At 71.8% G+C, this 81,345-nt stretch carries 72 protein-coding genes and 3 tRNA genes; 43 read left to right on the top strand and 32 right to left on the bottom strand.

The window, feature by feature from the left end:
• Positions 1-82: 82 nt before the first annotated feature.
• The gene (locus tag U874_RS0109730; protein WP_025134350.1) at positions 83-1,132 is read right to left on the bottom strand and encodes an LLM class flavin-dependent oxidoreductase; all 1,050 of its coding nucleotides are present in this window, start codon (positions 1,130-1,132) and stop codon (positions 83-85) included.
• Positions 1,129-2,061 carry a LysR family transcriptional regulator gene (locus tag U874_RS0109725; protein ID WP_157834247.1) on the bottom strand — a complete coding sequence of 311 codons (933 nt, stop codon included), beginning with the start codon at positions 2,059-2,061 and terminating at the stop codon, positions 1,129-1,131. The genes U874_RS0109730 and U874_RS0109725 overlap by 4 nt, the downstream gene beginning before the upstream one ends.
• Positions 2,062-2,167: 106 nt before the next feature.
• Here U874_RS0109725 and U874_RS0109720 point away from each other — a divergent pair, with 106 nt between their 5' ends.
• From U874_RS0109720 to U874_RS0109690, 7 genes are all read left to right on the top strand, one after another.
• Positions 2,168-3,583, top strand: coding sequence for an MFS transporter (locus U874_RS0109720; RefSeq protein WP_025134348.1), 1,416 nt, complete (start codon positions 2,168-2,170; stop codon positions 3,581-3,583).
• Positions 3,576-5,168 (top strand): amidohydrolase, encoded by a 1,593-nt coding sequence (locus tag U874_RS0109715; RefSeq protein WP_025134347.1) that lies wholly within the window; start codon positions 3,576-3,578, stop codon positions 5,166-5,168. The genes U874_RS0109720 and U874_RS0109715 overlap by 8 nt, the downstream gene beginning before the upstream one ends.
• Positions 5,169-5,369: 201 nt before the next feature.
• Positions 5,370-6,134 (top strand): ABC transporter ATP-binding protein, encoded by a 765-nt coding sequence (locus U874_RS0109710; RefSeq protein ID WP_025134346.1) that lies wholly within the window; start codon positions 5,370-5,372, stop codon positions 6,132-6,134.
• Positions 6,131-7,525: an FtsX-like permease family protein gene (locus tag U874_RS0109705; protein ID WP_025134345.1), complete on the top strand. Its 1,395-nt coding sequence runs from the start codon at positions 6,131-6,133 to the stop codon at positions 7,523-7,525. The genes U874_RS0109710 and U874_RS0109705 overlap by 4 nt, the downstream gene beginning before the upstream one ends.
• 264 nt (positions 7,526-7,789) lie before the next feature.
• Positions 7,790-9,334, top strand: coding sequence for a M17 family metallopeptidase (locus tag U874_RS0109700; RefSeq protein WP_025134344.1), 1,545 nt, complete (start codon positions 7,790-7,792; stop codon positions 9,332-9,334).
• A gap of 4 nt (positions 9,335-9,338) precedes the next feature.
• Positions 9,339-10,667, top strand: coding sequence for a M18 family aminopeptidase (locus U874_RS0109695; protein ID WP_025134343.1), 1,329 nt, complete (start codon positions 9,339-9,341; stop codon positions 10,665-10,667).
• Positions 10,668-10,722: 55 nt separating this feature from the next.
• On the top strand, positions 10,723-11,007 hold the full coding sequence (locus tag U874_RS0109690) for a hypothetical protein (protein ID WP_025134342.1): 285 nt from the start codon (positions 10,723-10,725) through the stop codon (positions 11,005-11,007).
• Here the strand turns inward: U874_RS0109690 and U874_RS0109685 are convergent.
• Positions 11,004-11,987 carry an Lrp/AsnC family transcriptional regulator gene (locus tag U874_RS0109685; protein ID WP_025134341.1) on the bottom strand — a complete coding sequence of 328 codons (984 nt, stop codon included), beginning with the start codon at positions 11,985-11,987 and terminating at the stop codon, positions 11,004-11,006. The two genes, U874_RS0109690 and U874_RS0109685, sit on opposite strands and share 4 nt — an antisense overlap.
• A 276-nt stretch (positions 11,988-12,263) precedes the next feature.
• Between U874_RS0109685 and U874_RS0109680 the strand changes: the two genes are divergently transcribed.
• The 11 genes from U874_RS0109680 (at position 12,264) to U874_RS14325 (ending at position 24,816) form a co-directional block, all read left to right on the top strand.
• Positions 12,264-13,619 (top strand): MFS transporter, encoded by a 1,356-nt coding sequence (locus tag U874_RS0109680; RefSeq protein WP_025134340.1) that lies wholly within the window; start codon positions 12,264-12,266, stop codon positions 13,617-13,619.
• A 5-nt stretch (positions 13,620-13,624) separates the two neighbouring features.
• Positions 13,625-15,298, top strand: coding sequence for an amidohydrolase (locus U874_RS0109675; protein WP_025134339.1), 1,674 nt, complete (start codon positions 13,625-13,627; stop codon positions 15,296-15,298).
• 2 nt (positions 15,299-15,300) lie between these two features.
• A complete protein-coding gene (locus tag U874_RS0109670; protein WP_029988143.1) occupies positions 15,301-16,962 on the top strand; it encodes a thiamine pyrophosphate-binding protein in 1,662 nt (553 codons plus the stop codon).
• Complete coding sequence (locus U874_RS0109665; RefSeq protein WP_025134337.1) at positions 16,959-17,936, top strand: C-terminal binding protein; 978 nt, start codon at positions 16,959-16,961, stop codon at positions 17,934-17,936. The genes U874_RS0109670 and U874_RS0109665 overlap by 4 nt, the downstream gene beginning before the upstream one ends.
• A 120-nt stretch (positions 17,937-18,056) precedes the next feature.
• Positions 18,057-19,622, top strand: a complete 1,566-nt coding sequence (locus U874_RS0109660; protein WP_025134336.1) for a peptidase M20 — start codon at positions 18,057-18,059, stop codon at positions 19,620-19,622.
• A gap of 339 nt (positions 19,623-19,961) precedes the next feature.
• Positions 19,962-22,928 (top strand): DUF11 domain-containing protein, encoded by a 2,967-nt coding sequence (locus tag U874_RS14330; RefSeq protein WP_025134335.1) that lies wholly within the window; start codon positions 19,962-19,964, stop codon positions 22,926-22,928.
• Positions 22,929-23,176: 248 nt separating this feature from the next.
• A tRNA-Glu gene (locus tag U874_RS0109645) sits at positions 23,177-23,249 on the top strand.
• Between the two features lie 35 nt (positions 23,250-23,284).
• A tRNA-Asp gene (locus U874_RS0109640) sits at positions 23,285-23,361 on the top strand.
• A 63-nt stretch (positions 23,362-23,424) separates the two neighbouring features.
• Positions 23,425-23,497, top strand: a tRNA-Phe gene (locus tag U874_RS0109635).
• 292 nt (positions 23,498-23,789) lie between these two features.
• The gene (locus U874_RS0109630) at positions 23,790-24,437 is read left to right on the top strand and encodes a Type 1 glutamine amidotransferase-like domain-containing protein (protein ID WP_025134334.1); all 648 of its coding nucleotides are present in this window, start codon (positions 23,790-23,792) and stop codon (positions 24,435-24,437) included.
• The gene (locus U874_RS14325; protein ID WP_025134333.1) at positions 24,430-24,816 is read left to right on the top strand and encodes a DUF1801 domain-containing protein; all 387 of its coding nucleotides are present in this window, start codon (positions 24,430-24,432) and stop codon (positions 24,814-24,816) included. The genes U874_RS0109630 and U874_RS14325 overlap by 8 nt, the downstream gene beginning before the upstream one ends.
• Here the strand turns inward: U874_RS14325 and U874_RS0109620 are convergent.
• The 7 genes from U874_RS0109620 to U874_RS0109590 all read right to left on the bottom strand — a co-directional run bounded on the left by U874_RS0109620 (position 24,777) and on the right by U874_RS0109590 (position 34,103).
• The gene (locus U874_RS0109620; protein ID WP_025134332.1) at positions 24,777-26,588 is read right to left on the bottom strand and encodes an ABC transporter ATP-binding protein; all 1,812 of its coding nucleotides are present in this window, start codon (positions 26,586-26,588) and stop codon (positions 24,777-24,779) included. The two genes, U874_RS14325 and U874_RS0109620, sit on opposite strands and share 40 nt — an antisense overlap.
• On the bottom strand, positions 26,585-28,174 hold the full coding sequence (locus tag U874_RS0109615) for an ABC transporter ATP-binding protein (RefSeq protein ID WP_025134331.1): 1,590 nt from the start codon (positions 28,172-28,174) through the stop codon (positions 26,585-26,587). The genes U874_RS0109620 and U874_RS0109615 overlap by 4 nt, the downstream gene beginning before the upstream one ends.
• A 103-nt stretch (positions 28,175-28,277) precedes the next feature.
• Entirely contained in the window at positions 28,278-30,074 is a 1,797-nt protein-coding gene (locus U874_RS0109610; RefSeq protein ID WP_025134330.1) for a siderophore-interacting protein, read from the bottom strand.
• A 21-nt stretch (positions 30,075-30,095) separates the two neighbouring features.
• Positions 30,096-31,085 carry an ABC transporter substrate-binding protein gene (locus tag U874_RS0109605; RefSeq protein ID WP_025134329.1) on the bottom strand — a complete coding sequence of 330 codons (990 nt, stop codon included), beginning with the start codon at positions 31,083-31,085 and terminating at the stop codon, positions 30,096-30,098.
• Positions 31,082-31,930 carry an ABC transporter ATP-binding protein gene (locus U874_RS0109600; protein ID WP_025134328.1) on the bottom strand — a complete coding sequence of 283 codons (849 nt, stop codon included), beginning with the start codon at positions 31,928-31,930 and terminating at the stop codon, positions 31,082-31,084. The genes U874_RS0109605 and U874_RS0109600 overlap by 4 nt, the downstream gene beginning before the upstream one ends.
• Entirely contained in the window at positions 31,927-32,979 is a 1,053-nt protein-coding gene (locus U874_RS0109595) for an iron chelate uptake ABC transporter family permease subunit (protein ID WP_025134327.1), read from the bottom strand. The genes U874_RS0109600 and U874_RS0109595 overlap by 4 nt, the downstream gene beginning before the upstream one ends.
• On the bottom strand, positions 32,976-34,103 hold the full coding sequence (locus U874_RS0109590; protein ID WP_025134326.1) for an iron ABC transporter permease: 1,128 nt from the start codon (positions 34,101-34,103) through the stop codon (positions 32,976-32,978). Before U874_RS0109590 ends, U874_RS0109595 begins: the two co-directional genes overlap by 4 nt.
• Positions 34,104-34,246: 143 nt before the next feature.
• On the opposite strand from U874_RS0109590, the gene U874_RS0109585 reads away from it, so the two are divergent.
• Positions 34,247-34,996 (top strand): AraC family transcriptional regulator, encoded by a 750-nt coding sequence (locus U874_RS0109585; RefSeq protein ID WP_198525839.1) that lies wholly within the window; start codon positions 34,247-34,249, stop codon positions 34,994-34,996.
• Here the strand turns inward: U874_RS0109585 and U874_RS0109580 are convergent.
• The 3 genes from U874_RS0109580 to U874_RS0109570 all read right to left on the bottom strand — a co-directional run bounded on the left by U874_RS0109580 (position 34,993) and on the right by U874_RS0109570 (position 37,011).
• On the bottom strand, positions 34,993-35,535 hold the full coding sequence (locus U874_RS0109580) for a Fur family transcriptional regulator (RefSeq protein WP_081809961.1): 543 nt from the start codon (positions 35,533-35,535) through the stop codon (positions 34,993-34,995). The two genes, U874_RS0109585 and U874_RS0109580, sit on opposite strands and share 4 nt — an antisense overlap.
• Positions 35,427-36,071 (bottom strand): aquaporin, encoded by a 645-nt coding sequence (locus U874_RS0109575; RefSeq protein ID WP_025134325.1) that lies wholly within the window; start codon positions 36,069-36,071, stop codon positions 35,427-35,429. The genes U874_RS0109580 and U874_RS0109575 overlap by 109 nt, the downstream gene beginning before the upstream one ends.
• 160 nt (positions 36,072-36,231) lie before the next feature.
• A complete protein-coding gene (locus U874_RS0109570) occupies positions 36,232-37,011 on the bottom strand; it encodes an alpha/beta fold hydrolase (protein ID WP_025134324.1) in 780 nt (259 codons plus the stop codon).
• Positions 37,012-37,059: 48 nt separating this feature from the next.
• Between U874_RS0109570 and U874_RS0109565 the strand changes: the two genes are divergently transcribed.
• A complete protein-coding gene (locus U874_RS0109565) occupies positions 37,060-37,602 on the top strand; it encodes a DUF1648 domain-containing protein (RefSeq protein WP_157834246.1) in 543 nt (180 codons plus the stop codon).
• Here U874_RS0109565 and U874_RS0109560 read toward each other — a convergent pair.
• Entirely contained in the window at positions 37,568-38,449 is an 882-nt protein-coding gene (locus U874_RS0109560; protein WP_025134322.1) for a hypothetical protein, read from the bottom strand. The genes U874_RS0109565 and U874_RS0109560 overlap by 35 nt on opposite strands.
• Entirely contained in the window at positions 38,446-39,054 is a 609-nt protein-coding gene (locus tag U874_RS0109555; RefSeq protein WP_025134321.1) for a hypothetical protein, read from the bottom strand. The genes U874_RS0109560 and U874_RS0109555 overlap by 4 nt, the downstream gene beginning before the upstream one ends.
• Before the next feature lie 194 nt (positions 39,055-39,248).
• Here U874_RS0109555 and U874_RS15140 point away from each other — a divergent pair, with 194 nt between their 5' ends.
• From U874_RS15140 to U874_RS0109535, 3 genes are read left to right on the top strand one after another with little or no spacing between them, the layout of a single operon-like run.
• A complete protein-coding gene (locus U874_RS15140) occupies positions 39,249-40,880 on the top strand; it encodes a GNAT family N-acetyltransferase (protein WP_081809959.1) in 1,632 nt (543 codons plus the stop codon).
• A gap of 13 nt (positions 40,881-40,893) precedes the next feature.
• Positions 40,894-41,238: a hypothetical protein gene (locus tag U874_RS0109540; RefSeq protein ID WP_025134320.1), complete on the top strand. Its 345-nt coding sequence runs from the start codon at positions 40,894-40,896 to the stop codon at positions 41,236-41,238.
• Entirely contained in the window at positions 41,235-42,629 is a 1,395-nt protein-coding gene (locus tag U874_RS0109535) for a deoxyribodipyrimidine photo-lyase (RefSeq protein WP_025134319.1), read from the top strand. Before U874_RS0109540 ends, U874_RS0109535 begins: the two co-directional genes overlap by 4 nt.
• Here U874_RS0109535 and U874_RS0109530 read toward each other — a convergent pair.
• The 3 genes from U874_RS0109530 to U874_RS0109520 all read right to left on the bottom strand — a co-directional run bounded on the left by U874_RS0109530 (position 42,626) and on the right by U874_RS0109520 (position 45,019).
• Positions 42,626-43,525, bottom strand: coding sequence for a TIGR01777 family oxidoreductase (locus tag U874_RS0109530; RefSeq protein ID WP_025134318.1), 900 nt, complete (start codon positions 43,523-43,525; stop codon positions 42,626-42,628). The two genes, U874_RS0109535 and U874_RS0109530, sit on opposite strands and share 4 nt — an antisense overlap.
• Before the next feature lie 73 nt (positions 43,526-43,598).
• Complete coding sequence (locus tag U874_RS0109525) at positions 43,599-44,303, bottom strand: SDR family oxidoreductase (protein ID WP_025134317.1); 705 nt, start codon at positions 44,301-44,303, stop codon at positions 43,599-43,601.
• A gap of 47 nt (positions 44,304-44,350) precedes the next feature.
• On the bottom strand, positions 44,351-45,019 hold the full coding sequence (locus tag U874_RS0109520) for a hypothetical protein (RefSeq protein WP_025134316.1): 669 nt from the start codon (positions 45,017-45,019) through the stop codon (positions 44,351-44,353).
• 192 nt (positions 45,020-45,211) lie between these two features.
• Here U874_RS0109520 and U874_RS0109515 point away from each other — a divergent pair, with 192 nt between their 5' ends.
• Complete coding sequence (locus tag U874_RS0109515) at positions 45,212-47,371, top strand: heavy metal translocating P-type ATPase (protein ID WP_029988128.1); 2,160 nt, start codon at positions 45,212-45,214, stop codon at positions 47,369-47,371.
• 65 nt (positions 47,372-47,436) lie between these two features.
• On the opposite strand, the gene U874_RS0109510 is transcribed toward U874_RS0109515, so the two are convergent.
• Positions 47,437-47,931, bottom strand: coding sequence for an FBP domain-containing protein (locus tag U874_RS0109510; protein ID WP_025134314.1), 495 nt, complete (start codon positions 47,929-47,931; stop codon positions 47,437-47,439).
• 82 nt (positions 47,932-48,013) lie between these two features.
• Here U874_RS0109510 and U874_RS14805 point away from each other — a divergent pair, with 82 nt between their 5' ends.
• Positions 48,014-48,538: a TetR family transcriptional regulator gene (locus U874_RS14805; protein WP_025134313.1), complete on the top strand. Its 525-nt coding sequence runs from the start codon at positions 48,014-48,016 to the stop codon at positions 48,536-48,538.
• A gap of 48 nt (positions 48,539-48,586) precedes the next feature.
• On the top strand, positions 48,587-49,210 hold the full coding sequence (locus tag U874_RS0109500; protein ID WP_025134312.1) for a CueP family metal-binding protein: 624 nt from the start codon (positions 48,587-48,589) through the stop codon (positions 49,208-49,210).
• Here U874_RS0109500 and U874_RS0109495 read toward each other — a convergent pair.
• Complete coding sequence (locus tag U874_RS0109495; protein ID WP_025134311.1) at positions 49,207-50,106, bottom strand: LysR family transcriptional regulator; 900 nt, start codon at positions 50,104-50,106, stop codon at positions 49,207-49,209. The two genes, U874_RS0109500 and U874_RS0109495, sit on opposite strands and share 4 nt — an antisense overlap.
• Positions 50,107-50,224: 118 nt before the next feature.
• Between U874_RS0109495 and U874_RS0109490 the strand changes: the two genes are divergently transcribed.
• From U874_RS0109490 to U874_RS0109480, 3 genes are all read left to right on the top strand, one after another.
• Complete coding sequence (locus U874_RS0109490) at positions 50,225-50,818, top strand: NADPH-dependent FMN reductase (RefSeq protein ID WP_025134310.1); 594 nt, start codon at positions 50,225-50,227, stop codon at positions 50,816-50,818.
• On the top strand, positions 50,815-51,771 hold the full coding sequence (locus tag U874_RS0109485) for an EamA family transporter (RefSeq protein ID WP_025134309.1): 957 nt from the start codon (positions 50,815-50,817) through the stop codon (positions 51,769-51,771). Before U874_RS0109490 ends, U874_RS0109485 begins: the two co-directional genes overlap by 4 nt.
• A 117-nt stretch (positions 51,772-51,888) precedes the next feature.
• Positions 51,889-52,491 carry a PACE efflux transporter gene (locus U874_RS0109480; RefSeq protein WP_025134308.1) on the top strand — a complete coding sequence of 201 codons (603 nt, stop codon included), beginning with the start codon at positions 51,889-51,891 and terminating at the stop codon, positions 52,489-52,491.
• A gap of 163 nt (positions 52,492-52,654) precedes the next feature.
• Here the strand turns inward: U874_RS0109480 and U874_RS0109475 are convergent, their stop codons facing one another.
• The 7 genes from U874_RS0109475 to U874_RS0109445 all read right to left on the bottom strand — a co-directional run bounded on the left by U874_RS0109475 (position 52,655) and on the right by U874_RS0109445 (position 57,636).
• Positions 52,655-53,482, bottom strand: a complete 828-nt coding sequence (locus tag U874_RS0109475) for an SDR family oxidoreductase (protein ID WP_025134307.1) — start codon at positions 53,480-53,482, stop codon at positions 52,655-52,657.
• Positions 53,479-53,997 (bottom strand): MarR family winged helix-turn-helix transcriptional regulator, encoded by a 519-nt coding sequence (locus U874_RS0109470; protein ID WP_025134306.1) that lies wholly within the window; start codon positions 53,995-53,997, stop codon positions 53,479-53,481. Before U874_RS0109470 ends, U874_RS0109475 begins: the two co-directional genes overlap by 4 nt.
• A gap of 63 nt (positions 53,998-54,060) precedes the next feature.
• Positions 54,061-54,372 carry a GNAT family N-acetyltransferase gene (locus U874_RS0109465; RefSeq protein WP_025134305.1) on the bottom strand — a complete coding sequence of 104 codons (312 nt, stop codon included), beginning with the start codon at positions 54,370-54,372 and terminating at the stop codon, positions 54,061-54,063.
• The gene (locus tag U874_RS0109460) at positions 54,365-55,489 is read right to left on the bottom strand and encodes a pirin family protein (RefSeq protein WP_025134304.1); all 1,125 of its coding nucleotides are present in this window, start codon (positions 55,487-55,489) and stop codon (positions 54,365-54,367) included. The genes U874_RS0109465 and U874_RS0109460 overlap by 8 nt, the downstream gene beginning before the upstream one ends.
• Positions 55,490-55,613: 124 nt before the next feature.
• On the bottom strand, positions 55,614-56,297 hold the full coding sequence (locus U874_RS0109455) for a 1-acyl-sn-glycerol-3-phosphate acyltransferase (protein WP_025134303.1): 684 nt from the start codon (positions 56,295-56,297) through the stop codon (positions 55,614-55,616).
• A 26-nt stretch (positions 56,298-56,323) separates the two neighbouring features.
• Complete coding sequence (locus U874_RS0109450; RefSeq protein ID WP_025134302.1) at positions 56,324-56,779, bottom strand: NUDIX domain-containing protein; 456 nt, start codon at positions 56,777-56,779, stop codon at positions 56,324-56,326.
• Between the two features lie 20 nt (positions 56,780-56,799).
• On the bottom strand, positions 56,800-57,636 hold the full coding sequence (locus tag U874_RS0109445) for a M15 family metallopeptidase (RefSeq protein ID WP_025134301.1): 837 nt from the start codon (positions 57,634-57,636) through the stop codon (positions 56,800-56,802).
• A 44-nt stretch (positions 57,637-57,680) separates the two neighbouring features.
• Here U874_RS0109445 and U874_RS0109440 point away from each other — a divergent pair, with 44 nt between their 5' ends.
• Complete coding sequence (locus U874_RS0109440; RefSeq protein ID WP_025134300.1) at positions 57,681-58,985, top strand: CapA family protein; 1,305 nt, start codon at positions 57,681-57,683, stop codon at positions 58,983-58,985.
• A gap of 91 nt (positions 58,986-59,076) precedes the next feature.
• On the opposite strand, the gene U874_RS0109435 is transcribed toward U874_RS0109440, so the two are convergent.
• Positions 59,077-59,937 (bottom strand): carbon-nitrogen family hydrolase, encoded by an 861-nt coding sequence (locus U874_RS0109435; RefSeq protein WP_232755904.1) that lies wholly within the window; start codon positions 59,935-59,937, stop codon positions 59,077-59,079.
• 116 nt (positions 59,938-60,053) lie between these two features.
• Between U874_RS0109435 and U874_RS0109430 the strand changes: the two genes are divergently transcribed.
• The 3 genes from U874_RS0109430 (at position 60,054) to U874_RS0109420 (ending at position 62,440) form a co-directional block, all read left to right on the top strand.
• Positions 60,054-61,487, top strand: a complete 1,434-nt coding sequence (locus U874_RS0109430) for a glycosyltransferase (RefSeq protein WP_025134298.1) — start codon at positions 60,054-60,056, stop codon at positions 61,485-61,487.
• Entirely contained in the window at positions 61,484-61,777 is a 294-nt protein-coding gene (locus tag U874_RS0109425; protein ID WP_029988114.1) for a hypothetical protein, read from the top strand. The genes U874_RS0109430 and U874_RS0109425 overlap by 4 nt, the downstream gene beginning before the upstream one ends.
• An 87-nt stretch (positions 61,778-61,864) precedes the next feature.
• The gene (locus U874_RS0109420) at positions 61,865-62,440 is read left to right on the top strand and encodes an NUDIX hydrolase family protein (RefSeq protein ID WP_025134296.1); all 576 of its coding nucleotides are present in this window, start codon (positions 61,865-61,867) and stop codon (positions 62,438-62,440) included.
• A 248-nt stretch (positions 62,441-62,688) separates the two neighbouring features.
• Here U874_RS0109420 and U874_RS0109415 read toward each other — a convergent pair whose 3' ends face one another.
• From U874_RS0109415 to U874_RS0109400, 4 genes are all read right to left on the bottom strand, one after another.
• Complete coding sequence (locus tag U874_RS0109415; RefSeq protein WP_025134295.1) at positions 62,689-63,141, bottom strand: SprT-like domain-containing protein; 453 nt, start codon at positions 63,139-63,141, stop codon at positions 62,689-62,691.
• Positions 63,134-63,988: a spermidine synthase gene (locus tag U874_RS0109410; RefSeq protein ID WP_025134294.1), complete on the bottom strand. Its 855-nt coding sequence runs from the start codon at positions 63,986-63,988 to the stop codon at positions 63,134-63,136. Before U874_RS0109410 ends, U874_RS0109415 begins: the two co-directional genes overlap by 8 nt.
• Positions 63,989-64,009: 21 nt before the next feature.
• On the bottom strand, positions 64,010-64,291 hold the full coding sequence (locus U874_RS0109405) for a glutaredoxin domain-containing protein (RefSeq protein ID WP_025134293.1): 282 nt from the start codon (positions 64,289-64,291) through the stop codon (positions 64,010-64,012).
• Between the two features lie 115 nt (positions 64,292-64,406).
• Complete coding sequence (locus U874_RS0109400) at positions 64,407-65,093, bottom strand: phosphatase PAP2 family protein (protein ID WP_025134292.1); 687 nt, start codon at positions 65,091-65,093, stop codon at positions 64,407-64,409.
• Positions 65,094-65,301: 208 nt separating this feature from the next.
• Between U874_RS0109400 and U874_RS0109395 the strand changes: the two genes are divergently transcribed.
• From U874_RS0109395 to U874_RS0109345, 10 genes are all read left to right on the top strand, one after another.
• A complete protein-coding gene (locus U874_RS0109395) occupies positions 65,302-68,799 on the top strand; it encodes a DNA-directed RNA polymerase subunit beta (protein WP_025134291.1) in 3,498 nt (1,165 codons plus the stop codon).
• A gap of 36 nt (positions 68,800-68,835) precedes the next feature.
• A complete protein-coding gene (locus tag U874_RS0109390; RefSeq protein ID WP_025134290.1) occupies positions 68,836-72,729 on the top strand; it encodes a DNA-directed RNA polymerase subunit beta' in 3,894 nt (1,297 codons plus the stop codon).
• Between the two features lie 237 nt (positions 72,730-72,966).
• On the top strand, positions 72,967-74,043 hold the full coding sequence (locus U874_RS0109385) for a hypothetical protein (RefSeq protein WP_025134289.1): 1,077 nt from the start codon (positions 72,967-72,969) through the stop codon (positions 74,041-74,043).
• A complete protein-coding gene (locus tag U874_RS0109380; protein ID WP_025134288.1) occupies positions 74,040-74,522 on the top strand; it encodes a hypothetical protein in 483 nt (160 codons plus the stop codon). The genes U874_RS0109385 and U874_RS0109380 overlap by 4 nt, the downstream gene beginning before the upstream one ends.
• Before the next feature lie 2 nt (positions 74,523-74,524).
• Positions 74,525-75,160 (top strand): hypothetical protein, encoded by a 636-nt coding sequence (locus U874_RS0109375; RefSeq protein ID WP_025134287.1) that lies wholly within the window; start codon positions 74,525-74,527, stop codon positions 75,158-75,160.
• Positions 75,161-75,473: 313 nt separating this feature from the next.
• Complete coding sequence (gene rpsL, locus U874_RS0109370; RefSeq protein ID WP_025134286.1) at positions 75,474-75,845, top strand: 30S ribosomal protein S12; 372 nt, start codon at positions 75,474-75,476, stop codon at positions 75,843-75,845.
• Entirely contained in the window at positions 75,845-76,315 is a 471-nt protein-coding gene (gene rpsG / locus U874_RS0109365; protein WP_025134285.1) for a 30S ribosomal protein S7, read from the top strand. The genes rpsL and rpsG overlap by 1 nt, the downstream gene beginning before the upstream one ends.
• 114 nt (positions 76,316-76,429) lie before the next feature.
• Positions 76,430-78,544 carry an elongation factor G gene (fusA, locus tag U874_RS0109360; RefSeq protein WP_025134284.1) on the top strand — a complete coding sequence of 705 codons (2,115 nt, stop codon included), beginning with the start codon at positions 76,430-76,432 and terminating at the stop codon, positions 78,542-78,544.
• Between the two features lie 160 nt (positions 78,545-78,704).
• Positions 78,705-79,898 carry an elongation factor Tu gene (gene tuf, locus U874_RS0109355; RefSeq protein WP_025134283.1) on the top strand — a complete coding sequence of 398 codons (1,194 nt, stop codon included), beginning with the start codon at positions 78,705-78,707 and terminating at the stop codon, positions 79,896-79,898.
• Between the two features lie 236 nt (positions 79,899-80,134).
• Positions 80,135-81,345, top strand: a 1,211-nt coding sequence (locus U874_RS0109345; RefSeq protein WP_025134282.1) for a polysaccharide biosynthesis protein, incomplete at its 3' end; no start/stop codon positions are given.

The following is an 81,345-nucleotide window of genomic DNA, read 5'->3' as shown; positions in this document are numbered from 1 at the left end:
GATCAAAGTCGAGCCGATTTGCTGGTGCGGAGGGGCGGGAGCGGGCCGGGCCGGGACGGGCCGGGGCCGGGCCGGGCCGCGGCTAGATCGCGTAGCCCTCGACTGGGCCCTCCGTGTTCGGCTTCCACCCGAGCGCGGGGGCGACGTGCTCCGCGAACGCCTGCAGCACGTGCAGGTTGTACTCGGGGCCGAGCTGGTTCGGGATCGTCAGCATCAGCGTGTCCGCCGACATCACGGCGTCGTCGGCGCGGAGCTGCTCGATGAGCTTGTCGGGGGTGTCTGCGTAGGTCTTCCCGAACGTCGAGCGCAGCCCGTCGATGATCCCGATCTGGTCCTGCCCGTCGCGCCCGCGCAGCCCGAAGAACATCTCGTCCTGCTCCGTGACGAGCGGGAACACGCTGCGGCTCACGGACACCCGGGGGCTGCCCGTGTGGCCCGCCTCGCGGTAGGACTCGCGGAACTCGGTGATCTGCCGTGCCTGCAGCACGTGCAGCGGCTCGCCCGTCGCCTCGGTGAGGAGGGTCGAACTCATCAGGTTGAGGCCCATGCGGCCCGTCTGGCGGGCCGTCTCGATACTACCGGCACCCCACCAGATGTGGTCGCGGAGCGTGTTCGAGCGGGGCTCGATGGCGAGGCGGCCGAGCGGGCCCATGTTGGGGTCGCTGTCGACGAGCGCTTCGCCGTCGATCGCCTGCATGAACAGCTCGAACTTGTCGCGCGCGAGGTCGGCGCCCCGCGGATCCTCCGAGCCGGTGTAGCCGAATGCCTCGTAGCCGCGCACCGCGGTCTCGGGGGACCCCCGGCTCACGCCGAGCGCCAGTCTGCCGTCGGAGATCAGGTCGAGGGCCGCGGCCTCCTCGGCGAGGTAGAGGGGGTTCTCGTAGCGCATGTCGACGACGCCCGTGCCCACTTCGATGCGCTTCGTGCGTGCGGCCATCGCGGTGAGGAGCGGCATGGGCGACGCGGCCTGGCGCGCGAAGTGGTGCACGCGGACGTAGGCGCCGTTCACGCCGATCTCGTCGGCGCCCTCAGCGAGTTCGATCGTCTGGCGCAGCATGTCGCCCGCGGTGCGCACGCGCGAGCCGGGGACGGGGCCGTAGTGGCCGAAGGACAGGAATCCGAATGCTCTCATGCCTGGTGCAACGCGGGCGGACCAACTGTATTCCCGTGCATGTAATTCTCGGTACGGCGGCGCTCCCATGCAATCAGCTCGTCGACGACCTCCGCGATCTCGGCCGCGGCGAAGTGGTCGTGCTCCCACGTCGCGTAGAGCTGCAGCGACGGCCGTGAGCCGTCGGCCCGGAACAGCGGCAGCTGCACCCCGCCGAACAGGGGCGTCATGAGGTCGATGCACACGCCGTGGCCAGCGACGGCGAGCGCGATCGCGAGATCCGAGGCCTCGGGTTCAGCCACGATGGTGAACGTGTCGCGCACCTCCCAGAGCTCACGATCGATCGCCTGCCGGAGGCCGGAGCCCGGGGCGAGCAGGATCAGCGATTCGCCGCGGAGGTCGTCGACGGTGAGCGCCGGGCGGGTGGCGAGGGGATGGTCCGCCGCGACGTAGACGAACAGCGGTGCGGTGCCGGTCTTGGCGGAGGCGAGGCTGACCGGGGGCCGCATGGAGTTGATCGCGAAATCGACCTCTCGGCGCAGCACCCGCCCGTACACCTCCGAGGCGAGGCTCAGCGCCGTGTTGAGGATCGGGGCGCCGGTCTCCGCGACGAACGGGGCGACCACGCCGCGCACGGTCGCTTCGGGGCAGGCCACGCGGAACGAGGGGGAGGCGCCCGCGGCGAGCTGCCGCGTCGTGCTCGCGAGGCGCGCCGCGCGGGCCACCAGATCGCGGGCGCGCGGCGCGAAGCGGTGGCCCGCGGTGGTGAGTGTGAGGCGGGTGGGAGTGCGCTCGAAGAGCTGCACCTCGAGGCGGCGTTCGAGCTCGCGCACCTGACGGGAGAGCGCGGGCTGGCTCAGATTCAGTTGCGCGGCGGCGGCGCTCACCGATCCGGCGTCCACGACCGCGAGGAATCCGGCGAGCAGGCGGAGATCCACGTCTGTATGCATGCACTGCATACTAATCCTCAAAAAGTATCATTTGACCGCATTTCGCGGGACTGCTGAACTCTTCCCAGCGCCACAACGACGTGACGCCCGTGACAGAGGAGATTCGATGTCCCAGCAGACCCGGAGCGCCCGATCGATCGAGTTGAGAACGGGGCTGGCGACCTTCGTCGGCACCGCGATCGAGTGGTACGACTTCTTCATCTTCGGCACCGCGGCCGCCCTCGCATTCGGCCCCGTGTTCTTCCCCGAGGCCAGCCCGACCGTCGGGCTGCTCGCCTCCTTCGCGACGTTCTGGGTGGGGTTCATCGCCCGCCCGATCGGCGGCATCATCTTCGGCCACCTCGGCGACCGGCTCGGGCGCCGCGGCACGCTCGTGGCGACGCTCCTCATCATGGGCATCGCGACCACGCTCATCGGCGCGCTCCCCGGCTACGCGCAGATCGGCATCTGGGCGCCCATCCTCCTCGTGTTCCTCCGCGCCTGCCAGGGCCTCGGTCTCGGCGGGGAGTGGGGCGGGGCGGTGACGATGGCCACGGAGAACGCTCCGAAGCGCCGCCGCGGCGTCGCGGGCAGCTGGGTGCAGCAGGGATCTCCTGCGGGGTCCATCCTCTCCACGCTCATCTTCCTCTCCGTGAGCCGGCTCCCCGACGAGCAGTTCCTGGCCTGGGGCTGGCGCATCCCCTTCCTGTTCTCGGCAGTGCTCGTGATCATGGCGCTCATCATCCGGATCTCGCTCGAGGAGACCGAGACGTTCACGAAGATGAAGCAGGCCGAGCGGGTGGCCAAGGCGCCGATCCTCGAGGCGTTCCGCATCGCCCCCACGGCGATCTTCCTCGGCATCGGGGCCAGCGCGATCGGGATCGCGGCCGCCTACTTCACGAACACCTTCGCGCTCGCTTGGACCACCACCGAGCTCGCCGTGCCGCGGCCGGTCATGCTCAACGTGCTGCTCGTGATCGCGATCCTGCAGTTCGTCGTGCAGCCGCTCGCGGCGTGGATCGCGCACCGCATCGGCATGACCCGGCTCATGGTCATCGCGCTCTCGCTCGGACTGCTCACGACGCTGCCGAGCTATCTCCTCATCGCCACTGCGGATCCGCGCTGGATCGCCGTCGGCCTCGCGATCGTCACGACGTTCGGGGCAGCCTACTTCGCCCTGCTCGCGGGCTTCCTGGCGAGCGCCTTCCCGCCACAGGTGCGCTACTCGGGGCTCTCGATCGCGTACCAGACCTCGGCGACCATCGTCGGCGGAGCGACGCCGCTCATCGCGCAGTCGCTCCTCACCGCGTTCGGCGGGGCCGTCTGGGGCGTCGCCGCGTACCACGGGCTGCTCATCGCGATCACGCTCGTCTGCGTCGTCGCGCTCTCGCGGTACATCGCCCGCAACGAGGCCGAGCTCACGAACACGATCCCGGTCGTCGAAGGCGGTGCGGAGGAGCACGCCGCCGGCGCTTCGGCCGGCACGGACACCGCGGAGGCCGGATCCGGCGCTCGCATCACGGAGGGGACCCACCATGCATGAGACCAGTACCACGATCTTCCGCGCCCAGCGGATCTTCTCGCCCGGCGCGGCCGACACCGAGGCGATCGCCGTCGCCGCGGGACGGGTGCGCGCGACCGGCGCCTTCGCCGAGCTGCGCGACCGCTTCCCCGGCAGCCCCGTGGTCGATTTCGGCGAGCGCACGATCATCCCGGGGCTGAACGACGCGCACGCCCACTTCGCGGACACGGCGCAGGGACGGCTGGAGCTCGACGTCTCCCCGCCGCTCGCCCCCGATGCGGCGGCGCTCATCGCCCGGGTGCGCGAGTTCGCCGCGTCCTCGCCCGGGTGGGTCCTGGCGTCCTGCTACGACGACTCGCTCACGGGACCGCTCGACCGCGACGTGCTCGACGCGGCCCTCCCCGGGACGCCCGTGCTGATCCGCCACGTCTCGGGGCACTGGGGCGTCGTGAACACGGCGGCGCTCCGCGCGCTCGCGATCGCGGAGGACCAGCCCGACATCCCCGGCGGAACGTACGGGCGCGACGCCGCAGGGCGCCTCACCGGGCACATCTACGAGCGCGCGCTCCTCGGGCGCTACGTGAGCGTCGAGGGGGACGAGCTGCGGCCGCTCCCCGCCGCCGACCCCGATCGCCTGCTCGACGCCTACCGCCGCACGGCCGAGGAGTGGAACGGCTACGGCATCACCTCGACCTGCGACGCCTTCGTTGGGCCGCGCCAGCTCGCGATGCACACCGCCGCGCGCCGCGCGGGGGTGCGGCAGCTGCGGGTGAACATGCTCCTCGCGGCCGAGCGCTACGACGACTTCCGCGCGCTCGGACTGGGCACGGGCTTCGGCGACGAGTGGTTGCGGGTCGCGGGGATCAAGGCCTTCGTCGACGGCGCGATCGGCGGGCGCACCTGCCTCGTCTCCGAGCCGTTCTGCGGCACCCACGACCACGGCATGGAGTTCTCGACCCCCGAGGGCCTCATAGCGCTCGTGGACCGGGTGCACGACGACGGGAATCGACTGACGGTTCACGCGAACGGCGACACCGCGATCCGCCGCCTGCTCGACGCGTACGAGGCCGCGCAGGAGCGCCGCCCGTCGCCCGTGCGCCACCGGATCGAGCACTGCAGCATCGTCGATGAGGAGATCATCGCCCGGATCGCGCGCCTCGGCGTCATGGTCACCCCGTTCTCCCGCTACGCGAGCTTCTACGGCGGCCGGCTGGAGCGCTGGTACGGCCCCGAGCGCACCGAGCGCATGTTCGCACACCGGGCGTTCCTCGATGCCGGCGTGGTGGTGGGCGCCTCGACCGACCACCCCGCGAGCCCGCTCTCGCCCTTCGCCGCGATGCAGTCGATGGTGACCCGCACGGGCGACGACGGGGCCGCAGTGGGCCGCAGCCAGGCGATCACGGTCGAGGAGGCGCTCGGCATCTACACGGCGGGCTCGGCGGCCGCGACCGGCGAGGGCGACGTGAAGGGGCGCCTCGCACCCGGGTACCTCGCCGATTTCGCCGTGCTCGACCGGGATCCGCGCGCGGTCGCGCCCGAGACGCTCGCCGAGGTCTCGGCGGTCGCGACTTACGTGGGCGGGGAGGCGGTGTACGCGGCCGAGTGAGCGGTGCCGGGGCCAGGGCCGGTGGCGGGGCCCGCGGTGCTGGTCCCCGGGGTGCCGGTGCCGGTGTCCCGTGGCCCCGGGGCCCCGGCACCCCGGGCCCACACCGGGGCGCACCGTCACCTCCCGCGGCGGCACCCGGGGACGACCGCGATGGTACCCGGGGGCGATCCCGCGGCGCGCTCCCGCTCGTAGCGTCGAAGCATGGACATTCAACCGAGCGATATGGGCCTCGTCGCGCGCGTCGCGAACCTCAGCAAGCACTACGGCACCGGCGACCACCGGGTCACCGCACTGAACGACGTCTCGATCGGCATCCGCCGCGGGCAATTCACCGCGATCATGGGTCCGTCGGGATCCGGCAAGTCGACCCTCATGCACGTAATGGCCGGCCTTGACACCCCCACGGAGGGGCGCGTCTGGCTCGGCGACGACGAGATCACCCACCTCGGGGACGCGGAGCTCACGCGGCTCCGCCGGCGCCGGATCGGCTTCGTGTTCCAGGCCTTCAACCTCGTGCCCACGCTCGACGTGATGGGCAACCTCCGACTCCCGTTCGAGCTCGACGGGCGCGGCGTTCCCGCCGCGGATCGGGAGCGGATCGACGCGCTCGTGCAGGCCCTCGGCCTCGCGGGCCGCACCTCGCACCGCCCGCACGAGCTCTCGGGCGGTCAGCAGCAGCGCGTGGCGATCGCCCGCGCGCTCGCCACGCAGCCCGACGTGATCTTCGCCGACGAGCCCACCGGCGCGCTCGACTCCCGCACCGGGCGTGAGGTGCTCGGCCTCCTCCGCGCCGCCGTGGTCGAGCAGGGGCAGAGCATCGCGATGGTGACGCACGATCCGATCGCCGCGAGCCATGCGGACCGGATCCTCTTCCTCGCCGACGGGCGCATCGTCTCCGACCGCGGCGCTATGACCCCTGAGCAGATCTCCGAGACCATGCTCGGCCTCGAGGCGGTCGCGTCATGAAGACCGGGGCCGGGATCCGCGAGCACGGCGCGACGGTCGTCGTCGCGGCGCTGAGCTCGTTCTTCGCCGCGACGTTGATCCTCTTCACGGGGGTGATGGGGGCCGCACTCGATCCCGCGCTGATCGAGGAGTCCGGCACCTTCCGCATGGTGCTGCTCATGGTGTCGACGGTGTTCATCATCATCGCGCTCTACGTGGGCGCGATCGTCACCGCGAACACGTTCGCCACGATCATCGCCGGGCGCACGCGCACGATCGCGCTGCTCCGCCTCGTCGGGGCGAGCTCGCGCGCCGTGCGCGGTCGCGTCGCCGCCGAGGGGCTCGCGATGGGCGCGCTCGGTTCCGTGATCGGCTGGGTGCTCGCCGAGGGCCTCGTCGTCGCGGCCGTGAAGCTCGGCCCGGGCCTCGGCTGGCTCCCCGAGGGGCGCGACTACCCGCTCTTCGATCCGCTCGCGCTCGGCGCGATCGTCATCGTTGCGCTCACCACCTGGGCCGCGGCCTGGGCGGGATCCCGTCGCGTCGGAGCGGTGTCGCCGATCGCCGCAACGGGCGCCGCCGTCGAACTGCGCCCGGAGGCCGCCCGCGGCCGCACCGGCCGCACGGTGTGGGCGATCATCCTCGTGCTCCTCGGCAGCGTGCTCATCGCGCTCGGCCTGATCCTCAGCATGATGACCCCGCTCGCGCTGTTCGTCTCCTTCTGCGGCGGACTGCTCTCCTTCACCGGGATCGCGCTCGGCGCGCACGTGATCATGCCGCCCATCCTGCGGCTCACGGGCGCCGTGTTCGGCGGCGGTCCGACCGGGCGGCTCGCCGCGGCGAACGCCGTGCGCTTCCCCGAGCGGAGCTCGCGGGCCACGATCGGGCTCGTCATCGGCGTGACGCTCGTCACCATGTTTGCCGTGGCGCTCGAAACGTACGCCGACATGACGCTTATCGCGTTCGACAACGATCCCGCGCTCGCCGCAGCGCTCGAGCAGACGCTCGCGATCACGACGGCCGTCTTCACCGGGCTGGTCGGCTTCTCCGCGATCATCGCCGCGGTCGGCATGGTGAACACGCTGTCGCTCAGCGTGCTCCAGCGCACTCGCGAGCTCGGCCTGCTGCGCGCGCTCGGCTTCACGGGTGGGCAGGTGCGCCGCATGGTCATTACGGAGAGCTGCCAGATGACGCTCGCGGCGCTCGGCTTCGGCGTGCTGCTCGGGGTCTTCTACGGCTGGGTTGCCGCGCAGTCGCTGCTCGGCTCGCAGGCGGGCTTCGCGCCGCCGTCGATCCCGTGGCCGATCATCGCCGGCGTAGTGGTGTTCGGCTTCGCGCTCGCGATCACCGCGGCCGTGGCGCCCGCCCGCCGCGCCATCCGGGTCTCGCCCGTGGCGGCGCTCGCGATCGACTAGGGGAGGGGTGGCGGGAGCCCGCGTGACGCTTCGCTCGCGTCGCGCGGGCTCCCGGCGGTTCGGTCGGCCACTTCCGGGGGTCGTCCTCCCTCCAATTCCTCGGAGAAATCTGAGTCCTCGGACGTACCCTCCTCCGTTTCTCCGAGAAACCAGATTTCTCCGAGAGATTGGGGGCGGGGGAGCGCACGGCGAGACGGGAAGTGGGGCCATCTCGGGAACCGAGCGCGGAGACCGCGGAGCGCGGGGCGGGGATAGGCTGGAGGCATGACCGTTGTGATTGATCCCAGTTTCGATCCCGTCCCCTCACTGAACAGCTCGGTCGACGTGCGCGTCGCCGACACCGCCGCGGTCGAGGCCGCACCGGCGCGCGCCTGCTTCGTTGCCGCCGAGGGCGAGCTGCCCACGTGCGACTGCCTCGCCGGGCAGAGCCGCGATGCGCTCGCCGCAGCCGGCTTCACGGGGGCCAAGAACCAGACCCTCGTCCTGCCGGGCGCGCAGCTGCGCGTGCTCGTCGGCACGGGCGCCGGCCTCGCCACGAGCGCGGAGCTGCGCGACGCCGTCGCCGCCTTCACCCGTGCCGCGCGCGAGACCGCGGAGCTCGCGATCGACCTGACCGGCCTCGTGTCGGAGTCCCTCTCCGCGCGCGACGCCGCGCTCGCCGCGACCGAGGGCGCCCTCCTCGCGCGCTACCGCTTCGAGAGCCTGAAGGGCGAGTCGAAGCACGTCGCGCTCACCGCGCTCACGCTCGGCGTCTCCTCCGACGATCGCGCCGCTGCGCAGGAGGGCGTCGACCGCGCCGTCGTGCTCGCCCGCGCCGCCGCGATCTCGCGCGACCTCGGCAACACCCCGCCCCGCCACCTCACTGCGGAGAAGTTCGCGGATCTCGCCGCGCAGCTCGGCCCCGAGCACGGCCTCGAGGTGGAGATCTTCGACCGAGACGCGCTCGTCGCGCTCGGCACCGGCGGCCTGCTCGGCGTGAACGCGGGCAGCACCGACGAGCCGCGCATGATCAAGCTCCGCTACACCCCCGAGGGTGCGACGGACGCGACCCCGCACCTCGCGCTCGTGGGCAAGGGCATCATGTTCGACTCGGGCGGGATCAGCCTGAAGCCGGCCAACTCGATGGGCAGCATGAAGCTCGACATGATGGGCGCCGGATCGGTGTTCGCCGCCATGCTCGCGCTGCGCGAGCTCCGTGTGCAGTCGGTCGTGACTGGCTGGCTCATGTGCACCGACAACATGCTGTCGGGCACCGCGACGAAGATCGGCGATGTGCTCACCATGCGCGGCGGGAAGACCGTCGAGGTGAAGAACAGCGACGCCGAGGGTCGCCTCGTCATGGCCGACGGCCTCGTGCTCGCGACCGAGGAGGAGCGCCGCCCCGACGCGATCGTCGACATCGCGACCCTCACAGGCAACGCCATGGCGGCGCTCGGGCTCGGCACCGCCGCGACCCTCGCGAACAACGACGACGTCGCGGCGCAGCTCGCGGCCGCCGCAGCGGCGACCGACGAGCGGGTCTGGCAGCTGCCCCTCGATCACCGCTACCGCGACCAGCTCAAGTCGAACGTGGCCGATCTGTCGAACATCGGCGGGCCCTACGGCGGGGCGATCCTCGCGGCACTGTTCCTCAACGAGTTCGTCGACGGCCTGCCCTGGGGCCACCTCGACATCGCGCCCACCATGGAGGCGGAGCGCGACGACCTGTGGCGCTCGACCGGCTCGACGGGCTTCGGCGCGCGTCTGCTCGCGCAGTTCGCCGACGACTTCGCCGCGCCGCAGCGCGCGGACGACGAGGCGAAGGCGTAAGTGCATGACCGGCCTGCTGCGCGATCTCGACGCGTACATCAGCGATTTCGCGAGCTTCGTGAGCGCCGCCCCCACCTCGTACCACGCGGCGGGGCGGATCGCGGAGCTCCTCGGCGACGCGGGCTTCGCCGCGCACGACGAGCGGGACCCCTGGGCCCCGCTCGCTGCGGGCGGGCGCGGCTTCGTCGTGCGCGACGGCGCGGTGATCGCGTGGCGGGCCGGTTCCGAGGTCGCGGAGACGAGCCCCGTGCGGGTGCTCGGCGTGCACACCGACTCCCCGGGCTTCGTCCTGAAGCCCCACCCGGACTTCCGGGCGGACGGCTGGGCGCAGGCCGGGGTCGAGGTCTACGGCGGGCCGCTCCTCAACTCGTGGCTCGATCGGGACCTGGCGATCGCTGGCCGAGTGATCGACCGCGACGGCGCGGAGCACCTCGTGTGCACGGGGCCCGTCGCGCGGATCCCGCAGCTTGCGATCCACCTCGATCGCGAGGCGAACTCGGGCCTCACGCTCAACCGGCAGCGGCACACGCAGCCGGTGCTCGCGGTGGGGGGCAGCGCCGAGGGCGTGACCGTCGCGGGCCTCCTCGCCGACGCGGCCGCGACGGCGGCGAACGACGCGGGGGTCGCCGCCGCGCCGTTCCAGCCCGGGGATCTCGCCGGGACCGACGTGCGCCTCGTCGACACGCAGCCGCCGCAGCGGATCGGCGCGAGCGCGGAGTTCTTCGCCTCGCCTCGCCTCGACAACCTGAGCTCGACGTTCGCGGGGCTCGTGGCGCTGCTCGAGACCGAGCCCGCGCCGGGCACGATCGCGATGCTCGCGGCCTTCGATCACGAGGAGCTCGGCTCGGAGACCCGCTCGGGTGCCGCGGGCCCCTTCCTCGCGGACGTGCTCGAGCGCCTGCGGGCGGGCCTCGGCGCGACGACGGAGGACGCTGCGCGTGCGCTCGCCGCCTCCTGGTGCGTCTCGGCCGACGCCGGGCACTCGGTGCACCCGAACTACCCGGAGAAGCACGATCCGAACGTGCGGCCGCTCGCGGGCAACGGGCCGATGCTCAAGGTGAACGCGAACCAGCGCTACGCCAGCGACGCGCACGGTGCGGCGCTCTGGGCGCGTGCGTGCGCCGCAGCCGAGGTGCCCACGCAGGAGTTCGTGTCGAACAACACGGTCCCCTGCGGATCGACGATCGGCCCGATCACCGCGACGCGGCTCGGGATCCGCACCGTCGACGTGGGGGTGCCGCTGCTCTCCATGCACTCCGCGCGCGAGCTCGCGCACGTGGCCGATCTGCACGGTCTCGCCCGTGCGACGGGCGCGTTCTTCGCCGGAGCCTGAGTGCTTCCCCGGCGATCCCTGTCCCCTTCTGAGATTGGTTCGCTAGGATCATCACATGAGTGAGATGCAGCATGCAGGGGCCGGCGGTGTCGCCCTCTCCAACGACGTGCTCGCACCCAGCGTGCAGCGCATCGGGAACCGTGAAATCGAGATCACCTTCCTCGGCCAGAACGCCGCCGGTCAGAACACCTGGATCATGTGGAACTCCGATGATCCGTATCTGATCGGCATGCTTTCGCAGGGCAAGATGGGCTATCACTTCGAGCAGCGCACCAGCTCGGGCGTGCTCGTGCACGAGAACATCTCCCTGAGTCGCGTGCAGCGCGCGCTCGGCGGCTAAGCGCCGAGCGGGCCCGCCGCGCGCCAGCCGCCGTTGCCGCCCACGGCGCGCTCGATCGCGCGCTCGTAGTTCTCCTTGACCACGTCGTAGTGCGCCCAGGACTCGACCGCGCTGACGCTCGGGAGCGCCCGCAGCTCCTCGATGGCGCGCAGGAGGTGCGCCGCGGAGGGGCCTTCGAGCGTCGCGACGTAGTCGTAGCGCCCGTGCGTGCGCGCCGCGAAGTCGACGTCGGGGGAGCGCAGCAGCAGCTCCCGGATCGGCGCCGCGTCGCCGCGGGCGGTGATGCCGAGCCCGATGGCGATGCGCGAGCGGGTGAGCTGTCCCGAGGTGATCGCGGAGATGCGGATCACGCCGGCGTCGACGAGGCGGTGCACGCGCGCGCGGACCGATGAGGGGGAGAGATGCACCGCGTCGCCGAGGGCGCGGAAGCTCATCCTGCCGTCGCGCTGGAGGAGCCGGATCACCTCCGTGTCGAGCGCGTCGATCGAGGTGGGGCTGCGGCGATCCGCCACGAAGAAGCCGCTCAGCACGTCGACGTAGGTGGTGACGAGCAGCGCACGGACCCCGGGGATCGCCCGCACCTCGTCGAGGACCTCGTGCAGTTCGGCAGAGTCGCGGTGGCGTGACTCGAAGACGAGCGGCAAGCTGCCGCTCGTGAGCGAGACGAACACGCTGTTCGGGAGCGCCGCGATCCGCTCGGCGACGGGACGGAGCGGGCCGTCGACGCCGACGGCCGCGTGAGTGAGGACGTGGTGGCCGGCGAAGTGCGGGTCGAGCGCCGCGACGACGCGCACGCCCTCCTGCTCGATGAGCCGGCGGAGACGATGCGAGGCAGCGTCCCGGGAGACCCCGAGCGTCGCGGCGAGATCGTGGATGGAGGCGCGGCCGTCCTCCTGCAGCGCGCGGATGAGCGCGGTGTCGAGCGCGTCGAGGCCGTGCTCGCGGGCGCTCGGGCGCCGCGGGGCGGTGGGCTGCGTCATGCCGCCATCCTTTCGTGTCGGCCGCGTCGATGCGGGCGCGCCGGGGCGTCGTGCCCAGGATACGCGCGAATGCGGCGCTGCGTGCGCAGAACATGTGCGCTCGGCGGTTGATCCAGCTCGAAGATCGCTCATATCCCGCCGTTCCCATGCATTTCGTCCGCAAAACGGCGAGTTCGCGGACGTTCCGCGGGCGCAGGCGTGCCGAATCGGTCGTACAGTCGTGGATACGCGCCGCGGCACGATCGCTGCGCCATTCGTCGAGCAAGGGAGCTTTGCATGTCCTCGTCCACAGCCAGCGCGCCGGTATTCACGCACCGGCGCGCGCTCCGATCCGGCTTCGCCGCCATGGTCGGCACCACCATCGAGTGGTACGACTTCTACGTCTACGCGACGGCAGCGGCGATCGTCTTCCCCGTCGTCTTCTTCCCCGAGCTGGACCGCGGCCTCGCGACGCTCGCCTCCTTCGGCACCTACGCGGTCGCGTTCTTCGCTCGTCCTCTCGGCGGCATCATCTTTGGCCACATCGGCGACAAGATCGGCCGGAAGCCGGCGCTGACGATCACGCTGCTGCTCATGGGCGTGGCCACCACCCTCGTGGGCGTGCTGCCGGACTACAACACGATCGGCATCATGGGACCGATCCTGCTCATCGTGCTCCGGGTCGCGCAGGGCCTCGCCGTCGGCGGCGAGTGGGGCGGGGCGAGCCTCATGTCCGTCGAGAGCGCTCCCGCGAAGTTCAAGAACTTCTACGGCGGCTTCACGCAGATCGGCAACCCGCTGGGCGCGCTCATGTCCTCCGGCGCGTTCTGGATCCTCGCCCTCATGGGTGACGACGTGCTCTACACCTGGGGCTGGCGCCTGCCCTTCCTCTTCAGCATCGTGCTGATCTTCGTGGGCCTGTGGGTGCGCTACCGGGTCGAGGAGACCCCCGTGTTCGAGGAGAAGGTGGGCGGCCAGCAGCAGTCGACGCCGCTGCTCTTCGCGCTCAAGAACAACTGGTGGCCGATCCTGCTCGGCTTCTGCATTGTCGCGATCTCCTCCGGCGGCTACGTGCTCGCCACGACCTTCGTGCAGAGCTATGCCACGAGCCCCGAGGTGGGCCTGTCGCCCGACATCATTCTCGGCGCGATGACGATCGCGGCGCTCGTCGAGGCGATCGTGACGCTCCCGCTCGCGCTCCTCGGTGACAAGATCGGCGGCAAGTGGGTCATGAACCTCGGCATCGTCCTCTCGTTCGCCGCGGTCGTGCCGCTCGTCCTCTTCATCGAGGATCACAACGTCGCGATGATCTACCTCTTCGTCTCCGTGGTCCGCCTCGCGCTCAGCGGCGCCTGGGCCCCGCTGTCGACGATCATGACGCAGATGTTCCGCCCGCAGGCGCGCTACACCTCGATGTCGCTCTCCTACGGCGTCGGCGCGGCGGTCTGGGGCGGCCTGTCGCCCGCGATCGCCACGGCGCTCCTCACCGCGACCGGCAACTTCTGGTCGGTCATCGCGTTCTACGGCGCGCTCTCGATCATCGCCCTCTTCGGCGTGTTCTTCGCGCCGCAGCACTCTGACACCGCGCCGGTCACCGGATCCTTCCGCCCCCGGCTCGACACCACCGCAGTTCCCACCACCGAAGGAAAGTAAGCACTATGCGCTCGCTCGCCACCTATGACGCACGCAACTCGGCTCCGACGATTGTCACCGCCGAGCGAATCCTGACGGTCGACGAGAGTCGGCCCGAGGCGGAAGCCATGCTCACCGCCGAGGGCATGATCCTCGCGGTTGGCACGCTCGCCGAGTGCGAGCAGGTGGCGGCGAGCGCGGGCCTCACGCCCGTGCGCGTCGACCACGCCGGAGCGACCATCGTTCCCGGCTTCGTCGACGCGCACGCGCACCCGCTCATGTACGGGCAGTTGCTCACCTGGGTCGACATCACCCCGGCGAAGGCAGCGAGCATTCCCGAAATCATCGAGCTGATGCGCGAGGCCGCGAAGCAACTGCCCGCCGGTGCGCCCCTTCGCGGCTTCGGCTACGAGCAGCGCAATCTCGCCGAGCAGCGCCACCCCACCCGCCACGAGCTCGACCAGATCGCCACCGACCGCGAGGTCTACATCATGAACGCCTCCGGCCACGGCGGCGTCGTGAACACCTTCACGTTCGAGAAGTTCGGCGTCACGAAGGACACCCCGAACCCCGAGGGTGGCGAGTTCTTCCGCGACGCGGACGGCGAGCTGACCGGCGAGCTCTCGGACGCCGCCTGCAACGTGCTCACCGGCCTGCACGGCGTGAAGGTGGGGCACCACGGCCCCAACTTCCACCTCGGTGACGAGCCCGCGGAGCACCAGCGGCAGCTCGACCTCGTGCAGCGCGAGTTCCTGCGCGGCGGGGTGACGGCGATCGGCGATGCGCAGGTGTCGAAGCGCGAGTTCGCGGCCTACCTGGAGATGGCGGATCGCGGCGCGCTCAACATGCGCGTCTCGATGTACTTCCTCTCGCACCTGCTCGATCAGGTGGTGGATCTCGGGTTCACGGGACCCTTCGGCAACGCGTTCCTGTCGGCGGCGGGCATCAAGCTGTACGCCGACGGCACGCTCGGCGGCTGGACCGCATACTTCCCCGACGGCTACCTCGGCGATCCCTGCCGCACCGGTCAGCTGTACCACGAGCCCCGCGAGTACACCGAGCTCGTGCGCAAGGCGCACGGTGCCGGTCTGCAGACCGCCACGCACGCGCAGTCGCCGATCGCAATCAAGATGGTGGTCGACGCGATCGAGCAGGCACTCGCCGATCGTCCGGACAGCGACGCGCGTCACCGCATCGAGCACTGCGGCCTGCCCACCCCCGAGGACATCACCCGCATGGCGGAGCTCGGCATCCGCCCGGTCAACCAGACTCAGCACTACTACAACTGGGGCGAGGGCGTGGAACAGGCGATCGGCACCCCGGGCGAGCGCTTCAACCCGCTCGGCGAGTTCCGTGACGCCGGCGTGCCGATCACCATCTCCTCGGACGCGCCCGTAGCTGAGCCCCGCCCGCTCGAGGCAATCCAGGCGGCGGTCACCCGCGTGACCCGTCGCGGGCACAAGCTCGGCGAGGACTCGCTGCGCATCTCGGCGGCGGAGGCGCTCCGCGGCCACACGCTCGAGGGTGCGAAGACGCTCGGCCGCGAGGCCGAATTTGGCTCGCTCGAGGTGGGCAAGCGCGCCGACTTCGTCGTGCTGGCGCAGAACCCGCTCGATATTGATGGTGCAGAGATCGCCGCGATCCCGGTCCGCGAGACCTGGGTTGATGGCGCAGTGCAGTTCCGCGCGGAGGGGGAATAACCATGACGGAGCAGACGACCGCAAAGCGCACCACCGGGTGGCTGGTCATCGAGACGATCAAGAACTACGGCGTGGATGCTGTGTTCGGGATCCCGGGTACCCACAACCTGGAGTTCTACCGCCCGCTGGCGGAGTTCGGGATCCGCGCGGTCACGTCGCGCCACGAGCAGGGCGCGGGCTACGCGGCCGACGGCTGGTCGCTCCAGACAGGCAAGCCGGGCGTGGTCATCACGACGAGCGGCCCGGGCCTCCTGAACGCCCTGAGCGCCGCGGGCACCGCGTACGCCGAGTCGCGCCCCATGATCATCCTGGCCCCGGGCCCCGCCCGCGGGAAGGAGTTCGCCGACGTGGGCACGCTCCATGAGACGAAGGATCAGCTCAGCGCCGCCGCGGCGATCGTCGAGCGCGCCCGCCGGGTGCAGACCGCGATCGAGGCCGTCGCAGCCGTGCACGAGGCGTTCGAACTGTTCGCCACGACGCGTCCCCGACCCGTGTACATCGAGGTCCCTCTCGACCTGCTCGAGGAGGAAGTCGGCGACGAGGTGCCGGCTGCCGCCCTCGAGGCGCGCGAGTTCGCGCCGGTCGCCGCGCCGGACACCGCGGCCGTCGCGGCCGCTGCCGCCGCACTCGCCGGGGCGCAGGACCCCGTGATCCTCGCGGGCGGTGGCTCGCGCGGCGCCGCGGCCGAGCTGCGGCACCTCGCCGAGCAGCTGGGCGCCCCCGTGGTGACGACGCTCAATGCGAAGGGCGTGCTCGACGAGACGCACCCGCTCGCGCTCGGCTCGAACCTGCGGCTCGCTGCGGCGCGCAACCGCGCGCGGGACGCCGACGTGCTCCTCGTCGTGGGCGCGAAGCTCGGCGAGGCCGAGCTCTGGGTCGACGCGCTCGAGGCGCGCGGCCGGGTGATCCGGATCGACCTGCTCGAGACGCAGCTGCAGAAGAACCAGGCCGCGGAGATCGGGATCGTCGCCGACGCTGCGGTCGCGATCGCCGGGATCAGCGCGGCGCTCGACGCCCCGGGCGCGAATCCGCGCGTGGACGCCGCGGCTGCCGCGGCTGCGGGCGTCGTGGCGACGCGCGCAGCGGTGCGCGCCGAGTCCGCGGAGCTCGACCCCGTGAATACGGCCCTCGGCGAGCTCATCGCCGGGGTGCTCCCCGAGCAGGCGATCGTCTCGACGGACTCCTCGCAGATCGCGTACTGGGGCCTCCTCAACGCGCTCACGTCGCGGACGCCGAACTCGACGCCGTACATGGGCACCTACGCGACGCTCGGCTACGGCCTGCCCGCCGCGATCGGATCCCGGATCGCCGCACCCGAGCGCCCCGCCTTCACCGTGCTCGGCGACGGCGCGCTGATGTTCTCGATGCAGGAGTTCATCACGGTCGTCGAGCAGGGGATCGACGTGACCGTGATCGTGATCGACAACGGCGGCTACGCGGAGATCAAGCAGAACGAGGCGGACGCGGGCATCGCCCCGGTCGGCGTGGTGCTCGCGCAGCCCGACTGGGCGGCCGTCGCCACCGCGTTCGGCGGGGCCGGGCAGCGCGTCTCGACGCCGGCCGAGCTCGCGGCGGCGGTCGACGCCGCTGTCGCGCGCGGCGGACTGCAGCTGATCCACCTGCGGCAGGACACCTTCGAGCTCGGAACGGGGGCCGCGGCATGAGCCCGATCGCCGTCTACACGGACACGGACGATACCGACGTCTCCGCGGGGGTGCGCCTCCTCGAGGAGGCAGGCTACGAGGTCCGGATCCTCGAGACCCGCGACGCCGACGCGATCATCGCCGGGGCCCGCGATGCCGAGGTGCTGCTGCTCGGCTACGCGCCCATCACGCGCGAGATCATCGCGGCGCTGCCCGAGCTGAAGCTCATCGCGCTCATGTCGATGGGCTTCGACTTCGTCGACCTCGACGCGGCGAGCGAGCACGGCGTCTGGGTGACGAACGTGCCGGGCGCCGCGACCGAGGAGGTCGCCACCCACGCGCTCGCCCTGCTGCTGCACGCCACGCGTCAGCTGCCGTTCTACCTCGGCTCGGCCACGCCGGAGCGGTGGAACGACCGCGCCGAGACGGCGCCGCCCCGGCTGAGCGAGCTGCAGCTCGGCATCGTCGGCCTCGGCAAGATCGGGCGAGAGTTCGCCCGCGTTGCCGGCCCGCTCTTCGGTGGCATCGTCGGCTACGACCCCTTCCTCCCCGATACCGCGGAGGTGCGCGCCGAGCTCGCGCAGCTCGGGATCCGCCGCGCGGAGCTCGCCGAGGTGCGCGACAGCGCGCACGTGCTCTCGTTGCACCTGCCGCTCACCCCGGACACGGAGCGCATGGTCGACGCGGAGTTCCTCGCCGCGATGCCCGCAGGGGCCGTCGTGCTGAACGTCTCCCGCGGCGGGCTCATCGACAGCGCGGCGCTCGTCGCGGCGCTCGACTCCGGGCGGCTCTCCGCCGCCGCGCTCGACGTGCTCGACCAGGAGCCGCCCGCGGCCGACCACCCGCTGCTCGGCCGAGATGACGTGGTGCTCACACCGCACATCGCCTACTTCTCCTCCTTCACCGAGGCCGAGTACGTGCGCGTGCAGGCGGCGAACGCCGTGACGTTCGCCGCAACCGGCCGGCCCGAATCGCCCGTGAACACTCCCGCGTAGCAGGGCGCACCGGCGGGCCGTCTTCCACCCGGGAGGCGGCCCGTGGTGCACCCGCGCGGCCCGCGCCGCGCCCGCCCCAGCCTTCATCCGACACACCCGCTTCACCCGAAAGGACACACCGTGACCGCACTCACCGCCGAGGCCAAGCGCACCGCGCAGGCGTGGATCGACGACCACCTCACCGAGCTCACTGAGTGGCACACCCACATCTGGGAGCTCGCGGAGCCCGCGTGGCGCGAGTACCGCTCGCAGGAGTGGTACGTCGCCCGCCTCCGCGAGGAGGGCTTCGAGGTGGAGGACGGCTCCGCCGGCATGCCGACCGCATTCAGTGCGGTCTGGGCGAATGGCGACGGCCCGACCCTCCTCACCTACGCCGAGTACGACGCCGTACCCGGCAACAGCCAGGCGGCCGCGACCTCCGAGACCCCGCGCGCCGGCCTCAGCCGCTTCGCGCCCGGCCACACCGATCCCCACTCGGTGCTCGGCATCTCCACGCTTGCCGGCGTACTCGCCACGAAGCACGCGATGACGGTGCATGGAATCGGCGGCACGCTGAAGTACACGGGGGAGCCCGCCGAGAAGATGCACGGCTCGAAGGTGGTGCACGGGCTGCGCGGCTACTACGACGACGCCGACGCGATCGTGTCCTTCCACCCCTTCTACATGCTGCCGCTCTGCAACACCGCCCGCTGGGACACGCAGTGCGGGGCGTACTACAGCAAGGTCTACTCCTTCATCTGCGACGAGCCGGAGACCTGGCAGCTCTCGAGCGCCGATCCCAACTCGCCGATCCCCGCCTCGCACTCCGCGGCCCGCGCGCCCGGGGCGAACGTCGCACTCATGCAGATGTACACGGCCTCGCGCACCATGCTCGACTCGATGCTCCCGGCTACGGGCGGGTGGAGCTTCTCCGACGCGATCCTGAGCGACGGCCAGGCGACCGCGGACAACCTGCCGCAGCGCGTGGCCCGCATCCAGTTCTCGTGGCGCACGCCGGACATCGAGATGGCCGAGCACATCCTCACGATCCTCGACCGCAACGCGCAGGCCGCGGCCTCCATGGCGCACTGCGCCGCGGAAGATCGCTGGATCGCGCGCAGCCGCCCGGGACGCACGAACCACGTGATGAGCGAGACCCTCTACGCGAACCTCGCGGACGTGGGGGCGCCCGAGTACGGCGCCGAGGCGATCGCGGTCGCGCAGGAGATCCAGCGCTCGCTCGGCCGCGAGGCCACCGCGAAGCCCTTCCTCGCGGAGACCGAGCAGCTCATCACCCCGCAGGAGGCTGAGCGCCTGCTGCGCGAGCACATGCCGGCCTGGCAGCGGAACTGGACGAGCGACGACTACGTCGAGATGAGCCACTACGCGCCCCTCGTGCGCTTCTACGTGTCGCGCCCCGCCCTCCAGCCGGTGCCGGGAGAGGGGCCCTACCCCGCGTGGGTCATGAACGCGCTCGGCGGGATCCCGGAGACGATCGCGCCGACGATTCTCACGGCGGGCAAGACCGTCTCGGGCACGTTCCTCGACCTCCTCACGAAGCCGGAGACGCTCGCCGCGGCGAAGCAGGAGTTCGCGGATCGCGTGGCCGCGGAGCCCATGCCGGCGCTCCTGCCCGTCGATTTCGAGCCGCCGATCGACCTTCCCTGGCCCGACTACTCGGGCACCGAGGAGCACCGGCACTGGTGATCCGCCGCGGCGCTCGCCGCACCCCGCCCCGAGGGCCCCGCGCGATGCGCGGGGCCCTCGGCCGTTCCTGCCCCGAATCTGCGTAATTCTCCCGGATCCGCTTTCGCGGCCGCGCGCCTAACGTGAGCGGCATCACGCGACCGCGGGCGCCGTGCATCTGCTCCCGGCGACTGCCGGCCGTGAGATCGGGGACAGGACAACGGAGTGCTGTCTCCGGATTCCTCGGAAGAAGGCAGCACGGCCATGAGAACGAAGCGAGCCCCACAGTCCCAACCGCACGCCCACCGATCGGTGCGGCGCCGGCCCTTCGAGGGGAGCGTGTTCCGTGGGGGAGGCGGCATGCTCCGCGGCGGAGCCGCCGCACTCGCCGCTGCCGCCCTGCTGCTCCCGGCCTTCACGGCCCCCGCCTTCGCCGAGGAGCTCGCTCCGAGCACCGAGACCACGGCCGTCGCGGCGGCCGGGGACACCGCAGCGGACCCGGCAGCCGCTCCCGCAGCTCCCGCCGACCCCACGCCCGCTCCTGCCGCAGAACCGGCTCCCGAGGCACCCGCGGTGACGGCCCCCGAACCGGCCCCCGCGCCCGTCGCGGCCCCGGAACCGGCCCCGGAACCGGCGCCCGTCGCCGAACCGGCCCCGGAGCCCGCCGCCCCCGCGGCCGAGCCCGTCGCAGAGCCGGCACCTGAGCCAGCCGCAGAGCCGGCCCCCGCCGAAGCCCCCGCGCCAGCCGCGGCCGCGGCGGAGACGCCGAGCGTGCAGACCCTCGGCAGCGGACCGCAGAAGGAGAAGGTGACCCTCTGCCACGCCACGAGCTCGACGAAGAACCCGTGGGTCACGATCCGGATCGCACCCGATGGCTCGGCGAACGGGCACGCGGGCGCGCACCACCAGGACGGGCGAGACATCATCCCGCCGTTCGAGTACACGGTGCGCGGCCAGACCCTGCAGTTCCCGGGCCAGAACTGGGACGCCGCCGGACAGGCCGTCTACAACGCCGGGTGCAACACCCCGCCGCCCGAGGTGGATCCCGCGCCGACCGTGACGCTCACCCCCGGTGAGTGCGTTGCCGAGCAGGACTTCCCGCCGGTGACCGCGCTCTTCGCGAACCTCGTCTCCGGCCAGCCCTACAGCTACCGCGTGAACGGCGGCAGCGTGATGACGTTCACCGCGAGCGGAGCGACCGAGAGCGTCTCGCTCGGGTCGATCACGAGCGCGGACGTGAGCGTTGACGTCTGGGGCACGGGCCAGCGCGCCGCGACCGGCACGGTGACCCGCTCGGTGACCGTGGACCGCTGCGCCCCGCCGGAGGACGTCAAGGTGACGCTCTGCCACGCGACCGAGTCTGACTCGAATCCGTGGGTGAAGATCACCGTCGCCGCCGAGGCCGCCTACAACGGGCACCGGGGCGCATCGCACCACGACGGGCGAGACATCATCCCGCCGTTCGAGGCCGTGATCGCGGGGACCCTGGTCTCCTTCTCCGGCCAGAACTGGGATGAGGCCGGCCAGGCCATCTTCGACAACAACTGCGAGAACGTGCCGCCGGAGGTTGATCCGGATCCCGCGATCCAGCTGTCGACGGGCGACTGCCCCGTGGCCGGCGGCTTCGCTCCCGTGACCGTCGCGCTCTCCGACCTCGTCGTCGGCGAGCCGTACACCGTCGCACTCGACGGCGTCTCCGTGGCGGGCTCGAGCTCGATCGAATTCGTGGCGGATGCCGCGACGCGGAACCTCACCGTCACCCCCACCGAGGAGGGCGCGTTGCTCGTCACGGTGCAGGGAACCGGTGAGCACGCCGGGGACAGCGCCGAGCAGACCATCGAGGTGACTGAGTGCCCCGCACCCGAGGCGCCGTCGCTCACCCTCCAGGTGGAGCAGTGCACCGCCTTCGGCGCCGGCCTCCCGGAGACGCTCAGCGCGCAGCTCGGCGACCTCGTCGAGGGCGTCGACTACCAGGTCACCGTCAGCATGGGCGCCGCGACCCCGTACCTCAGCCGCACCGTGCAGGCCGGGGACGGCTCGACGCTCGACGTCGCGCTCGACATCGCGGGCGCCGGCACCTACACCGTCCGCGTGAGCGTGGGCGAGGCGTCGGTCTCCCGTGAGATCACGGTCACCCCCTGCCCGGCCGGCTCGTACGATCTGTCGCTCGTGAAGACCGCGAGCGTCGGCGACGGCGAGGGCGGAGGCGTCGCTGAACTGGGCGACACGATCCGCTACACGCTGGCCGTCTCGAACGCCGGCCCCGATGCGGCGCTCGATCCGGTCGTCACCGACGAGGTGCCCGCCGGTCTCACCCCCGTCCCGGGCTCCGAGAGCGCGAGCGAGGGCTGGACCGTGGCGATCTCGGGCAGCACCGTGACCGCGAGCTACGCGGGCGCATTCGAGGGAGACGCAACGATCTCCTTCGACGCGACGGTGACGGCGGCTCCCGCGAGCGGCGAGGTGACCAACCAGGCCTGCGTCGCCGCCTCCGGCCCCGCCGAGCCTGAGCCCTCGCCCGAGCGGGCCGCGGGCGACGTGAGCCCGGCGCTCGCGGTCTTCACCGGTGAGGAACAGCCCGGCGGCGGAGACAGTGATCCCGGCAACGACTGCGGATCCGTCACCACCGAGGTGCGGGCCGTCTCGGTCGCGGGCAGCGCGGTCTGCGTCAACGACACCCCCTGGTTCACCTACAACATCACCCCGAGCGGCACTGCGGACACCGCGACGCTGCCGATCGTGATGATCTGGTGGACGCCGGAGGCGTTCGCGAACCGTGATCCCTCAATCCCCGCGGGTGACACCGCCGCGATCCTCGCGGACGGCGCATCCCAGGTCGACCCGATCGCCTACCCCGCCGGCTGGCAGAGCGGCGATCCCGTGACCGGCCAGATGCTCTGGCCGGGCGCGAGCGTCGACGCGCAGGGCAACCCGACCGGCTGGCCCGGATGGACGCTCGGCAGCGACGGAGTCTGGAAGCTCGACCCGAGCGCTCCGCACTACGACCTCCGCGCTGAGGCGATCGTCGAGATCCGGATCAACCCGACCGCGAACGAAGCGACCGTCTACCCGCCGGCCACGCCGAACTGCTCGGCGCAGCCGCCGCAGCCGCCGGTCACTCCCGAGCCGCCCACCACGCCCGGCGGCGTGGTCCCCGGTGCGGCCCCGGCCCCGCTGCCCGCAGCGATGCCGCCCGTCCGCTCCGAGCTCGCCATGACCGGCGTCGCCGACGCGCAGTCCGCGCAGCTCGGCGCCCTCGGTCTGGCCCTGCTGCTCGGCGGCACCATCGTCTGGAGCCTCGCCCGCCGGAGGCGGATCAGCGAGTAACCGGATCTGAACCGCCGCGGCCCCGTGGGAGCATCGCCCTCGGGGCCGCGGCCTGTGCCTGCGGAGTGTGCTCGCGGAGTGTGCTCGCGGCCCGTGAGGCAGGGCGTCTGCGGCGTGGCGCAGGGGTGTCTCCCGCGTGTCCCGGAGGTGCGACACGCCAGGGATACCGCGTTTTGGGGGCTGGATTTGCGTGGGGCTCCAACTTCGGCATAGTATTTCATCTCGGTAGCAAGCGAGAAAAAAGCTTCGGCCCCATCGTTTAGCGGCCTAGGACACCGCCCTTTCACGGCGGCAGCACGGGTTCGAATCCCGTTGGGGTCACTAAATACCGAAAATACAATTGAATAACACACTATGGCCCTGTAGCGCAGTTGGTTAGCGCGCCGCCCTGTCACGGCGGAGGTCGCGGGTTCAAGTCCCGTCAGGGTCGCCAGGTGGAGAAGCCCTTCCTCGGAAGGGTTTCTTCGTCTCAGGCGGTCACCCAGTGTGAGTGCCTGGCTCTGTAGCTCAGTTGGTAGAGCGTTCGACTGAAAATCGAAAGGTCACCGGATCGATGCCGGTCGGAGCCACGAAGGAACATTACACCTTCACCGAACCCCCGCGTAGCTTCTACATCGCGGGGGTTCTTTTGTGCGTCCGGCTGCTGCGGGCGCTCCATTGGAGGGCCGTCAGGGCGAGATCAGTCCCGGTGTGCGCAGGAGTAGATTGTCGATGCTCTGGATCCCGACGCCGAGAGCGCCGTCCCCGCGGCGCCCACGCCTCGATCAGCGCCTCATAATTCACCCCTGAACTACTTCTCGGGCGCGCGCCTCTCGCGCTCCACCCCTCGCTCGCCGCGGGCACAGTGAGTAGCCTGGGGGAATGAACGTGCTCCTCCTCTCACTCGGTGCCGGGGCGGTGCCGCAGTTCCTCCGGGACAGCACGGGATCTGATCCCGCGCAGCTCACTCTCGCGTACATCGATGATGCCGCTGCGGGGATGCCCTTTGCGGAGGCGGAGCGGGCGGGCATCGCGGGGCTCGGCCCGGAACTCGTCACCGTGCACGCGCGCGACATGGCCGCGGACACGCTCGACCGCGTGCTCGACGGCGTCGACGCCGTGTACGTTGCGAGCGGCGAGACCTTCCTGCTGCTCGACGCGCTCCGTTCGAACGGCACCGGTGAGGTGCTCGAGCGGCGCGTGCGCGCGGGGCTCCCGTACATCGGCTGCAGCGCCGGGTCGATCGTTGCCGGATCCTCGGTCACACCCGCGGAGCTCATGGACGACCGGGGGCTCGCACCCGCGCTCGCGAGCGACGCCGGGCTCGGACTCGTCGATTCGGTCGTGATCCCGCACGCGGACGGGCAGCTTCCCCCGTACCCGCCGCAGCTGATTGCGGACATCGTCGCTCGCTTCGGCGAAGAATTCCCGCTCCTCCTGCTGCGTGATGATCAGGCACTGCGGAGCGGCCCTGACGGTACCGGTGTCGTTGTCTCGCCGCGCGCCCCGGAGGGCGATCCGCATGAATGACCGGATCGAACGGTTCCTCACGGGGCTCGAGGAGGACGGCGATGATCGTTTCCTCACGGTGACCCGAGCCCGGGAAGTGTTCCGCGAGCGCTTCCCGCATGCCGAGGAGACGTTCAAGTACGGCGGGATTCACTACCTCCGCGACGGGGCACCCTTCGCCGGGATCTACGCCTACACGAAGCACGTCAGCGTGGAGATCAACGGCGCTGCCGCCATCGAGGACGTGTTCGGCTTTCTGGAGGGCGCGGGCGGCAAGTCGGGTCGGAAGCATGTGCGGCTCGACCACCCCGACGAGGTCGCGGCGAAGCGGCTGGCGGAGTATCTCGCGCTCGCGTGGGATCAGCGGTGCTCTTCCCACGCCTCCCAGAGCTCGGCGTAGGCCCCGCCGGCCCGCCGGAGCGTGTGGGGCGCGCCGTCCTCCACGACACGTCCTCGGTCGAGCACGATGATCCGGTCGCACGCCTCCGCGTGGGAGAGCCGGTGCGCGATGATGATCTGCGTTCGGCCGGCGAACGCGCGCCGGGCCGCCTGGTCGAGGTCGCGTGCAGCGCTTCCGTCCGCGGCCGCGGTCATCTCATCGAGCACGATCACCGGACTCGGCCGGAGGAACGCGCGTGCGAGCGCGAGCCGGTGGGGGAGTGAGCCGTCGTCGCCGGGGCACTCAGCGTCGAGATCCGCGGAGATGCCCGTGAAGCGGCACGCCGCCGCGAGTGCGTCCGGCGTGGCCGCGGGGGCAGCGATCCGAAGATTTTCCGCAAGCGTGAGGGAGAAGACGTACGGATCCTGGTCGACGACCGCGACGAGTGCTGCGCGGGCCTCATCCGAGAGCGAGTGCGGATCCGCTCCGTGCACGCGCACGGAGCCCCCGGCCAGGGGAAGCTGCCCCGCGATGACTCGGGCGAGCGACGTCTTCCCCGCTCCGGAGGCGCCGACGAGGGCCACGCGCTGGCCCGCCGGGATGCTCAGCGTGATGCTCGCGAGGACGTGCTGATTGCGCCCGAGGGAGAGGCACGCCTCGCGCAGTTCGATCGCCGGCAGTGAGTGCTGGGAGGACAGCTCGTGGGGGAGCGGTCGCTCGGCGATCGCCGGGCCGGCGGGCGTCCGCTCTGCACGCGCGCCCGTCTGAGCGGCCGTGTCAACCAGACCGACGACTCGGCTGAGCGCGGCTGAGGCGGCCTGCACATCATCGATCACCAGCAGCAGGGTGCCGATCGGCCCGAACAGCGAGATGAAGAGGAGGAGTGCGGCGGTGGCTTCGCCCAGCGTCACCTGTCCGGAGTCGACGAGGAGGAACGCCGCGACCATGAGCGCGCCCGTGCCGATGAGCTCGGCGAGGTTGAGCCGGAAGAAGAAGGTGCTCTGCACCGCGCGGATGAGCATTGCCACGCGCACGGCAGCCCAGGAGCTCCGGGCGCAGCGGTCCTGCGCCGCGGTCTCGGTGCCGTACGCGCGAATCGCCTCGCGCGCCTGCACGGAGCTGAAGAGCCGCGACGACCGTCGCGAGACGGCCGCGCGCTCCTGCCGGTAGAGCGCCGGCGCACGTCGCAGGTAGCGGCGCAGTGCGAAGAGCTGCACCGGCACCGCGAGAAGCGCGGCGCCGAAGAACCCGGGGTGGAGCGCGAGGAGTCCCGCGAACATCGTGGCGACGGCGGCGCCCGAGGCCGCCAGCGCGGGCACGGGTTCGGAGGTCGCCTCCCGGAGCGCCTCGACATCGTCGCTCGCGCGCGAGACCAGCTCTCCGCTGGGGAGCGCCTCCGCGGTCTGCGCGGGCAACCGCAGCGCCGCGGTGGCGACGCGTTCCCGCACACGGCCGAGCACGCGCTCAAGGCCCGAGCTGAGCAGCAGCGCCGCGGCCGCCCCGCCTGCCGCAGCGGCGAGCAGACCCGAGAGCGCGAGCACGGCCGCGGCGACCGCGTCAGCACGGGATCCGGAGTCCACGGCGTCGACCAGGCGCCCGAGCCCGAGGGGCAGGGCGAGCTCGGCCACGGCGGCCACGGCGAGCAGGAGGAGCGCGCACACGATCCTTCCGCGCAACCCGGCGGATACGGTGCGGAGCCACTGCACGCAGCGCGCACCCGAGGCCAGCGGGAGCGAGTGGGGCGCCGCGGCACCGGGGGACGCGGGGTGCGCGGGCGGGACGGCGCGGGTCATGAGATCATCCGCCGGTACTCGGGGTCGGCCAGCAGCTCCTGGTGCGTGGCGCGGCGCGCGGTGCCGTTGCGCAGGAAGTGCACGGCGTCGAGCTGGCTCAGGATCGCGGGGGAGGAGGTGAGCACCAGGAGCCCTCGTCCCGCGGTTGCCGCCCGGAGCGTTCGAGCGACGAGCTGCTCGGTTGCCGGGTCGAGCGCCGAAGTCGGCTCTCGGAGCACGAGCACTGCCGTTCGGGCATCGAGCGCCGTCGCGAGTGCGAGTCGCTGCCGCTCTCCGCCGGACACTGCGGGGAGGACGAGCCGCGCGGCGTCGGCCGCGGCGCCCGAGGGCGGCTGCGTGTGGGCACCCTCCACTCCGCGCGGTGCGACGAGGAGCGCGCCTGCCCGGCTCCGGTGGTCATGCGCGTGGAGCGGAGTTCCCGCGAGCGTCACCTGTCCTGCCGTGGGCTCGCGGCGCTGTTCCAGGATCTCGCACAGTTCCGAGACGGCGTGGGCGTCCGCCACGATTCCGATGGCATCGCCGGTGCGGAGGCGGAGGCTGATCGGGGGAAGATGCGTTCCCGCGAGTTCGCTGAACCCGAGGAGCTCGTCCGCCGGGGTGGGGGCCCTGCGCGCCGGGGGCGCGGTGTCGCCCGGAGCGGGTGGCCGCGCGGCGCAGCTCCCGGCCGCGGGGCCCTCGGTGAGAAGCGCGAGCACGCGGCGAGCCGACGCGACTGCCGTCAACCACACGGTCCCGAGATTGACCGCGAGCGCCTCGAGCGGCCCGAGCACGAGTTGGAGGAGACCGACGACGATCACGAGCTGGCCCACCGTGAGCTCTCCGTCGAGTGCGAGGAACGCCGCAGCACCCGCGATGCCGACGAGGAGCACCGCCCCGAGGATCCGGGAGACGGCGACGAACCCAGCCTCGGTGCGACGGGCGCGGATCCCCGCTGCGACCGCGACGGCATTCGCGGCCCGGTGCCGTTCGAGGGCGCGCGGAATCCCGCCGAGGCTGCGCAGCGCCCCCGCTCCCGCGAAGAAGTCGGCGGCGACCGCGGTGACCTCGGCGGCGCGTTCCTGCTCGCGCTCGGCGGTGCTCTTGAGCGGGCGCCCCAGGACCTCGAGGATGACGACGAGCAGCAGGGCGCCGCCCAGGACGGCGGCGCCGAGCGCCGGGGAGATCACGCCGAGCGCCACCGTTGCGTACCCGAGCGCCGCGAGCTCCGCGACCGGGTGCAGCGCGATCAGCACCGAGCGGGAGAGGCGGGACACGTCGGATCCCGCGATGGAGATCAGCTCCCCGGGCGGCCGGGCGCTCGCGAAGCCGTCCGGCGAGAGTACGCGCGCGTTCACCGCGAGCCGAGTCCGGTGCTGAGCGATCTCGAACGCCCGGAGACCGAGGCGGGTACCGGCCCGGTACGCGAACGCGAGGATGAGGAAATCCGCGACGAGCGCGGCGCACCACCAGGCGAGCCGTGCCGGATCACCGAGGCGCACCGCGTCGTCGATCGCGAGCCCCACCAGTACGGGGACGGTGAACTCCGCGACGAGGTGCGTGACGAAGCAGAGCGCCGCGCCGAACGTGGGCCCCGGTGCGGCGCGCATCACCCGCCGCACGAGCCCGGAAGCGGTCCGTGCCCCCTCGGTCCGCAGCGGTTCGTCCGCCCTCACGCCGCCGCCCTCACGCCGCGGTCCCCCTCGCGTCACCTCAGCTGCTCGTGAGCGTGAGGAGGAGGTCCCCCCACCCGATCGCCCGAGCGCTCACGTCGAGACCCGCGAGCCGCGCGACACCGCGCACCTCGTCGAGGGTTCGGCGGCCGACCCCGGTGAGGCAGAGCTCCAGGAGATCGCCCTCCGCATCGTGCTCATCGATCTCGTCGACTCCGAGGAGGTCCTCCAATACGAGGAGGCGTGCACCGCTCGCTGCGGCGCCGCGGAGCAGGTGCGCCGCGTCGGCGTCGGGAAGCCCCCGGAGCGCGTTGAGCAGGAGCACGGTCCCGTCGGTGCGCGGCCAGGCGTCGAGCCCGGTCCCGTGGACGACGACGATCCGATCGCGGAGCGGAGCGGGGAGGACGCCGAGCGCTGGTGCGACGCGGGAGGGGCGCTCGAGGAGCGTGACCCGCAGTTCCGGGTCGGCCGTGAGCGGGCCGGCGAGCACCGAGAGCGCGCCCTCGCCGGCGACGACGAGGTGTTCGCCGGGCGCAAACGGCACTTCCGCCGACCCGAAGGAGCTCGCGACGTAGCTGAGGTCCGCGGCTGCGTCGAGCGTGATCGCCGCGTTGAGCTGCGGATCACGCTCCCGACGGTCGGCCCGCGATGCCTGGACCGGTGCTCCCGTGCGGAGCACCTCGAGGAGCGAGGCGATCGCGAGCTGTTCGCGCGCGAGCGGGTCCGCGAGATCGAGCCCGCCGTTCTCGTCCTCGTCGTCGAGCGCGCCGCCGGCGCGGGTGATCCGCCACTCACCGTGCTCCTCCGTCAGGAGTTCGAGGGTCGCGAGGTACCGCAGGAGCCGAGCGAGCGCGCCCGGGTGGGCCCCGATGGCGTCGGCGATTTGCGCCGTCGAGCGCGCACCCGCGCGAATTGCGGGGACCACTCCGAGCGTCACCGCGGCGCGAAGCGCGTAGGGCGGCACGAGCTCGCCCAGCTCGTGCAGATCCGCGGTCTCCTCCTCGTCCGGGTCGATGTCGAGCTCGTCGCCGACGGGCGCCCGCCAGTACCCGGTGACCTCGACGCGCTCCCGGGGGAGTTCGCGGTCCTTGCGGAGATACGAGCGGATCGGGCGGAGCACGCCCGTCTCGCCCGCGAACCAGCAGAACGGCTCCCCGTCCCGCCAGGGCTCGCCGAGCACCGCATCGATGAGCCGCGTCGATCGAGCCGCGGGAGTGGCACCGCGGTGCAGCCAGCGCAGTTCGACGCCCTCCGGGTGCGGGATCTCGAACTCGTGACTCGCGTCGGGAACCTCCAGGAGTGCGACGCCGCGGGTCTCCTGCGGCATCGTCTCCAACCAGCGCGCGAGTGCCGGCAGCGCTGTATCGTCGCCGCCGATGAAGAGCCAGTCGGCGCCCTCCGGGTGCAGCCAGGCCATCTTGGGCCCCGCGATGTGGAGCTCCGCGCCCGGCTGGCACTGCTCTGCCCAATCGGTCGCGACGCCGCGCGCGTGCCGTGCGAAGTCGAGGAGGAGCAGCTCGCGTTCGGCGTCGAAGCCGCGCACGGTGTACGTGCGCGCCTCGGGACGCGGATCGCGGGGCCAATCGATGAATCGATCGCGCTGTACGGGGAGGCTGAGCTCGCCGGACTCGGGGTCGGGGAAGAACAGCTTGATCTCATCGTCGAACCCGTCGGAGACAAAGGGCGGCAGCACGAAGCCGTCGCGCACGGCGCCGCTGAGCTCGGACCCGGTGAGCTCGACGCGGCGCAGGCCCGGGCTGACGTCGTAGGCGCGATGCACCGTCAGCTTCCGAAGACTGATCGGGTAGGTGAGTTGGGGGCGGATGCTCTGGGCCATGGGGGACTCCTCGGGTGCGGGCTAGCGGATCGTCTGCTCGAACTGCGGGACGATGCGCTCGAGCACCCACGGCTGGCTGAGCGGCGTCGGGTACGCGAGGGGCGAAGAGACCTCGTCGCTGAGAATGCCGTAGCGGCCTTCCTGCACGGCGGGAAGCTGCTGGAACAGGGCGTTGCTCTCGAGCGCGTCCTGGGTGAGGATCCCCTCGTTCCCGAACGGGTACCCCACGAAGAGCACATCGGCGTCGAGCAGGTCGAGGTTCTCGATGCTCACCGCATTGTCCTCGTCGGAGAACCGCGAGGCCTCGTCGGGCAGCGTGAAGCCGAGGTCGGTGAAGAAGGACACGTCGCTGCCGAGGTAGCTGACGTAGGAGACCTGCGCCGGGTGCATCACGGCGTACGTCAGCGTCTTCCCGGCCCACTCGGGATGCGCGTCGCGCGCGGCGGCGAAGTCGGACTCGACGTCCGCGACGACCTGCTCGGCCCGATCCTCGAGCCCCAGGGCCTTGCCGGCCAGAAGCGTGCGATCGGCCCAGGTGAGGTCGGTCAGCACCTGGTCGGGGCCCCAGGTCACCACAGGGGCGATCGCGTCGAGCTTCGCGTAGTCGTCCTCGAGCGTCCACCCGCTGGTCGCCAGGATCACATCGGGATCCGCCGCGGCGATGGCGACGAAGTCCGTGCCGTCCGTCGCGTCGAAGGTGTGCAACGAGATCTTCTCCGCGGCGAGCGCCTCCTCCGTCCACGGATCGTGAGGATTGTCGCCGTACACGCTGCCGATGACGGGCTCGACCCCCAGTGCGAGAGCGATGTCGAGGTCGACCGAGTCGACCACGGCGACCCGCTGGGGCTGCTCGTCGATCACGGCCTGCCCCCACGGGTTCTCGAGCGTCAGCGGGTACCCGCTTCCGGCGTCTCCCGTTCCGGAGCCGGAGGCGGCGCTTGAGCAGCCCGCGAGCGCGGTGACGGATAGTGCGGCGATGACCGCGGTTGAGAGCGTGCGTGTGAGCTTCATGAGATCTCCTGTGTGGGGTGGGCGGATGGGGAATCCTCGGCGGCCGATCGCGATCGCCTCCCGCGGGGAAGCACGAGCGGGGAACCGGTGTCGGGGTCCGGGATCACGCGTGCGGTCAAGCCGAACACGTCGGCCAGGAAGCGCTCGGTCACGACCTCCTGCGGCGGCCCGCTTGCGGCGATCGCGCCGGCGGTCAGCGCCACGATCGTGTCGGCGTAGGCGGCGGCCTGCTCAAGGTCGTGGAGGACGATCACGATCGTCTTCCCGTGTTCCCGGTTGAGTTCGAGCAGGAGCTCGAGCACATCGATCTGGTGGGCGATGTCGAGGAACGTGGTGGGCTCGTCGAGGAGCAGGGTCGGTGTGCGCTGAGCGAGGACCATGGCGATCCAGGCTCGTTGGCGCTGTCCGCCCGAGAGCGCGGTGACCGGGCGGTGCGCGTACTCGCTGACACCGGTCAGGAGCATCGCCTCCGCGACCGCGGCCGCTTCGCCCATCGTGTTGCGCGAGAAGAGCCGATCGTGCGGGTGGCGCCCCCGGCGAACGAGCTCCGCAACGGTGATCCCTTCCGGCGCGAGCGGCGATTGGGGGAGGAAACCGAGTTCCCGCGCGACATCGCGCGAGCTGATCCGCCGAATGTCGCGGCCCGCGAGCTCGACGTGTCCCGCGAGCGGGGGCAGCACGCGGGCGAGGCCCTTCAGGAGCGTGGACTTGCCGCTGCCGTTGGGGCCGATGAGCGCGGTGATCCGCCCGGCCTCGATCTCCAGATCGAGCTCGGATACGATCGGCGTGCGATCGTATCCGACGCTCAGGCCGCGCGCGGAGAGGGCGGGGGAATGCTGCGTCATGCGCGATTCTGCTTCCTGACGAGAAGGGCGATCAAGATGGGGGCGCCGAAGACCGCGGTGATCGCTCCGGTGGGAACCGGGCTGATGAGCGGCAGCGTCTGCGCGGCGATATCGGTGGCCGAGAGCAGCCCCGCTCCGACGAGCGCCGCGGTCAGGGGCGCATCGGGGAGACGCAGCACGCGCGTGGCGATCGGCCCGGCGACGAGCGCGATGAACGCGATCGGCCCGGTCACCGACGTCACGCTCGCCGCGAGCAGCGTGGCGAGCACGAGCGCTCCGAACCGGAGCCGCGAGACGCGAACCCCGAGGCCGGACGCGAGCTCGTCACCGAGGGCGAGATCCCCGAGTGGACGCCGGATGGCGGCGGTGAGCACGACACCGAGGGCGAGTGCGACGGTGAGGACGAGCACACCGTTCCAGTCGGAGCCGTTCAGCGATCCCACCATCCAGCGCATGGCGCGCTGCGTCGTGACCTCATCGAGTCGGGTGACGATGAAGGTGATGAGCGCACTCGCGCACGCGCCGACGCCGATTCCGACCAGGATGAGCCGATAGCCGTGCACTCCGCCCCGCCAGCTCAGCGCGTAGACGAGGAGCGCGACGAGGAGCGCGCCGAGCATCGCCCCCGCCTGCACGCCCAGACCGCGTGCGCCGAGGCCGGCGATGACGATCATGGCTCCGGCTCCCGCCCCGGACGAGATGCCGATCACGTCGGGGGTGGCCAGGGGGTTGCCGAAGAGGCGCTGCGAGATGGCGCCGGAGAGGCCGAAGAGGGCGCCGCCGAGCGCGGCGGTGAGCGCCCGGGGGAACAGCGTGTCCTGCACCACGTAGGTCGCCAAGCGCTCGCCCGAACCGAGCGCGGCGGGCAGCACCTCACGTGCGGAGACCTCGGCGTCGCCGGTGAGGAAGAGCTGCCAGGTCGCGAGAACGCCGCACAGGATGACGAGCGCCGACGCGACGAGGACGCGCGTGCGCCGATCGCTCCGCTCGCGCCGGAGCAGCGCGGAGGCGACCTCCCGCAGCCTCGCGGAGCTCTGGAGATCCGTCACAGTCCGCTCACCCGCTTCCGTCCGCGCGCGAGCGCCACGAAGAACGGGGTGCCGACGACCGCGGTCATGATGCCCACCTCGAGCTCACCCCGCCCGGGAACCAGGCGCGCAGCCACATCCGCCGCGAGCAGCATCAGCGCACCCGTGAGCATCGAGTACGGCAGCAGCCAGCGATGCTCGGGCCCGACGATGAGCCGGGCGACGTGCGCCGCCACGAGGCCGACGAACGCGACCGGACCGATCGCGGCGGTTGCGACCGCGGCGAGCAGCACGCCGACCCCCACCGCGCCGATGCGTGCGGGGCCGACCCGAACACCCAGGCCCGCGGCGAGCTCGTCGCCGAGCGCGAGCGCGTCGAGCGAGCGGCCGAGCGTGCAGGCGAGGGCGAGGGCGAGCACCGCGAACGGCCAGAGCTCGTCGATGACCTCGCCCCTGCCGAGCAGCGAGCCCACCGACCAGGACCGCAGCTTTGCGAAGACCGCCTCGTCGCGGATGGTGATGAGGGTGACCACGCTCATGAGGAGTGCCGCGACGGCCGAACCCGCGATCACGAGCGAGATCTCCGGGGATGCCGAGGTGGTGAGTCTGCTGACGAAGGCGACCGCGAGGGCCGCCACTCCCGCGCCGGCCAGCGCGAACCAGAAGTACCCGGAGGGGGCGTGCACGCCCCCGACGACGATGCCGACGACGACCGCGGACGCCGCGCCGGCCTCGACCCCCAGGATTCCCGGGTCGGCGAGGGGGTTCCGCGTGACCGCCTGCATCACGGTTCCGGCGGCGCCGAGGCAGGCACCCACCATGACTCCGAGGAGCAGCCGGGGCACGCGCTCGGTGAGGACGACCAGTCCGTCGTAGTCGTCGCTCGGCAGGCGTCCGGCGATCGCCTCGAGCACCGTGCCGAGCGGGATCTCGCGCGCGCCGAGAGCGAGGCTCCCGGCCGCGCAGGCCCCGAGCGCCACAGCCAGCAGGGCGAGTCCGACGGCGCGGCGGCGTGCGGTGCGGCGCACGGCGCGCGCCCCGTCGAGGGCGGCTGCGTTGATATCGGCGCGTTCGGCGCGTTCGGCGGGCGCGGCCTGCGCGTGCGGCGCGGGCACGGTGCTGGGGGCCTCGGGGGACGAAGGCATGTGCGGTCCCCTTCTCGGAACTTCAGCGGCGTACAACGTGCTTCTTAGATTAGACTCACCAACATCAGATGTTTCCAACTCAGAGGCCCATGCATCCCACCCAGCGACCAGTCACCTCGCCCGCCGCAGCACGTGTTCCGGCGGTGAATGAGAGCGATCCGATGGAGATCGCCGAGTGGGGGCACCCGCCGCACCGGCACGAGGAAGCGCAGATTCTGTACGCGGTGACCGGTGCGTGCGTCGTCACCACCCCGCAGCGCTCGCTCCGGGTCGACACCGAGACTGCGGTGTGGATCCCCGCGGGGCTCGACCACGCCGCTCGGTTCGACCCGGAGTTCATGCCCGTCGTCGTGTGCCTGGAGCCCGGCGAGCTCGTCGACGGCGCGCCCCTCGCCGAGGCGCGGGCGGTGCGCGTCGCCCCCGAGCAGCGACGGGCGCTCCTCGGTTTCGCGCGGGAGGGGGACGCCGTGCGGAGCGTCGCGCTCGCCCGGTCAATTGCCGAGGCGCTCTGCGGGCAGGCGGAGCGGCCCGCCGTCCCCCGGCCCAGTGGCCCATTCGCGGCGCCCGTCCTCGCCGCGCTGCAGGAGGATCCCTCGCACTGCGACACGCTCGACGAGTGGGCCGCGCGGTTGCACTGCAGCGTGACCTCGATCCGCCGTGCGTTCGTGGCGGAGACCGGCATGAGCTTCACCGAGTGGCGCTCACGGTTCCGCGTGGAGGCCTCGCTCGAAGCGCTGGAGCGCGGGGGCGTAGTGGCCGCGGTCGCCGCGCGGGTGGGCATGACGCACAACGGCTACTCGCTCGCGTTTCGACGAATGCTCGGCTGCACGCCGTCCGAGTACCGCGCGCACGCCCTGAGGGGATCCCGGGAGGACGCCGCGGTCTGCGCCTAGCTCGCGCACTCCGCGCAGACCCCGAGGTAGGTCACGACGACGCCGATGATCGTCATCCCGGGGGCCGACTGCATCGGAGTCGTGCCGGCGGCCGGTGCCGGCGCGTCCGGCAGGTCGACGAGGCGGCCGCAGCGCACGCACTGCGCGTGCGGGTGCGCGTGCTCATCGGCCACCTCGTAGAGCGCCGCGTTCGAAGCGGGCGGGTGGATGCGGCGCAGGATCCCGCGCTCCGCGAGGTCCTGCACGATGTTGTGCACCGACTGCAGGGTGAGCGTGGGGAGTTCGGGCGCGACGCCGCGGTGGATCTCGGTGGCCGAGCGGTGCGGGTGCGTCGCGAGGTAGCCGAGCGCGGCCACACGGCCCGCGGTTGCCCGCAGGCCGTGCGCGCGCAGCAGCGCGCTGTTCGACTCCCGGTCCGGCGCGGTCAGGGCTAGTCCCCCGTCGCGATGCGGTCCTGCGGGTTCAGCGCGCGGAACACGAGGCCCGCGAGCAGTCCGCCGAGGAGCGGGGCGAGCGCGTAGAGCCACATGCTGCCCCATGCGAATGTGCCGTTGACGGCGAGGCCGAGCGCCACGGCCGGGTTGAATCCGCCGCCGCTCACCGGGCCGACCGCGAGCGCGCCGACGAGGACCGTGCCGCCGATCGCGAGGCCGTAGAACGAGTTTCCGGGGTGGTCGCGGGAAGTCGCGGTGTTGAGGACGACGGTGACGAGCAGGAACGTGACCACGAGCTCGGCGACGAAGGCGGGAGCGAGCTCGATCTCCACCGAGGCCGTCGGGCGCTCCACGACGAAGCCGGCGAGCAGCACCGCGAGGGCCGCGCCCGCGGCCTGGCCCACCACGTAGCAAGCGAAGTCGCGCGCGCTCAGGGCGCCGCGCACGAGTGCCCCCAGTGAGACGGCGGGGTTGAAGTGGCCGCCCGAGATGTGCCCGAACGCGTAGACGAGCACCATGAGCGCGAGGCCGATGGCGAACGGGGCGAGGTCGCCAGCGTTCGCGATCGCCGTGATGATGGCGAAGACGAAGAGGAGGGTGCCGAGGGCTTCCGCGGCGGTGTTCCGAACAACAGTGGTCACAGGGGTGAGCTTTCTCTCGTGGGCGAAGTCTTCTTCGCGCGTCGGAAAACTTCATCTGATGATTGCTCTCGCAGCGTAGCCAGCGGGCGTCCTGCGGCGGCTCAGCAAACCCACAGCCGCCCAGTCGCGGCTCGGCTCGTGCGGCTCATGACCAGGGGTTTTACTTCCTGGGAGTGGCCGAGAATCCCGGGATCCCGTCCGCGAACGAGAGGATCATGCGCGCCACCGGCTGCGCGCTCTTGATGATCGCCTCGTGCCCGCGATCCGGGATCTCGTGCATGCGCGCGTGCGGGATCGCCTCGGCGACCTCCGACACCCAGGTGCGCGGGCACACGCGATCCGTCTCGCCGCGCAGCACGAGCGTCGGCGCCGCGATGCGCGGGCAGATCGCCTCGAGCCGGTGCGCGAGCATGAAGCGCAGCTTGCTGATGAACCACCGCGGGCTCGTGTGGAGGTACTCCCAGAGCCCGGTGAAGATCACCTTCGGCCCCTCGCCCGCGAGGTCCTGGAGCATGCGCATGGCCTGCTTCGCCGCGGTGCGTTCGTAGCGGTTCACCGTGGGGGCGATGAGTACGAGCCCGGCGACGATCTCCGGGTGCTGCACCGCCACCTCGGACACGATCTGCGTGCCCATCGAGTGGCCGACGAGGATCACGCGCCCGGGCGTCTCCTCCCGGATCGCCCGGGCCACGACCTCGGCGGTCTGCTCGAGCGTGGTGGCCGTGCCGGGCTCGGGCGAATCGCCGAAGCCGGGCAGGTCGAGCGCGAGCACGCGTCCGCGCCCGGAGAGCTCCTCGCCGACCTCCGCGTACGTGACCTTCCCCATCCCGATGCCGTGCACGAGCACGAACGTCGCGCCCGGGTGGTGTGCGGGGCCAGGGGTGTCGGTGCAGGCCATCTCGAAGGGGCCGATGCGGATGCGGCGGTCGAGCGCGGTCATGCACCCAGCCTAACCGGGCGCCGGATGGGTGTTGCTACGGTGGAGATCATGAGCGATGCGAGCCCCGAGCTGCCCCCGGACACCGGGACGATTCGCCTGGGCGCGGCCCCCGGGCGGCCGGCGCGCACCTACGTGACCGGCCGGATCACCGGGGCGCTCCGCTGGGCGGCGCTCGCGCTCGTCTGGACCGCAGTCGTCCTCACGGTCGTGCGCTTCCCCGGGCTGCCCGAAACGGTGCCCACCCACTTCGGCCCCGCGGGGCCGGACAGCTGGGGCCCGCGTTCGAGCGTGCTCGTGCTCGTCGGCATCGCCGTGGCGGTCACGGCGGGCATCGCCTGGCTCTCCCGGCACCCGCGCTCGTTCAACTACCTCGGCACGCTCACCGAGGCCAACGCGCAGGCGCACTACCGGGTCGGGGAGCAGCTGATGGTCTGGATCCTGTGCTGCTCCGCGCTCATCTTCACGGGGGCGCTGCTCAGCGTCCTCTTCGGAGCGGGCTGTGTGGTGTTCGCGACCGTGGGTGGGATCGGCATGATCGTCTCGATCGGGGTGGGGATCACCCGAATGGTGCGGATCCCCGAGAGGGGCTGAATACCGGGAGCGTCGGGTGGCGCTGCTCGATCGACTCCCACTCGCGCAGGAACGCGGTGCGAGTCCGGGCCGGCGGCCAGTCCGCTGCGCGGAGCTCCAGGGGCAGCAGCGGATCCTCGGCGAGCGCGCGGTCGAGCGCATCGGCGAGCGTGATCGCGCGGGCGGTGAGCTCGATGGGGTCGTCGCCGCGCGGGCCCGGCGAGGCGAGCGCGCGGTCGAGCGGCGCATAGGCGGCGCGGGTCGGAGCCGCGGGCCAGAGGAACTCCGCGATGGCGGAGTCGTCAGCGCAGCCGGGCACCTCGAGCTCGCGGCTCGTCGCGCTCAGGAGGCGCTTCGCGATCGTGGCGGGGGAGAGGGCGTGCGCGAGCTCCTCGCGCAGTTCGTGCGGGGAGAGGTAGAGGCCGGGGGCGAGCGGCGCAGCGCCGAGTGCGGTGAGTGCGCTGCGCAGCGCGTCGCGCTCGGTGCGGCGCGACTCGGGCACGGTGAAGGCGTGCAGGCGCCAGGCCCCGTCCCAGGGGGCGGCCCCGGCGTCCTGCGCGAAGGCGAACTCGAGGAGCCGAGCCTCCCGGCCCGCGGAGGCCCGCCCCTCCGGGGTGCGTTCGAGCGTGCCGGCCCGGCCGCGCCCGATCTGCTGGAGCTCGCCCGCCGCCTGCATGCGTCGGATCGCGAGCCGGACCGTCTGCTCGGGGAGGCCGACCGCGAGCCCCACGTCGTAGACCGTGGCGAGCGGGGCGCGGCCGTCGGCCGAGAAGCAGCCGTCGATCACGGTGCGTGCGGAGACGGCCGGGGCGGCGGCCGGAGCGGCGGCCGGAGCGGCGGCGGCGGGCGTGGGGGCGGCGGCGCTCACGCGGAGGCCTCGCTCGCCGCGGAGGCCTCGCTCGCCGCAGGGCCCCCGCGCTCCGCGTCGACCGTGCGGCCCGTTCCGCCCGCGCCCCCGGAGCGGAGCGTCTCGACTCCCTCCCAGGGGTAGCCGTGGCGCTGGAACGCCGCCGCGATCGCCTGTCGCCCGCCCTCGACGTCGTCGTGGAACAGCACCCGGCCCGCGGGGGACTCGATGCGCACCTTCCCGCCCGCGCGGTACACCCCGCCGACCAGCTCGCGCGCGATGCTGCGGGTGTCGTCGCCCGTGCGCACGAGGATCTGCTCCGCGTCGATGGTGAGGCTCGGCGACTCGTGGGTGATCACGAGCGCGATGATGAGCCCGATCGCGCCGAGCACCGCGGGGCGGCCGAGCACCATCGCCGGGGCGTCGAACGATGCGAGGAACTTCAGCACGTCGAGGTACGGCAGCGGCCACTCCGCGATGAACCCGAGAAGCCAGGGGAGGATGAAGCCGAGGAGCACGCCAGCCCCCGTGCAGAACGCCCAGATGACGATCCGGGTGCTCGCCGTCATTGCGAGCACCGTCGGCGCGGGGTGGGGCGCGTGCGGTGCGGTGCCGGGAGTGTGCATGGGGTCCTCGGAGAGTGTGGGGCTGCGCGGCGCCGCCGGGTGGCAGCGCGAGACCAGTATATATCGAAGTTGATCCGATCGTTCCTTATTCGATAGTTTTGGGGTGCGGCTCACGCGGCCCGCGCGGCCGCAGCGCCGCAGGGGGCCGGGGCGCCGCGCAGCCCACCCGTCCCGAGGAGCCGCAGGAGGTTTCGATGCCGCAGACATTCCCCGAGGGGATCGCAGACTTCCAGGACGGTGCGCCCGCGGGGGACCCGTGGGTGGGCGGGCCGAGCGCCCCCGAATCGATCGAGATCGTGCCGTTCTCTCCGCTCTGGGCCGATCGCTTCGTGGCCCTCGCCGGGCGGATCCGCGGAGCGCTCGGCGACTCAGCGCTCGGCATCGAGCACGTCGGATCCACGGCCGTCCCCGGGCTCGCCGCGAAGGAGGTGATCGACATCGATCTCACGGTGGCGGATCCGGCAGCCGAGGCCGACTACGTGCCCGCACTCGAAGCGCTCGGGTACGTGCTCCGTGTGCGCGAGCCAGAGTTCGAGGAGCATCGCATGCTGCGTCTGGCCGAGCCGCGGGTGAACCTCCACGTATTCGGCCCCGGCTCCGCGGAGGCTGCGCGGCACCGGCTCTTCCGCGATTGGCTCCACGCCCACCCCGCCGAGCGCGAGGCGTACGCGGAGGCGAAGCGGCTCGCAGCGGCCGAGGGGCCGGATCGCGTCATGGCCTACAACGCGCGGAAGGCGATCGTGGTCCGCGAGATCTTCGCCCGGGCGTTCGCGGGCGCCGGGATCCCGCTCGCGCAGCGCGCCCTCGCCCCCGCATCGCTCCCCGAACTGCCGGTTTCGCTCGGTGAGACGCCGCTCCACTGGCGGCCCGTCTCGCGCACCGCGCTCCCGGGACTCCTCGCGCTCGCGCAGGCCTGCGGGGAGATCGACCACCCGCGCTCCGTGGTGACCGCGGAGGAGCTCGTGCTCGGCCTCGTGGGCGAGCGCTTCGATCCCGCGCGCGACTCGGTGATGGCCGTCGACGGCGCGGGGCGGGTGCTCGCCGCGGGCTCAGCGCGGCTCGCGGACACGGCTGGAGCAGAGATCGAGGTCGCGCTCGACGGCATGGTGCACCCCGAGATCCGGCGCCGCGGCGTCGGACGCGCGCTCCTCGCCTGGCAGCTCGCCCGCGGCCGACAGCTGCTGGCCGCCTCGGGAGAGACCGCGCCGGGGATCCTTGCGCTCAGCGGGCGGGCCGAGCACCCCGGGCTCGCCGAGCTCGCGCGCGCTGCGGGCCTCGCCCCCGTACGCTGGTGGCAGGAGCTCGCGCGCCCGCTCGCCGGCGAGCTGCCCGAGCGCGAGACCCCCGAGGGGGTCCGCTTCGTGCCCTTCAGCGCCCGCCTCTCGGAGCGCACCCGCGCCGCGGTGAACGACGCGTTCCGCGACCACTGGGGATTCCACCCCATCACCCGGAAGGAGTGGGAACGCGAGGGGGCGCTCGCCGAGTTCGCTCCCGAGCTCTCCCGCCTCGCGGTCACCGGCCGCGGCGGGATCCGCGACCCGCGCCGGGTGGTCGGCCTCGTGCTGAGCGAGCGCCGCACCGCCGAGTTCGCCCTGCGCGGCGGCCCGTTCGGCACCCTCAGCACCGTCGGCGTCGTGCGCGACTGGCGTGGGCGCGGCCTCTCCTCGGCGCTCATCGCCGAGGTGCTGCGCGCCTACCGCGAGGCCGGGCTCGCGTCCGCCGTGCTCGACGTCGACTCCGCGAACCCCAGCGGGGCGCACGTGATGTACGCGCGCCTCGGCTTCGCCGAGCAGGATCGCTCGGTCACCTACGCGCAGTACTGTTGATCCGGGAGGAACGATGACCGTGTGGGGGAACTGGCCGGGCCTGATCTGGCTCGCGATCATGGGCGTCGCCCTCGTCCGCTACCTGCGCGTCCTGTTCGCCTCCGGCACGATCGACCCGGCCGAATTGCGCAGCGCACGATCCGCGATGCTCGTGCCCGCGCTCGTGACGGCGGCGGCGCTCGGCGCGGTCGTGCTCGCCACCGACGTGCTCCCGGCTATCATCCCCTGGCTGCCGCTCGCGCTCGGCGTGAACACGCTCCTCGGAGCGGTGTGGGCGCTCGAGCGCGGCGTGCGCGCGATCCGCGCGACCCGCGCCGCGGCGGACGCGGGGCCGGACCTCCGCGGGAGCGCGTCATGACCACCCTCGTGTGGCTGCGCGACGACCTCCGGCTCGAGGACCACCCCGCGCTCGCCGCAGCAGCCGAGGATCCTGATGGCGCGGTCGTCGTGTTCCTGCTCGACGAGGATTCGCCGGGGATCCGCCCGCTCGGCGGCGCTGCACGCTGGTGGCTGCACGGCTCGCTGCGCTCACTCGGCGAGGAGCTCGCCGCGCTCGGTATCCCGCTCGTGCTGCGCCGCGGAGCTGCGGCGGAGCGGATCCCAGAGCTCGCCGCCGAGAGCGGCGCCGACCGCGTGGTGTGGAACCGGCGCTTCGGCGCCGGGCGCGCACTCGACGCGGCCGTCGCCGATCGGCTGCGCGAGGCCGGTCGTCGGGTGAGCTCCTTCCGGGGCTCGCTGCTCTTCGAACCGGGATCGATCGTCACGGGGCAGGGCACGCCCTACCGCGTGTACTCGGCGTTCTGGCGCGCCTGCCTGAGCGCGCCGGCGCCGCCGGTGCCGCTGCCCCGGCCCGCGGGGCTCCGCGCGGCGACCCGGCAGCCCGCGAGCGATGCGCTCGACGAGTGGCGGCTGCTCCCGCAGCGCCCCGACTGGGCCGGGGGACTCGCCGAGCGCTGGTCGCCCGGAGAGCCCGCGGCGGCACTGCGCCTCGATCGCTTCCTCCGCGAACGAGCCGACCGCTACGCCGCGGACCGCGACCGCCCCGACGCGGACGCGGGATCCGAGCTCTCGCCGGCGCTCCGCTGGGGCGAGCTCAGCCCGCGCACCGTGTGGCACCGTGCGATCGCCGCGGGCGTCGACGCCGGGATGTTTCTCTCCGAGCTCGGGTGGCGGGAGTTCGCGTGGCACACGGCGGCGCACGAGCCAGGACTCCACGAGCGCGGGCTGAACCCCCAGTTCGACGCGTTCCCGTGGCGCACGGACCCCGGGCCCGAACTCGCCGCCTGGCAGCGCGGGGAGACAGGGTTCCCGTTCGTCGACGCGGGGATGCGGGAGCTGTGGCGCACCGGATTCATGCACAACCGCGCGCGCATGGTCACCGCGTCGTTCCTCACGAAGAACCTGCTCGTCGACTGGCGCATCGGCGAGGCGTGGTTCTGGGACACGCTCGTCGACGCGGACGCCGCGAGCAACCCGTTCAACTGGCAGTGGGTGGCGGGCTGCGGCGCGGACGCGGCCCCCTACTTCCGCATCTTCAACCCCAGCGCGCAGGCGCAGCGCTTCGACCCCGAGGGGGAGTACGCCGGGCGCTGGGCGCCCGAGAGCCTGCTCATCCCGGAGATCGTGGATCTGCGTGCGAGCCGGATCCGCGCCCTCGCCGCGTACGACGCGATGCGCGCCGGTGCGCAACCGGACGCGTCCCCGGCCGCATCGTCTGGGGCCGAACCGGGCGCGAAGCCGAGCGACTAAGCGGCGAGCGCGCGCTGCACGGCGGCCTCGGCCGTGCCGTCGGTAAAAGCGAACCCGGAGGCGAGGAGCACGTCGGGCCGCACATCGGCGTCCGAGAGCAGGAGCGAGTCGGCCGCCGCGCGGCCGAGTCCGAGCCGCAGCGCCCAGCGCGGCGCCGGGAGCACGAAGGGGCGGTGCATCGCGCGGGCGAGCGCGCGGCCGATCTCGGAGGCGCTCGCGGCGGCTGGGCCGCAGAGGTTCACGGGTCCGGTGAGGCGGTGGGCGATGACGTGGCGGATCGCGCGCACCTCGTCGTCGAGCGAGATCCAGGGCCAGATCTGCCGCCCGGAGCCGAGCGGGCCGCCGAGGCCGAAGCGCGTCAGCGTGATCATGGGCTTCAGCACGCCCGCAGGGTGGAGCACGGGGGCCGTGCGCAGCAGCGCGACGGGGACCTGCTCGCCGCCCTCGCGCGCGGTGCGCTCCCACTCGGCGGAGAGGCCGGCGAGGAACGTGGTGCCCGGACTGCTCGTCTCCGTGAGGCGCTCACCCGGGCGGTCGCCGTAGAAGCCGACCGCGGATGCGGAGACGAAGAGCGGGGCCTCTCCTCCGAGCGCGCGGAGCGCCGTCGCGAGCGTGCGCGTCGGCCCGATCCGCGAGCTGCGGAGCTCGCGCTGCACCGCGGGCGTCCACGGCAGCCGGCCGATGCTCGCCCCGCAGAGATTCACCACGGCACTCGCGCCGCGCACGAGCTCGGGGTCGAGCGGCGCTTCGCCGGGGCGCCACTCCCGCTCGTCCGAGCAGCGCGGCGGGCGGCGCACGAGGCGCTCCACGGTGATGCCGTCGGCTCGGAGCGACTCGACGAGCGCGCCCCCGATGAGACCGGATGCTCCGGCTACGACGACCCGTTCCTGCTGCATGGCGCCTCCCCCGTGCGATCCCGGCGACGCGCGGCGGCGTACCCGGTACGTGCGGCCCAGCGTACCCCGAGTCCTAGAAGTGTTGGGCGCGGATCGCTGGGAGAACGATCTCCCGCACGAACGATGCCGAGGAGAGGCCGAGCACCGTGCGCACGACATCGACGACGTCGTGAACCGGGATCAGGGTCCCCGCACCGCGCTCCGCGGCGGCCTCCCGGGGGACGTCGAGCGCGTCGTCGGTGTTCAGGTCGCCGATCTGCAGGGTCGTCACCGCGAGGCGGTCGGGGCGGAACTGCTCACGGAGCGCGTCTGCGATGCCGCCGAGCGCGGCCTTCGACGCGCCGAAGGCGACCTCGGGCCGACCGCTGCGGGGGAGGCCCGAGGTGGATCCGGTGAGGATCAGTCGGGGCTGTGCCGACGCGAGCAGCCGCGGCACGAGCCGCTGGAGCAGGAGGAGTGGCCCGGCGATGTTCGTCGCGACGAGCGCGAGGCTCGTGGCGTCGGACTCCGCCGTGAAGTCGTACTCGTCGCTGAACGCGGCGGGCTCCCAGATGCCGAGGTTGTAGAGGATCGCGTCGATCCGCTCTGGCGTCCCGGCGGCGACGGCGTCGGCCGCGCGCTGCGGCTCGGCGAAGTCCGCGGTGATCCAGTGCTCGTGCGGTGCGGCGTCGCCGGGCACGCTGCGCGCCACGCCCCACACCTCGTGCCCATCGGCCCGAAGGCCGTCGTACAGGGCCCGGCCGAGCCCGCGGCTCGCGCCGACGATGAGAATCCGCATGCTGCGCAGTCTGCCACACGGCTCCCTGAGTGCGAGCCCTGGAGCGACTACGGGGCGCTGGGGGCGCGCGCGTCGAGGTCGGTCGCGGAGATCTGCTCGCGGAGCTCGTCCACGAGCCCGCGGAAGTGCGCGTTGCACGCCGCGATCTCGACGTTCAGCGCCGCCCGACCGGCCTCGCTCGGGGCCACCTCGAGCTCGAGCGCGCGATCCCGCACGCGATCGAGCTGGAGCGCGATGTCGGCGACATTGCGCAGCACGTCCGCCGTGTCGGCGCTCGCCGCGAGGAACTCGATCCATCGTCCGAGCGCGCGCGAGAGCAGCTGCCGTTCGGCGACGACCTGCTCGCGCAGCGCCCGCAGCTCCTCCGGCCAGGCGGCGGCGGGGAGTGCGGGATCGAGCTCGGGGATCGAGCGCGCGACGACCGAGCCGCGCGCGATCTCGCTCTCCTCCTCGTCGGCGAGGTCGTGGAGGAACTCGGTGAGCGCAAGCCGGGTGACGGGCGCCCAGCGGCGTGCGGTGGATCGGGCGACCACTTTGTCGACCACGAGCACCGTGAGGAGGAACGTGACGAGGCCCGCGGCGAGCCCCGAGAGGATGACGAGCTCCTGCCAGATGCCCGTCGCGACGTCGAGCCAGATCACGACGACGATCACGGCGACTCCGGCGAGGATGCCGGCGAGGTGCAGGGCGCGCCGGCGGGGCGATTCGTGGCTCACGGGTCCTCCTGAGGGTGGTTCTGGGCCTCACCATAGCTGATTCACGGGGGCGCCGAGGGGTGGACGGGCGGGGGCGCCCTGGCGGACAATGGCGTCCCGGGTGAGAGGATTTCATCGAGCGGGAATACCCCATGGGGGTATATGGTTGGAGGTGGCGTCGCCGCAGGCGGTGGCGACGGAGAGGGGACGATGATGACCGGCACCCGAACGCCCGAGCCCGGCGGCCACGAGGAACACGCGCACGACGCGCATCACGAGCACCGCGCGGAGGCGATCGCGCCCGCCGCCCATGCGGGCCACGACGCGCACGCGGACCACGAGGGGCACGGTGGCCACGGCGGCCACAGCGGTCACGTGGCGCAGTTCCGGCGCCTCTTCTGGGTGATGCTCATCCTGGCGATCCCCACGGTGGCGCTCTCCGGCATGTTCGCCATGATCCTCGGCTACGAGCTCCCCGCGGTGCCCGGTCTCGCGTGGGTCTCGCCGCTCCTCGGCACGGTGATGTTCGTGTGGGGCGGGCGCCCCTTCCTTGTCGGCGCCGTCACCGAGCTCCGGGCCCGCACCCCGGGCATGATGCTCCTCATTGGCCTCGCGATCACCGTCGCGTTCGTCGCCTCGTGGGGCGCGAGCCTCGGGCTCCTCGACCACCAGCTCGACTTCTGGTGGGAGCTCGCTCTCCTTATCGTCATCATGCTGCTCGGCCACTGGGTCGAGATGCGCTCGCTGGCCCAGACGACCTCCGCGCTCGACTCGCTCGCGGCACTCCTGCCGGACACGGCCGAGCGGATCGAGGGCGACGCGGTGGTCGCGGTCGACCCCGCCGAGCTCCGTGTCGGCGACCGTGTTCTGGTGCGGCCCGGGGCGAGCGTGCCCGCCGACGGGCGCGTGGTCGAGGGGCGGGCGGCGATGGACGAGTCCATGGTCACGGGCGAATCGCGCACCGTCACCCGCGCGGCGGGCGACCGCGTCACGGCGGGCACGGTCGCGACCGATTCGGGGCTCCGGATCGAGGTCACGGCGATCGGCGACGACACCGCCCTCGCGGGGATCCGGCGCCTTGTCGCCGACGCCCAGAACTCCTCGTCGCGCGCCCAGCGGCTCGCCGACACCGCGGCGGGCTGGCTCTTCTGGTTCGCGCTCGGCGCCGCGGCCCTCACCGCGATCGCGTGGACGCTTGTCGGCCTGCCCGACGACGCGGTGGTGCGCACCATCACGGTCCTCGTGATCGCCTGCCCCCACGCCCTGGGCCTCGCGATCCCGCTCGTCGTGTCGATCGCGACGGAGCGCGCGGCGCGCGGCGGGGTGCTCGTCAAGGACCGACTCGCGCTCGAGCGGATGCGCTCGGTCGATACGGTGCTCTTCGACAAGACCGGCACGCTCACCCGGGGCGAGCCCACCGTTACGGAGGTCGCGGTAGCCGAGGACGCCGGGGAGCTCGACCCCGACGAGCTGATCGCGCTCGCCGCCGCGGCCGAGTCCGGCAGCGAGCATCCGCTCGCCCGCGCCATCGTCCGTGCCGCGCGCGAGCGAGGCGTGCACGTGCCCGCAGCGACCGAGTTCGCCTCGGCGCCCGCCGTGGGCGTGAGTGCTCGCGTCGGGGGCGCGCTCCTCCGCGTGGGCGGCCCGTACCTGCTCGAGGAGGAGGGGCGTCAAGAGCTTCCCGCGGTGGCGGCGTGGCGCGAGCGCGGGGCGATCATTCTGCACGTGGTGCGCGACGGCGCGGTGCTCGGCGCGCTCGCGCTGAGCGACGAGGTGCGCCCCGAATCGCGCGATGCGGTCGCCGCGCTCCACCGGATCGGTGTGGGGGTCGTCATGATCACGGGCGATGCGCCCGCCGTGGCGCACGCCGTCGCCGCCGAGCTCGGGATCGAGCGGGTCTTCGCCGGCGTCCGCCCCGAGGACAAGGCGGCCACGGTGCAGGGGCTCCAGGCGGAGGGTCGCCGGGTCGCGATGGTGGGCGACGGGGTGAACGACGCCCCCGCGCTCGCGCAGGCCGATGTGGGGCTCGCGATCGGCGCGGGCACGGATGTGGCGATCGCCTCGGCCGGGGTGATCCTCGCGAGCGACGATCCGCGCTCGGTGCTCTCCGTGATTCGGCTCTCGCAGGCCGCCTATCGGAAGATGCAGCAGAACCTGTGGTGGGCGGCCGGCTACAACCTCATCTCCGTGCCGCTCGCCGCCGGGGTGCTCGCGCCCGTGGGCTTCGTCCTGCCGATGTCGGTGGGTGCGATCCTCATGTCGCTGTCGACCGTGGTTGTCGCGCTCAACGCGCAGCTGCTGCGGCGACTGGATCTGCGCCCCGGCGTCGTCGCGCGCGAGATCCTGGGCGCGGAGCCAGGCGCCCCGCGGTGAGACGGTCGCCGGGCGGGCGTCGAGCCGGTGCCGGGCCGACCCCGACCGGCGCCGGCGCCCGGCGGTCAGCGCACCGCGAGGACCTCGTCGATGAAGCGGGCGGCTCGCTCGGCGAGCTCGGCCCGGCGGCCCGCCACGAGCGCCTCGGCGGGCGGGTCGAGCGGCGTGAGTGGGCGCAGGGCGTTGACCCGCGCGTTGCAGTCGAGATCGACGCAGAGGTAGGTGCCGAGCGTGGACATGCGCCGCTCGGCGAGCCCGGTCGGTGCGACGAACAGCGACACCTGCTCGAAGCGGCGGGGGATCCGGCAGAGCTCGCACATGACGGCCCGGCCGGCCCCCGCGCGGGCGCGGGTCGTGGTGAGCATGATGCCGCGGAGCGGGCCGGCGTGCTCGGTGAACAGGTAGCCGCGCTGCGGCGCGCTGGGGTCGCGCCAGCCGAGGTAGTCGCGATCCGGCCAGGCTGGCCGGGCGGGGGTGCGCGGCATGCGCACGGTGCGCCGGGTGGCCGCGTCGATGTTGCCGAGCGTGGTGCGGAGCGCGCTCAGGGTGTGCGGGGGCACGGAAATCTCCTTCGTCTCAATTTGTACGAGTGTACAGATTAGTGGGCTAGGCTGGATCCGTCCACCCGAGGAATGAGGATCGATGGCCTACCTGCCCCGCGACGAGCGCCGCGCGGCGCTCATCGACGCCGCGCTCCGGGTGATTCGGAGCGGGGGATTCGCGGCCGTGTCCGCCCGCTCGGTGGCGCAGGAGATCGGCGGATCCCCGGGCCTGATCCACCAGCACTTCGCGAGTGTCGGGGAGCTCACGGGGCTCGCCTGGCGACAGTATGTCGACGAGAATCTCGCAGAGTTCGCGGAGGCCGTCGGCGCGGGAGGGGCCGATCCGCGCGCGGAGTTCTTCGCGAACCATCGCGACGGCGACCGCGATGCCGAGCTCGGGCTCTGGGCCGACGCATGGGCCCACGCCATGCGTGCGCCGCAGTTCGCCGAGGTGTTCGCGGAGAGCCTGGATGCCCTCGCGGGGGCGCTGCGCGGGGCCGCGCCCGAGCTGTCGGCGGTCGATGCCGAGCGCGTCGTGCTGCTCGGAGTGGCGCTCGCGGGCATGCGCCGCGTCGCGCCGGATCGCTACGGGGTCGAACGCGCCGCGGAGATCATCGGCGGGTGAGGCGAATGCGCAGGGGGCGCCCAGCTTCGAGCTTTTAGGATACGGGGTATGGGTATCTCAGCTGCGCCGCTGCGCGCCGTCCTCGCCGCATCCGCCGTCGCCGTCGCGCTCGTGCTCACGGGCTGCGCGCCCGCGGCAGACCCCGCGCTGGAATCCCCCTCGGGCGCGACCGCCGAGACCGGATCCGGCGCGCTCGCGGCGATCGCCGATCTCGGGCTCGACGCGGCGGATCCGGCCGCGCTCGTCGAGGGGCTCGACGCCCTTCCCGTCGCGGACCGGCCCGAGGGGCTCTCCGTCTCGGTCCTCCCGTCCGAGGTGCGGATCCAGCCCGAGCAGCCCGACGAGCTCGTCGTGCCGCTCGACGGCGACCGCTTCTACCTCTCGCTCGCGCCGTACCGCGAGCAGACCCACCCCTGCACCTTCCACGTGCCCACCTCCTGCCTGGGTGAGCTGCAGAACGCGGATATTCAGCTGCGCATCACGAATCCGGCGACCGGGGAGGTGCTCCTCGACGAGGCGCGCACCACCGCGGACAACGGCTTCACGGGCGTGTGGCTGCCGCGCGACGGCGAGTTCCTCGTCGAGGTCGCGTCCGGCGGCGACGCGGGATCGCAGCTCGTGCGCACGGGGGCCGAGGACCCCACCTGCCTCACGACGCTCCAGCTCTCTTAGGCGGATCCGCGCGCGTCCCCGTCGCGCTGCGCGAGGAGCAGCTCGCGGAAGCGCTCGGCCGCGGGGGAGGGATTGAAGGCGTCCCAGACGAGTACCTCGTGGCGGCTCGGGGCGGGCGTCACGGCGAAGCTCGCGATCCGGCCGGTCTCCCGCTCCGCGACGACCTCGGGGAGGAGGCCGACGGCGAGGCCTGCCTCGATCAGGCGCACGGAGGAGTCGAGCGCGCTGCTCTCGAACAGCACCTCCCGCTCGACTCCGGCGCGGGCAAACGCGCGGTCGCTCTGCTCGCGCGCGGGCGACCCCGCGGGGAAATCCACGAACGGCTCTTCGGCGAGCCGGGCGAGCCCCACCCTGCGGCGCCCCGCGAGCGGGTGCCCGGGGCCGACCGCGCCGACCAGAGGCTCCGCTCCGAGCAGCCGGGCCCCCACGTCGTCGGGAAGCGCGGGGTCGGGGAGGCCGAGCACCGCGACGTCGATGCGCCCCGCGCGAACGTGCGCGAGCAGGCGGTCGCTGTGGTGCGTGCGCAGCGTGATCCGCACGGCCGGGTGGCGCGCACGGAACGCCGCGAGCGCCGCGGGCACGTCGACGGTACCGGTCGTGGGGATCGTGCCGATCGTGAGCGTGCCGCGGATCTCCCCGGTCGCTGCGGCGCCGGCCGCGGCCGCCCGCGCCGCAGCGTCGACGGCCGCGGCCGCGTGGGGGAGGAACGCGGCGCCCGCCGGCGTGAGCGCGACGCGACGGCTTGTGCGCGCGAAGAGCGCATAGCCGAGCTCGCGCTCGAGGGCCGCGACCTGATGGCTGAGTGCCGACTGCACCACGTGGCACTGCTCCGCGGCCCGGGTGAAGTGCTTCGTCTCGGCGACCGCGAGCACGTAGCGGAGCTGCTGGAGTTCCATGCGATCAATCGTGATTCATGATCAATTCCATGTCAAGCATGTGTTGGACTGATTGCTGTGGCGCATTCGAGGATGGAAGCCGTCCCGGAACGACCGGGACAGAGACGGAGACCACACCATGCGCATCGGAACCCTGAGCGGCAGCCTCGCGAGCGATTCGATCAACTCCGCGCTGCTCGGCGCGATCGGCCACCTCGTGGGCGAGCGTGCCGAGCTCGTGCCCGTCCCGATCGACGCGCTGCCGCTCTACGGCCGCGACGCGGACGCGGGGCACCCGGCCAGCGCGCTGGCGTTCCGGGAGCTCGTCCGCGGGCTTGACGGGCTGATGATCGCGACGCCCGAGTACAACCGGGCGATCCCCGCCGCGCTCAAGAACGCCCTCGAATGGGGCTCGCGCCCCGCGGGGGAGAACGTCTTCGCCGGGCTCCCGGTCGGCATCGTCGGGGCTTCGCCCGGCGCGATCGGCACGGCCCTCGCCCAGCAGCAGCTCCGCTCGGGGCTCGCGTTCCTCGACGCGCCGACGCTCGGGCAGCCCGAGGTCACGCTGCAGTGGCGCGCGGAGATGCTCGACGCGGAGGGGCGGATCAGTAACGCGGGCACCCGGGCCTTCCTCGGCGGCTGGGCGGATCGTTTCCTCGCCCACGTGGCGATGCACGCGGCTGCGCGTGCCGCGGCCTCGGGGAAGGCGGCGGCGGCTGAGGTCGCGGCGTGAGCGTGGGGAGCGGCGGTGCGCCCGGGAGCGGTGGTGCGCCCGGGGGAGGGGGCGCGCCGGGGCTCGGCGGCGCGGCCCTCCTCACGGGGCTCGCGCCCGCGATCTGGGGCACGACCTACATCGTCACGACCGAGCTCCTTCCCGCGGGGCACCCGCTCTTCGCGTCCCTCGTGCGCGCGCTTCCGGCCGGGCTCGTGGTGCTCGCCTGCACGCGCGTGCTGCCGCGGGGTGCGTGGTGGTGGCGCTCGCTCGTGCTCGGGGCGCTGTTCATCGGGTGCTTCTTCCCGCTGCTCTTCGTCGCCGCCGAGCGCCTGCCCGGCGGCGTCGCGGCGACGGTGGGTGCGCTCCAGCCGATCATCGTGGCCGTGCTCGCCCGTGTGCTGCTCGGGGAGGCCCTCGCGCCCGCGCGGATCGCGTTCGGGCTCCTCGGTGTCGCGGGCGTCGCGCTGATCGCGCTCACCCCTTCGGCGCGGCTCGACCCGCTGGGGTTCGCGGCGGCGCTCGGCACGGCGGTGTCGCTCGCGCTCGGGCTGATCCTGGCGAAGCGCTGGGGGCGCCCGCCCGGGGTCGGGCCCGTCGCGTTCACCGGGTGGCAGCTCACCGCGGGTGGGCTCATGCTGCTCGCCCCGGCGCTCCTCCTCGAGGGCCTGCCTGCCGGGATCGATGCGCCGGCGCTCGGGGGCTACCTCTGGCTCGCGCTCTTCGGCGGCCTGATCTCGTACACGCTCTGGTTCGGCGGCCTGGCCCGGCTTCCCGTCGCTGCGGCATCGTTCCTCGGGCTGCTCTCGCCCGTCGTCGCGGTCTCGCTCGACGCGCTCGTGCTGCGCACGGAGTTCAGCCCCGGCCAAGTGCTGGGGCTCCTCCTCACTCTCGGGGCGCTGCTCGGAGGGCAACTGTCCGGCCGGGCGTCAGCGCCAGCGGCTCCGCGCACAGGCTTACTGAAAAGCTCGTGAGACCCATCTTTTGCAACTGAAACCGTTGTGATACTCTCATTGAGCTGCTGTATCCGTAGAAAATGCGAGTCTTCATTCGGGAGGCTCGGCGGGCAGCGGCCCTGATGGAGTGATACCGTGTCCGCCACCGGCCACACCCCGAGCGCTCTGGCGCCGACCCTGACCACCGTCTCCAGTACGATCGCCGAGGCCGTCGACGCGGCCGCGCAGCGCGTCGTCGACACCGCGACGATCCGCCTGGCGGATCCCGGGGACACCCGCCCCCTCCGCTTCTTCCAGGCCCGGCCCGTGCTGCGCCGCGTCGTCTTCGTCGCGGGCTACGAGGGGCTCAGCGTGCTCTTCACGGTCGTCGTGCTGAGCTCGCTGCTCGGGCACGGCGGGGGCCAATCGACGCTCACCGCGGTGCTGCTCTCGACCACCGCCACGATCTGGAACTACGTCTGGAATACCATCTTCGAGGCGGTCGAGCGCCGCACGGGCGCGACCGGTCGCGGCGTCGGTGCCCGCGCGCTCCACGCGATCGGCTACGAGGGCGGCGTGCTCGTCTTCACCGTGCCGCTCGTCATGTTCATGCTCGGCCTGGGGCTGATCGAGGCGCTCATGCTCGAGGGCGGTCTGCTCGTGTTCTTCCTCGTCTTCACGGTGGTCTACACCTGGGCGTTCGACCGGATCTTCGGGCTGCCCGCCTCGGCCGCCGGGGCCCGATCCTCCGGGGCCTGATCCTCCGGGGCGCGAGCCGCTGCGCACGACCGGGGCCCGGTCCATCCGCTGGTGCGGGCGGACCGGGCCCCGGTCGTCTGCTGCGCGCTGGCGCGCGGTGCTCTCGCGTTCGGTGGTCTCGCGCGCGGCGCTCAGGCGGGCGTCGCGAGTCGGCGACCGCGGGTCAGGACATCACGCGGGCGAACGTGTCCCGGATCCCCTGCTCGTTCCACGACCAGATGTCGTCGCCGCGGAGCACGGCGTCCGCGCCGCCGTCGCAGTAGATCGTCTGCCCGCAGCAGTGGGTGTTCTGCTCGGACGCGAGCCAGATGAGGAGGTTCGCGATGCTCTCGGGCGGCTGGTGCGAGTTGAGCGGCATCGGTACGGAGCGGTCGACGAGTGCGCGCCCCTCCTCGCTCGACAGCAGCTCGGCCGTCATCGGCGTGAGTACCGTTCCCGGCCCGACCGCGTTGAGCGGGATCCCGGCGCCGGCCCAGCGCGCCGTCGGCGCCTCCCGGCGCACCCAGCGGGAAATCGCCTGCTTCGACGCGGAGTAGATGAGGCTGCCCGAGCGCGGATCGGCCTCGAGCCCCTCCGCGATCGTGCGCGCCGCGGCCTCGTCGCCGCTGAGCAGCGCCGCGACGAGCTCGGGCGAGGTGGGCTGGAGAGAGGCGACCGACGAGACGAGGGCGACGCGCGGCGCGCTCGAGCGGGCGAGCGCGGGCCGCATGGCCTCGAGGAACTCGGTCATGCCGAAGAAGTTCACGGAGGCGGTGATCGCCTTCGGAGCGGCGAGTCCGGCGCAGGCAATGACCGCGTCCACGGTGCCGCCCGCGAGCTCGGTCGCTGAGGCCGCGGCGGCGGTGCGCCCCGCGGGGGTGGACAGGTCGCCCGAGACGTCGACGCCCTGGAGATCGACCCCGATGACGCGGTGGCCGGCGTCGCGCAGGATCTGCGCGGTGGTCTTGCCGATCCCGGATGCGGCTCCGGTGATCACGATGGTGCGGCTCATGAGTGTTCCTTTCCCTGGGGTGGTGCGGTGAGCAGCCCCGCTGCGAAGCGGGGGAGCAGGCTGAAGAATGCGCTGCGCTCGGTCTCGGGCCACTGCGCGGTCGCGGAGGCGATCATCGCGATGCCCGCGTCGAAGAGCACGCCGAAGGTCTCGCGGCCCCGGGCGGAGAGCGAGATCTCGACCGAGCGCCGATCCGAGGAGGCGCTGCGCTCGAGCAGCGCGTGCGCCTCGAGCCGGGAGAGGAGCTTCGATGTCGAGGGGCGGCTGAGCTGGAGCTCGTCGGCGATCCGGCTCGGGGTCGCGGAGCCGCCGGAGATGCCGAGCAGGTAGAGCGCCCGCACGGCGACGGGGTCGAGCGTGATCCCGCAGGCCGCTGCGACGAGGCGCTGGAAATCGGCGGAGGTCCAGTGCGAGATCAGGCGTGTGAGCGCGAGCAGCGCGGCCGCCGGTGCGGTGGCCTGATCGGCGTCCGCGGGTGCCTGCGCGGCGTCCGCGAGGGAGTATTCGGGGGCCATGCCACGCACTCTACGCCCAGTAGTTGCCCCAGGCAACTACTGGGCGCTGTGAATCCTCCGGGATCAGCCCTCGGCGCCCGCCGGCCATTCGACGGTGCCCGCGAAGTCGGGGTGGCGCCGGAGCCACGCGGCCACGAACGGGCAGTGCGGAATGATCGTGAGCCCCTCGGCCCGCGTCTGTTCGAGCGCGGCCGACACGAGCGTGCCCCCGAGTCCCCGGCCGCCGTACGCCGGATCGATCTCGGTGTGCGTGAAGTCGCGGCGCGTGCCGCCGGACCGGCTCCGGTACTCGGCGAAGCCCGCGAGTTCGCCGTCGACGGACACGGCGAAGCGCTGCCGCGCGGGGTCGTGGACGACCTGGATCTGATCACTCATCAGGGTGACTCCTTCGATTCGGTGTGGTGCGGTCCTGGCGTCGCGGCACGAGCCGCGTGATCGGGAGCGGCGGGGCCGGCAGTGGCGGTTCGGGCTCGTCGTCAGGCAGGCCGAAGCGCGCGGGATCCGCCGTGTGCGGGCGCTGCTGCGCGGCCGCGGGAAGCGCCGACGACGGCGCGAGCTCGGCCGGGTCCGCGACTCCGACGGCGGCGATCTGCGCCTGCCAGTCCGCCCGCGCCGCAGCGATCTCCGCGTGATCCCTGCCCATGAAGTTCCACCACATGATCAGGTCTTCGCCGAGCGGCTCGCCGCCGATGAGCAGCACGCGCGCGCCCTCGGGCCCCGCCGTGAGGCAGAGGGTCTCGGTGCCGAGCGGCGCGAAGCCGAGCTCGGCCGGTGCGATCCCGATGCTGCGCGCCTCTGCGCCGCCGCCGCGGGCGAGCGTGACCGCTCCCGCGTCGACGAGCACGGCGTGCTCGAACTCCGCGCGGACCCGGAGCGGCAGGAGCGCCCCTGGCTCGAGCCGGATCTCGGCCCCGACAAGGGGCGAGAACACCGGTACGGGCGAGCGCTCGCCGAGCAGCTCACCGAGGAAGACCTGCGCGGCCCAGCCGAGCCCGCGCCGCACGGGCGGCTCGTAGTGCGCGAAGTCCGGCGCGGTCGCTGCGGCGTCCGCGGGCAGCGCCACCCAGAGCTGGGCGCCGTGGAGCACGGTCGTCGCGGGCGTCGATCGCTCGGAGTGGCTGATCCCGCGCCCGGCGGTCATGAGGTTCAGCTCGCCCGGCCGCACGAACGCGTGGTGCCCCGCACTGTCGCGGTGCTCGATCTCGCCCGAGAACAGCCAGCTCACCGTCTGGAGCCCCGTGTGCGGGTGCGCCGCGACGTCCATGCCGCCGGTCGCCGAGACATCGTCGGGACCGTAGTGGTCGAGGAAGCACCACGCGCCGACGAAGGAGCGCGCCCGCTGGGGGAGCGTGCGCCGGACGCTCATGGCGCGCACCCCGCCGAGGGGCACATCGCGGGGTTCGATGATCCAGGGCGCCCGCTCATCCGGGTCCCCGTGCTCCGCTCGATCGGTGCACAGCTCGGCCTCGGGCAGCGCCTCGGGGTTGCTCATCGTCTCTCCTCCCGGAGCCGCGATCCCGGGCGGGATCGCCGGACGCCCCCAGTCTTGCACGCCCACCCGAACGCGCACAGGCCGGCGCGGGCGCCGGGAGCGAACAGCGCGGGATCTGGCCCGTTCAGCTCCCCGACTCGGGCACGGGCGCGTAGTCGTCCGAGCGCTCTTGCCCGCTCAGCTGCTGGATCGCGCGCATGATGCGCTCCGTCGCCTCCCGCCGTGCGCGGCCCGCGGGGAGTCCCGCGAGATCGCCGAGCCGAACGGGCGGGCCGAAACGCAGCTCGACGCGCGGGGGCCTGCCGCCGCCCGCCGGGCGCCTGCGGTCGGTGCCGATGAGGCCGACGGGCACCACGGTCGCTCCCGTTTCGAGCGCGAGCCAGGCCGCCCCGCCGCGACCCCGCGCCAGGCGGCCGTCCCGCGAGCGGCTCCCCTCCGGGAACACGGCGAAGACGCGGCCGGATGCGAGCACCTCGCGGCCGGCGTCGAGCGCGGCCTGGGCCGCACCGGACGCGCTGCGGTGCACCGGGATCGCGCCGATCCCGCGGAAGAACCAGCTCCCGAGGCGACTCTCGAAGAGCGAGGCCTTGGCGAGGAACTGCACGGGGCGCGGGGCGCTCGTGGGAATCAGGATCGTGTCGAGCCCGGAGAGGTGGTTGCTCGCGAGGAGCACCGCGCCCGTGCCGGGTACGTGCTCCCGCCCCGTGACGCGGGGACGGAAGCGGAGCCAGAGCAACGGACGCAGCACCGCGCGGCCGATCGTGAAGACCGGCCCGGGGCGGGCCCCGGTGGGCGCGGCACTCGGCATCGTGCGGGGCTCCTCAGCGCGCCCGCTCAGCGGCCGCGCGTCTCCCCGAGGAGCGCGGGGAAGACGAGCTCGGTGTTGAGCGGCGCGAGATCGTCGCGCGGGATCGCGGGATCCACCCACGCCACCTGCTCGATCTCGGCGCGGGGCGCCGCACCCGTGGCGCCGGGCACGAGGGGGTGGGCGAAGACGGTCGCCTCGACGATGTGCCCCGGCTCGTTCGCCGCCGCGGCGCGGAACACGCCGAGCGGTTCGAGCGCCGCACGGTCGAGCGCGAGCCCGAGCTCCTCCTCGCACTCCCGCACCGCGGTGTCGCGGGGATCCTCGCCCGGCTCGTGCTTGCCGCCCGGCAGCATGAGCGACGAGGTGCCGCGCTTGCGCACGTTCAGCACGCGGCCCTCCGCGTCGCGCAGCACGACCGCGCTGACACGGATCGTGCGCTCGTCGGCTGCGGGTGCGGGTGCGGGATCGGGGGCGGTGCTCATCCGTCGATGATATCCCCGGCTCAGTCGGCGTAGCCGGGGGCCGCTGGGAGTCCGAAGAACTCCTCGAGCGTCGTGACCCCCGTGCGGCGCATCTCCTCGGCGAGCTCCGGCCCCACGTAGCGGAAGTGCCACGGCTCCGGGGTGAACCCCGTGACCTCCTGCTTGCCCGCGGGATAGCGCACCACGAAGCCGTGCTCGGCCGCGTGCTCGGCGAGCCACGCGCCCGCCGGAGTCTCCCCGAAGCACGCGTCGAGGTAGCACGCGCCGAAGTCGTCGAGATCCACCGCGAGCCCCGTCTGGTGCTCGGAATAGCCGGGCCGGGCCGAGTAGGTGTCCGCCGCGGCCGCGCCGTCGCGCGCGACGTAGCGGTCGTAGAGCGCCACCTGCGTGGCGTAGTCGCGGTACGCGCTGATTACGCGCACCTCGTGGCCCGCCGCGCCCGCCGCCGCGATAAGCGTTTCCACGGCGCGCGCCGCGGGCTCGCGGAGCGGCTGCGCGAACTCGTTCTCCACCCCCTGCGGAGTCGAGAGGTCGGCCGGTGCGAAGTCGAGCGGCGCGAGCGGTCGGGTCTTGTTGCTCACCACCCAGATCGAGGCGGGGTCGTCGAGCGAGTGCGCGGCGCGATCGAAGGGGGGCTCCGCGGCGTCCGCCTCGGGCTCCGGATCCGGCCGGGTGCTCGGCGCGGGGGAGGTTGACCGGCCCGCGCCGGCCTCGGAACCCGAGCCCGCGCCGGACCCCGGGGCGGGCTCGTCCGCGCAGCCGGCGAGCGGCGCCGTGAGCGCGAGGGCGAGGCCGAGCGCGGCGACGGCTCTGCGGGGCCCACGGGCGGCGCGTGCGGTGGTCTGCGGCAGCGACATGGCCCTCAGCCTAGCCGCGCGCCGGCCACAGCTAGGCTGAGGACATGACGGATCGCAGAGACGACCACATCGAGCCGGACGCGACTGCGGGCCGTGCGCGCGCACGGCGCGAGCTCTCGCGGGGGCTCCGGCTCACGATCTGGACCGTCGTCGCGGCGCTCGTCCTCGCCGCGGGGACGGCCGTCGCCCTCGCGCTGCTCCCGAAGCGCGCCGCGGGCGACGCGGCCCGCCCCACGGCCACCTCCGCGCCGAAGCCGTCCCCGACGCCGAGCGCGGATCCCGCCCCCGCGGCTCCGGAGCCCGTGCACATGATCGCGATGGGCGACATGCTGCCCCACGACGCCGTGAACGCCGCGGCCGCCCTCCCCGGCGGCGGCGCCGACTACACCCAGTTCTTCTCCGGGATCTCCGCGCAGCTCGACGCCGCCGACGTGACGTTCTGCAACCAGGAGGTGCCGAGCGCCGGCGCCGAGTTCGGGATCAGCGGGTACCCCACGTTCAACGCGCCGACCAAGTTCGCGCGGGACCTGCGCGAGGGCGTCGGCTGCGACCTCGTCAACACGGCGACGAACCACGCCGCAGATCTCGGCACCGCGGGGATCGCGGCGACCCGCGCCGTGTGGGACGGGCTCGGGCCCGCCATCGTCGCCGGTGCGAACCGCTCCGCCGCCGAGCAGCGCGACGTGCGCGTCTTCGAGGCGGACGGCGTGCGCATCGCGCTCGTGGCGTTCGCGGAGTACTCGAACGCGCCGATCGACGGCGTTTCGCTCTCGATGATGTCGGACACGGCGCTCGTCACCGAGCTCGTGACGAACGCGCGCGAGCTCGCCGACGTCGTGGTGGTCTCCGCGCACTGGGGCACTGAGGACTCGCACGACGTGAACGACGCGCAGCGGGCCTTCGCCCAGCAGGTGGCCGACCTCGGCGCCGACGTGGTGCTCGGCACCGGGCCGCACGTGCTGCAGCCGGTGACCTGGCTCGATCGGGCCGACGGCGGGCGCACCCTCGTCTGGTACTCGCTCGGCAACATGCTGAACACGCAGCTCCAGCTGGATCAGCGCACGGGCGTGATCGCGGGCTTCGACCTCGTGCGCGACAGCGCCGACGGTCCCGTGCGGGTCGAGCGGCCGAGCGCGATCCTCACCTACATGCACTACGACTGGAGCGCCGAGCAGGAGGCCGCAGGAGACCTGATGGCGCGCACGAACCTGAGCATCACGCCGCTCGCGAGCGCCGATCCGCTCCTCGAACGCACGCGCTTCGGCACGACCGCCGCTGCGCAGCTGGCCGCGTCGCAGGCGATCCTCGGCCCTGAGGTGGAGATCCTGGAGCCCGCGGCGGCGGGGTGAGGCTGGCTGCGCGCGCCTGGCCTGGTGCGCCTGGCTGCACGTGCCTGGCCTGGTGCGCCTGGCGGGGTGCTCCGGCGGTGCTCCGGCGCTGCTACACGTCGCCGAGCGCGCGGTAGGCCGCGCGCTCGAGCCGATCGGCGAGCACCGGGAACTCCGCGCGCACCTCGGCCACCCGGTCCGGGTCGACGGTCACGATGCGCACCTCCTCCTCGGCGCCGCACTCGGCGACGATCCGCCCCGAGGGATCGATGATCCGGCTGCTGCCACCGAGCTCCACCTCGCCCTGCGTGCCGCACGCGTTCACCGCGACGACCCAGATCTGGTGCTCCACGGCCCGCGCCTGCGTGAGGAGACGCCAGTGCTCCCGGCGCGCCGCCGGCCACGCGGCTGGCACGATCGCCGCCTCCGCGCCGCGGTCGCTGAGCTCCTGCCAGAGTCCGGGGAAACGGAGGTCGTAGCAGGTGGTGCTCGCGGTCGCCCCGAGCGGGCCGGGCACGACGCTCAGCTCGGCCCCGGGAGTGAGCAGCTCGGCCTCCAAGGAGCGGTAGCCGAAGACGTGGATCTTGCGGTAGCGCTGAGCGATCCGGCCCGCCGCGTCGACGAGCACCGCCGTATTGTGGAGCGTCCCCGACGGATCCCGCTCGATGAAGCTCCCCAGGTGGATCGCCGCGCCGAGCTCGCGCGCCAGCTCCTGCGCCATCGTCACGGTCGGGCCGTCGAACGATTCGGCGAGCTCCGCGTAGCGCGCGAAGGCGAAGTAGCCCGCGCTCCACAGCTCGGGGAGCACGTAGAGATCCGCCCCCGGGTTGGCGCGGAGGAGCGCCGAGACCCGCGCGATGCGCGCTTCGCGACTTTCGCTGTCGGGGCTCGCGAGCTGCACGAGCGCGACCCGAATCCCGCCCGACCACTCGGCGTCGGGGCGGGCGGCGGAGAGCTTCGATCCGGAGGTCATGCCTCCACCCTAGCCATGCGTTCGCGCACCGCGCGGTGCGTCGAAGCGATCCCGTCTCGGATCCTGGAATACTGCTCAGAGCAGCACGGCGCTGCGCGGGGACGAATGGGGAACACATGCGGGGACGCTGGTTTCAACGCGGAGTCGGGATCGTCGTCCTCCTCCTGGTGATCGGGGCGGCCGCGCTGCTGCTCTTCGTGGTCGCGGCCACCGAACCGCCCCCGCTCTGGGCCCCCGCGCACGCGACGCTCGCCGGCGTCTGGACGGTGCTCTACAACTCGCAGCTGCCCTCCACCACGGTGCTCCTCACAGCGGTAGCCGTCGCGCTCCTCGTCGGCGCGGGCATCGCGGTCGTCGAGCGGATCGTCACGAACCGCTATCGGCGCAGTCCCGCGACGGTGCAGCGCCGCACCCTCACCCCGCGCCGCATCATGGAGGAGACCCGCGGGGTGTTCCACGGCCCCGTGACCGTCACCGTGCTGATCCCCGCCCACAACGAGGAGGCCGCGCTCCCGGCGGCCCTCGCCTCCCTCGCCGAGCAGACCCGGCGCCCGGACCGGATCCTCGTCGTCGCGGACAACTGCACCGACCGCACGGTCGAGGTGGCCCGCGCCGCAGGCGCCGCCGTCATGGAGACGGTCGACAACCGGCACAAGAAGGCCGGCGGGCTGAACCAGGCCCTCCGCGATGTGCTCCCCGACCTCGGTCCCAACGACACCGTCATGGTGATGGACGCGGACACGGGTCTCGGCCCGCGCTTCCTGGAGACCGCGGTGGCCCGCTTCGAGTCCGACCGCGCGCTCATGGCCGTCGGCGGTCTCTTTCACGGCGAGGACGGCCACGGACTCATCGGCCAGTTCCAGCGCGATGAGTACACGCGCTACGCCCGGCAGATCGAGCGTCGGCAGGGGCGCCCCTTCGTGCTCACGGGCACCGCCACCGTGTTCCGCGCCCAGGCGCTCCGCGCTGTGGCGGCGAGCCGCGGCACCGAGCTCCCCGGAATCGCCGGCGACGTGTACGACACGATCGCGCTCACCGAGGACAACGAGCTCACGATCGCGCTCAAGTCGCTCGGCGCCCTCATGACCTCGCCGAGCGAGTGCACCGTGACCACCGAGCTCATGCCGAGCTGGCGCATGCTCTGGGCGCAGCGCCTGCGCTGGCAGCGCGGCGCACTCGAGAACCTCGGCGCCTACGGCCTCACCCCGGTCACGTTCCGCTACTGGGCGCAGCAGCTCGGGATCGGGTACAGCACGATCGCGCTGTCGAGCTACCTGATCCTCATGGTCATCATGGTGCTCGCCGTCGACACCTGGGTGTGGTTCCCGTTCTGGCTCGGCGTCGGCGCGCTGTTCGTGCTCGAGCGGGTGGTCACCGTCTGGGAGGGCGGGTGGCGCGCGCGCCTGCTCGCGCTCACGGTGTTCCCGGAGCTCGCCTACTCGCTCTTCCTCAACATCGTGTTCCTTCAGGGGATCATCGACATCAGCCTGGGGCGGCAGGGATCCTGGAAGCACCTGCCCAGCACGGAGACGCAGGAGGCGGGCGCATGATCGAGCTGATTGCCGCGGGCGCGGCGCTTCCGGCGTCCGGGGATGCGGCGCTGTTCGCTCCGGCGCTCGCCGCAGGCGCTTTCCGCGGCGGGATCCTTCTCGAACAGTCGGTGCTCTCGTCCACCTGGTTCACGGTGTTCGCCACCTTCGTCGCGATCAATACGCTCGGCTACGTGGCGATCACGATCGCGAAGGTGCTCCCGCTCCCGCGGCTGCGACGCCGCAACGGACGCAACCGCCGCGCGGAGACCCGGGGGATCTTCCCCGAGGAGCCCGCGGGCCGCGACTGAGCCTTTTGAGCGGCGCGCAGTTTCGCCTGCAGCGACAGTGCGTCCGCGATCCGGTGAAAACCGGGGTGCGTGCGGCACAATGGCAGCATGAGCATCGACACCGCCGAACTACCGGAACCCGAGGGCCCCGAGGATCGCCCGGCTCCGGCGGGCAACCCGGGCTGGCTGAGCGATGACGAGCTCGACTTCGTGCGGGGCCGCCTGCCGATCGTCTACGTCGAGGCGGTGCCGGTGCGGCTCGACGGGCTCGGCCAGGTCTCCGAGGTCGGCCTGCTCCTGCGCAGCACCCCGGACGGCGTGATGACGCGTGCGTTCGTCTCGGGCCGCGTGCGCTTCGGTGAGCCGCTGCGCGAGGCGCTCTTCCGCCACCTCGAGGACGACCTCGGGCCGATGGCTTTCCCGCAGATGCCGACCGCCCTCGTGCCGGTGCAGGTCGCGGAGTACTTCCCGATGCCGGGCATTTCGGCGTTCGTCGACGAGCGGCAGCACGCGGTCTCGCTCGTCTACGTGGTCCCGGTGACGGGCACCTGCAACCCCCGTCAGGACGCCCTCGAGGTCACCTGGATGGCCCCGGAGGAGGCGCTGTCGCCGGATACGCTCGCCGAGCTCGGCGGCGGTCGGGGCGCGCTGCTGCGACAGGCCCTCGCCAGCGTCGGCTGCTAGCTCCGCGGAGGGTGCTGCGCCGCCCGTCCCCTGAGCGCCGCGCTCTCGTTCTCTCTGTTCTCGGAGAAATCGCGGATCTCGGATGCTGCCCCCGCAGAATCTCCGATATTTGAGATTTCTCCGAGAACAGAGAGAACAGCGGGGGAGCGTGGGCAGAAGCGAGGGCGCGGGGAGCGCGGGCGCACGCACCCGCAGTCGCCCAGAGGAGCGGTGAGGCTCGGCGGCGACCGCGACCGCGACCGCGGCCGCTAGGCCCGGCGGCGCCAGGCGATGATGTGCGCGGGGGAGAAGCCCCTGCTGCACTTTCCGCAGGAGGTCTGCCGCGTCGGGCGGCGGAAGCGGTAGTGCTCATGGCCGCCCGGGCAGCGCCCCACCCACGGGGCTCGCTCGTGCGCGATCTCGCCGTCGTGCGTGCGCCCGCCCACGTAGCCCAGCTCGGCGGCGATGCGGCGCCAGCTCGCGCCGTGGCCCGCCTCGGGGCCCGCGAGCGCGTGCGCCACCTCGTGGAGGAGGACCTGGTGGATCTCATCGTCGTCGAACTTCGCCGCCAGGTAGCGCGAGACCGTGATGCGGTGGTCGGTGAAGTTGCACTGCCCGGCCCGGCGCTTCGCGTGATCGAAATCGAACGACCACACCGCGGGATCGAGATGTGCGGCGATGAGGGCCTCCGCCCACACCCGCACGCGCGGCAGCTCAGCCACGCTCGAACAGCTCCCGCGCGGGCAGCGGGGAGGCGACGGCGGTCGCGTCGGTGACGGGGCGGGCGCCGCGCGTGAGGTCACTGAACTCGGCGCCCACGAGCATGCGCGCCGGGTGGGGGCCGCCCGCGAGCAGCCGGGGCAGCCAGTCGAGCGCCTCGAGGTCCGTGTCCGAGGCGACGAACACGACGTTGCCGAAGCGGCGGCCCTTCAGCACCTGCGGTTCGGCGATCGCCGCGACCGAGGTGAACAGCCCCGCGAGCGTCGCCGCCTGGCCGCGCACGAAGGGGAGCCCCGCGCCGTCGGCCGCGTTCACCACGACGAGCCCGCCGGGGGCGAGGAGCGGGCGGATCAGCTCGTAAAACTCGACGCTCGACACGTGGGCCGGGGTCTGCGCCCCCGCGAAGATGTCGACGACCACGAGGTCCATCGCGCCGCGCATCCCGTCGGGCAGCTTGCCGAGCACCTCGCGCGCATCCCCGCGACGGACGCGGATGCTCGCCCGCTTCGGGAGCGGAGCGGCCTCCCGCACGAGGTCGACCAGGGCGCCCTCGAGCTCGACGACCTGCTGACGGCTGCCGGGGCGGGTCGCCTCGACGTAGCGCGGCAGCGTGAACGCGCCGCCGCCCAGGTGCAGCGCGGAGATGGGCGCCCCGGGCGTGCGGAAGAGGTCGATCACGTGGCCGATGCGCCGGATGTACTCGAAGAACAGCTCGCTCGGGTCGGCGAGGTTGACGTGCGACTGCGGGGTGCCGTCAACGACGAGCTGGACGGCGCCGGGCACCCAGCGGTCCTCCTCCACCTCGGCGCTCAGGCCGGAGGAGAGGGTGATGGGGTCGGGGAGGTTCATCGCTGCGCTGCTCGATCCGGATCAGGCCCGCCCCAGCCCCAGCTCGTCGATCTTGCGCTGCAGATCCGCGTTTGACGGCTCGACCTGGTGGCTGGCATCCGGGTACAGGATGACGGGGATGTTGGTGCGGCCACTGATGTCCTTCGCGACATCCGCGGCAGCCGGATCCTGCACGAGGTCGACGTAGCGGTACTCGACGCCCGCGCGGTCGAAGATCATCTTCGCGCGGCGGCAGTCGCCGCACCAGTCGGCCCCGAACATGACGGTCTCGTTCGGTGCTGCGGTTTCGTTCTGCTCGCTCATGCCGTCATCCTACGCGCGGGCACGGTCGAGCAGCGGGCATTCCGCGGCGGGCGTAGCGAACGGTGGAGAACTCGCACGGATCACCCCGAGGAGCGGGGTGTGGACGGGCGGGCCCCTACGAACGACGTGCCGACGTGCGGGGCGCCGCCGGTACGTTGCGGAACCACAGCCAGCGGGTGAGGAGTGCCACGCAGGCGCCGAGCAGGCCGCCCGCGAGCACGTCGCTCAGCCAGTGCGCGTGCAGCGCCGTGCGGCTCCACATCATGAGGAGCGGCCACGCGATCGCGAGCGCCCACACCCACCGCCGGGTCGCGCGGCCGGCCGTGGGCACCGCGGCGACGACGAGGGCGAGCGAGACGGCGAGCGTCGCGGCGCCAAGCGAGTGGCCCGACGGGTAGGAGCTCCCGTGCACTGGGTAGAGCTGATCCCACGGGCGCGGGCGGAGCACGAACGCCTTGAGCGCCTCCGAGGCGAGCACGCCGAGCAGCATCGCGCTCGCGACGGCCGCAGCATCGCGCACCCGGCGGATCGCGAGCAGGAACGCCGCGGCGATCGCGGCGCACGCGGCGGCGCCGAGCCCGCCCCCGATCTCCGCGAAGAAGACGGCGACGGCGTAGGGGGCGGAGCCGCGGGAGACCCCCGCGACGCCGTGCCACCAGACGTCGATCCCGAACGGGCTGCCGACGGTGAATCGGAAGAAGACGCCGAGCCCGACGACCGCGACGATCCCGACGACCGCCCAGGGCACGAGCGCCCGCAGGCGATCGCCGCGGGCGGGGGGAGCAGTGGGATGGGAGCGCATGCCGATACCCTAGAGGGTTGCCGCTGGACAGAGCGTCAGGATCCTGTTATTCTCGATAGTTGCACTTCGGACACTAGTGTGCCTGCATATGGCGGTGGGCCCCGGGAGCTGGCGCGTGAGCGCAGATGAGCCCCGATCGTGTTTCGTTACATGCAATTCTCGCAAGACCAGGTCAACCGGCCCGACGGGGCCCACGGAGGTAGTTTCCTTGGCTGCTGCGCGCAACGCATCGTCATCCACCCAACCGAAGAACGGTCGCGCTCACCAGCGCCTGTCCTTCGCCAAGATTTCCGACACGCTGTCGGTGCCCAACCTGCTGGCACTGCAGCTCGAGAGCTTCGACTGGCTCGTCGGCAACGATGTCTGGAAGGAGCGCGTCGCCGAAGCCCAGGCCGAGGGTCGCGACGACATCGCACTGAAGAGCGGTCTGGAGGAGATCTTCGACGAGATCTCCCCGATCGAGGACAACGCCGGCACCATGCAGCTGTCCTTCGAGAACCCGATCCTCGACGAGCAGAAGTTCACGATCGAGGAGTGCAAGGAGCGCGGCAAGACGTACGCGGCTCCCCTCTACGTCGAGGCGGCGTTCTACAACACCGAGACGCAGGTGCTGAAGAGCCAGACGGTCTACATGGGCGATTTCCCCATCATGACCGACAAGGGCACCTTCATCATCAACGGCACCGAGCGCGTCATCGTCTCGCAGCTCGTCCGCAGCCCCGGCGTCTACTTCGACCGCACGCAGGAGAAGACCTCCGATAAGGACGTCTTCACCGCTCGCGTGATCCCGAGCCGCGGTGCGTGGCTCGAGTTCGAGGTCGACAAGCGCGACCAGGTGGGCGTGCGCATCGACCGCAAGCGCAAGCAGTCGGTCACCGTCTTCCTCAAGGCGCTCGGCATGACGAGCGAGGAGATCCTCGAGGAGTTCGCCGGCTACGAGTCGATCGCGCTCACGCTCGAGAAGGACGGCATCCTCACGCAGGAGGAGGCCCTCAAGGACATCTACCGCAAGCAGCGTCCGGGCGAGCAGGTGGCGATCGAGGCCGCGCGTGCGCTCCTCGACAACAGCTACTTCAACCCGAAGCGCTACGACCTCGCGAAGGTCGGCCGCTACAAGATCAACCGCAAGCTCGGGATCGACGCGCCCATCACCGATTCGGTGCTCTCCCTCGAGGACATCGTCTCGACGATCAAGTACCTCGTCGGCCTGCACGCTGGTACCGAGACGCTCCCCGGCGTCCGCGACGGCGAGGTCATCGACGTCCGCCTCGACACCGACGACATCGATCACTTCGGCAACCGCCGCATCCGCGCGGTCGGCGAGCTGATCCAGAACCAGGTCCGCACGGGCCTGAGCCGCATGGAGCGCGTCGTCCGCGAGCGCATGACCACGCAGGACATCGAGGCGATCACGCCGAACACCCTGATCAACACGCGTCCCGTGCTGGCCGCGATCAAGGAGTTCTTCGGCACCTCGCAGCTGTCGCAGTTCATGGATCAGAACAACCCGCTCGCGGGCCTGACCAACAAGCGCCGTCTCTCGGCACTCGGCCCGGGCGGTCTCTCGCGTGACCGTGCAGGCGTCGAGGTGCGAGACGTGCACCCCTCGCACTACGGCCGCATGTGCCCCATCGAGACCCCGGAAGGCCCGAACATCGGCCTGATCGGCGCCCTCGCGACGTTCGCGCGCATCAACGCGTTCGGCTTCATCGAGACGCCGTACCGCCGCGTGCTGGAGGGCAAGGTCACCGATCAGGTCGACTACCTCACCGCGCACGAGGAGGACGAGTACCTCATCGCGCAGGCCGGCGCCCCGCTGACCGCTGACGGCAAGTTCTCGGAGAAGCAGGTGCTCGCGCGCCCCCGCGGCTCCGAGGTGGTCCTCGTCGACGCCGAGCGCGTCGACTACATGGACGTCTCGCCGCGCCAGATGGTGTCGGTCGCGACCTCGCTGATCCCCTTCCTCGAGCACGACGATGCGAACCGCGCACTCATGGGCGCCAACATGCAGCGTCAGGCCGTGCCGCTCGTCCGCTCCGAGTCGCCCGTCGTGGGCACCGGTATGGAGGGCTACGCCGCGATCGACGCCGGTGACGTGGTCACCGCCGCGAAGTCCGGTGTCGTGGCCGACGTCTCGGCCGACGTCGTCACCATCCAGGAGGACGAGGGCGGCACGAAGAGCTACTTCATGCGCAAGTTCGACCGCTCGAACCAGGGCACGAACTACAACCACCGCGTCATCGTGAAGGCGGGCGAGCGGATCGAGGCCGGCGAGGTCATCGCCGACGGTCCCGCGACGGAGAACGGCGAGCTCGCGCTCGGCAAGAACCTCCTCGTCGCCTTCATGTCCTGGGAGGGTCACAACTTCGAGGACGCGATCATCCTGAGCCAGAACCTGGTGAAGGACGACACGCTCTCGTCGATCCACATCGAGGAGTACGACGTCGACGCCCGCGACACCAAGCTCGGCAAGGAGGAGATCACCCGTGACCTCCCCAACGCCAGCATGGAGGCGCTGAAGGATCTCGACGAGCGCGGCATCATCCGCATCGGCGCCGAGGTTGCGCCCGGCGACATTCTCGTCGGCAAGGTCACGCCGAAGGGCGAGACCGAGCTCTCGGCCGAGGAGCGTCTGCTCCGCGCGATCTTCAACGAGAAGAGCCGCGAGGTGCGCGACACGTCGCTGAAGGTGCCGCACGGCGTCTCCGGCACGGTCACGTCCGTGAAGGTCTTCGACGCGGAGAACGACAACGACGACGAGCTCGGCTCGGGCGTCAACCAGCGCGTGGTCGTGTACATCGCCCAGAAGCGCAAGATCACCGAGGGCGACAAGCTCGCCGGCCGTCACGGCAACAAGGGCGTCATCTCGAAGATCCTCCCGGTCGAGGACATGCCGTTCCTCGCGGACGGTACCCCGGTCGACGTGATCCTGAACCCGCTCGGCATCCCGGGCCGAATGAACTTCGGCCAGGTGCTCGAGATCCACCTCGGGTGGATCGCGAAGCAGGGCTGGAAGGTCGAGGGCAACCCCGAGTGGGCCGCGAAGCTCTCGCAGGCCGCGCTCGAGGCCGCGCCCAACACGAAGGTCGCGACCCCCGTGTTCGACGGTGCCTCCGAGGCGGAGATCGCCGGTCTCCTCGACTCGACCCTCGAGACCCGCGACGGCGAGCGCCTGATCGGTTCGAGCGGTAAGACCCGCCTGTTCGACGGTCGCTCGGGCGAGCCGTACCCGTACCCGATCTCGGTCGGCTACATGTACATCCTGAAGCTGCACCACCTGGTCGACGACAAGATCCACGCGCGTTCGACGGGCCCCTACTCGATGATCACCCAGCAGCCGCTCGGCGGTAAGGCCCAGTTCGGCGGCCAGCGCTTCGGTGAGATGGAGGTGTGGGCGCTCGAGGCCTACGGCGCCGCGTACGCGCTGCAGGAGCTCCTCACGGTCAAGTCCGACGACATCCTCGGCCGCGTCAAGGTCTACGAGGCGATCGTCCGCGGTGAGAACATTCCGGAGCCGGGCGTGCCCGAGTCCTTCCGAGTGCTCATGAAGGAGATGCAGTCGCTCTGCCTGAACGTCGAGGTGCTCGGGGCCGACGGCAACGCCGTCAACCTGCGCGACAACGACGACGAGGCCCACCGTACGGCGGAAGAGCTGGGTATCAATCTGTCCAGCCGCTTCGAGACCTCGTCGGTTGACGAGATCTAAGCCGGACCAGACGTTTTAGCTACCAAGGAGAACATTTTGCTCGAGGGTACGAGTTTCAACGAGCTGCAGATCCGTCTGGCGACCGCCGAGGATATCCGCAGCTGGTCGTTCGGTGAGGTCAAGAAGCCGGAGACCATCAACTACCGCACGCTGAAGCCGGAGAAGGACGGCCTGTTCGGCGAGCAGATCTTCGGTCCCAGCCGGGACTGGGAGTGCGCGTGCGGCAAGTACAAGCGCGTCCGCTACAAGGGCATCGTCTGCGAGCGATGCGGCGTCGAGGTCACGAAGTCGTCGGTGCGCCGTGAGCGCATGGGCCACATCGAGCTCGCCGCGCCCGTCACGCACATCTGGTACTTCAAGGGTGTGCCGTCGCGTCTCGGCTACCTGCTCGACATGGCGCCGAAGGACCTCGAGAAGGTCATCTACTTCGCCGCGTACATGATCATCGACATCGATGAGGAGGGTCGCCACGAGGACCTCGCCGAGCTGGAGGCCGAGCTGCGGCTCGAGCTGAAGGCGCTCGAGGACCAGCGCGACATCCAGATCGCGCAGCGCCAGCAGCAGGCCGAGTCGGATCTCGCCGCGCTCGAGGCCGAGGGGGCGAAGGCGGATCAGCGCCGTCGCGCCGAGGCCTCGGCCGAGAAGGAGATGACGGCCATCCGCAAGGGCTTCGACGACGACATCGCTCGTCTGCAGCGCGTGTGGGAGGACTTCCGCAACCTCAAGGTCGGCGACCTGAAGCCCGAGGACGCGGTCTTCGCGGACCTCATGGACCGCTACGGCGACTACTTCGAGGCGTACATGGGCGCCGAGGCGATCAAGAAGCGCCTCGAGGCGTTCGACCTGGAGGCCGAGGCGGAGACGCTGCACCTCCAGATCGCCGAGGGCAAGGGCCAGAAGAAGATCCGCGCGATCAAGCGCCTCAAGGTGGTCAGCGCCTTCCTGCAGACGGGTGCGAGCCCGGCCGCGATGGTGCTCGACGTGGTCCCCGTGATCCCGCCGGAGCTCCGCCCGATGGTGCAGCTCGACGGTGGCCGCTTCGCGACCTCGGATCTCAACGATCTGTACCGCCGCGTGATCAACCGCAACAACCGTCTGCGCCGCCTGCTCGATCTCGGTGCTCCCGAGATCATCGTGAACAACGAGAAGCGCATGCTCCAGGAGGCCGTCGACGCGCTGTTCGACAACGGCCGCCGCGGCCGCCCCGTCACGGGCACCGGCAACCGTGCGCTGAAGTCGCTCTCGGACATGCTGAAGGGCAAGCAGGGCCGGTTCCGTCAGAACCTGCTCGGCAAGCGCGTCGACTACTCGGGCCGTTCGGTCATCGTCGTCGGCCCGCAGCTCAAGCTGCACCAGTGCGGTCTGCCCAAGCAGATGGCGCTCGAGCTGTTCAAGCCGTTCGTGATCAAGCGCCTCATGGATCTGTCGCACGCGCAGAACGTGAAGGCCGCGAAGCGCATGGTGGAGCGCGCGCGCTCCGAGGTCTGGGACGTGCTCGAGGAGATCATCCGCGAGCGCCCCGTGCTCCTCAACCGCGCACCGACCCTGCACCGCCTCGGCATCCAGGCGTTCGAGCCGCAGCTCGTCGAGGGCAAGGCCATCCAGCTGCACCCGCTCGTCTGCGCGGCCTTCAACGCCGACTTCGACGGTGACCAGATGGCTGTCCACCTGCCGCTGTCGGTCGAGGCGCAGGCCGAGGCCCGCGTGCTCATGCTCGCGTCGAACAACATCCTGAAGCCGTCGGACGGCCGCCCGGTGACCCTGCCCTCGCAGGATATGATCATCGGTCTGCACCACCTGACGACGATCAAGGAGGGCGCGGTCGGCACCGGTCGTGCGTTCGGCTCGATCGCCGAGGCCATCCTCGCGATGGACGAGGGCACCCTCGACCTCGGTGCGAAGGCGAAGCTCCGTCTCACCGGGTACACCGATGCGCAGGGCGTCACGCACGATAAGCCCGTGCTCGTCGAGACCTCCCTCGGCCGCGCCATCTTCAACGAGGCGCTCCCGGCGGACTACGTCTACTTCGAGGACGTCGCGGACAAGGGCTCGCTCTCGACCCTCGTCAACGACCTCGCGGAGCGCTACCCGAAGGTGGAGGTCGCTGCGACCCTCGACCGGATCAAGGACGCGGGCTTCTACTGGGCCTCGCGCTCGGGCGTCACCGTCGCCCTGTCGGACATCGTCACGCCCTCGAACAAGGGCGAGATCATCGCGGAGCACGAGAAGCGCGCCGCGAAGGTCCAGCGCGACTACGACCGCGGCATGATCCAGGACAGCGAGCGTCACAAGGCGCTGACCGAGATCTGGACGGAGGCGACCGACGAGGTGGCCGCCGCCATGCGCGACGCGTTCCCCGCGGACAACACGATCTTCCGCATGGTGTCCTCGGGCGCCCGTGGTAACTGGCTCCAGATCCGGAACATCGCCGGTATGCGTGGCCTCGTGTCGAACCCGAAGGGCGAGATCATCCCCCGCCCGATCATCAACTCGTACCGCGAGGGCCTGTCGGTGGCGGAGTACTTCATCGCGACCCACGGTGCGCGTAAGGGTCTCGCCGATACCGCTCTGCGTACCGCCGACTCCGGGTACCTGACCCGTCGTCTGGTGGACGTCTCGCAGGACGTCATCATCCGCGAAGAGGACTGCGGCACCCGCCGTGGCCTCGACCTGCCGATCGCCGAGGCCGACGCCAACGGCGTGCTCGTGCGCGACGAGGACGTGGAGAACTCGGTCTACGCCCGGACCCTCGCCGCTGACGCGGTCGACCCCTCGGGCGCGACCGTTGCCGCTGCGGGCTCGGACGTGGGCGACGTGCTCATCGATCAGCTCGTCGCAGCCGGCGTCACCGAGATCAAGGTGCGCTCCGTGCTCACCTGCGAGTCCGCGGTGGGCGTCTGCGCCACCTGCTACGGCCGTTCGCTCGCGACCGGTCAGCGCGTGGACATCGGTGAGGCCGTCGGCATCATCGCGGCCCAGTCGATCGGTGAGCCGGGTACCCAGCTGACGATGCGTACCTTCCACACGGGTGGTTCGGCATCGGCCGACGACATCACGCAGGGTCTGCCTCGCGTGCAGGAGCTCTTCGAGGCGCGTACCCCGAAGGGTGCCTCCCCGATCGCCGAGGCCGCAGGCCGCGTCACGATCGAGGACACCGAGAAGAGCCGCCGCATCCTCCTCACGCCGGACGACGGCACCGAGGAGAAGGCGTACCCCGTGCTGAAGCGTGCGACCCTCCTCGTCGAGGACGGCGACCACGTCGAGCTCGGCCAGCCGTTCCTCGCGGGCACGCTGGATCCGAAGGACATCCTGCAGGTCGGCTCCACCGAGAACGGCAAGCACATCCCCGGCGAGCGCGCGGTGCAGAAGTACCTCGTCGAGGGCGTCCAGGGCGTCTACCGCTCGCAGGGCGTGCCGATCCACGACAAGCACATCGAGGTCATCGTGCGCCAGATGCTGCGCAAGGTCACCGTCGTCGATCACGGCGAGACCGAGCTGCTCCCGGGCGAGCTCGTCGACCGTTCGCGCTACCAGCGGATCAACCGCGAGGCGCTCCTCGAGTCGAAGCGCGTCGCAACGGCCCGTCCCGAGGTCATGGGTATCACCAAGGCTTCGCTCGCGACCGAGTCGTGGCTGTCGGCGGCCTCCTTCCAGGAGACCACCCGCGTGCTCACCCAGGCGGCGATGGAGGGCTCGAAGGATCCGCTGATCGGCCTCAAGGAGAACGTCATCATCGGTAAGCTCATCCCGGCCGGCACCGGCCTGAGCACCTACCGCGACGTGACCGTCGAGGCGACGGAGGAGGCGAAGGCGGAGCGTTACCCGAACCGCCTGTTCGCGACCGAGGGCACCTTCGACGAGAACGACCTCTCGTTCGTGGACTTCGACAGCTTCACGGCTGACGAGTTCAACCCCGGCAACTACAGCTAGGGGCCGAACCGGCCGAGCCGGTTCCCACGCGCGCGGGCGCTCGCACTTCGGTGCGGGCGCCCGCGCTGCGTTTCCGGGGCGCGCTGCGTTCCCCTCCGCCCCTCCGCCCCTCCGCCGGTTCCAATTTCGCGGGATCCGGGCGCGTACGCGGGCCAAAGCCCGCGGGAGCTTGTACTGTGGCGGCACAGACACTGAGCCGCGGGATCGGGGCTCAGCGCAGCGATGAGAGGTGAACCCATGAGCGAGGACCGAGAGACTTCCGGCGCGCGGGCCGCGGAGACCCCCGAGACCGTCGGCGTCCCCGGGGCCCCCGTCGAAGAGGCGCAGGCGAGCGAGACCGAGGTGCTCCGCGCCGTGCAGCGCTCCCGCGACACTGTCGCGGACGAGGCGAGCGCCGCGAACGCAGCGACCGACGGCGCAGCAGCGGAGGATGCCCCCGTCGCGGGGGAGACCCCCGCCGCGAGCGCCGCGGCGAACGAGCTCGATGAGGCCGAGCGCTCCCGCCGCGAGGCCATCAGCGCGGTCGACACACAGCTCGACATGGCGCCGGCTCCCACGGTCCCGGCTGCCGCAGCGGCGCCCACCGCACCCGCACCCGCGTACGACGATCTGCCGAGCGCGGCGCCCGCGGCTGCCGGAGCGGCGCCCGCGACGGTGCCCTTCGGAGCTGCGCTTCCGCCCGAGCGCGACGGCGAGATCCGCGTGAGCGCCGATCACCCGATGGCCGCGCTGTACACGCAGACGCCCATGCCCCCGGAGCTGCGCGGCAACCGCGGCGCCGGCGTCCTCATCTCCCTGCTCTCCACGGTCGTGTTCGCCGCGCTCTTCCTCGGCGTGATCGCCGCCTGGGTGTCGCAGTACTTCCCGCCGTCGACCTTCCTCTCCGAGGGGCTGCTCCCGTGGCTCACCTCGCTCACGTTCATCATCCCGGTCGCGACGTTCTTCGTGGCCTCGGTGCTGCTCGTGCTGATCGTCGGCCGGGCCGGCTGGTGGGCCTACGTCCTCGGCGGCTTCTTCGTCGCTGCGGCCGTGTGGGCCTCCGCGATGCTCGCCCTCGGCTTCTTCGGAACGCCGTACGCCCGCCCGCAGGAGATGCTCCCCGGCTTCTCGTTCGGGGCGCACTCGCTCATGGACCTCGTGCACCGCTTCGGCCTCACCGTCCCGGCGCTCGGCGCCGCGGCGGTCGCCCGCGAGGTCACCGTCTGGTTCGGCGCCTGGATCGGCGCCCGCGGCCGACGCATGAAGCTGCGGAACGCGGAGGCGCTCGCCGAGTACGAGGCGGCCATGGTCGAGGTGCAGGCGACGCAGCCATGAGCACGGGGCCCCGCCGCGGGGTCACCCGCGGGTACGTGGGGGCCCTGATCCTCGCCAGCGTGATCGTCGCGGTCGCGCTGCTCATCGCCGCCTGGGGCGGTCTCGCGCTCGCACTCGGGCGCGACCCCGTGAGCACCGATGACGTCGCGGTCTGGGGCGCGCCCCTCGTGGTGATCGCCGCGCTCGCGCTGCTGGCCGGGGCGCTCTGGGGCGAGGCCCTCGTGCTGCTGCGCGGTCGCCTGGGCCCCGCCTGGGGCCGGGTGCTCGCGGTCGCGGGCGGCGCATACCTCCTCTGGGGGCTCGGCGGCGGGCTTGCCGGCATGCGGCTCGAGGACACCTGGCTCAGCCCGTTCGGGATCGCGCTCCCCATCATCTGGGCCGTCGCCCAGCTCCTCTTCTGGGCCGTGCTGGCCCGCCGGGTCTACACAGACCGGCCGCCGCCGCGGTGGCCCTGGGAGCGCAGCGAGAGCGACGAGTGACCGTGGCCGCGACGATCGAGGAGCGGGTCTCCGGAGCCGTCGACGCCTGGCTGCGTTGGGTGCCCCGGTGGAGCCCCGGCAGTCACCGCGGGCGGGCGCGCCTCTGCGCGCGCTGCACGGGATCTCCGTTCCTCACGGCGGCCGGCCTCACGCGCGATGTGCCGCACCAGGTGACGCACGCGCTCGTCTCGCGCCTGCAGCGCATCATCGATCGCCGGGTCGAGGAGTTCACCGAGGCGCAGCTGCCCGCGCTCCACGCCGAGCTCACGCAAGACGAGATGTGGCGCTCGGGCGGCTACGACCCCGCGGCGGGCCTCGCGCCCGAGTACGAGGGCCTCGATCCGGATCCCGAACCCGGCGATGCTGAGCAGCCGTTCCTCTTCACCCTCTCGGGCCTCGCGGAGACCGCGCGCCCCGAGCCCCCGCTGCCGCGGCCCCCGCTCAGCGCGGCCGAGAAACAGCAGCTGCGCGACGAGATCGCGCGCGCCGACGCCCACGCGGAGGAGTGCGGGCGGGCCGTGTGCTTCGCGCTCCTCGCGCACCGCGACCGGATCGTGGCGGCCATCGACCGCTTCGTGGAGCCCCAGATCCGGGCCATGCTCGATGAGCTGAGCGAGGGCCTCGAGCCGCCGAGCTGAGCGCGGGCAGTGAACCCCGCGCCGTGATCGGGCGAGGGGCCCCGACTCCTTGCGCGACCCGCCGCGAGCGCGTAAAGTTGGCTCTTGGTGTGCTCCAGCGTACTGAGTCGTGCCTGCACGGCGGAGGATGGGGGAGCGCGCCATGGGATCACCGCCCCTCGGGGCGGTACCCCCACGGCATAGCTGCACTCCGGCCACGGGCTCGCGTTCGCGCGGGGACGAGGCCAGCAGCTCAGCGTCCGCGCAAGCGGTCGCACATGCTCAAACCATTTGAAGCATTCCTGTCACCGTGCAGGAGTACATAGGAGAATCAGTGCCAACTATTCAGCAGTTGGTTCGCAAGGGCCGGTCGCCGAAGGTCTCTAAGACCAAGGCTCCCGCTCTGAAGGCGAACCCGCAGCAGGCCGGGGTGTGCACCCGTGTCTACACCACCACCCCGAAGAAGCCGAACTCGGCGATGCGTAAGGTCGCTCGTGTGAAGCTCCGCAACGGGACCGAGGTCACCGCCTACATCCCCGGCGAGGGCCACAACCTGCAGGAGCACTCGCTGGTGCTCGTGCGCGGTGGTCGAGTCAAGGACCTCCCCGGTGTCCGCTACAAGATCGTGCGCGGCGCGCTCGACACGCAGGCGGTCAAGGACCGTCAGCAGGCTCGTAGCCGCTACGGTGCAAAGAAGGTGAAGTAATGCCCCGTAAAGGTCCTGCTCCCAAGCGCCCTGTCGTCGCCGATCCCGTATACGGCGCTCCCATCGTGAGCCAGCTCGTCAACAAGATTCTTCTTGATGGCAAGAAGGGTCTCGCCGAGCGCATCGTCTACGGTGCCCTCGAGAACGTCGCCGAGAAGTCCGGTCAGGACGCTGTCACGGTCCTCAAGAAGGCGCTCGACAACGTGCGCCCCACCCTCGAGGTCCGTTCGCGTCGCGTCGGCGGCAGCACCTACCAGGTGCCCGTCGAGGTCAAGCCGCACCGTGCGAACACGCTCGCACTCCGCTGGCTGACCAGCTACGCGAAGGCTCGTCGTGAGAACACGATGACCGAGCGTCTCACCAACGAGATCCTCGACGCTTCCAACGGCCTCGGTGCCGCGGTGAAGCGTCGCGAGGACACGCACAAGATGGCCGAGTCGAACCGCGCCTTCGCTCACTACCGCTGGTAATCACACCACGGTAGACCCCGGTGGGTGGTCCGGGCCGCGCTTCGCGGCCCGGGCTGCCCCCTGCGGGGCGCAGCCCCGCGATCCAAACTTTCACCCCCACCCGGAGGAGACCCCGTGGCACAAGACGTGCTCACCGACCTGAGCAAGGTCCGCAACATCGGCATCATGGCTCACATTGATGCCGGCAAGACCACCACCACCGAGCGCATCCTGTTCTACACGGGTGTCAACCACAAGCTCGGCGAGACCCACGACGGTGGCGCGACGACTGACTGGATGGAGCAGGAGAAGGAGCGCGGCATCACGATCACGTCGGCCGCCGTGACCTGCTTCTGGAACAAGAACCAGATCAACATCATCGACACCCCGGGCCACGTGGACTTCACCGTCGAGGTGGAGCGCTCGCTCCGCGTGCTCGACGGCGCCGTCGCAGTCTTCGACGGCAAGGAGGGCGTTGAGCCCCAGTCCGAGACCGTGTGGCGTCAGGCCGACAAGTACGGCGTCCCCCGCATCTGCTTCGTCAACAAGATGGACAAGATGGGCGCGGACTTCTACTTCACCGTCGACACCATCATCAACCGCCTCGGTGCGAAGCCGCTCGTCATGCAGCTCCCCATCGGCTCGGAGTCCGACTTCGTCGGCGTCGTCGACCTGCTCTCGATGCAGGCCTTCGTCTGGGAGGGCGACGCCAAGGGCGACGTGACCCTGGGCGCGAACTACGAGACCCGCGAGATCCCCGCCGAGCTCCAGGCCAAGGCCGAGGAGTACCGTGCGAAGCTCGTCGAGACCGTCGCGGAGACCGACGACGAGCTCCTCGAGAAGTTCTTCGGTGGCGAGGAGCTCTCGATCGAGGAGATCAAGGGCGGCATCCGCAAGCTCGTCGTGAACAACGAGATCTACCCCGTGTACTGCGGCTCGGCCTTCAAGAACCGCGGCATCCAGCCGATGCTCGACGCGGTTGTTGACTTCCTGCCGAACCCGCTCGACGTGGGCGCCATCGAGGCGCACGATCCCCGCGACGAGTCGGTCGTCATCGAGCGTCTGCCCCAGGCGGACCAGCCGTTCTCGGCGCTCGCCTTCAAGATCGCCGTGCACCCCTTCTTCGGTCGCCTCACCTACGTGCGCGTGTACTCCGGTCACGCCCCGTCGGGCGCCCAGGTCGTCAACTCGACCAAGGGCAAGAAGGAGCGCATCGGCAAGATCTTCCAGATGCACGCCAACAAGGAGAACCCCGTCGAGGAGCTCACCGCCGGCAACATCTACGCGGTGATCGGTCTCAAGGACACCACCACGGGTGACACGCTGTCCGATCCGGACAAGCAGGTCGTGCTCGAGTCGATGACCTTCCCGGAGCCCGTCATCGAGGTCGCGATCGAGCCCAAGACCAAGGGTGACCAGGAGAAGCTCGGCGTCGCCATCCAGAAGCTCGCCGAAGAGGATCCCACGTTCCGCGTGAGCCTCAACGCCGAGACCGGCCAGACGGTCATCGCCGGCATGGGCGAGCTGCACCTCGACATCCTCGTCGACCGCATGAAGCGCGAGTTCAAGGTTGAGGCGAACGTGGGCAAGCCCCAGGTCGCCTACCGCGAGACCATCCGTCGCGCGGTCGAGAAGTACGACTACACCCACAAGAAGCAGACCGGTGGTTCCGGTCAGTTCGCAAAGGTGCAGATCGCGCTTGCTCCGCTCGAGGTCGAGGGCGACAAGATCTACGAGTTCGAGGACAAGGTCACCGGTGGCCGCGTCCCGCGCGAGTACATCCCCTCGGTCAACGCGGGTATCCAGGACGCGATGGAGTACGGCATCCTCGCCGGCTTCCCCGTCGTGGGCGTCAAGGCCAGCCTGCTCGACGGTCAGTACCACGACGTCGACTCCTCGGAGATGGCGTTCAAGATCGCCGGCTCGATGGCGTTCAAGGAGGCGGCTCGCCTGGCGCAGCCCGTCATCCTCGAGCCCATGATGGCCGTCGAGGTCCGTACTCCCGAGGAGTACATGGGCGACGTCATTGGCGATCTGAACTCGCGTCGCGGTCAGATCCAGTCGATGGAGGACGCCTCCGGCGTCAAGGTTGTGCGCGCACTCGTGCCGCTTTCCGAGATGTTCGGGTACATCGGCGATCTGCGGTCGAAGACCAGCGGTCGCGCGGTGTTCTCGATGACCTTCGACTCCTACGCGGAGGTTCCGAAGGCCGTGGCCGATGAGATCGTTCAGAAGGCTAAGGGCGAGTAACACCGCCCGTCGGTCGGCGGCGACATCACCTGTCGCCGCCGGCCACCCGGCTCGGGTCGCGATCACCGTCCTGAGCTTGTAACATAGGTACACACCCCGTACTCGTGCTCTCCGAAACCGTCGGAGGGTGGCGGTACTCGATGTCCTGAGGAGGACCATAGTGGCGAAGGCCAAGTTCGAGCGGACCAAGCCGCACGTAAACATCGGAACGATCGGTCACGTCGACCACGGTAAGACCACCCTTACCGCGGCGATCTCGAAGACGCTCGCCGACAAGTTCCCGTCTGACGTGAACGTGCAGCGCGACTTCGACACGATCGATTCGGCTCCTGAGGAGCGCCAGCGCGGCATCACCATCAACATCTCGCACGTTGAGTACGAGACCGACAAGCGCCACTACGCTCACGTTGATGCCCCCGGTCACGCTGACTACATCAAGAACATGATCACCGGTGCCGCTCAGATGGACGGCGCAATCCTCGTGGTTGCGGCGACCGACGGCATGATGGCACAGACCAAGGAGCACATCCTGCTCGCGAAGCAGGTTGGCGTTCCCTACCTGCTCGTCGCGCTCAACAAGTGCGACCAGGTCGACGACGAGGAGATCCTCGAGCTCGTCGAGATGGAGGTCCGTGAGGAGCTCTCCAAGCAGGGCTACCCCGGGGACGACGTTCCCGTCGTCCGCGTGTCGGGCTACCAGGCTCTGCAGGGCGAGGAGAAGTGGGTGAACTCCGTTCTGGAGCTCATGGAGGCCGTGGATGAGAACATCCCCGATCCCGTGCGCGACAAGGACAAGGCGTTCCTCATGCCCGTCGAGGATGTCTTCACGATCACCGGCCGTGGCACGGTCGTCACGGGCCGCGCCGAGCGTGGCACGCTGAAGATCAACTCCGAGGTCGAGATCGTGGGTCTGCGCCCGACGCAGAAGACCACCGTCACCGGCATCGAGATGTTCCACAAGCAGCTCGACGAGGCGTGGGCAGGCGAGAACTGTGGCCTCCTCCTCCGCGGCACCAAGCGCGAGGACGTGGAGCGCGGTCAGGTCATCGTCGAGCCCGGCTCGATCACCCCGCACACGAACTTCGAGGGCACCGCCTACATCCTGAAGAAGGAAGAGGGCGGCCGCCACAACCCGTTCGAGACGAACTACCGTCCGCAGTTCTACTTCCGTACGACTGACGTGACCGGTGTCATCACCCTGCCCGAGGACAAGCCGATGGTTATGCCCGGCGACACCACCGACATGTCGGTCGAGCTGATCCAGCCGATCGCTATGGAGGAGGGCCTCGGCTTCGCGATCCGTGAGGGTGGCCGCACCGTCGGCGCCGGCACGGTGACCAAGGTCATCTCCTAAGTTCTGACGAACTGACGAGAGGCGGCTTCGGCCGTCGAGCCCCCCGGGACATGTTCCCGGGGGGCTCTTCCCGTTTCCGGGGCTTCTCGCTCCCGCGGATCCTCCGTGCGGGGCGTCCCGCCCCGCGGGGATTCCGGCTGGGACGGGTGGCGATCCGAGGGTCCGGCGCGGCGCGCGCTATCCTCGAAGGAGGCCCTGTTCGCGGGGCCGACGCACGACAAACGAATGGAGCCCGGGTGCCGCAGACCCTCAGCGCACGGATCGCGCACTTCGCGAAGCAGTACGGTGTGCTCTTCGCGCTCGACGCGCTCTCCTGGGCGGGCGCCGTCCTGGCCGCGCTCGTGCTCCGCTTCGACTTCAACCTGAGCCACATCCACTGGGGCTGGACCTTCGTCGTGATCGGCGCGGCGGCCGTGTTCCAGCTCATCGGCGGCTGGCTCTTCTGGCTGTACCGCAGCCGCTACGAGGTCGGCAGCTTCGACGAGGTGCGCGCACTCGTGCTGAACGTCACCGCCGTGATGATCTGCACCTGGATCGTCGCCTACCTGGTGGGCTACGGCAACGGGATCCCGCGCAGCACGCTCGTGATCGCGGCACCGATCGCGTTCAGCCTCATGGGCGTCGCGCGCTACGTGCTCCGGCTCTACAACGAGCGCCAGCTGAAGCCCGGCGCGGAGGCCGAGCGCACGCTGCTCTACGGCGCAGGCTACCTGGGCGTGCAGACGGCGAAGCGGCTGCTCACGGATGCGGCGGGCGCCGTGCTGCCCGTCGGGTTCATCGACGACGATCCGATGAAGCGCAACCACGAGGTGCGGGGCGTGCGCGTGCTCGGCGGCTTCGAGGATCTCGGCCGCGTCGCTCGCAGCACCCGCGCCACCCGGATCATCGTCTGCATCGGTGACGCTGACGCCGCGCTCATGCGCCGGGTCGACGAAGCCGCGGACCGCGCCGGGATGACGGCCCTCGTGCTGCCCCCGCTCGACCAGATCCTGCGCAACGCCTCCGCGATCTCCGACGTGCGCGCCCTCAGCATCGAGGATCTCATCGGCCGGCACCCCGTGCGGCTCGAGACCGAGTCGATCGCCTCCTACCTGCAGGATAAGCGGGTGCTCGTGACGGGCGCCGGCGGCTCGATCGGCTCCGAGCTCTGCCGCCAGCTCGCTCGATTCGCGCCCGACGAGCTCATCATGCTCGACCGCGACGAGACCGCGCTGCAGGAGACGCAGCTGTCGATCAGCGGGCACGGCCTGCTCGACACGAACGACGTGGTCCTCGCCGACATCCGCGACGCGGAGACCCTCGAGCGCCTCTTCGTGGAGCGCCGCCCCGAGGTTGTCTTCCACGCGGCCGCACTGAAGCACCTCCCCATGCTCGAGCAGTACCCGGACGAGGCCTGGAAGACGAACGTGCTCGGCACGCTGAACGTGCTCCGCGCGGCGCGCGCCGC

Origin of the sequence: Leucobacter sp. PH1c (genome assembly GCF_000633415.1) — a bacterium.
Taxonomy (GTDB): Bacteria; Actinomycetota; Actinomycetes; order Actinomycetales; family Microbacteriaceae; genus Leucobacter.
This window is presented reverse-complemented; position numbering and strand designations above follow the sequence as displayed.

Bases quoted from the DNA above. Each gene is read 5' to 3' on its own strand.
- U874_RS0109730 (WP_025134350.1), bottom strand. From the start codon at position 1,132: ATGAGAGCATTCGGATTCCTGTCCTTCGGCCACTACGGCCCCGTCCCC.
- U874_RS0109725 (WP_157834247.1), bottom strand. From the start codon at position 2,061: ATGCATACAGACGTGGATCTCCGCCTGCTCGCCGGATTCCTCGCGGTC.
- U874_RS0109720 (WP_025134348.1), top strand. From the start codon at position 2,168: ATGTCCCAGCAGACCCGGAGCGCCCGATCGATCGAGTTGAGAACGGGG.
- U874_RS0109715 (WP_025134347.1), top strand. From the start codon at position 3,576: ATGCATGAGACCAGTACCACGATCTTCCGCGCCCAGCGGATCTTCTCG.
- U874_RS0109710 (WP_025134346.1), top strand. From the start codon at position 5,370: ATGGACATTCAACCGAGCGATATGGGCCTCGTCGCGCGCGTCGCGAAC.
- U874_RS0109705 (WP_025134345.1), top strand. From the start codon at position 6,131: ATGAAGACCGGGGCCGGGATCCGCGAGCACGGCGCGACGGTCGTCGTC.
- U874_RS0109700 (WP_025134344.1), top strand. From the start codon at position 7,790: ATGACCGTTGTGATTGATCCCAGTTTCGATCCCGTCCCCTCACTGAAC.
- U874_RS0109695 (WP_025134343.1), top strand. From the start codon at position 9,339: ATGACCGGCCTGCTGCGCGATCTCGACGCGTACATCAGCGATTTCGCG.
- U874_RS0109690 (WP_025134342.1), top strand. From the start codon at position 10,723: ATGAGTGAGATGCAGCATGCAGGGGCCGGCGGTGTCGCCCTCTCCAAC.
- U874_RS0109685 (WP_025134341.1), bottom strand. From the start codon at position 11,987: ATGACGCAGCCCACCGCCCCGCGGCGCCCGAGCGCCCGCGAGCACGGC.
- U874_RS0109680 (WP_025134340.1), top strand. From the start codon at position 12,264: ATGTCCTCGTCCACAGCCAGCGCGCCGGTATTCACGCACCGGCGCGCG.
- U874_RS0109675 (WP_025134339.1), top strand. From the start codon at position 13,625: ATGCGCTCGCTCGCCACCTATGACGCACGCAACTCGGCTCCGACGATT.
- U874_RS0109670 (WP_029988143.1), top strand. From the start codon at position 15,301: ATGACGGAGCAGACGACCGCAAAGCGCACCACCGGGTGGCTGGTCATC.
- U874_RS0109665 (WP_025134337.1), top strand. From the start codon at position 16,959: ATGAGCCCGATCGCCGTCTACACGGACACGGACGATACCGACGTCTCC.
- U874_RS14330 (WP_025134335.1), top strand. From the start codon at position 19,962: ATGCTCCGCGGCGGAGCCGCCGCACTCGCCGCTGCCGCCCTGCTGCTC.
- U874_RS0109630 (WP_025134334.1), top strand. From the start codon at position 23,790: ATGAACGTGCTCCTCCTCTCACTCGGTGCCGGGGCGGTGCCGCAGTTC.
- U874_RS14325 (WP_025134333.1), top strand. From the start codon at position 24,430: ATGAATGACCGGATCGAACGGTTCCTCACGGGGCTCGAGGAGGACGGC.
- U874_RS0109620 (WP_025134332.1), bottom strand. From the start codon at position 26,588: ATGACCCGCGCCGTCCCGCCCGCGCACCCCGCGTCCCCCGGTGCCGCG.
- U874_RS0109615 (WP_025134331.1), bottom strand. From the start codon at position 28,174: ATGCGCGCCGCACCGGGGCCCACGTTCGGCGCGGCGCTCTGCTTCGTC.
- U874_RS0109610 (WP_025134330.1), bottom strand. From the start codon at position 30,074: ATGGCCCAGAGCATCCGCCCCCAACTCACCTACCCGATCAGTCTTCGG.
- U874_RS0109605 (WP_025134329.1), bottom strand. From the start codon at position 31,085: ATGAAGCTCACACGCACGCTCTCAACCGCGGTCATCGCCGCACTATCC.
- U874_RS0109600 (WP_025134328.1), bottom strand. From the start codon at position 31,930: ATGACGCAGCATTCCCCCGCCCTCTCCGCGCGCGGCCTGAGCGTCGGA.
- U874_RS0109590 (WP_025134326.1), bottom strand. From the start codon at position 34,103: ATGCCTTCGTCCCCCGAGGCCCCCAGCACCGTGCCCGCGCCGCACGCG.
- U874_RS0109580 (WP_081809961.1), bottom strand. From the start codon at position 35,535: ATGGGGCAGCATGTGGCTCTACGCGCTCGCCCCGCTCCTCGGCGGACT.
- U874_RS0109570 (WP_025134324.1), bottom strand. From the start codon at position 37,011: ATGACCGCGCTCGACCGCCGCATCCGCATCGGCCCCTTCGAGATGGCC.
- U874_RS0109565 (WP_157834246.1), top strand. From the start codon at position 37,060: ATGAGCGATGCGAGCCCCGAGCTGCCCCCGGACACCGGGACGATTCGC.
- U874_RS0109555 (WP_025134321.1), bottom strand. From the start codon at position 39,054: ATGCACACTCCCGGCACCGCACCGCACGCGCCCCACCCCGCGCCGACG.
- U874_RS15140 (WP_081809959.1), top strand. From the start codon at position 39,249: ATGCCGCAGACATTCCCCGAGGGGATCGCAGACTTCCAGGACGGTGCG.
- U874_RS0109540 (WP_025134320.1), top strand. From the start codon at position 40,894: ATGACCGTGTGGGGGAACTGGCCGGGCCTGATCTGGCTCGCGATCATG.
- U874_RS0109535 (WP_025134319.1), top strand. From the start codon at position 41,235: ATGACCACCCTCGTGTGGCTGCGCGACGACCTCCGGCTCGAGGACCAC.
- U874_RS0109530 (WP_025134318.1), bottom strand. From the start codon at position 43,525: ATGCAGCAGGAACGGGTCGTCGTAGCCGGAGCATCCGGTCTCATCGGG.
- U874_RS0109525 (WP_025134317.1), bottom strand. From the start codon at position 44,303: ATGCGGATTCTCATCGTCGGCGCGAGCCGCGGGCTCGGCCGGGCCCTG.
- U874_RS0109515 (WP_029988128.1), top strand. From the start codon at position 45,212: ATGACCGGCACCCGAACGCCCGAGCCCGGCGGCCACGAGGAACACGCG.
- U874_RS14805 (WP_025134313.1), top strand. From the start codon at position 48,014: ATGGCCTACCTGCCCCGCGACGAGCGCCGCGCGGCGCTCATCGACGCC.
- U874_RS0109500 (WP_025134312.1), top strand. From the start codon at position 48,587: ATGGGTATCTCAGCTGCGCCGCTGCGCGCCGTCCTCGCCGCATCCGCC.
- U874_RS0109495 (WP_025134311.1), bottom strand. From the start codon at position 50,106: ATGGAACTCCAGCAGCTCCGCTACGTGCTCGCGGTCGCCGAGACGAAG.
- U874_RS0109490 (WP_025134310.1), top strand. From the start codon at position 50,225: ATGCGCATCGGAACCCTGAGCGGCAGCCTCGCGAGCGATTCGATCAAC.
- U874_RS0109475 (WP_025134307.1), bottom strand. From the start codon at position 53,482: ATGAGCCGCACCATCGTGATCACCGGAGCCGCATCCGGGATCGGCAAG.
- U874_RS0109470 (WP_025134306.1), bottom strand. From the start codon at position 53,997: ATGGCCCCCGAATACTCCCTCGCGGACGCCGCGCAGGCACCCGCGGAC.
- U874_RS0109465 (WP_025134305.1), bottom strand. From the start codon at position 54,372: ATGAGTGATCAGATCCAGGTCGTCCACGACCCCGCGCGGCAGCGCTTC.
- U874_RS0109460 (WP_025134304.1), bottom strand. From the start codon at position 55,489: ATGAGCAACCCCGAGGCGCTGCCCGAGGCCGAGCTGTGCACCGATCGA.
- U874_RS0109455 (WP_025134303.1), bottom strand. From the start codon at position 56,297: ATGCCGAGTGCCGCGCCCACCGGGGCCCGCCCCGGGCCGGTCTTCACG.
- U874_RS0109450 (WP_025134302.1), bottom strand. From the start codon at position 56,779: ATGAGCACCGCCCCCGATCCCGCACCCGCACCCGCAGCCGACGAGCGC.
- U874_RS0109445 (WP_025134301.1), bottom strand. From the start codon at position 57,636: ATGTCGCTGCCGCAGACCACCGCACGCGCCGCCCGTGGGCCCCGCAGA.
- U874_RS0109440 (WP_025134300.1), top strand. From the start codon at position 57,681: ATGACGGATCGCAGAGACGACCACATCGAGCCGGACGCGACTGCGGGC.
- U874_RS0109435 (WP_232755904.1), bottom strand. From the start codon at position 59,937: ATGACCTCCGGATCGAAGCTCTCCGCCGCCCGCCCCGACGCCGAGTGG.
- U874_RS0109430 (WP_025134298.1), top strand. From the start codon at position 60,054: ATGCGGGGACGCTGGTTTCAACGCGGAGTCGGGATCGTCGTCCTCCTC.
- U874_RS0109425 (WP_029988114.1), top strand. From the start codon at position 61,484: ATGATCGAGCTGATTGCCGCGGGCGCGGCGCTTCCGGCGTCCGGGGAT.
- U874_RS0109420 (WP_025134296.1), top strand. From the start codon at position 61,865: ATGAGCATCGACACCGCCGAACTACCGGAACCCGAGGGCCCCGAGGAT.
- U874_RS0109410 (WP_025134294.1), bottom strand. From the start codon at position 63,988: ATGAACCTCCCCGACCCCATCACCCTCTCCTCCGGCCTGAGCGCCGAG.
- U874_RS0109405 (WP_025134293.1), bottom strand. From the start codon at position 64,291: ATGAGCGAGCAGAACGAAACCGCAGCACCGAACGAGACCGTCATGTTC.
- U874_RS0109400 (WP_025134292.1), bottom strand. From the start codon at position 65,093: ATGCGCTCCCATCCCACTGCTCCCCCCGCCCGCGGCGATCGCCTGCGG.
- U874_RS0109385 (WP_025134289.1), top strand. From the start codon at position 72,967: ATGAGCGAGGACCGAGAGACTTCCGGCGCGCGGGCCGCGGAGACCCCC.
- U874_RS0109380 (WP_025134288.1), top strand. From the start codon at position 74,040: ATGAGCACGGGGCCCCGCCGCGGGGTCACCCGCGGGTACGTGGGGGCC.
- rpsG (WP_025134285.1), top strand. From the start codon at position 75,845: ATGCCCCGTAAAGGTCCTGCTCCCAAGCGCCCTGTCGTCGCCGATCCC.